This is a genomic window from Oxynema mangrovii CENA135, from assembly GCF_016632315.1.
GTDB lineage: Bacteria > Cyanobacteriota > Cyanobacteriia > Cyanobacteriales > Laspinemataceae > Oxynema > Oxynema aestuarii.
The window spans coordinates 762292-877634 of sequence record NZ_JAEOXH010000003.1 but is presented as its reverse complement, the minus strand read 5'-3'; the positions used below and the strand labels follow the sequence as shown (position 1 = coordinate 877634).

Sequence of the window (115343 nt, the reverse complement as noted above, 5' to 3'; positions counted from 1 at the left end):
TCGCTCATCAACCGTTCTCCGGCTTCGACACTGAGTAGGGTGTTGTCTTGAGCCAGGGGGCGCAAGTTATTCGGATCCTCGATTTCCGGTTCGCTATTCGCCGCGCTGGGGGTCGAATTGTTCGATCCGGCAGGGGCTTGAATGCGATCGAAACTGTCCGGTTCCGAGGCTTCTTGAGCGGAGGCGATCGCCCCTGGCAGCAGGAGAAGCGCCGTTAACAAGGGTAAAGAGAACCACCCCGTCATGCGAGTTGGGTTGAGCTGGAAAGCAGATCCCATAGAGTACCTTGGCGTGTGTGGAGAAAACACAATAGCGAGAAACGTAAAGTATCTTAACATTGCTAGGTCTCAAGTCAGTTCTTATCCCCAAAAACTTACCAGAGGCGTGGATGGAGATTTTAGATTTTAGATTTTAGATTGGAGGAATCGGGGATAGCGACGGGTCACTCCTGGGAGGGGATCGACGTAAATCCTTGTAGTTTGTTCGCCAAGGGCGGCGATCGCCCGATCTATCTTTATTTTTTCCAGAGCCGCCATGCAAAACTGGATAAAAAGTGGCAGATATGGAGATATGGAGTCAAGCTCATGAGCGATCCTGTCAATCCGTCCGATCGCGTCCGTACTGACTGGCACGGGATCGGCGTCAACGACCGCGACCTCGGCACGATCCTGCAGCGCGGTGGCGAAGAATTAATCTTACTCAAACTCGGGGATAGGTTTACCGCCTCCCCCGCCGATCCCGAGGCGCCGCGAACCTGGATCGAGCGAGTCGGCGCTACCCCCGTCCAACGAGTTCCCAACACCCCCCTCGAAGAATTCACCACCGACCCCGACAACTTAGACCGCGCCATGCAACAAGCGCGAGACTTGCCCGAAATTGCCTTTGTCAGCCACGTCTACCGGGTGGAAAACAATCCGGGAAGCTGGGTTTACCTGACCGACGAACTCACGATCCAATTTGCCCAAGATGTGGATACCGAGCGCGTCGCGGCGATCGTGGCGGCGGTCGGCGTGCAAGTTCAACGGCCCTTAACCGGGATTCCCAACACCTTTATCTGTAAAGTCAGCCGGGACGCCACCGAAAACCCGGTCAAAATTGCCAATCGGCTGATGCGCGACGAGGGCGTACTCACCGCCGAACCGAACATCTCGATCGCCTCGGTCCACCACTACCAACCCAAAGACCCCCTCTATTCCCAACAGTGGTATCTCTTCAATCGGGGTGGGTCGGCCCTGTCCCCAGAAGCCCACATCGACATTGAAAAAGCCTGGGACATTACCCGAGGAATTCGATCGGTCGTCGTCGCCGTCGCCGACGACTCGATCGACCTCAACCACCCCGATTTTCAAGGACCGGGCAAGATCGTCGCCCCGCGAGACTTCAAAGACCGCGATTTTCTGCCCCTTCCCGAACAACAGTCCGACAATCACGGAACCGGGTGCGCCGGAGTCGCCGTCGCCGAAGAAACTGGGGAGGGAGTGGTCGGCGTCGCCCCCGGTTGCGCCTTGATGCCCCTTCGCACCACGGGTTATCTCGACGACGACGCGATCGAGCAGTTGTTCGATTGGGCGATCCAAAAAGGGGCCGCCGTGATTTCCTGTAGCTGGGGACCGTCCGCCGTATACTTTCCCCTCTCCTTGCGCCAGCGCGCCGTCATCACCCGCGCCGCCACCGAAGGACGCAACGGTAAAGGCTGTGTCATCGTGTTCGCGGCGGGGAATGCCAATCGCCCGATTGACGGTACGGTGAACGAACGGGGATGGCCCAAGGACGTGTTGAGCGGTCCGACTCAGTGGCTCAACGGTTTCGCGATTCACCCGGACGCGATCGCCGTTTCCGCCTCCACCTCGCTCAATAAAAAAGCCGCCTATAGTAATTGGGGAAAAAGTATTTGCGTGTGCGCGCCGAGTAATAACGCGCCGCCGGGAATGTGGCTCCCCGAAACTGGCCCGGTGGCGACGCCGCCGGAAATTCGCCACAGTATGCCCGGTTTGGGGGTGTTTACCACCGATCGCGTCGGCATGGCCGGATACGACCAAACCGACTATACCGGGTATTTTGGCGGCACGTCGAGCGCCTGTCCGGTGGTGGCGGGGGTGGCGGCGTTGGTGCTGTCGGTCAATCCCGATTTGACGGCGGCCCAGGTCAAGCAGATTTTGCAACAGAGTGCGGATAAAATTGTCGATCGCGATACGGATCCCCAGTTAGGGCACTGTCTCGGCTGTTACGACGACGACGGTCATTCCGACTGGTTCGGTTACGGCAAAGTCAATGCGTATAAAGCGGTACGGACGGCCCAGCGCTTGTTCGCTCAGTCGTTTGCGGGAACGCGACAAGTCCACGGACAAAATAACCGCCGGGTGGAGATTCCCGACGGGGTGACCGGACAAGAACGGGGGTTTTCTCTCAATTGGTTCGGCGATCGCGATCGCGCCGGAGTGACCAGCGAAATTGCCATCGACGAGAACAGTGTCGTCCGCGATTTGCGGGTCAGAGTGGCGATCGAGCATAGTTTTGCCGGGGATTTGGAATTGTATTTAACGGCCCCGGACGGTCAAACGGTGCAGTTACAGGACCGAACCCTCGGCAATCCGGGGAAAGTCGATCGCCGCTATTCCTTGGAAACTACGCCGACGTTGAGAAAACTCTGCAATCGAAGTGCGAAGGGAGTCTGGAAGTTATGGGCGATCGATTGCGTTCCCGGGGATACGGGATGGATCGATCGCTGGGAGTTGACTCTTACGGTTTGACGCGCCCCGCCGAGGCGGTTGAGGATTACGCCGCCTGGGCTTCTAAAGCGCTCGGATCGCCTCGTTCCAAGGCTTCTAGAGCGCTTTGCAGGTGCGATCGCAACTGTTCGGCCCCGCGCTTGTTCCCCGCGCCGACATACTCGGCGACGCGAAGGGGATCGCCGATCCGAATCTCGACATCGCACCCCCACGAGGGAAACGGATCGCTGTAGTGTAGCGAAATCGGCACGATCTGGACGCCGAGATCCGCTTGACTCGCTTCTGCTTGCACGGCGAGACGGGTCAACCCCGGTTTGAGGCGGTGGAGTTGACCGTCGCGGAAGATATTCCCTTCGGGAAAAATCACCAGCATTTGGCGATCGTGCAGCAATTCGATTCCGTGGCGCAAACTGGCAATTCCCGGATTTTCCGTGTCGATGGGAAACCCCCCCAATCGCCGGATAAACCAGCCTTGCACTCCTTTAACTTCATTGGCGGTGACCATGTAGCGCAAATCCCGTCCGGTCACGTGGCGTCCGGTCGCATAGGCTACCAGGATCGGGTCCCAACGCGATCGGTGGGTGGGGGCCAGCACGATCGGGCCGTCGCTGGGAAGGCGGTCTCGTCCGCGAACGGCGATCGTCCCAAAGTAGGCGGGAAGGACGAGGAAGCGTCCCAAGGGATAGACGAGGCGACCCAACCAGGGATCGATTTTCGAGTCGATGTTGTCGAGTTCGAGGGCGGTTTGTGGACTGGGGGAAAAGAAAAGCATGATGATGGGGAAGATCGAAACAGTCGGCTATGTGCGAACGCAGGCATCGAGACACATGATTTTGAGTGTAGCGGCGATCGCCCCTCTCCGACCCTAGGGATCGGACAGTTGTTCGACTGGCGCTTAACGCTTCCCGGTTTTACGGGCGCGACGGCTCGCAAACCAGCTTTGTAATTGCTCCCTACAGTCTCGTTCGGCAATTCCGGCCAGAACTTCCAAATGATGGAAACAACAGGCACTATCGGGCAAATTGGCTGCGGTACGGATGGCTCCTGCTTTGGGGTCGTCTGCCCCGTAAACGAGCAGTTTGAGCCGGGATTGGGCGATCGCCGCCGCGCACATCGGACAGGGTTCGAGGGTGACGTAGAGGGTACAATCATTTAAGTGCCAATTTTGCAACACTTTTCCCGCTTCGCGCAACGCTACCATTTCCGCATGGGCGGTGGGGTCGCAGTCCCGTTCCCGTCGATTTTCCCCCCGCGCGATCGCCTCTCCTTCTTTATTAAGAATCAGGGCGCCGACGGGAATTTCTCCCGCTTTTCCCGCCCGTTCGGCGAGGGTTAACGCCTGTTGCATCCACTGGCGATGGAAGGAATAAGGGCGATCGCAAATCATGGGAATTTTAGATTTTGGATTTTAGATTTTTGGATCGTTTGACGGTCGAACTTCATCGATTCAAGTCGATGAAACATGCCTGTCAATCGATTGATTCTCAAATGGAATAACCTAGAGATCGTCCGATCGACAAGTGGAACAATCCGCCGGATAGGGCGATCGGTAGGTCTGCGATCGCTTCCCAAAAAGAGTATAGCGGCGATCGCGAACTTGCTCGTAAAGGCGATCGCCCGTCCATTTCAACCCGGGAAGCGATCGATATGCCGTCACGAACCCTTCGCCACCGGGTAATAATCGCCCAATTTCTTCGGCTGCATCGCTTCCCTGCCACCGTTTTTCTAACCGATCTCCATCGATTAAAATCATCCCCAATTCGCAATCCTCTGGGGTGATTTGCAACCCTTGCAAACTCCGTTCGTCTTGCATGGGAATATAGCGAAAGCGATCGCCTTTATCCAAAGATTCCAACAATTGTACTAAGTTGGAACATAAATTGCAATTGCCATCGTAAATCACAATATAAGTCACGATCTTTAATCGGTAATAGAGATCGAAAACGCCAATCGACAATAGAGATTGTCTGAAATCAAACCGTTGCTTCCGCCGTTAACAAAGGATCGAGTTGACCTTGACTATCCAATGCGTAAAGATCGTCACAACCGCCGATATGGCGATCGTTAATAAAAACTTGGGGAACTGTACGCCGTCCGTTCGCCCGTTCGGCCATTTTAACCCGCGCCGCCCCATCTCCGTCGATTTTATACTCGATAAAGTTAACCCCTTTCCAAGACAGCAGTAGTTTGGCGCGAATGCAATAGGGACAAGTTTGCCAGGTGTAAATTTCCACCTTGGCTTTGATATTTTCTGGATGACGACCGAACAAACGATTAATCAATTGCATCATGGTTTTAATCTAGGTTGTATTATGGCGATCGCCATTCCGATCCGGATTGTCTAAACTATTCCTACAGAAGCAGGACGTCATCAATTGACGATCTTGTTAGAGGATCGAGATTCGATCGATACTTGTTATCAAGTTAGTCTGGAATATTCTAGCGTTTTTTTCAAGGTTTTGTAAATCAATCCCCCTCCTCAATCGTTTGAATCTGAGATCGATCTGGTCATCGACCTTGAAAGGACACGGAATTGCCCTGTTTTAGGACAACGCATAAACTCGATCCCATCTCTGGTTTCAATTCATCCTATTTAGTAATAATTTTGACTCCTTCTTCGCCGATGACGCAAATCGTATGGGTAAACAAAAAAGAATTGGGGATTAAAATTCTTTTTTCTTTATCTTTTAACGTGGTATAGCGCAAGTCGATTTCGGTAACCGTTCCTTCAAAGTTGGAAACAGAAATGCGATCGCCTCGCCGGAAAGGGCGATAAATTAAAATCAACGAACCAGCAACTAAATTAGATAGAATATCTTTTAACGCCAAACCGACGGCAAATCCAGTCAATCCCAAACCAGCCACGATCGCCGAAATATCAATCCCTAATGTTCCCAAGGCGGTAATCGTGCCAAAAATGAGAATCACTGCACTAGTAATTTGTTGGATTAATTTAAGGGCGTCGGGATTTAATTGGCTATTGCGCGCCAGAGGACGCATCAATCTTTTTAAAAGATAGCTGGAAAACCAAAAAACTAAAAAGATCGCCAGACTGGCGGCAAGTGTAGGAAGAAAGAGAATAATTTGACGAATCAGTTCAGTCAAGATCGAGTTGAGGTTAAAATACAAGTCGAATCAGAGGCGATCGCCCACTGTTTTGATGAGGCGCATCATCCAGATATAAAATAGCAAAAAAACCTCAATTTGTCATGATTTTTTAATCTCTATCTTGCTGCCTTTTATCACCTATAGTTTCTTCCCTTACAACCAATTTCCTACCAAAACATACGGCCCCCAATAAATCGGGTGTTGATATTCGGGAATCTTCAATAAATTAATTTGAGCTTGTCGTAACGCTTCGGCTTTGGTCAGGCTAGAACGGTTCAGTTGGCGGTAAAATTCGACCATTAAAGGAGCGGTAGCGGCATCGTCGATATACCATAAAGTAGCGAGGGTACTGCGCGCCCCGGCTTTAATGGCAATTCCTGCCAAACCGAGGGCGGCGCGACTGTCTCCACTGGCGGTTTCACAGGCACTGAGAACGAGTAATTCGATCGCCTCGTCGCTGCTGCTAGTCCGTTCGCGAACCCGCAATAAGTTATCGAATTCGTTGACATTAATGCGCTCGTCCCAAGCGAGAATAAATGTATCTTCCGCTTGAGAACTAAATTGGCCGTGAGTGGCAATATGGACGATTTCAAATGGAGTTTTGAGGAGACTTTCTCGCAGTTGAGATCGGGTAAAGTTTTCGTTGAGTAAGAGAAGTCCGGGCAGGGTTTGATGGATTTCCCGGATTTCGGTTTTGACGTAAGGAAGGGCGGAAAACCCCGATCGCGCTTCGCTGATTCCGGCGGTGAGGGCTTTTAAGTTCGACTGTTTTAAAGGATTGGGTTTGAGAATTTGCAAGCCGGGAGTGAGGGCGATCGCGTAATTTTCGATCAGGAACTGTTCGCCGTCGTAGAGGGTTGACATGGGAATGTTACGGAACAAGCCGTCGGGGACGAATACGAGGGTTTGAACGTCGGCGGCGGCAAGTTCGGCGGCGATCGGTTCGATCAGCCATTGATAGACTTGATTGCCGTATTGTAAATAATTAAAAGAGCTACGTTTGACTAAACTTTGACGCAGTTGGATCAGGGTTTGTTCGACTTCAGATTTAGGAACGGCGTGGCTGAAGTGACGCAAAGGTTGCCCGGGAAGGGAGACGATCGTATGCAGGCGGTCGTCTAAAATGAGGGGATAAAAAATACTGGCGTGGGGGTCTACGCGATCGATTTCCACGGGTTGGGTGTCGAGACAAGCATCGCGAAAGAAGTTGTCGAGTTCGGCAAGTTGGAGGGCTTCGACGACTTTGAGAGCCTGACGCAGACGATCTTGAGTGGGTTGACGATCGCCCTCACTTTGTAGCAAGATACCGAGGAGTTCGCGGTAAACGGGTTCGACGCGATCGCGGAAGGAAAACTGCACTTCGCGATTGACGGTGACCAAATCGTAACGAATGGCTTGCAGGGATTTCACCGCTTCGCTGTAGGCGACGATCGCCCGTTCCCGGTGGTCGTCGGCGATCGCGAGGCGTCCGAGTTGCCACTGCCACCGATAGGCGATATCGGCGGCATCGATTTGCTGCGCTAAGAGCAATGCGCGCTCGGTGAGCTGCCGCGCGTCGGCAATTTGACCATTTTGCTCGTAAAGATGGCCGAGGCTGCCTAAAGCGTGGGAAAGGGCGCGTTTGTCTTGCAGGTGTTGGGCGGTTTGCACGGCGTCGGCGAACAGGCGGGCGATGGCTTCTTGGGTTGGGGGGGTTCGCGTAGGGTCTCCCAAGGAAAACTGCCCTTCGGAGGCGGCCAATTCGCTCAAACTTTGGGCGAAATTAATCTGGGCGTATACCTGAGACCGTCCTGGGGACAGGCGATCGAGCTGTGCGGGAAGGCGATCGACGGTCTCGGAGACGATCGCTTGTGCTTGCGCGTCGCCCCCTTCTAACCGACGGATGGCGATCGCGAGGGCATTGAGATCGGCTTCGACGGCGACGAGATCGCTGGTGGCGGCGGCGTCTCGGTAAGCTTGCAATGCCGCGATTTCATCTTCGTCGGCGCGGGCGGTATTGCCCAAATCGAGCAGGATTTGGCCGATGCGATCGCGGCGCTGCGCGCCGGACAATTGTCGGGCGAGGCTCAAACTGCTTTGCAAGACTTGGCGCGATCGCTCCAAATCGCCGACCAAGCGCAAAGCATTGCCCAAAGCGCGCAAACTCTCACTTCTCAAGGCGAGGTCCGGTTCGCTACCGAGCCGATTGTGGAGGGCTTCGAGGCGATCGCGCGATCGCCGATAAAAGCCCAATCCCTGCAACGCTTGAGCCAGGGAGATTTCGACGCGATCGGCAGCGCGACGATCGCCCGCTTCGCGGTAGGCGACGATCGCCGCTTCCCAGGTGTCCGCAGCGCGTTCGAGTTGTCCCCGGTCGAACTCCAAATGACCGCGCGCGTTGAGCGCTTGCGCCAGAACCCGCGTTCGCGCTTCCGGGGGGATTTCACCGGAATTGACCAGGCTCAAACTGCGGGCGATCGCCATTTCGGCGCGCTTCCATTCCCCTAATTGGCGCCAGGTCGTCCCTAAATTACTCAGGGCGATCGCGACGGGGGTCGGATCGCGACGGTCTGCATTCGATCTCGCCGCCTCTTGCCACACTTCCACCGCTTGCTGAAATTGCCCGCGATCGTAAAACTGCCGTCCCCGTTCGATCCATCCCGGGTTCGCCGGATCCGACGCCGACCCACGGAGACTCAAAGGCCCCGCGATCGCCAGCGCACAAAGGAATCCGAGCATTAAAAAGGATTGGAAATGACGGAAAAATAAATGCCGTTTTCTTGCCACGTTCGATCTCTAGAATTGATATCGACCAGTGGAACCCCCCAATCCACACGAGCGCGTAATTTATCGCTCAACTGCAATTGCAATCCCATCCCTACCGACACTAACGTATTGGAATCCGGGTTTTCCTGACCGTCGGAATTCCACGCCGTGCCGACATCGACAAAGGGCGCCAGATGTACCATAAATTCTCGCCCTCGGGTGCGGTAAAGCGGAAGGCGCACTTCTGCGGAGGCAAAGGCACCGTTATCGGCGAGCAAGGCATCTTGACGGTAGCCGCGCACGCTTTCAAAGCCGCCTAAGCCGAATTGTTCCAGGGGCACGAGGGCTTCCGGACTCAGTTGCACGTCACCGCGCAGCAACATGGTCGCGGCTCCGCGCGGATCCCCCGTTTGTCCGCCGAGTACCCGCAGCCACTGTACCTGTCCGCGCCACGTCAAAAAGCGGCTGTCCGGTTCGGAACTGTTGACCGTGGCGTCAAACCAACCGACGCCGAGACTGAACTGCGATCGCGCCGCCAACACTTGGCGGGAACTGCGTTCGGTCCATTCTTGGAAAAACCGTAACGCCGAAATCCGCGTTTCGCCGTCGTCGTCGGCCCCGGGAGAGAGGGGAAAATCGACGCCGAGGAGGGAGGTTTGACTCGATCGCCGGGCGGCGGTCAAGCCGAGGGCAAATTCTCGGGTCGGGGTTTCTAAAAACGGTTGGCGCAAGGTGACTTCGCTGGTGCGCGATTTGGCTTCGATATCGACGCGATCGAATGGCGGCTCGATAATTTCGCTCGACGTGCGACTGTGGGAAAAGTTGAGGGTGCCATTGCGCGAGTTAATCGGGAAGGTATAGTCGAAATCCCACTGGTCGCTGCCTTCCGTGCGCGCGTAAGCGGCTCCAAAGGCATCGCCAAACCCGAATAAGTTACCGTGATTGAGGTTAATTTCTTGCCGGAAGGTGCCGACACTCGGCGATCGCCCGTTATCGATTTTGAACTCGGCCCCGAAGGCGCGCGCTTCTTCGATCTGCACTTCGAGCAGGTTTTCCCCGGTGCGCGTCCCGGCGGACAGTTCCGCCGATAAATTTTCGATCAGGGGGTTGAGTTGCAGCAGTTGCAAGGCTTCGAGGAGTTCTTCGATGTTGACGGGTTTTTGAGCGGCCCGTTGCAAACGAGAACGGATGTAGTTGGGACTGAGACGATTGGTTCCACTCACTTGGATCTCTTCGAGTCCGCCTTCGACCACTTGGATTTTGACGATCCCGTTTTCCAAGGTTTGGGGCGGAATTAAGGCCCCAGTGGTGATGTAACCCCGCTCGTTGTAATATTCGGTGACTGCCGAACGCGCTTGCAACAGTTCCGCAAACGATAAGGGGCGATTGATAAAGCTGGAAAGCAGATCTTCTAATTCTTCGTCGCTGAAAATCGTGCTACCGACTACCTCGAAGCCATCGACTTCGATCGTCGTGGGAATCTCTCCCGTCGCATCCGGCGCCGCGTCCGGATCGGAGGGGGATAGGCTGGGCGGTCGCAACAGTTCTTCCGGCGGCGGTAACAGTGGCGGTTGTTCCGGTAAGGGTTCGGAGGGGGGTAGGGGATTGGGAATGTCCGTCGGTACGTTTTGGGCGATCGCCCGCTCCACCGAGGTTCCCGATGCTACCAACATGATGAGGAGTGAGAAAAGAGAGGACGGCTTACGTAAAGGATGGCGCCCGTTTTCTAAGTTCAAACCGATCCGGTTTAAGGATCGATCCCCGGTTTCGGTTGGGCTTTGCCGCCGCCGAACTAGAAAGGTCGCCAAAAACTGTTGAGTTGGAAACATCTTAATTTAGTACACTCAAGCAAATGAGTTGGATCGGGTTGGCAAATTCAATTGGTAGATTGGTTCGCTCCAATTTTATGCATCTGCACCCAGCAATTCACTCTATTTTAGGTCTCGATTCCCTGGTTAAAGACAACAATTATTGAAAATTCAAATATGGGGTTTCTCAAGTCTCAGTCCGGATCGTTTTTTTCTATTTCATCAAACCTTAACCGGGCGATCGCGCCGAGACCCCTCTCAATTTTTCGGCCATTGCCACCCCATTGCGGCCATCCTACCCGACAAAAATAACTTTAACCCTTTCTTCCTTCCTCTGTCACGATCCGGGCGGGCGATCGCCATTGATGCCGATTCCCGTCGATCGATAAATATAAATCTTTTGAGGGATGTTTTCTTTATATTTCAAGGTTGATTTGAGAAGATGTAGGGATCTAAATGAGTAGGTGTTCGCAGATCGAAGCGAGAAATAGAAAACCGTGACAGGCGATCGTTATCTGCCTTCTCCCTCTCGTTCTAACTGCTGCACGAAGGCTCGATGCGCCGGACTGGCCAATCCCGCTTGCAACGTCGCCATCAGTGCTCCCATCTCTCCCGCCAGGAGTTGGGGAACCGCCAGCCACAAGCCCGGAAAGACCCCACTGCGAACGATCCCGTCTCTGTCGGGAACTCGGGAAATATACTCTTCTCCTTCCAAGGCAAACCAATCGAATTTTCGATCCATCACTTGCCATACCAAATATTCCCGAACCCGATTGCGTCGATACACTCGTTTTTTATCGCGCAAGTCAATCGAAGCCGTACTCGCCGCAATTTCGACAATTAATTCCGGTGCCCCTTCGATGTATCCCTCCTCACCGAGGGAACTTTGACCGCCAGAGGGGCGATCGATGAGTAACACCGCATCCGGTTGGGGTTCGTTGTCGAGATCGAGACGCACGCTCGGATTATCGCCCAAACGCACTCCCGGCGTCGCCATCTTGTAATTCCAAAGCCAACCGATTATGTTGGCATGAGGTTCGGCATGGGCTTCAAATCTCAAAGGTGAGGCCATATAAACAATTCCTTCGATCAATTCCGCTTTTTTCACGGAGGGCATTGCTCGGTAACGTCGCTCGAATTCACGACGGGAGAGCAAATCGCCATTTTCGAGGATCGGCGGAGTTTGAGGATGAGAAGGGGTGAGCGAAGTCATCGGTTGGAGGGGTTCGCTATCGAGTCGGGTTCATTTGAGACGATTTTAGCCGTTGAAGAGCGGCAAATGCCTCGGAGCGAGCAAAATGGGCGCAATGGCTCACAAAGCGAGCGGGAATTTCCGGTCGATCGCCCCAGTGCAAGTGCAGGTAAGAGGCGTGCAGGGTTTGAGAGGTTCCGTGCCATCCTTCATCGCCGAGGGGTTGGGGGCGATCGTAACGGGATTTTTGGAAGATGGGGGAGTGCGGTTCGCGGGTGAGGTGCGATCGGTGAAACTCGTGGGCGCAAACGGTTTCGCCGCTTGCCAGGATCGGTGTCGGCTGAAGGGCGATCGCCTTGCGATAACCGAGATTCAAGCGAGAACCCATTTGGGCCGTCGTCGGTAAAATCCCGACCATGGGCCAGCTTTGCCCGTCAAAATCGACTAAATGTTCGCACAAATACATCAAACCGCCACATTCGGCATAGGTCGGCATTCCTGCCGCGATCGCCGCCCGAACTGTATCTCGCAGGCGGTCGTTGGCGGCGAGGGATTCGGCAAATATTTCTGGAAAGCCCCCACCGAAGTATAAGCCGCTCGTTCCTTCGGGAAGGCGATCGTCGGCGAGGGGACTCCAGGAGACTAATTCGGCTCCGGCGTCGCGCAGGCGGTCGAGATTGTCCGGATAGTAGAAACTGAAGGCCCGATCGCGCGCTACGGCGATCGTCACTCGCGCAGACTCGGCGATCTCCGCCAGGGCAGGGCAATCGCCCCTAGGGGTTCGGGCAACTTGTAATAAGGGGAAGAGTAAATCCCAGTTAAACGACCGGGCGGCAAGGTGGGCGAGGCGATCGAACAGGGCGTCGAGATCGGGCAGTTCGGCAGTCGGAACTAAGCCGAGATGGCGGTCGGGAATGGCGATCGCGTCTTGACGGCGCAAAATGCCCAAAATCGGCAATCCCAAGGGTTCTAGGGCATTTTCGAGCAGTTCGCAGTGACGATCGCTCGCCACTCGATTGAGTATGACTCCGGCGATCTTGACGCGCGGGTCAAAATGGCAGTAACCGTGGGCGATCGCCGCTACGGATCCCGACAGACGGGCGCAATCGACGGTCAACACCACGGGTAAATCGAGCAATCGGGCAATATGGGCCGTACTGGCAAAATCGCCCTCGGGGCGATCGCCGTCAGGAGCATTGACGCCGTCAAATAAGCCCATCACCCCTTCGACTAGGGCAAATTCGACCGCCGGGATGTGGCGATCGAAACAGCGACGGACGTAATCGGAAGAAGTCAGTACCGGGTCTAAATTGCGACAGGGACGTCCGGTGACGTACTCGTGAAACATCGGATCGATATAGTCCGGCCCGACTTTAAACGATTGAACGGAATATCCTTGGCGTTGTAAATACGCCAGCAGCGATAGGGCGATCGTCGTTTTCCCCGCCCCACTGCGTTCGCCTGCAATCACTACAGCCATCGATGAAGTTCTCTTGATTTGCGCGCGATTCGTCGCGATCGACGATCGCTCCTCTATTATTCTCCCATTACCGTTGCCCCCAGCACCGGGCGAACCGCCTGCGATCGCGGGACGATTTTTGAAAAGATGCGACGAACCGAGAAGCTCTGGTCTTATCTTATTCTTTGTTAAATCCCGAACCGACTGTTTCTAAATCCCCCAAAAACCTCCTACTTTAGCTATGAATTAGCGGTGGTTGAGTAACAAAACAAAGGGCGGCTGGATAGAAATTGAATATTGAACGTCGCGATCGCACGTTAGCTTGGGCGCATCGAGAGTTCATCTTAGACAATGAAGATATCGATTCTTGCATATTTGAACAAGAAATGACCATTGAAATTCTTTCCGATATTCCACCGACCACCCGATTTCGTTTATGACAACAATAAGGATTAACATCACTAGAAACGTTCCAGCGGAATGCTTCTCAGGCTGACATTTTACTTTTCATTGGTTAAACTAAAATCACATAATTTCATCTCAACCCTTAACACCAACCTGTGAATATGAAAGCCAACTACACCCTCAGTCAATCGTTAATTGCTGCAGATGTCCCCTCAACCGTAGACTTACTGATTACCTTTCAAGGCTCGAAGTCGAATCGGCAGAACTTTTCTCGTCGTCCCCTGAATCTTTGCTTAGTCTTAGATCGTTCGGGATCGATGGCGGGAGCTTCGCTACGATATGCCATTCAAGCTGCCAAAAATCTTATCGATCGCCTCACCGATGATGATTTTGTTTCGGTGGTAATTTATGATGACATCGCCGAGGTGATTATTCCCCCACAATTAGTCACTGATAAAGCCGCCATAAAAACCAAAATTGGTAAAATTCGCGCCCGGGGCTGCACCAATTTAAGTGGCGGCTGGTTGTTGGGATGCAGTCAAGTTCAAGCGAACCAAAGTCCGGAACGGATTAATCGCGTCTTACTTTTAACTGATGGATTGGCAAATTATGGGATTCAAGATCCGAAAGTGCTGACCAAAACAGCCCTGGAAAAAGCCGAGGCGGATATTGTTACCACAACATTAGGGTTTGGTAATTATTTTAACGAAGATTTACTGATTAATATGGCAAATGCCGCCCGGGGAAATTTCTACTTTATTCAGTCTCCCGATGACGCCTCCCAAGTGTTTGAGATTGAGATGGAAAGTTTGGTGTCAGTTGTGGCGCAAAATCTCAGGGTGAGGCTACAACCGGAAGAATTTGTTGAAGTGGGTGAGATTCTCAATAACTATCAGTTTTCCCAAGGGGGTAATACGGTAGAAGTTGTCTTGGGGGATGTGTATGGCGTCGAACAAAAGCCCTTAGCGGTTCCCTTAACTGTGTCGCCGCGATCGCTATCGGGAATGACGACAATTGCTACGGTGACGTATGACTATCAAACCATTGTCGAAGGGAGTATTCAAGAGATTAGCGATCGGTTTTCGATTACCTTAACCGTCGGTTCAGAAGCAGAAGCCCAAGACATCCAGCCCGATCCGCAAGTCTTAGAACAAACCTCTCAGTTAAGAATTGCAAAATTGAAAGATGAAGCTGTTTCTCTGGCGGACAAGGGAGACTTTCAACAAGCGGTGGTTAAGCTGCGGGAAACCATTGAGGAACTCAAACGCAAGACATTAGATGAATTCTTTGATATTGCGGAAGAAATAGCCCAACTGGACTACTATGCCCAATGTTTAGAAAATCGACGCTTCGATCGCGCCATCCGCAAAGAAATGCGCGATCAATCCTATCAAACCAAAACCCGCGATCGCGAAGATTTAAAGTTACGGGGTACGACAACAGGTGCAGCCAGTGGGTTAGAGGTAACCACGAATCCCGATAGTGGTGTTTTAGTTAAATGCGAACGGGTGGGAGGTAAGCTACGAGTTCGAGTGATTTCTGAGGGATATAATTCGGATTTAAACGTGCAGTTTCCTCGCAGTATCCGCGAACAAGATGTCACCTATGTCGTGGATGAAATTACCCTATCTGCTAATGGCACATTCTATCGCGCTTCCGGAAGCATTCGCCGCCTCGTTAAACCGGGTGAAGAAAAAGCATCTACCCAAAAAACCGCTCAAAAAGGGAAAAAACTACAAACCGCTAAAGCCCAAGGAACGGCGGCTGATTTAGAAACCACAGATACCGTGGGAGATGGGGTTCTCGTTCAGTGTATTAAGGACGGAAAAAAAGTGCGAGCCAGAGTGGTTTCGGATGGCTATAATCCTGACTACAACATCCGTTTTCCGCGCAATATCCGAGAGGAAGGCATGTTATATGTGGTTGATGAGGTGAAGGAAAATCCCCAGGGAGGGTCTTATATTGCCTATGGAAAAATCCGCCGATTAGTTCAGTAGTTGTCAGCACTCCATCACTGAGGGGGCGGGATTCTGACAGGTTCTCGTTTTGTTTACCTTAACGATCTCGCTTAACGCTTGCCGTTGCCTCAACTCCCGTGGCGGCGGCTATCCGCCGAGGATAATGGCGATCGAAGGGTGACTTATGGTGGCTTTGAGGGGCGATCGCCTATCGAGGGGCGATCGCCCTCCATCCCGGGGAAATTGTGCCGAACCCGATCTTAAAAACCCGTCACTTTTTTAGCTTTATTTTAGAAAATTCACGGTTTCAAACCGGATAATTCGACGATAATAAGGGCGATTTTATCGAAAATCAGAGACAGGGGCAGTTATGACTCAATATACTTTAGCCTGGACGGGAGAATCGGGCTTTTCTGCCGATGGTAGTTTTGTGGTTTCGCCCAATTTTAACGGTACGATCGCCACCAAAGACAACCTCGAAGCGTTTGTCTTATTCCTGCGCGATCCAGAGGGCAATATTCTCTCTAGCTTTAACTATCAATTTCCCCAACCCCCAGATTCTGAATTTAACTTTAACTTCGATACCACCACCGGGCGCATTCTCCAAGAAGGCAACTTCGACCGACCCGACGGCTTCGATCTCGGCATCGAGTATAACGTCGACACCGGACTCGATTTCATCACCTATATCAATCCTGAAGAAGGCGTCCCCGAAACTGACATTTTCCTCGAGCGCATCGTCACCCCCGGAACCGACGAAGGACTGATCGAAATCGACGAAGGCGGTACCCTGATTGCCTCCCTCGCCCAAAAAACCTACGATCTCTTCTGGCGGGGGAATGAGGGGTATTTGGCGATCGGACAATTTAGCTATCCCGAGGGTCGTGAGGGAATCGTCACCGCCGACGACCTCAGTGACTTGCAACTGTCTCTATACGACCCCGACGGGCAACTGCTGCGCGGTTTCGACTACGATTTCCCTCAACCCCCCAGTTCGGAATTGAATTTTAATTTCGATACCACCACCGGGCGCATTCTCCAAGAAGGCAACTTCGACCGACCCGACGGCTTCGATCTCGGCATCGAGTATAATGTCGACACCGGACTCGATTTCGTCACCTATATCAATCCCGAAGAAGGCGTCCCCGAAACCGACATTTTCCTCGATCGCATCGTCACCCCCGGAACCGACGAAGGACTGATCGAAATTGACGAAGGTGGTACCCTCGCCGCCGTTTCCCGTCAGGTCGATCCCTTGACCGGGTTGGATTTGGCGGATTTATTTGATGAAGATTTCTATCTCGCCAATAACCCGGATGTGGCGGCTGCCGTGGCCGAGGGTACATTCGCTAATGGATTCGCTCACTTCCAAGCGAACGGCCAGTTTGAAGGCCGCGATCCCAGCGCCGTATTCGATACCGCCTTCTATCTAGCGAATAATGCCGATGTCGCCTCCGGCGTCGCCGAGGGATGGCTCCCTTCGGCGGTTTCGCACTTTGTGATTTACGGCGAATTCGAGCGGCGATCGCCCAATGCTAATTACAGCGAAATCGCCTATCTCGCGCGCAATTCAGAAGCTCTATCTGCCGTCCTTTCCGGAGACTACGCCACCGGAATCGAGCATTTCTTAGCCGTCGGTCGGGGTTTGGGGCTTTCAGCCGCCCCCGGTTTTGGGAATGCAGTGGTTTGACAACACAGTATCATCGACCCCGATCGCGGCGATCGGGACAATATGACCCCTTCCCCTTGACCTTCTACTTAGCTGGAGACTTTACCCTAGAACGGCAGCCTAAATTCAACCGGGGAGGTCACACCATGAAACGCAGACAATTCTTAACCCTGAGTGGTTCGAGTGTCGCCGCCGTCCTCCTCAGCCGTTGTGCTTCCAACAACTCGACCCAAGCCCGACCGTCTCCCACGGTGATTTCCTCGCAGGGCGGTTTGCTCGATCTAGACTTAGAAGCCCTTTCGATAAATACCACCCTCTCCGGTCGTCAGTTTCGCTTGTTGGGCTATAACGATCGCATTCCCGGCCCAGTTTTACAAGCCAAACCTGGCGATACCGTGCGCGTCCGGTTCACCAACCGCATCGGTCAACCGACCAACCTGCACTATCACGGCTTGCACGTTCCACCGACGGGCAACGCCGATAACGTCTTTTTAAAAATCCCCTCCGGAGAAACCTTAACCTATGAATTTACCCTGCCTGAAAACCATCCGGCAGGCTTGTTCTGGTATCATCCCCACTACCACGGTTACGTTGCCGATCAAGTCTTTGGCGGTTTGGCAGGCGTCTTTATCGTACGCGGCGAACTCGACGAAATCCCCGAAATTAAAGCAGCAACAGAACACGTCCTCCTTCTCAAAGATTACGATCCCGACGCGGGCAGGATCGGCAGTCGCGCGAGGACGGGCATGATGGGCGCTCATATGGCGCAAATGAGAGGTCGCGAGGGCGCCGTCGTCACGGTCAATGGCGAAATTCAGCCCACTTTTAACCTCCCTGCCGGGGGATTGTTGCGGTTGCGCCTGCTCAATGCGTCGAGTTCTCGCTTTTACCGTCTCTCTTTAGAAGAGCATCCCTTTTATTTAATCGCTACCGATGGCGGTGCTATTCCCGAACCCGTGGAATTGCGCGAACTGCTGCTTTCTCCCGGAGAACGGGCGGAGGTTCTGGTACGTGGCGATCGCGAACCGGGCCAGTATCGCTTACTTAATTTACCCTACGATCGCGGCGGCATGGGCATGATGGGCGGCATGATGGGGCGCGGCCCGCGAGGCGGCATGATGGGGCGCGGTCCGCGAGGTTCGGCGAATGCGACCGAAACCTTAGCCACCGTCACTTATCACGGTCAAACCGACGTTCTCCCCCTTCCCAAGACCTTAATTCCCGTAGAAACCTTGCCGGAACCGACACAAACCCGCCGTTTTCTGCTCAACCACGGGATGAATCCCGGTCGAGGAATGGTTTTTTTAATTAACGGTCGCGCTTTCGACCACCAGCGCATCGATACGACCGTGGGACTGAATACGGTTGAAGAGTGGGAATTGGTCAATACCGGAGTGATGGACCATCCTTTCCATCTCCATACCAATCATTTTCAAATCACGAGTGTCAATGGCACGCCGCCGCCCTATCGCGCTTGGAAAGATACGGTCTTGGTGCCGTTCGGCCAAAGCGTTCGCATCCGCATTCCCTTCCGCGATTTTGTGGGGAAAACCGTTTATCACTGCCATATTTTAGATCACGAAGATTTGGGAATGATGGGAATGTTAGCAATTCAAGATGAAGTAGCGATCGTCAAATAAATCCTAAAATTGATGTCAATTTATCTCAAAGCGTATCGAACAAACCAATAAGTTTTCAGCCCTGTTTTACAATGAAGGCGCGCCGATATCAATTACCCGTCAGCACCCCGCTCTGAAGACAAGGGGCTTCATGTCTCTCGCTTCAGGTCGCCGACCCGCCTAAGTCCTTTGAGGACTCTGTTATTGACAAGCGTTAAAGACCTACCTTGAAGTGTCCGCCAGCTTCAAGCTCTAGAACCGAATCGTTCAACCGTCCGACGAGGGGTCAGACCGTGCGACTCGGAAAGTACCGATCGATAACATAGGCGAGGCCAACATTAGCCCGAAAGGGAGTTTTGGAGATCGCCCTCTCCATCGGAGGGGCAACCCTACCCCTCTATACTCATCCGATGGAACTCGGCGCTCTGATGCCGCTTGAGTCGGTTGTTCTCCCGGCTCTCAAGAGACAGGGCGTCCAACCCTCCAGGAGATTTACGTGAGGTCAAGATCGTGGCTTATACCTGCAACCTAGGAACCGGACAACAAGTTTATCTCGAAAATCAGGGAGTACAAACCGTTGTCACCCTCGTCAGCAGCAGTGCAGGACAACAGCAGCAAGCGAGTAACGGCTTTTCTACCGGATCGTGGACTGCCCCCCCTTCCCTGTACCGAACTCCCAATGGTTTTGTCATCCAGATTGACAGCGAAAGGGGTCAATATTTCGTGCAGCTTCAAAGCGGTGGCGCGATGAGCATGATGAGCGCTCAACCGTCTTTAAATAATGCTCAAAGCCTTCAAGTTCAACAAGCGTCGAGTGCTTCTTTTTCTGGGTCTTCCAGTCAGCCGATGCAGCCGATGCAACCGATGGAACCCATGAAGCCGATGGAACCCATGAAGCCGATGGAACCCATGAAGCCGATGAAAATGGGGGATATGGAAATGCAGACCAATCCCATGCAAATGAAAATGGGAAATATGGAAATGAAAATGGGCGATTCTTCCTCGGATCGATCGCAGCAATCCGGGCGTCATTTCTGTTCTCAATGTGGGGCGGCGGTGAAACCGGACGATCGCTTTTGTGCTAATTGCGGTCATCACTTAAATTAGAGAATCCCGAGGACGATTATTGTTAACCTAGGGGAATGGAAGGAGAGGCGATCGCCTCAACTCAGGTAAAGTTAGAATGAAGTATTCTATCAATTGAGGACAAGTTTAGGATACGGGGTTGAGCGATCGCGTCATGTCTTCTGCTCTCGATTACGAAAAAATTGCCCATCTTTACGACTCTTATTTACAGTTCGAGAACGATTTACCTTTCTTTCTCGAAGAATGTCAAAAAACGAACGGTTCGGTCTTGGAATTGACCTGCGGAACTGGACGAATTTCGATTCCTTTGTTGGAAGCTGGGGTCTCCTTGACTTGCGTAGATGCTTCCCCGGCCATGTTAGAGATTTTTCGCCAAAAAATAGCAGAAAAATCCCTCGATCCCGCGATTGTTTTGGCCGATATTGCCGATCTCCAATTCGACTCGAAATTCGATTTAGTTTTACTACCGTTCCAAAGCTTTCACGAACTCCATACCGCCGCCGAACGAGAACGAACTCTCGCCGGAATTTACGATTGTCTCAATCCCGACGGACAGTTTATTTGTACCCTGCACAATCCCAAAACTCGCCTTGAAGCGATCGCGCGCGGTACGACGGAGTACGGACCTTTTCCTCGCCTAGATGGGTCGGGTTCGGTGCGTGTATCTGTCACCTTAGAATATGAAGCCGATACGGGAATCGTTAGTGGGTTTCAAACGATTTATGAATTAGATTCAGGCGATCGCCTCATCGCAGAACATCGCGTTTCCATTCGATTTTCTCTGATAGAATTAGAGAGTTTCCAAGCTCTCTTAAAATCGATAGGTTTCTCGATCGAAACGATTTATGGAAATTACGATCGCTCCCCGTTTATTCCAGAAAGCAGCCCTTACGCGATCGTTTTTTCGTGTAAATAGAGCGTGAATAAATCGAGTATCAGTTAATTTTTTTGTCGTTGCGAGTCACCCTAGCTGTAACCTACAATTGCCACGGAATGCTAAATTTGGCTTACCCTAGAATGTTAGTAAATAGATCATTTAAAATCTAATAAAATCTAAAATCTAAAATCTAAACTTACATGTCCATAAAAGTCGCCTTAAACCATCAGAAAATCTACCAGTTCGATCGCCCGGTGACCGTCGGTCCCCATGTGGTTCGCTTGCGACCCTCTCCGCACTGTCGCACTCCGGTTTGCAGTTACAGCTTTAAAGTCATTCCAGAAGATTACTTACTAACCTGGCGACAAGATCCTTACGGAAACTACTTTGCAAAATTAAACTTTCCTCATCCTACCGATAAATTAAAGTTTGAAGTCGATCTAATTGTCGAACTGCAACCGATTAATCCGTTCGATTTCTTGTTAGAACATTATGCAGTTAATTATCCTTTCAAGTACGGCGATCGCCTCGCCAAAGATTTAGCGCCCTTCTTGGAAATTAGCGAAGCCAGTCCCTTACTAGATTCTTATTTAAAAAACTTAGATTGCGGTTCGACTTTTACCACGAACTTTTTAACCGCACTCAATACCCAATTATCGCAAGATATTAAATACGAAATCCGACTCGCAGAAGGAATTCAAACCTGCGAAGAAACCCTCGATCGCCGGATCGGTTCCTGTCGGGATACGGCGTGGTTATTCGTACAGATTTTGCGCCATTTGGGCTTGGCGGCGCGTTTTGTGTCCGGTTATTTAATCCAGTTGGCGGCGGACGAACCCCCCCTCGACGGTCCGGCGGGACCCGCAGAAGATACGGCAGATCTGCACGCCTGGACGGAAGTTTACCTTCCTGGGGCGGGATGGGTCGGTCTGGATCCGACCTCGGGGATGTTAGCCGCCGAAGGACACATTCCCTTATTCTGTAGCGCTCACCCAATGAGTGCGGCTCCGATCTCCGGATCGATCGAGCAGTGTGAGAGCCAACTGCACTTCACGATCGCCGTTTCCCGCTTTGAAGAGCGATCGCGGGTGACCAAACCCTACACGGACGAGCAATGGCAGGAGATCGATCGCCTCGGGCAAACCGTCGAACGCGCCTTGCAAGACGCCGACGTGCGCCTGACGATGGGCGGCGAGCCGACCTTCGTATCGATCGACGATTATACTTCCCTCGAATGGCGTACCGGGGCAATGGGTCGAGACAAACGGCGGTTGGGGGAAATCCTCTTAAAACGGCTGCGCGATCGCTTCGCCCCCGGGGGTCTGCTGCACTACGGACAAGGCAAGTGGTATCCCGGCGAAAGCCTACCGCGCTGGGCGCTCGGCTGTTACTGGCGGGCCGACGAGCTGCCCTTGTGGCACGATCGCAGCCTGTTTGCCGAACTCGACAACGATCGCCCCGCCACGATCGCCGACGCCCGCCGCTTGATGCTCGCCCTAGCCGATACCCTCGGGGTCGATCGCGATTGCGCGATCGCCGCGTGCGATCCTGCCCTTCCCCAAGAACCGAGCGCTTACGTGCTACCGCTCGTGCGCAGTTCGCAAGGCTGGGTCACCTGTGAATGGCAACTGCCCCATCCCTCTTTATATTTAGTTCCCGGCGATTCCCCTGCCGGATATCGCTTGCCCCTCAACGCGATCGCCTGGGTCGAAGCCGAGCGCTCGATCCGAGAAGCCGACGGCGAACGCGGCGAAGCCCTACCCCCGCCCCGCCGGGCCGAACCCCACACCATTAACGTCGCCTTGTGCGTCGAACTGCGCGACGGGATCCTCTGGGTCTTCATCCCGCCGATCCAAAGCCTCGACAACTACATCGATTTAATCGCCGCGATCGAACAGACCGCCAGCCAAACCGCGATCGCCGTGCGTCTCGAAGGCTATCCACCACCGCGCGATCGCCGCCTGGTCGGCTTTCAAATCACCCCGGATCCCGGCGTCCTCGAAGTCAACTTACATCCCGCCAACCATTGGGACGACCTCGTGCGCCATACCCGGATCCTCTACGAAGAAGCCCGTCTCTGCCGCTTGGGAACCGAAAAATTCATGCTCGACGGGCGCCGGATCGGCACCGGAGGCGGTTCGCACCTCACCCTCGGCGGCTTGACCGTCGCCGACAGCCCTCTGTTACGGCGCCCGGACTTACTCGCCAGCTTCATCGCTTACTGGCAACACCATCCCAGTCTGTCTTATTTATTTTCCTCATTGTTTGTCGGGCCGACCAGTCAAGCGCCCCGCATCGACGAAGCCCGTCACGATAGCTTGTACGAATTAGAAATTGCGATCGCCCAAATCCAAGCCCGACCGGAGATCCCGCCCCCGGTACTCGATGCACTCCTGTCCAACTGGCTCGTGGATGTCACCGGAAATCGCCACCGTTGCGAATTTTGCATCGACAAACTCTATCCCGTCAACGCCCCCAACAACCAATGGGGACTCCTGGAACTGCGCGCCTTTGAAATGCCCCCCCATCCCGATATGTCCCTGGTGTTGGCATTGTTGGTGCGCGCCCTCGTCGCCCGCTTTTGGCAGCAACCCTACCAGCGTCCTTTCGTGCGCTGGGGAACCGCCTTGCACGATAAATTTGTTTTACCCTACTATCTCGAACGCGACCTCGCCGACATCCTGATGGAGTTGAAAACGGCGGGTTATGCCTTCGATTTAGCCTGGTTTTCGCCGTTTTTAGAGTTTCGCTTTCCCCACTACGGCGAAATCGTCGGCGAAGGGGTGCGCTTGGAATTGAGATCGGCGATCGAACCGTGGCACGTTCTCGCCGAAGACGCCACCGCCCGAGGAACCGCCCGCTATGTCGATTCTTCGATGGAACGAGTCCAAGTGAAACTGTCTCAAGCCGTTCCCGGTCGCCACTGGGTCACCTGCAACGGCTATCCCGTTCCGTTACAACCGACGGGGGTACAAGGGGAGTTCGTCGCGGGGGTTCGCTACCGGGCTCGCAAAATTTCCCAAGTCTTGCATCCGGCGATCGCCCCCCACGTTCCTTTGACCTTCGATTTAGTCGATACCTGGGTCGGACGGGCGATCGGTGGCTGTCAACTGTACGCCGACAATCCTAATGGGATGGAATGGACCGTCTTACCCGTCAACTCCCGCGAAGCCCAATCGCGCCAACTCGCCCGCTTTATCCCTCACGGGCACAGCCCCGGTATTTTGGAGATCCCTCCCCTAGAACGGAGTCAAGAATATCCCAATACCCTAGATTTGCGACGGGTAGGGTTTTAGATTTTAGCGTTTGGAGTTCACCGGATTCCGACTCCCTACTGCCTACTCCTCCTCTCCCTCCCCGAAAAAACTCCCCCCAAATATTGACTCGGCTCCTGACGATGCGCTAATCTCTTTTTTGCTAGTGGAGTCATCTTTAACCAAAGTTGCGTGACCTTTACGGCGATCGCACGCTCCCCAGCAGATTTTGACTCTCGTGAAGCTTCGACACTGCGGACGGATGATGGCGAATGCACCGCATCAAATCGGTCGTCAAGCTCTGCCGTTCTAGTTCTGACAGCCAATGTTGAAAAAAAATCGACTTGCCAAAAGTGACTGTGTTAAGATATTAGTTGATAGGGAGCTTTTCGACCGAATTGCAATGGTTGAGGTAGCCTCTCAAGTGCTAACTTCCAAATGCATGATGAGCGTCGGCTCTTCATGAGGCTAACCTTGCAACTGCCGAGGTCAGTGCGAATCCTCTCTCGAACTCGGTCGGCGCGAGCCGAAAAAAGCTGAACTTCACATCCTTAAGGTATTTCCCAGACGAGTGTCATCCAAGGGTTGAATCGACATCTAGCGCAAACCCAACTTACGGGGAGATGAGTCAAACAAGCCTAGACGTCCTTCCTAGTATGTCTCTAGTGCAGACGATCGATCGAGGCGGCGTGTTGCTTCCAACCGTATGCCCACTGACTTTTGTACCCCCGGACCTAGTCCCAGCTCGCCTAGACTCGGCGGTAATTTACTCCGCAAAGAGGAAGGGCAGGCTCGTGCAAAATTAGGATTTACCGTTTCGGAAAGTTGTTGACAACTAAGTCTTTGCAAAATTAAAGAGGTATTATGACCCAGCAGGTTCTTCACCCAATGGTGAAATTCCAGCGCCAAGTGCGATCGCTAGTGGAATCAAAAGTCCTCAAGCCGACGGACAGCATCTGGAAAATAGCGCTTCTGTATGGGGATGAATGGGGTTATTGGAAAAAAGAGTTAGAAGAATTTGAATTTTCCACCCAAGACCCGATTCAGGAATTACTCGCGGTAGACGCTTGGGAAGAATAATCGCGATCGCGTACCGAGGGCGAACCAACGCCCTCGATTTTGATGGTTTCCAGCATAAGAAACAACGGCAAAAAAAAGCCATGAGGGGCATTCAAAAACCGGATGCGATCTCGTACGTGACCTAAACAGCAGGGCGATCGCCAGAATTGCCGAAGAGTGAAAAACATCCAATCCAACAATACGAGAAGATTGGCGAGTCAATGGAGAATGGCTATAAATGTTGACAAGAGCGATGTTGCCCAAATTGCTCTTGTCAACATTTCTTTTGGCCAGTTATTGGGTATTTTTGACAAGGGACTGGCTTTTATAGCATTTCTCACCAGCATGAGGGAGAGTCCTCAACCTGTCATCCCCGTGTAAGCGGGAATCTATCCCCCCAATTTTTACCTCGTAAAATTGAGAATCGCTATATAAATAAAATTAATTTGAATATTGATTGTTATTGATTTTTATTGATTGTTTTCGTAGTGAATTCAATCGATCGGTCGTAGAGAAGTGCCACATTCATCTTAAAATCTAAAATCTAAAATCTAAAATTCCTCAATTGCCGATCGCCCGTTCGCAACCTAGAATTTAAACTATAAGCTCGTCCTGCCTGAAACCGTAGGAAGCAGATGAAAATCTATAATAAAATCTAAAACTTTAGGTTAAAGCTATGAAACCTTGGAATATATCGATCGCGCTGCTTACGCTACTGATGGCGATCGCTTCCCCCAGCATTGCGGAAGTCCCCACCCGTTCCAAGCCAATTTTAACCCAGAGAGACGGGGAAGAAACCCGACCCATCGAACCGACGACTTCCAGTGAAGAAACCACCGAAGTCGAACCCCCACCAAAAAACGAAGCCGAAACCACAGAAGAAACGGAAGAATCGGCAGAAGAAACGGAAGAATCGGCAGAAGATGCCGAAAAAGAAGCCGAGAAAGCCGCCAGACGCGAACGATTGGAGATCCTCGCCGAGGGCGATCGCCTCTACCAAGCCGGAGACATTGCCGGGGCCGAAGCCTTATACCAACAAGTCAAACCGCCCTTTTCTGGCGAAGGAAATGCCCAAGGCATCGCCAGCTTGCCAGACGCGACCGCCGACCCGACCCAATTATCGCCAAAAGGGGGTGTTTACTGGCGCGAAGCACAAGCGGGATGGGAACAAAAACTCGAAACGCGCATTTTCGTTCCCCTAGAATTTTTAGTCGAAGAAGACCCCGAATTTATTCCCGGACATTTACTGTTAGCCGAAGCTTATACCCATTACGAACAACCGGAAAAAGCCGTCGAAGTTTTAGAACGGGCGACCACATTTTATCCGAACAATCCCGAATTGTTGCGGGCAAAAATAGAAGTTTTAGGCAATACCGAACAATGGCTGGAAGCTTCGATCGCCGCGCGCCAATTTGCCCTCCTCAATCCCGACCATCCCGACGCCGAAGAATTCACCCGCTTAGCCGACGAGAACTTTGATAAATTCCGTTCTCACGTTCGCAAACAACTCGCCGGAAATGCGATCGGTAACGTCTTGACCGGGGCGTTTAGCGTCGTTTTGACAGGCAATCCATTAGGCGCACTTTCCGCCGTAGAAACCTTAATTTTACTTGCCCGGGGAGAATCGGCGATCGGCAATAGTATCGCCAACCAAGCCAAAGAAAATCTCGAATTGATCGAAGACGAGCAAGTTGTTAACTATATCGAAGATTTGGGACAAAAACTCGCAAAACTAAGCGGTCGCGATGATTTTGAATACGAGTTTTACGTCATTAAAGATAAAAATCTCAATGCCTTTGCCCTTCCCGGCGGCAAAGTGTTTGTAAATGCCGGAGCCATTTTACACACCGATTCCGAAGCTGAACTCGCCGGATTGTTGACCCACGAACTCGCCCACGCCGTCTTATCCCACGGCTTCCAAATGGTGACTCACGGTAACCTGTTAAGTAATATGTTCCGTCATTTGCCTTTTGGCGGAACCGTTGCCAATTTATTAGTATTGGACTACAGCCGCGACATGGAAGTTCAAGCGGATGTTTTAGGAACGCGGTTGCTGACTTCGGCAGGTTATGCGGCGGACGGACTGCGAAATTTGATGGTAGAATTGCGCGAACAATATGGCGAGGGAAGTTCATTTTTACGATTTATGTCTTCTCACCCGTTAACCCAAGATCGGATCGATTATCTAGAAAGTTTAATCGAAAATGGTGGTTATAATCGTTTTGCGTATGAAGGGGTGGAACGACATCAAGAAATTCGGCAGCGTGTCGCCGAGTTGATGAAAGACGAACTCGACGAGGAAGAGTTAGAGGATTTAGATATTACCCTGGAACAAGAGGAGGAAGCGCAAGAAGAAGGGGAAGAATCAACAGAATCTTCTCAAGAGGAGGACAATGTAGAATCTGACGGGGAAACAGAAAACGACTCAACGACACCCCGGGAAATTCCGCAAGATTAGAGGGGAATCAAGGGATTCTCGCGATCGATAAAGGTCACAACTCAAATAAGCTGTTAGACATTTAAACTGCATGAATCAAACCAGTGATGTTCCGATGAGACTGGTTACAAAGAAAATATCAAAAAATCTAGTAGGGGTTTGGTCACCAAACCCCTACAGGGCATAATAGTTTTTGGTACTTTGTGTGAGTACGGGCAGGATGCCCGCCTCGTAACTATGCATTTTAAAAGATCGACAGCTTAGGATGGCTATATAACAACTGAAGTTAGGCAATTTCTTGGTAACATTCTTCAACGGTTGCGCCGCGTTCCATTGCGGAAACTAAGCGTTCGTAAGCCTCCCAATTAGCCTCAATTAAAGTTTTGGCTTGCAAGGTCGCCCAACGTTCTTTTAATTGAACTTCGGTGAGGTCGCGGCGGTTTTGGGCGAGGATGGCGCGCAGTTTTTGGCGATCGTCGTTACCGCCTTCAATACGATCGCCCGTCAGACTTTCAGCAGCGATTCCCGCCATCCAAAGGATGCAATAGCGATCGAATAATTGGGCGGAAATTTTACCCGTTTCTAAAGCTTCAGCTAATTGCCGATCTTCAAAACGAACCCCTCCCTGGGCTCGTTGTCCTTGTCGAAATGCCTGCCAAGCGTTGAGTGCATATCCGGTGACGGGAATATCGAGTAAGGTGGCGACGAGAAAATGTCCGGCTTCGTGGCGGACGACGCGCGATCGATGTTCTGGAGAGAGGCGCGCGAACCAATCGATAATGAGGGTTCCGCCTTGTCCTTCGAGGCTGAAACTGTCGAAAGTAAACAGTCCGAGAACGGTAAATGTAGCGGCAGCCGGAAGCAGGGGAGAGATATTAAAAACGGGAGAAAGTAAGGCGGAAAAGGTCATCGTGAAGACGCCGATCGCCGCTAAATTAAGAGCAGTTGGACTCATGAGTTAAACGGTTGGGATTGCACTCGGTTTGCAGGAGTTTTCCAGGTCGAAATTAAGGCGTTTGGGGTTGGATTTCGTGAGCTTTATAGAAGGTTTCTAAGCTATGGCGATCGCCCACAAAACGCCAGTGCCAAGGTTCGTAAGCTACGCCCTGGGGATTGTCTTTAGGAAAGGATAACTCAAAACTATAATAAGGAGCGTTGGCCGCCAACCATTGAAAAGCGGCGGTTTTCTCAAAATCCGGACTCAGATGAGTCGCCGGAACGTTCGCATCGCCAATATCGACGGCGTAACCCGTATGGTGTTCGCTGTACCCCGGCGGCGCGCTCACTTCGGCCCGTTCCCTAGCGATTTGTCCGCGTTGGGCTTTAATGTCGAAAAATAAGTATTGCTGGTCTTCTATGGTGCGAAAACCGGAGATTACTGCTAAATAAATCCCTTGAGCTGCGGCATCCGCCTTCATTTTCAAGAACGCACGAGCGGCAGCACGGCGCATTTGGATGCTTCCGTCTCCTGTAATCGGCTCCAATTCTTCGAGGGGCGCCTGTTCGTAAGGTAAATGTCCGAGAACGTTTTCACGATCGAGGGGGTTTTCGGGCGCCTCTGAGGAGGCAGAATCGGACGGCGCCGAGGGGGTGGCGGGGTCTGGGAGATTGCTGCTGGGGGCGATCGCAGTTTCCCGGGGGGTTTGGGTGGCTAAGATGAACCAGAGTCCGGAAGCGAGGGCGATCGCCCCGGCGCCCGCGAAAACGACGATCGCGCCGAGGGGCTTTGAGGTCGATGGCGCTGACGCTTCAGGGGTATCGCGAACCGCCTGGGGAATATCCTCGCCGATTCCGGCGGAGGGATTGGACGGGTTTCCTGACAAACCAACCTTATTCAAGGGAGTCACTCCTACGTGTAAAATCCAGCTTGCACTGTTAAAGATTTTAACTGTCTCGGACCGTTTCATCCGGTTTGCGAACCCGCGCCATCGCAGCGAGTGCGATCGGGCCGTCATCCCTACAGACGGATAGACTGGGTTGATATTGATTCATTTCTATTAATTTCTCGGGTTGAGTCTCGATGATTTATCTTGGATCCGAACGGTTGACAAAGTCGGAAGTCGCCGAGAAGATCGCTGCGTCCTCGACGATCGCGACCTTTACCTATCGATGCGATCGATCGTTTCTATCCCTTAAATTATTGACAATTATTTTGGGTCTAGATAAAATTTGGTAGCGTCCGAACGTTTTTCCAGAACGCCCCCTACAAATCAACAATTGAATCTAAAAGAAACTGCAAACTTTACTCGATCGAAGAAAAGTTATTTTTGGGTAATTTCTCAATCAAGTAACAGAGTAACACGGCGATCTTTTTCCCTGTCGATCGCCCGGGTGTTATTGCGCTAATTTAGGGAGCGATCGCAAAAGATCCCTTAAAACCCGAACGAGTCATGTTCTTGCTCAAACTTCAATCATTCTACCAGTCGATATTTCAATATGCCCGAGAACATAAGTGGCCGATTTCTTATGGAATTTCTCTGATCTTGACCCTAGGGGCGATCGCCATTTTAATCCCCGAATATTATTGGGGACAACCTTCGCAGCGCGAACAATATTCGAGCAAATCCATCGATTCGCGGCCCATTCGTACCGTCGCCGATTTCAATGACTTCCGAGCCAAAATCGATCGCTTGTGTCAGCTTCCCAAAGAGATTCGAGCAGAAAAAGGCTATACCTGGTGTCCGCCGGATGGCCAAATACAATATATTCCCACAGGTTTTTTTATCCAGTCGATTGACTTTATCAATAGTAGTGACGTTCACATTACGGGTTATATCTGGCAAAAAACACCCGAGGGCGTGGTAGCCTCCGAGAACGAGGAATCGACTTGTAAATTCATCTTTCCCGATACGGTTTACTCTCCGGATTATTTATTAATTGAAAAGCGCGATAATCCCAATAGTCCGAATACAACTCTGTGTTATTTTGAAGCGGCATTGCGTGAAAACTTCGATTACGGTAAATACCCGTTCGATCGCAAAATTGTTTGGATTCGAGTCTGGACGGGGAGTTCTGACTTCTTACCCATCCTCAAACCTGCGTTTGAAGATTACGAACTGACGCCAACGACCGAAAGGGGGCAAATCTTAGATCTGGAAAACACTCCCCTTCCCATCGAAGGGTTTATCGATCCCGAAGCGGTCATTCCCGGCGAATTTGGCAAACCGGAAGATATTTACTTCAGTTACCGACAACATAAATATTTAACCACGATGGGATCGGTCGGCTGCCAGAAGGGCGATATCGAGGTTGGCTGTTTCGAGAAAGACCATCCCGAACTGTATTTTAATATCGTTTTGCGACGAGAACCGGGGACGGCGTTATTTCTTTATGGAGTACCGTTAGTGGTGACGGCGATGGTTTTGTGCGCCACCTTGATGATGCTGGTCAAAGATCAAAATCTCGCCCAACAATACGGCTTAGATACCTTTGGCATTTTAGGCGTTTGCGTCAGCTTATTTTTTGCCCTACTGATTTCGCAAGCTCAGATTCGCGTCGAGTTTACTGGTCCTTTAGTTTATATCGAACAACTTTACACGGTGATGTATGTCACGATCGCTTTAGTCGCCGTCGATGCGTATCTGTTCTTTAAAGATGACGATGATTCTAAATTTAGTCTTTTTATTCGCAAACAAGATAACTTGTACTTCAAGTTATTTTATTGGCCGTTTATTTGCACTTGTTTCTTTCTAACAACCCTTTGGTACGTGTATTTAGACCGCAATTTTCCCAATCGACAGTTTTTCTGTTATAAGCATGGAGATAATATATTGTCTTCAGTTTGTAAAAACTGGAGCGATCGCCAATTGAGAGAACGCAAGTTGCTTCCCGCAGACGTACAACAGCCTACGAGGGTTGCCGACAAGCCCTCGGAATAAGGGGCGATGACGTAGGGTCTCCACAGGAAAATCGCCTTAAAATCGAGCATTGAGCCTCCTCTCCAGCCATTGGCGACGGCGGTCAATTTGGCCGCGTCTTTTTTTGGAGCGCTCCTGCAAACCCTAGCTTGAGATGGTCACCATGTTCGATATCGGACAAAAACTTCTCGAAATTTACACCCAACTCGGCGGTTTGGCCCTACTCGGCTTTATCCTCGGGCGCTTGCTTCCCCCTCGGATTCCGATGTACGTAGGTCAATTTCTATTCTGGATCGGGGTTCCGGTGAGCGTGTTTGCATTCGTGCGGCGCACGGATTTATCCGGCTCGATTTGGCTGGCGCCCGCGATCGCCTGGGGGGCTATTTTGTTAGGGGGAGCTCTGGGATGGTTGTGGTTGCAGGTGCGCCCACGCTGGCAGCCCCCGAATGCGGTCAAATCCGCGCCGATGTATACCGTAGACACCCCCAGTCAGGGGAGTTTTCTGCTCGCGGCGATGGTCGGCAATACGGGATATATCGGTTATCCGGTGACCCTGACCTTGGTGGGGGAAAAATATTTCGGTTGGGCGCTGTTTTACGACTTATTCGGGACCGTGATCGGAGCCTACGGACTGGGAGTGGCGATCGCGGCCCGCTTTGGCGAAGGAGATAAAAACCCCTGGCAAGTGGCGGCGGCGACGGTCCGCAATCCCACCTTATTCGCCTTGGCCCTGGGGTTGCTGGTGCGATCGCAACCCTTCCCGGCGGCGATCGAAAGCGGCTTGCAAACGTTCGCCTGGGGATCGATCTCGGGGGCCTTGGTGCTGTTGGGGATGCGACTGTCGCGACTGCGATCGTGGAGTAGCCTCAAACCTGCGGCAGTTTCTCTCGGGATTAAAATGCTCGTCGTTCCCGCCATTGTCGGCGCGCTGTTAACCGGGTTTGGGTTGCGCGGGATGCCGCAGTTGGTAATGGTGCTACAGGTGGCGATGCCTCCCGCGTTTGCCAATTTGGTGTTAGCGGAAACCTACCAACTCGATCGCGACTTGACCGTTACGGCGTTGGCGGTCGGATCGGTCGGTTTTTTAGTCACCTTACCCCTGTGGTTGTTGCTGTTTGGTCGTTAAGGGGTGCGCAGGGGGGCGTAAGTTTCGGCGAGTTTGGCCGGATTCATTTGCTCGTAACGCTCGAAAGGCTGGTGAATCCAGGGATTGTCCGCGAGATAGTCTACATAATAATCCGGTTTGATGCCGGAACTGGCTTTATACCAAATGACTGCCGATCGCAGTTCCCGGATTTGGTCGCCGTGATGCGCTTGCAGCCAGTGAATGGTTTGCTGGAGGGAAACTCCGGAATCGACTAAATCGTCCGCCAGTAAGACGCGATCGCCCAAGGTCTGGGTCGTCATCGTCAAATGAGCGGCAATGGTTAAGGCGCCGCGCACTTTTCCCTCGGAACCGCCGTAGGAAGAGGCGAATAAAATCGCCAGAGGGCGATCGTAGATTCGGGCCAGTAAATCGCCGACGCGCAGACCGCCTTTAGCAATACAGACGATCTGGTTAAACTCCCAACCGGAGTGATAAATTTGAGCCGCCAGTTGCTCGATTTTCTGATGGTACTCCGACCACGAAACATAGAGATCGCTCATCTCGGGTGCTTGACTCGATAAGACCAGGACGATCCTAGCCCATTTTCGCGGGTCGTTCGTTCGCCGGGGCGCGATCGCCGAGATCCTATGTCAAGATACGGAAAAATCGAGCCGAACGTCCCCGGGGGTCTTCTCCGGTCGTGGCGATTTTCCTCGGTGGATGCTACGCGATCGCCCTATTTTCCTCTCCATCGTTCACTTTAGCCTGTACTTATGGTCAAGACGCCGCCTTCCGCAAATTCCCCTAACGATCCGTCCTCCGAAAAACTGAGTTTGTCCACGAAATTAGCCTATGGGGCGGGGGATATGAGTGCCGGGATGACGACGATTCTCCTGGCCTTTTCTTTGATGATTTTTCTCACCCAAGCGGCGGGATTGGATCCCGGTTTGGCGGGAACGGTGCTGTTAATTGGGAAAGTTTGGGATGCGATTAACGATCCGATTATCGGCATTCTCAGCGATCGCACGCGATCGCGCTGGGGACGACGGCGATCGTGGATGCTGTTTGCCTCGATTCCCTTTGCCTTGTTCTTCTTTCTCCAGTGGTTGGTTCCCCATTTCAGCGACAACCCCGAGATCGATCGATGGGCTTTGTTTACCTATTACTGTATAATTTCGATCCTCTTTCAAACGGCTTATACCGCAGTCAACCTTCCTTATACCGCGCTCACTCCAGAACTGACCCAAGATTATAACGAACGCACCAGTCTCAACAGTTTTCGCTTTGCATTTTCGATTGGCGGCAGTATTTTCGCCCTGGCTTTAGGAGTTGTTTTTACTCAACTGACCGACAATCCCCAAACCCTTTATTTTCGGTTGGGAACCACCTGCGCCCTGCTATCTTTACTGCCGATTTATTGGTGCGTTTGGGGAACCCGCGAACGCTATCAAAGCGAATCGGAAGAGTCGTTACCGATTTTTCAACAACTGAGAATCGTCGCCCAAAATAAACCGTTTCGCTTTGTAATTGCGATTTATTTATTTTCCTGGCTGGCGTTGCAGTTAACCACGGCGATCATTCCTTATTTTGTCGTCAGTTGGATGCGTCGGGAATCGTTTTTTGAAGTCGCATTAATCGTCCAGTCGGTGGCGATCGCCATGTTATTTGTTTGGAGTAAAATTAGCCAAAAATTGGGCAGAAAAGCGGTTTACTTTATGGGGATGAGCTTTTGGATTGTCGCTCAAGGGGGACTGTTCTTTTTACCGCGCGATCGCGTCGATTTGATGTATCTACTGGCGGCGATCGCCGGATTTGGCGTCGCTACCGCTTATCTCGTTCCCTGGTCGATGTTGACCGACATCGTGGATTTAGACGAACTGAAAACAGGTCAACGGCGCGAGGGGATTTTTTATTCCTTTATGGTATTCCTGCAAAAAGTTGGCTTAGGTTTAGGCATCTTTTTAGTCGGAATCGTCCTGGATGTATCCGGTTTTATCAAAGCTGAACCCGGTCAACCCATTCCCCCTCAACCGGATTCCGCCTTGTTGGCGATTCGGGTGGCGATCGGACCGTTACCCACTGTTGCGCTGATTATTGGCCTCGTTCTGGTCTATTTTTACCCCATCACTCGGGAAATTCACAGCGAAATCTTACTGAAGTTACACGAACGCAAACGGAGGGAATCGGTTGAGAGTTGAGCAAGTTGCGGGTGAGTTGGGCAACTGGATCGCCGGGAGAAACCGGGTTTCTTGCCGAGACTTCGGTAAACATCCCATTTCCAAGAAACCCGGTTGGCGAACGGTGGATGCAGTGGATGCAGTCCACGTTCGATGTTTAAACCGCCCGTCCTTCCGCTTTGGCCAGTTGTTCGGTCAACTGTTCCTCACTCATGGCCGGAGATTTGCAGGTCAAGCCTTCGCAGACGAGGGCGATCGCCCCTTCCGGAAGATCCGCGACTTCTTGGAAAACCGCCGTGGGATGATATTCGCTCATTAACTGACCGAGACGATCGCGGGTCGTTCGCACTAAAGTGGGATGGCGATACCCATTCAGGGCCGCAAATAAGGACGGACAGGCGGACGGAGAACGGTGCATGATGCTGCTAAACGCTTTCAATCCGGCTTCGGCGCGATCGAGATAGTCGAGATCGTCGGCGAGTAATCCTAACCGCACTAAATTGGCGATCGCCACCCCATTCGCCGCCGGAGTAGCATTGTCTGTATAACTGCGTTCGCGGACGATCGGGGCGTCGGGGCGATCGCCCGTGGTATTGAAATAGCCGCCGAGTTCCACACTCCAGAGTAACTCGTCAAATTCTGCCTGAACCGCGATCGCCTTGTCCAAATAAAGGCGCGCGTTCTCGGTGTCCCCGTCAAAAGACACACTCGCCTGTTGCACGTCCAACAAGGCTTTAATCAAAAAGGCATAATCTTCCGACTGGGCCAGGGTATCCGCTTCTCCGGCGTAGTTGAGGCGGTGGAAGCGTCCGTCTACCCAATGATGGGCGAGGATAAAATCGGCCCCTCGACGGGCTAACTCTAGATAAGACCGTTCCCGAAACACTGCCGCCGCGCGACTCAACCCCGAGATCGTCAGCGCATTCCAAGCGGCGATCGCCTTCGTATCGGTCACCGGAGGAATGCGACCGGGCCAACCCTTACTTTTCGCTTCCCGATTGTCTCGCGCCGGGGGAAAAGTCTCGATTTGGGCGGGTTTTTTGCCGTAACGACCCGCAAAGAGCTCGTCGAGAGCCGATCGCGTCGTGGGGTCGATTCCCCGGCGATCGCGCCGTTGTAAAACGTTTTTCCCTTCAAAATTGCCCTCGGGAGAAACATCGAAGCGATCGGCGATCGCCTCCAATCCCTCCCGGGTCAACCGTCGTTCTAATTCGCGATAACTCCAAACGTAAAACGCCCCTTCTTCCGGTTCCGCTTCGTCGGGGGTGGTGAAACTGTCCGCATCTTGCGCCGCCCAAAAATAACCTTCGGGCGATCGCATTTCCCGTTGCAACCAGGCGATCGTTCCGCGAATCGCTTCCTCAAAAGCGGTTTCGCGAACCCCCGCACTCCACAAATTCGCCAGATATTCTAAAATTTGGCCGTTATCGTAGAGCATTTTCTCGAAATGCGGCACGGTCCACGTCGGATCGACGGTATAGCGATGGAAACCTCCGGCGACGACATCGTAAATTCCGCCGAGGGCGAGGTCTAAACCCCGTTGGGTCGCCGCTTCGGCGAGGTTGTAGCGCGATTCAAACTCGAAGCGCGTCCCTTGTAAGACCAACTGCGCGTAAGGCATCATCGGGAAACTCGGGCCGTATTCGCGAGTGGCGATCGCCCCGGTATTGACTTCGAGTCCGCGCCAGAGTAAATCGTCGCTTAACGCTTCTCCGGCGCCGATTTGGGCCGCTTGTTGCATGTAGCCCATAATTTCCTGTTTGAAACCGTGCAGTTTCTCTTTTTCCGTGTCGTAATAGCGCCGGATCGCTTGCAAGACTTGCAGGAAACCGGGACGCCCGTAGCGCGGTTCGAGGGGAAAATAGGTGCCGCCGTAGAAGGGAACGCGATCGTCCGGGGTCAGAAAGATATTGAGGGGCCACCCGCCTTGTCCGGTCATCATTTGCAGGGCTTGCATGTAGATGCTATCGATGTCCGGGCGTTCTTCGCGATCGACTTTAATCGGTAAAAAGTTGGCGTTCATGTATTCGGCGATCGCCTCGTCGGAAAAGGCTTCCCCTTCCATGACCGTACACCAATGACAGCTCGAATAGCCGATGGAGAGAAAGATCGGTTTGTTTTCCTGTTTGGCGGTTTCGAGGGCGTCTTCACTCCACGACCACCAGTCGATCGGGTTGTCGGCGTGTTTTCGCAGGTAAAGGCTTTTGCTGTGGGCTAGACGGTTGACCATTCTTTTTTAAAAAAACTCGATATGATTGCGCTTTACTCGATCGTAGTTTAGCGCGTTCGCTTTAAGGCCGATCGCCGTCTAAAATGCCCGTAATGGCGGCGCGATCGTCGATCAATTCGAGATCTTCGATTTGGAGGTTCCCCCGTTCGAGTTGGAGGACGAGTTGGCGTTCGAGGCGATCGACTGGGATCCCGAGGCGATCGGCAATTTGGGACAAACTGAGGTTGAGATTGCCCAGTTTGACTTGAGTTTTCGAGTCGAATTTCAATTTACCCTTATCGACTTGGGGCTGACCTTGGAGGGCCATATATACTTTGCGGTCTTTGAGAAAGGGAAAGGTGGTTAGGGCGCGATCGTATATTTTCCGTTCGGACGGGGTCAAGGCGTCCACGGAGATCGCCCCCAAATCGACCACGGCGCCAGCTTCGACTTTTCCGGCTTTGACCTCGGCTTTAAAGGCTTCGGTGGCTGGCAGAAACGGGGCGATCCCCGAGGTTTCGTTTAAACTAGAGACGAGTAAATCGTTAAATTCGCGATTGTCGAGGTCGAGTCGGATCGGAATCGAGCGATCGAATGGGTTTCGGGAGGCAGTCCTCGGGGGGGCGGAGGGCGTCTCGGCGGCGCTGGGACGGGCGATTTCGTCGGCGATTTTGAGGTCGATGCGCGCTTGGGCCGCAGCGATGGCTTGGCGATCGCTCAAATTGACGGCTTGAGCGCTGTTGGGGCGATCGTTCTCGTACCAGTCGGGTAAAGTGGTGACTTGTCGCCAGTAGTAATAACTGAGTGAGAATCCGGCGATGAGGGCGATAAAGGCGGCGATCGCAATTTTTTTCATGGGTGCAACGGTTCGAGACAATAGGACAAGATCGGGATCGACGGGGATAATTTCACCTTAACTCGTGCGATCGCCAAGGTCATCCCCCCTTGACGATCGCACGGCGCCTGTTGCCCCTCGTGGTGGGCGATCGTCAATGGCTATAAGTGCAACCTTAATTCTTTATTAAAAAATAATTTGTTGTTATTTACGGTTTTTCTAAGTTCTTCCTGTAGATAGATTTTAGTCAGTTTAAAAACGAGATAAAGTCAAGGGTAAATATAAGCTAAAATCGCAGCAATTGTTCGTTAAATCTCAGGAAACTCAAGCTCTAGTTTAAGAATCGGTAAAGAAAAGACAAGTCCATGTCAGCCCCCCAGAAATTGCTCAAGTTAGTTGATTTCAGGGATTTTTAGGATAAAATCGGTTTAATTGACCTGCTGGCAGACACTGAGATTTTAAAGTGTTAGAATGCAGTTATTTAAGCTTCAAAAAAGCTTGAAGGGGCGATCGCTGCAGTTCCATTGGGATGTTAGTGATGAACGATAAGATTAAATCGATATCAACTCTTTTAAAAATTGAATCTGCGATCGTCGATACCGATCGCCAAAAGGTAGGAAGGACGATCGCCTTCAGGGGTGATGCACCGTCAACGATCGCCTCAGTGAAAACCAAATCAAATGTCGATCGCCACGAATCCATCAAATATGCGTTCGCGTTCGCGCAGCGTGCGCCTTGCGCTTAGCGACGCCTCCGGCGTATCGCATCGTCTTCATCTGCAAGAGAGTGACTGGGGGGAATTTTCGTCCGTTGGGGAATTGTGGGGGGTTTGGGCATCCAACCCAAGCCGGGTGTATCGGCTAAAAGACAAGACCGAAAAACTGATACTAAGTGCTTTTAGTATTTGTAGATCGCAGATCGGGTAAAATCATGCAAGAGGCAAGAAACATGGAGATCGATACAGCCGTACCGCGCGATCGGCGCTCCCGTCATCATTCTAAAGAAGTATCCCCAGGCGTATCGTCGTCCGTCTCCTTGTCAGGGAGTACCACCGTCGCCACCGTAGCGAAACCACCGGAACAGACTCAATTCTTGCGGTGTATCGAAGCGGCGGAAGACTTGCTGATCCAGTACGACGGGCGATCGCGCTATTCGTGGGTGAACCCGACGGGGGCCGCGCAACTGGGGATCTACCCCTCCTCGGCGATCGGCAAAACCAATGGGGAACTATTTGGTCAAGCGGGAGAAGCCCTCGATCGCGCCCTCGCACGGGCGATCGCCACCGGGGAAAGTACCTCGATCGCCCAAGAACTGGCGACCACAAAAGGACGACAAACGTACAACTTTGTATATACGCCCGTGCGCGACGACGCCGGAGAAATTTGCGGGGCGATCGCCATCGGTAGAGACCTGGGACGCCTGAACGCGGATTCTCGATCCGATCCTCCGCCCCATTCGGGACAAGTCGAAGTGGCGTTAGAACAAGCCGAATCCCTGCAAGATGTCAAAGCGCAAGCGCGCGAACTCGCCAACGCCCACCAACGCCAGCACGCCTTAGCCACGACCATCGACAACATCCGGCGATCGCTCGATATCGAGACGATTTTCAACACGACCACTCAGGAAGTGCGACAACTCCTACAGTGCGATCGCGTCGCCGTTTATCGCTTCAACCCGGACTTTAGCGGGATCTTCGTCGCCGAATCGTTCGCCGAAGGCTGGAAAGCCCTCGTGGGGAACCTTCCGGTGATTGCGGACAGCTACCTGCAAGAAACCCGAGGCGGACGCTACCGCCATAACGAAACCGTCGCCGTCGCCGATATTTACAACGCCGGACACGCCCAATGTCACGTGGAAATGCTCGAAAGTTTCCAGGCGAAAGCCTACGCGATCGTGCCGATTTTCCACGGCGAAACCCTTTGGGGACTGCTGGCGGCGTATCAAAATGACGGCCCGCGCCAGTGGGAAGCTTACGAGGTCGAACTGCTCGCCCAGATTGGGGTTCAGTTCGGCGTCGCCATCCAACAAGCCCAATTACTCGATCGCACCCAACGCCAGAAAGAAGAACTCACCCAAACCCTCAACGAGTTGAAACAAGCTCAAACCCAACTGATTCAATCGGAAAAAATGGCGAGTTTGGGGCAACTGGTCGCCGGAATTGCCCACGAAATTAACAATCCGGTCAATTTTATTTATGGCAATCTCACCTATGTCGGCGAATATATTCGCGATTTGCTCGAACACGTTCAATTGTACGAGCAGTATTATCCCGATCCTCCAGAGGCGATCGCCGAACACGCCGAAGAGATGGAATTGGAGTTTTTGTGCGAAGATTTGCCGAAAATTCTCGGTTCGATGAGGGTCGGCGCCGATCGCATTCGCCAGACCGTGATCTCGTTGCGGAATTTTTCCCGCCTGGACGAAGCGACGGTCAAAGCGGTGGACCTCCACGAAGGACTCGACAGTACCTTACTGATTTTGCAACATCGCCTGATCGACCCGGCCCACGGTCCGAGTATCGAGTTAGTCAAAAATTACCGCAAGTTGCCAAAAGTCGAATGCTACGCCGCCCCCATCAATCAGGTATTTATGAGCTTGTTGGGGAATGCGATCGACGCGATCGAGTCCCATTTTGCCAGTCAGGGGGATTCAAACAACGGCGAACGGGTCAAACCGAAGATCGTTGTCGAAACCGCTCCCCTGGGTAAGGATCGCGTAGAAATCCGCATTCGCGATAACGGTCCGGGAATGAGCGAAGCCGTGCGATCGCACATTTTTGAACCCTTTTTCACCACCAAACCCGTAGGAAAAGGCACCGGATTAGGATTGTCGATCTCCTATCAAATTATCGTCGAAAAACACGGCGGTCAGATCGAGTGTCACTCCCAACCCGGCGAAGGAACCGAGTTCGTGATTCAATTGCCGCGATCGCAAGGCGGTTGTGAGGGAGTGGGACATCCGGAGTAAGCGGTCGTAGGGGCGGCGGCGGGCAAGATGCCCGCCCCACGGAGGGTCTATCGATCCAAGCGTTCGAGCAGTTCCTTCGCCGCCGGATAAGCTGCGGTATCTTGGGGAACGAGCTGTGCGGCTTGAGTGGCGGTAGAGAAACGGCGACGACTGGCGCGATATTGGGCGATTTGTAAGATCGTGTCGCTCCAGCGCTCGATTAAGGTGCGCGCTTGCTCGTATTGGGGCTGTCCCGGCGTAATTTGGCGGGCGAGGGCGATCGCGCGGTTGTAAGACGATGCCTGTCCCCGCCGGACCAGAGATTGCGCTTCTTGCAAGATTTCCCGATTTTTCTCGGCAGTTTGCGCCTGTCGTTCCCATTCAGGCATCCTGACTTGTACTTCTTTTTGTAATTGCGGGCGGTCTTTCGGGACTAAATTACCCGCCGCGACGGCGCCTTCGTAGTTGCCTTGTTGGGCGCGACTGATGGCAATATCGAGAATGACGGCTCCCCAGCGATCGATATCTTTCTGTGCTTGGTCGTAGCGCGGATCGTCTTGCGGAATTTCGCGGGCTTCGGCGATCGCATAGCCGAATTGATGGGCCTGAGCGGGTTCTAGCGGTGCCAGCACGCGATCGAGGTCTCCTCCCGTTTCTCCAGGGCTACCCGTGGCTGTATTGTCTTGGTTTCCAGTCGGGGCTGGGGTTTGAGGGGTAGCAGCAGTGGTGCCATTGTTATTCCCAGTAGCAGCAGTAGCGCCGTTATTCTCCCCAGTAGCAGCAGTGGCACCGTTATTATTCCCCGTAGCAGCAGTAGCGCCGTTATTCTCCCCAGTAGCAGCAGTAGCGCCGTTATTCTCCCCAGTAGCAGCAGTAGCGCCGTTATTCTCCCCAGTAGCATTGGTTCCAGGGGTTGCAGGGGTTCCGCTATTGCCAGCCGTTCCCGTCGTCGTCGTTCCGATCGCCCGAACGGGTTCGCCGTCACCTGTAACTTGCTCGGTTGGCGTTTCCTCTTGCCCCTCGGAATTGACCATTTTGACTAATTCCGGCCAAAACAGACCTAAAAGAATGATGAGAGCGACTAAACCGCCCCAAAATAGCCAACCTGCAATGCTGTTATTGCGATTTTCCTCATCGTCGTTGCTGTCGAGGGGGGCGGGAGGAGGTTGGATAGTATTGCCAACGGGAGAATAACCCGTATTGTCGATATTCGGATCGGCCCAGCGCGATCGCCGTTCCCGTTCCGGGTCAAAATAAGGCAATTCAATACTGTGTGTATTGCTGGTGGTCTGGGTGGGGGCAGATGGCGCCAACTCCTCGCGAGGGGGCAGGTCTACATCGTCGTAATCCGAGTGCGTCGCCATCACGGGTGCTACTGTCGGGATGGCGGCGATCTCGCGATCGCCTGCATTCATAGCCCCCGCCATCACCAGTTGGCGCGGGAGGAAGACCAATTGCAGTTTTTCCGGGGGATTGGCGATCGTTAAGGGGTCTTGACGGGGGCGACAGTGACGCTCGCATAATTGAGGGAGACGATCGCGCAAGAGGCGATCGAGACTTTCGAGGTTTTCCACGTCCCCGGATCGCAACGCTTCCAGCAAGGCGGCGGTAAAGAACCCGTGTTGTAGCGCCCCGGTTTCGCGCGAAAATTGTTCGTGCTGACAGGACAGGATCGTGGGAATTTGCATTTCTCGGGCCAATTCCGCCGTCGATCGCCCGATTTCTTCCCCCGCACTGGTTCCCATCGCCCGATTCATATCGAGGACGACGAGAATTTTATCGGTGGGACAGCCGTTAAAGGCATTGTAGAGCGATCGCATCGAAATGCCCGTCGCGCCTATATCGTCGGGGTTCCCGTCAATGGGCATCAAGTAGTCTTCGCCGCGCCAGGTGACGCCGTAACCGCTAAAGAAGAACCACAAGACATCGTCGGATTGGAGTTGGCGATCGCAAAATTCCTCGATCGCGTCGCCGAGGTTGGCGTGAGTCGGATAAATCAAATTACTTTGCAGTTCGATAGAACTGTCGGTCACCAATAAGGTGCGTTCCCCTGCAAATCCGCGATTTTGGAGTAAAAATCGTGCCAGTTCTTCCGCGTCTTGCTTGGCGTATCCTAAAGGCTGTAAATATTTATATTCGTTAATCCCAATAAAGATACCTGCATGAGTTGTCATGGTCGCTTCCCCACTCGTATTTAAAAATAGAAAGATTCAACCCAATTTTAAGGCGATCGAGCCGACCTGTACGCGAATCCTATCCGACCGTCGTGCTTCCCCATTTGAGAAGACGACGAATGCTGAAATCGTAGCGTCGATCGCCCCAGAATTCAACGAACTTTCAGCGATCGCAGACGATTGAGGGCTACCGACAATTCAAAGCGGTGAAATTCGGCCAAATCTCCCTCGGGAAAAGGGGTTAACCAGTCCAACCCTTGGCGATGGATGTCTTCGGCGAGCGATCGCCGCCCGTCGATCTAATAAACAAGACGTATTCGCCGTGGAGAAGCGCGATCTCCGGTTACTGCAAAATCCTCAAGAAATTAAAAATCGAGAAGAAACTGCCAATCGGTCGGGCAACTTCTCCCACCGTATCGGTGACCTTCGCCAAGCCGGAGCGATCGACGACGATCGCATCGTTATTGCGTAAAATAGGGTTCGTATCATCATTGGGACTGGCGTTCAAATCCACCTCGACATTGCGACGCGAGACCGTTCCATTCGCATTGAGACGAATTAACTCCACTTCCCCGGTACTGGCGCGATTGCTAAAACCACCTGCAGCTAATAACGCTTGATTGAGTGGGGTATTGGGCGGAATTTCCACCAATCCCGGCTGTGCCACTTCACCGACGACATTGACGTTAATGCGATCGGGCGAAAAACTCGCCGATGCTAATTCCGTCGCTTCCGCCGCCGTCAACGCCGTCGCTTTGGGAATCACGATCGTATCCCCGGGTTGCAACGCCACATCCTGGCTGACATCTCCCGCCTGCAACAGTTGCCACAAATCGACCGGAATCCGTTGTTGACTCCCTTCGCGGGTGCGTCGCAACACCTCGATCGCCCGAACGTTAGCCGAGAGGGTAATTCCGCCCGCTTCTTCGATCGCCTGGGTAATCGTCGGTAAGTTACTTCCGCCGCCACTCCCGGGATTTTTCCCCACAATCGTATGGGTTCCGGGACGGGCCACTTCGCCGACGATCGCAATATTAATCGGTTTAGCCGGATCGGCGGCAAAACTGGCATCGGCAATTAACGCCGCATCTTCCGGACTTGTATAACGCGCCGTGGGAACGACAATCGTATCCCCTTGTTGTAAAATCACGTCCTGACGCAAGTTTCCGGCGCGCAACAACAACCACAAATTCACCGCGATGACCTGTTCGCCACCGCTTTTCGTCGGTCGCCGGATCTGCACGTTGCCCAAATCTGCGGATTGGGTAATCCCTCCCGCCGTTTTCAACGCTTGGGTAATCGTCGGAAAGGCGGTGGTTCCGTCGGAATTGCTGCCTTCTCCCTGAACGATATGAGTTCCGGGACGGGTGACTTCTCCAACCACGGCAATTTTTAACGATTGGGGCGTATCCGCCGCGAAACTCGCCGTCGCCAGTTGGGAGGCTTCCCCGGGATCTGCATATTCCGCCGTGGGGATAAAAATACTGTCGCCGTCGCGCAGGGCCAAGTCTTGGGACAGATTCCCCCCTTGGAGGAGATCCCAGAGGTTGACCGTGACAATTTGGCTGCGTCCGCGATCTTCACTGCGGCGGATTTGCACTTGTCGTAGGTTGGCGGTTTGAGTAATTCCCCCCGCCATTTCGATCGCCTGGGTCACGGTGGGATATTGGGGACTGTCTTCGAGAGAAATGCTGTAAGACCCGGGACGGCTGACTTCTCCGGCGATCGCCACCCGTAGGGGTCGCGGTTTGGCGAGGGTCACCGTCATCACGGGTTGGCGGATGTAATAGCCATATTTAGCGGCGATCGCATCGGTCGCTTCGTCGATGGTCATCCCTTCAATTTGGACTTTCCCGATTAACGGTAAATTGACCGTTCCATCGGCTAACACCAAGGTTTCGCCGTTATATTCCGGCGCGGTCAACACGTCGAGGCGAATGCGATCGCCCGATCCTAATGTATAAGTTTCAAAAACATTCTGTACGGGGGCAAAATTGCTCGGCGTCGAAGCGGGAGGCGGTGGCGGTGCAGTTTGCGGCGGCGCTGGCGGCGGACTGGCGGCGGTTTCCGTCAGGCGCGGCAACGTGCGATCGGCCACGGGTCGATTGTCCAGTCGTCCCGTTATCACTAACGCCCGATACACTAACGCGGCAATATCGGCGCGGCTGGCGATTTGGTTGGGGCTGAGGTTGGGAATATTAGGATTGGTGGTAATTAATTCGTTATCTAATGCGGCGATCGCACTCTCGCGCGCGTAATCGGGAATTTGCGAGGCATCTTGAAAGGCATTGTTTAAAATCGTGCGATCGGAACTGCGCACGGGTAAATTCAAGCCGTTGACTAAAGACACCAAAACTTGAATCCGCGAGATTTTTTGATCCGGTCGGAAATCCCGGTCGTATTTACCCAAAAAGCCGGATTCGTAAGCAAATTGAATCGCTTCTCGCCCCCAGTGATTGGGCGGAACGTCGGCGAATTCAATGCTATAATTGCTCGCCCCATTTGCAAACGCCCGTTGCAGAACTGCCGCAAATTCGGCGCGGGTCACGGCGGCGTTCGGCTGAAAGCGCCCGTCGGGAAAGCCACTCATGATCTCGCGTTCCACTAAAGCGAGGATGAAGCTTTGCGCCCAGTGATTTTCGAGGTCGTTAAAACGGTTGACTTGGGCGCTATTGGCGATAATGGGGGCGTCGCGGCGATCGCCTGAAGATGCGAGAGCCGTGGTGGAGATGCTTTGAGTGGCAAAGGCCGCTAGAGTTAAAAGGGATAAAGTTTGAAGTCGCATAGATATCGACGCTGAGCCAGGACGGGAGAGTTTCGCTATCTACAGATACTTGGATTGTGTTCGTCATCGGGAAGAAGGTATCTACGCAAAGCTATTTTATGAAAAAATACTATAACAAGCTGGTGCGCGATCGCATTCCAGAAATCATCGATAATGCAGGCAATACCTGCGAAACAACGCGTCTCAATCCTGAAGACTATCGCCAAGCTTTAAAACAGAAGATCCTCGAAGAAGCCCGCGAAATTGCAGACGCCCCACCGGAAGAATTGTTAACTGAAATCGCCGATTTATACGAAGCGATCGACGCCCTTTTAGCAGCCCACGGGCGATCGCGAGAAGAGGCGATCGCCGTCCAGGAACGCCGACGCCAGGAACGCGGGGGATTCGAGGAACAAATTCAGCTCGTCTGGGTCGAACGTCACTCGCCGCCAGGATAAATTTAATGCCTTCATCCCCAAAAAATCAGTTCCGAGGCGCTGTTTCCTGCTTTTTTAACGATGAATTATCCGATCGCGATCGCCTCGGAATCTACTTTTGGGAAGACTCTTTTCAGAATCCACTTTGCGGAAAATACATTGATGAAACCTGCGATCGAACGATCGCCGCTTCCCTTTTCCCCGACATTCCTGCTTCGATTAGCAACGATCGCCGCCAGCGCGTTACTCGGCGTCCGGGGACTCCCCGAACCCTTACTCGCCGTTGCGACCCCCGAGAACGAGACAAACGTCGTCCAAAAAATCGCTCAATCCACCGAAGCAGACGACGCCACCCCCCTAGGGAAAGGAATAACCACGGGAACGATCGCCCCGGGAGAAACAAGAGCGTACAAAGAATTGAACTGCGTGATTCAAGCCAGTAATCTTTCCTCAAAGCACCATCGAATAAGCTTTTCACTGGTGCGCTCATCTCGCCCGCCTCTTTATTCCTAAATCTGTGGCATAAGCTTCGATCTTATAATCGAGCGCTCAAACGATTCTCTAGAGATGACCACACTTATTCGAGAAGTGCTATAAAAATGATTGATTATGGCGCTCGATCGCCGAGAGTTAATAACGATCGCCCCGAGTTGTACGTCCCTAAAAGAGTTGCGAGCGCGCTTAAACGGCTGCTAACACGATGATGTTAAAAATTCCGGTTAAAAGAAAGTTTAAAGCCGGGATTCAAGGCTTGATTTCTTTCTAAATTAAAGGAATTGAGAAAGCGATCGGCGTCGCTGGGGAAGGTGCGATCGCTGCTCGATGCGACTAAAATGACGTAGAGGCGCGGTTCGACCCAGTAAATGCGAGTTTTAACAATGCCTTGAGTGCTTTGCACTTCAAATTCTTTTCCGGGATTATTTTGGAGGCTGATCCGCCGTTCTTGACGCAATCTCCCATTTTCGACGTTCCCGACTCCGCCATCGCGAGCGGCATCGAGCAGTTGGTCGATTTGCGCGGGAGTGAGCGAGTCGGGAACGTTAGGGAACTCGATATAACCGACTCCGTAAGCAACGTTACCGTTCTCTTTTTCTAACATGAACATGCGGGAATCGCCGTTGTTACCGCTTCGATTTTCTTCTTCGGGGATTCCCGGCATCAAAATCGAGAAACGGCGATCGGGAGAGGTAAATTGTTGCCATTCTCCTTGTGCGAACAGGGACGAGATCGAGGCTACAGAAGGAGCGATCGAGGATCGAACGGGAGTGGAGCGGGCGGGAGTGGGGGTAGCCAAGGCGATCGCCAGCACGCTTGTGAGAAGGCCGAGCCGTTGAAAACGAGGGGACATCGATGCTGTTCTCCATAGATGTTTTTCTATTGTAGACGCGCGCGGCGATCGCGGCAGGAGGCACGATTAGGGTTGTGCCATGCGCTCGATTTGCTTTTCGATCGCTCCTGCAGCTTGAGTATCTCCAAGTCGTTGAAAAATTGCCAGTGCGGATTTTAACGAGGCGATCGCCTCTTCTTCCCGACCCAAATTTCCGTAAACCGTTCCCAAGTTCGAGCGGGTAATCGCTTCGCTGCGTTCGATCCCGAGTTCTTCAAAAATCTCTAGAGCACTTTGGAGAACTTCGAGGGCTTGGTCGTACTGTTCTAATTGAGTGTAAGTGACCCCTAGATAGTCGAGCAGAATTGCTTCTTGCTGGCGGTCTTCGATTTCGATGGCGATCTCCAACGCCGAGCGATACATTTCTAAGGCTTTGTCGTAGTCTTCGCTATTGCGGTACAGTCGCCCTAAGTTCCCTAAAACAATACCTTCCGAGCGCCGCACGCCCAATTCTCGGAAAATGGCCAAGCTCTCTTCATGGGACTCGCGAGCGGCCTCGATATCGCCTTGTTCTTGATAAACCAGGCCGATATAGTCGAGTACGATCGCCTCTTGTTGGCGCTCTTTGAGGTCGCGGGCGATCTTCAAGGCGCGATCGTAAGCGTCGAGGGCTTCGCTATAGCGCCGTAAGTTATCGTAAACGCGACCGATGCGGGTCAGGGCGATGGTTTCCCCAACGCGATCGCCGATTTCTTGGGAAATGTTTAAAACTTCTTGGAATTTGTCCAATGCTTCTTCAAAGCGCCCTTGACGGTAGAGGTCGAACCCTTCTTCGTAAACTTGAACGGCTTGATTGGCTCGTTCTTCGGCATTTTGGACGATCGAGGGGTCGAGAGGATTGGCACCCACCCAGGGACTGAAGGTCCCTTGACCGAGCAGGACAATTCCGGTCAACAAACTGGCGGTTCTCAAGGAACGAAACATAAAAAGATTCTCCTATGGCCTGCATCTTCAATCGTAGACTCGAATCCGGGAGCAAACGTTATCGACTATGCGATCGCCGTCGGACTTGTGCGATCTCACTTTTTTAAAACCGAGAAAATTAAATTTGAAACGATCGCGAGATGGTCTGGCGGGCAAGAGACTCGCTCTAGAGCGGCGAATGACGATCGCCATTCCGGGATCGAGCCGGATCCGAGAACGGCGATCGTCAAGCCGTTATTGGTTACTCTGTTAGTTACTACGTGCGAAATTGTGGCAGACCGGAGGCGATCGCCCTCGGTTGCGGTTTTAGCCCAGTTTTAGCCCAGTTTTAGCGCACGAACTGGGGCATGACTTCCGCCGCCGTATACAAGCCGTACAGTCCGCGCCGATGCAAAGCGATCCCCGCTTTGAGATAGCCGAACGCCGGACCGCAAACATTTGCCGCCATGCTGGTTTCGTCGCCGAGGGTGAAGGTATGGCTCGACTGCTTGCCTTCAAAGGTGCGCCCGGTGATGCGAACGTTGGTGCTTAAGGGTTTTTTCGGGTTGCGGGTATCGACGACGCCGCCGACGGTGACGCGATCTCGCGGGCAAATCCCGGCTAATTCGAGCATGATATCGTCGGCGTGTTCCATATTTTCCAGGGTAATTTTGCCGTCGGTGCGATCGAGAAGTTCTTCGACTTCGGCATCGCTCATCGCCATCGCCGTATCCACGTCATAACTGCTCATGTGGGCGATATCTTCTCGGATCGTGGCGCGGTAGGCATCCCAATTAGCAATCCCGACGCCGAAGGTAATTTTAACCTCGTGGATTTCGGCATAACTTTGGGCGGCGATCGCCGCCGCCGCCGTCAGCAGTCCGGGGGTGGCGCCGCAGCCGCTCATATACGCGATCCCCGCTTCGGCGAGTTCGTCTCGCAAGGCGAGCATCTGTTCGAGGGCGCTGGTCCGTTTGAGCGCGTCCACGAGAACCCCACGCCAGCCCGAAGCGATAAATTGCCGGACGACGGACGCCATAAAGGTATTGGGCAAGTTCGGCAGGGCGAGGAAGTAGCCGTCCACTTGGGGGGCGCGCGCCAGTAATTCGGCAATACTGTCGTGGGCGAGGACTCCACCGGGTTCGAGATGGCCCAGGGAACCTCGATCTCGGTAGATTTGGATGCACTCGTCGGGATTCAAGCCTTCGGGGTTGTAGGCATAGCCTTGTTTGTCGGCAGCCGCCACCCAAATCATTTCCCGTTTGGGGGCGAGAACGCGACTGGCAGCCTGTCCCAAGCCCCCGAAGCCCAAAACACCGATTTTGAGGGGTTGCATGGGGTTGGCATCGGAAGCGGGGGTCGGGTGTTGAGAACTCATGTGCTGGACACTCATCGCGGATTTTTTTGAAGTCAACAAACCTTCATTATCTCTCCCGATGCGAACCCGAACCCAACGGCGATCGCCAAAAAATTGCCCGACTGTCCCCGGAAGCTGAAAAATGCTCTGTCGATCTCAAGGATTGTAAACGACGATCGCGAGTTCGCTAGCGGGTCGGCTCGGCTCGGCGACGGCGACGATCGTCGATTGATTCGATTGAGTGGCGCTTGCAGCCTAGGCTTGACGGATTGGGGAAGTTAAGCGAAACTGAATCGAAGATTGAGTATGATACTCTGATAAGTAATAATTTTTGTTAACATCTGACTCGAAATGATTCAGTTAGTCACAATAAGTTTAATCCGGACTAACTGTGCGTCGAGTCTCCCGGCCAGATTTTTCGTTGAGGCATCCCTGCAAAGGAGATGTTCCATATTGGTATATTCTCTAGCATCGCTAAGCGGATGGAAACACTCGAATTTATTATTTATCCCGATGGCCGCGTTCAGGAGAAAGTCACTGGCATAGTCGGTGCCTCTTGTGCGGAAGTCACGGCAGCGATCGAAGCGCAACTCGGACAAGTCCTCCATCAAGAAACGACGTCCGAATATTTCAACACCACCGTCGAACAGTCGGCCAGCGTCCAAGCTCGGGCGGCTTATAGCGATTGGTAAATGTTTTTCCGGTTGTCCATTTAGTTTCGTTGATTAGCAAGCAACTATGTCTCATTTCAGCCAAATCAAAACCCAAATTCGTAATTTAACATCTTTGCAAGCCGCTTTAACCGACATGGGGATCGACTGGAAAGAAGGTCCCAGAGCGGTACGCGGCTATAAGGGTCAAACGTATCAAGCCGAAGTGGCGATCGAACAAGAAAACGGTTATGACCTCGGTTTTAGCTGGAATGGCGAGCAGTACGAACTCGTTGCCGACCTCCAGTTTTGGCAGCAGCCTTGGACGGTGAATCGGTTTATTAATGAAGTGACCCAGCGCTACGCCTACCAAACCGTCGTCGGCGAAACGAGCAAGCAAGGGTTTCAAATTGCCGAGCAGCAGAAAAATGAAGATGGTTCGATTCGGGTCGTGTTGCAACGCTGGGGGGGATAATGACGGACTTGACTAACTCTGAGATCGCCGATACGCCAGAGCGTTCGGGTCTGGAGCCAGAGTTAGGCGGTCTTCTGCGCGATACTCCCGATCGCACGGGTTTCGAGCCGGAATTGGGTGGAAGCCTACGCGAAAAAGGGGTTTACGTAGACGAACCTACCTGCATTGGTTGCAAGCACTGCGCTCACGTCGCTCGCAATACGTTCTACATTGAGGAGGATTACGGGCGATCGCGCGTCATCCGTCAAGATGGCGACCCGGAAGACGTGATTCAAGAGGCGATCGATACTTGTCCGGTGGATTGCATTCACTGGGTAGACTATCGCGAACTCAAGCAACTCGAACAAGAGCGGCAATATCAGGTCATTCCGATTGCTGGATTTCCCGCCGAACAAGGGATTTCTTCGGTCGCCACCCGTCGTAAGAAAGAACGAGCGAAGAAATCTAAACCTCGAACTCTTTAGCGGTGGCGATAGGGGTGGCGCCTTCTTCCCGAAACATGGCTAAAAACAATCCCCAATCACTCGCCGTGATTGGGGATTGTTCGTGAAGCTTGTTTGGGGAGAGGCGTTGGGGGGCGATCGTCCGAACCTTCCCAGTCTCATGACCTAGATCTTATTCTGGAGAACTCAAAATTTCCTCCGACGATTCTTGAAGGTCTTCCTCGGGAACCGATACCATCTTCTGTACCAGGAAAGGAAGGGCGGCGCCAGTTAAGCCACGTCGAATCCGGTCCGGTGTTTCTTCAAAAATTACAAACAGTGGATAGATAGAATCGCTGCCTTCTCCAATAATGTATTGGTAGTGCAACGGCATGATCCATTCGTATCCGTGACTGAGCCATAACTGAGTCTGGCGCCAGCGACGGAGCAAACTCGAAAAGTCTTCGCCGGGACGGTGGATGAATACAAAGATTTCCTCACCCATTTTGACTTTCCACTCCGGATCGCACATTAAAATCGCGATCTCGCAGGGTAAACCGATGACTTCTCCTTGACTGGCGGTCAATCCGGTCGGACTGCTCGGAGAAACGGGTTCGCGGATGCGAATATTGGGTAAAGGGATGGTGATCAAGCTCTCTTGCGCGCGCCGCATACTCGGCATCATTTCCAAGTAAGGGCGATATTGCTTCAACAGCAAGATCGCATTTTCACAGTTGCTATATTCCGCTAGCAACTGTTCGTAATGATATTGTTTGACAGGCATTGTTTTTCACTCGCTCGCGATCGCATGGACGTAGGTCGTACTCCACTAAATTTTGGACATTCTTTTAGCCGAGTTTGTCGAACACTGCAAACATGGGCAGGTACATCGACATCAAAATCGAACCGACTAAGGCCGCAATCCCGACCATCATGATCGGTTCTAAGGTACTGGTCAAGCCTTTGACTGCTTGTTCGACTTCATCCTCGTAGAAATCTCCCACTTTCGAGAGCATTTTATCGAGTTCCCCCGTTTCTTCCCCAATTCTCATCATCGAAATGGCCATTCCAGGAAAGACGTTGGCGCGGTCGAAGGCTTCGGTGAGGCTTCCCCCTTGGGCGACTTCGTCTTGGGCGCCTAAAATGGCATAGCTAATGACTTTATTGCCTGCGGTTCGCGCGACGATCTCGAAACTCGATAACATGGGAACCCCCGCTCCCGTTAACATGGAAAAGGTATTGCAAAAACGGGCGACGGCTGCCAATTTGAGTAAGTTTCCAACTAACGGCAGTTTTAAAAATAAACCGTCAAAGAACAGACAACCTTTTTCCGTTTTATAGATAGTCTTAAAGATAAAAACAACTCCAAAAATTATTCCGACCAAAACCAGCATTTTTCTCCAATCCGTAGTAAAAGAACTGATGGCTAACATGAATTGGGTAAATGCGGGTAATTCGGCACCTAAATCTTCAAAAATCCCGGCAAACGTGGGCAACAAAAAGGTAGTCATGCCGTAGAATACCAGGACGGCGATCGTGCCGACGGCTTTCGGATAAGCCGATGCCGATTTAATTTCGTTTTGTAGCTTGGCCGATTTTTCCAGGGCGATCGCGAGGCGGTTGAGTACCATGTCAAGCACCCCACCAATTTCCCCGGATTCGACCATCGCACAGTAAAGATCGTCAAAAATATCCGGGAATTTTGCCATGGAAACTGACAAACTCACCCCGGTTTCAATATCAACTTTAATCTGTCTGAGTGCTTTTCTGAGTTTGGGGTTTTCTGTGGTGTCTGCGAGGGTAGATAGGGCTTTCCCTAAAGCAACCCCGGCATTAAACATCACAGATAATTGTCGAGAGAAAACGGCTTTATCTTTAACCGTCAGTTTGGCCAGAGCAATATTAAGATTCTCTTCTAACTCGGCTAAATTAAAGCCTTTAGATTTTGAAGATGCTGCATCGATGGTCATGGTTTACCTCGTAATAGACTTGAGCTTTTAGGATGCTTCAAGTAAATGATGAGAATGCCTCTTGATAATGCCTATTTTTATGGATTTTTTGTCAAGATCGCCCGTCTTTAATGAAATCAAAATCAGAGACAAACCTAGAAAAAGAGAGTTGATTCTAAAGACGGTTAAAATTGCCGTTCTTTCAAACGGGTACATTTGAAATTCATCGACAAGCCCAAAAGCGCGATCGCCTTCACCTACACTGAGAGAGAAAAGCCAATCGCGCTTGAATAGCCAACTAACCCGCCCGACCCGCTTTCGCCGCCGGAGCCGAGCCAATCAAGCGTTCGAGTTCGTCAGCTTTTACCGCTTTACTCATCGCCGCTTCCCAACTAACTTTCCCTTCCTTATAAAGTTTGGCTAAAGCCATTTCCATCGTCTGCATTCCCAGTTTCATTCCCGTTTGAATCGAGGAATAAATCATGGGTGTTTTCCCTTCTTTGATCAAGTTGCCAATGGCTGGAGTATTGACCAAAAGTTCTTGGGCACAAACGCGACCGCCGCCAATTTTTGGAATCAGGTTTTGACTGCAAATCCCTACCAAAGAAATCCCTAACTGGGCGCGAATTTGCGGTTTGACTTCTGCCGGGAATACGTCGAGCATCCGATCCACCGTCCCCGAAGCCGAGTTCGTGTGCAGGGTGCCCATGACCAAGTGACCCGTTTCTGCTGCCGATACCGCCAGGGAAATCGTCTCGAAGTCGCGCATTTCACCCACGAGGATGATATCCGGATCCTGTCGCAATGCGCCTTTGAGGGCGTTGGCGAAGCTTTTCGTATCTTCCCCTTTTTGGCGTTGGTGGAACAAACTCTTAATATTGGGAAACACGTACTCGATCGGATCTTCTACGGTAAGAATATGTTCCGATCGCGTCCGGTTGACCAAATCGAGCAGGGCTGCCATCGTCGTCGTTTTCCCCGAACCCGTCTGTCCGGTGACCAACAACATCCCCCGGGGGCGTTCGGTCATTTCTCGCAACACCATCGGCACCCCGAGTTTGTCCGCATTGGGAATCGTCGAACCCAATGCTCGCAAACACGAGGCCCAGCAGCCACGTTCTCGGTAGACATTCACCCGAAATCGGGCCAATCCTTTGACCCCATAGGCGCAGTCGAGGTCCCAATTCTGCTCTAAATGTTTGCGCTGTTGGTTGTTGAGCATTTGGAAAATCACTTGCTGGGCGTCTTCTGGCGCCAGCGCTTCGCCAAATTGGGGCTGCGGGGTTAGTTTTCCGTGAATGCGAAAGAAAATCGGCGCTCCAGCTTGGATGTGGATGTCCGAACCTCCTTGTTCGACCAAAGACTCCATGATGTCTTCAATAATCAGACCTGGCATAGTCGTCTTATCTCCCAAAAGCTTTATTCTAAGTTGACGAATCAGCCTATCTGCGGCGTGTTGCGCGCTCTAGACTGGCGATCGGTTCGGGAATGGATCTCGAACGAACCGAGTGCCACTCCCACAAACCGCGACCCTTGCGGACGATACCGCCGGGGAAGGAACGGTCGAGCCGAGGTCAATGGTGCATCGCGAGCTTGCATTCACCCCGGTGGCGTCGTCCTCAATCTTGGAAACGCGGGGTCAAACAATAAGGACAGTCGAGCCATTCTTGCTGTAGTCCCGCTCCACAATTTTTACAGGTTAAAGCGCTCTTACGCTTCGCCCTCAATTCGGCTTCGAGGCCCGTATCGGTGTAGGTGACGCGATCGACTTCTTCAAAGGTGGTCATTCCTTGACGGACTAAGTTGATACTGTACGGCAAGAGAGAAACCATGCCTTCTTCTACCGCTTTTTCCTTAATCCGTTCGGTCGGCGCCCCTTGGGTAATCAACTCGGCAACCGCTTCGGTATTCTTGAGGATTTCGTAAACCCCAACCCGTCCTTTATAACCACTGCCGCCGCATTTAGGACAGAGGTTTCCGCTACTGGCTGCGGCTTTGCGTTCTCCCGCAGAAACGACGCGGGCTTTGTAAAAGTCGATATTCGTTTCTTGAGCGGCACTCAAGCCATAACGGGCCAGTTCCTCTTTGTCCGGGTGGTAGGGTTCGCGGCATTCGCTACAAACCCGACGCATCAAGCGTTGTGCCGACACTCCGATTAATGCCCCGGCGACCATGAACGGTTCGACGCCCATTTCGTCCAAACGGGCGATCGCCCCGGCAGCATCGTTCGTGTGCAAGGTCGTCAGCACTAAGTGACCCGTCAGGGCCGCCTCGATCGCCGCTTTGGCCGTTTCTCGGTCGCGAGTCTCACCCACCAGAATGATATCCGGGTCTTGCCGCATGAACGCCCGCAACAGCGCTTCAAAGTCCAATCCTTTCGCCCGAATCACCTGACATTGGGTAATCCCGGGCAAGGCATATTCGATCGGGTCTTCGGCGGTACTGATATTCACTTCCGGGCTGTTGCGTTCCGCCAACACCGAGTATAGGGAGGTCGATTTCCCCGAACCCGTCGGCCCGGTCACCAGAATCAGTCCGAAGGGACGACTGGCAAACTCGCGCATTTTTGCCAGGGCTTCGGGTTCGCTAATCAACTTATCGAGACCGAGTTGGGTGCTCGAGTTGTCTAAAATCCGCAAACAAAGTTTTTCGCCGTAGCGACTCGGCAGGCAGTTGACCCGAAAGTCTACGGTGCGTCCTTGGAAAATCCGCCGAATCCGACCGTCTTGGGCGTTGCGGCGTTCGGCAATATCTAAATCCGAGATAATTTTGAATCGAGACGTAATTGCCGGAACGATTTTCTTCGGTAAGCGGGCAAATTCTTGCAGTACCCCGTCTTTGCGCATCCGAATCCGCAGGAATTCTTCTTGCGGTTCCACGTGAATGTCGGATACGCCGTCGGAAAGGGCTTTGGCGAGAATTTTGTTGACCGTATTGACGATCGGTGCTTCTTGGGCGCCGCGCAAGGCTGCGTCCAAGTTCATCTCGTCGCCGTCGTCGTCGGCTTCGTCGAGTTCTTCGTCTACGGTCTCAAAGGCGTCTGCATTGAGAGACAGGTCGAGCTTGTTCGCTTGAGCGGCGGCTGCCGCGCCTTTTTGAGCTTGTTCGTCGGAATATTGTTTGAGGAGTTGTTCGTAGTCTTCCGGGGCGATAACTTGCTTTCTGAGGGCGAGTCCTTGCCGCCGCAAGATTTGGTTAATTTCGTCGAGGGCGTCGAGCTTGTCGGGATCGACCATGGCCACCGACAGGGATGGGGGTTGGGTGTCGTTGCGGCTCAAGGGGATGACCCGGTGACGACGGCAAACGTCGAGGGCGATGACGTTTTCCATCAGCTCGGCGAGCTGTTCGTTGGAAATCTCGTTGATTTCCGGATCGACGGCTTCGACGCCGTAAAGGATTTTGAGTTCGAATAATTGTTGTTTTTTGTACTGGCGCAACAATTCCGGTGGAAGTTGTTTGCCCGTGATACTTTCTAGAACTTCTGTAAGTGGGCGACCTGACTTGCGGCTTTCTATTTGTGCTCGCTGGATTTGGTCGCGATCGGCATATCCAGCTTGGATGAGTTTGTTGCCGAAAGGGGAAAAGTTACTCTGAACGACTAGCGCACGTCGCTGCGATGAGAAATTAGTCATGGCCGATCGATGAGATATCCTTTTTTAGTATGCCCATAAGTTGTGGGAAATTGCCCGGAGTGCCGAGGTGGCCTCTGGGCTATTTTGACGGTAACTCGGCGATCGATCGGCTCTGGAACGGTTTCGGGGCTTGAACGAAACCCAAGCGGCGATCTCCGAGGACGATCGGCGCGTGGTGCAAGTCGTCACGATCGCACTTGTCCTGTACGTTCGATCGCGGCGATCGCCAAGCACGCCAACCGACGGTAGCGCTCGAAGGGTTGGCACGAACCGAATCGGATCGTTGGCAAATCTCTGCTAACTCGCCTCGGCCAGTCAGCATCTGGATGAATCGAGCATCGAGAATCACCTGTTGCGGTTATTCTCTTTTGCTCCCATATTAGCACTTGGTTTTCCCTTTCCTGGAGAGCGATCCCGCCGAGGGTCATCCGGGAAATCTCGCCGCACGGATGTCTCTCGGGCAGTGGTGTAGGCGATCGCTCCACGAAGGGAGGGGGCGCTTGGCGATCGACGCCCCAATTTTCTCTGATTTCCAAATTTTCTCAACCGACGGGCAAGGTCTCGCCGCTCGATCGCGGGTGTCTAGTGAACCCGACAACTGGGGGCGACGGCAAATAATGCCGCTTCCAGGGCGGCGATCGCGCGATCGAAGTCGTCGTTGACAATTTTCAAGTCGAACTCGTCAGCCGCCGCGATTTCGGCTTTGGCCCGTTGCAAGCGTCGGGCGATCGCCGCCTCCGGATCTTGTCCGCGCGCGCGGATGCGCCGTTCCAACTCTGCCTCGGACGGGGGCAAAATAAAAATCTGCATCCCTTCGGGAAAGGTCTTTCTCACTTGTCGCGCCCCTTCTAATTCGATTTCGAGCACGACTAACTTCCCTTCGGCGATCGCCCGTTCCACGGGTTGGCGCGGCGTTCCGTAATAATTCCCGGCAAACTCGGCCCATTCGAGCAGTTGACCCTCGGCGACCATGGTTTCAAATCGCTCGCGACTGACAAAATAATAATGATGTCCGTTAATTTCTCCCGGACGCGGGGGGCGGGTCGTGGCGGAAATGGATAAGTAGAGGTCGGGATGTTTGTCGAGCAGCGATCGCAACAGGGTTCCTTTCCCGACTCCACTCGGTCCGGCGAATACAATCAATCTACCAATTTGCATGGGTTTCGAGCGGTTTCGATCCTTTGTCTTGACGGTTTTCATGGGGGTCGATCGAGGGTCGTTTGCCGCGTGGAAACGACGAACGAGAAAACTTTCCAAGGGTGAAGGATCGATTCTACCAACTTCTAACTCCCATGACCATCTTTATGGGCAACGAAGCGATTGGCCACGGTCTCCGGCTGGATGGCTGAAAGGATCACGTGGCTCGAATCCATGACGATCACGGCGCGGGTTCGGCGCCCGTAGGTGGCATCGATCAGGCGGTTGCCTTCGCGGGCTTCGGTAATAATCCGCTTGATCGGAGCTGACTCGGGACTGACGATCGCGACCACGCGGTTCGCCGATACAATGTTCCCAAAACCGATATTGATTAACTGAATATCCATACACACTAAATCCCTAGCCGAGTAAAAGTTTTGTGGAAATGTATTTTGGTCGATGACAAAACGACGGGCGATCGTTTCGGGCTGGATGTACGAGAGGAAAATTGGATTATCGTCAAGAGATGGCTGGAAATTGGTTTTTTTAAAAGTGAACCCGGGGTTGTCCGTCGCACTCGCCTGGGTAATAATCACAGCCCGCGTCCGACGACCTTGGGTTTCGTCAATCAGTCGTTGATTCTCCCGAGCGGCGTTGATGATACGCTTAATGGGGGCAGAATCAGGACTGAGAATGGCCAGAACCTGCTTGGCACTGACGAGGTTACCAAAACCGATCTTGATGAGTTGAAGATCCATAACCTGCTGAGGGCTTAGCCAAGGTCGCCCCAAGAAACATCTAATTTCAATCTTATCGACAAAAATTTTGGCTTACAAGGTTAAAAAGCGCGAAAAGCTTGATTTACAACATTTTCTCAGCTTTTTTTAACTATTTTAACTGTTTGAGATTTTGGGATTTCCCTACTGCGTTCGGTTTGAGATGCTTTCCCCATGCAACCCGTTGATTTGACCACGCTTACGGCAGCTTGTAGCGAACTGCGTGCCACCTGGTTACCCGCCCGGGTCGAACAGGTGTACCAGCGCGATCGCCACACGGTTCATTTGGCTTTACGCACCCTCGAAAAACGAGGCTGGCTGACCCTTTCCTGGCACCCCCAGGCGGCCCGCATTCATATCGGCGAACCGCCGCCGCGTACCCCGGATACGTTTACGTTTAGCGACCAATTACGCCACCAACTCAACGGGTTGGCGTGGGTGGCGATCGCCCCCCTCGATCCCTGGGAACGGGCTCTCGATTTACAGTTTGCCCGGCGTCCCGGGGAACCCGTTCTCTGGCATCTCTACGTCGAAATTATGGGCAAGCGCAGTAACGCGATCTTGACCGATCGCGACGATCGCATCGTCACCGCCGCCCACCAAGTTAGCGAAAAACAATCCAGTTTGCGCCCCATTTTAACCGGACAGCCCTATGAGGTTCCCCCGGCCCTCGACGATCCGATCCCGAGTTTGGCCGAATCGCGCGATCGCTGGCAGGAACGAGTCGGTTTGATCCCCGGCCCGATCGCCCGCCAGTTGCTCAAAAGCTATCGGGGCTTGAGTTCGCGGCTGACTCGGACGATGGCGATCGCCGCCGGGATCGACCCGCAACAGTCTAGCGATCGCCTCGACGAGGTCGCTTGGGGTCGCCTGTTCGATCGCTGGCAAGATTGGCTCAAAGGGTTGGAGGCTTGCCGTCAGGGGGATTTATCCTATCTGGACCCGCGATCGCCGGGCAAGGGTTACACGGTGTTGAAGTGGGATCGGGTCGAACCCGAAACGGAAGGTGAAACGGCGCCCTCGGTACAGGTGCTGCTCGATCGCTACTACGGCGAAACCCTCGCCCGCCAAAGTTTCGAGCAACTCCACCATCAACTCAGCCAAAAAGTTGCCCAAGTTCTCCTTAAAGTGAATGCGAAAGAACGAGGATTCCGCGATCGTCTCGGCGAGTCCGAGGCGGCGGACGAATATCGACAAAAAGCGGATTTATTGATGGCGTCGTTGCATCGTTGGCAACCGGGAATGCAAACGATTACTCTCGACGATTTCGCCACGGGAAACCCGGTAAAGATCGTCCTCAATCCCGAAAAAAATGCGGTGCAAAATGCCCAAGCTCTTTACAAGCAACACCAAAAACTCAAACGGGCGAAACAGGCGGTCGAACCGTTGTTAGCCCAAGTTGTGGCGGAACGGAATTATTTAGAACAGGTGGAAGTGGCGATTTCCCAAGTTGAAGACTATCGCGACCCGTCGGATTTGGAAACCCTCGAAGATATCCGCGAGGAATTGGTGCAACAAGGCTATCTCGCCGCAGGCGATCGGCGATCGCGCGATCGCTCCCCAGACGCCGATTTCTACCGCTACACGTCCCCCAACGGCTTCGAGTTAGTCGTCGGACGCAACAACCGTCAAAATGACTTACTCAGTTTTAGGATTGCCGGAGATTACGATTTGTGGTTTCATACACAGGAGATCCCCGGCAGTCACGCTCTCTTGCGCCTCAAACCCGGCGCTGTCGCGGACGAAGCCGACTTGCAGTTTGCCGCCGACTGGGCCGCTTACTACAGTCGCGCCCGTCAAAGCGATGCCGTTCCCGTGGTCTACACCGAGCCGAAATACGTCTACAAGCCCAAAGGCGCCCAGCCGGGAATGGCGATTTACAAGCACGAACGGGTCATTTGGGGACGCCCTCAACGGCGATCGGGTCACGGTTAGGTCGCCACGGTTAGCGCGCTAAATCTGGGGAAAATTTATCAAAATTTATCGAAATGCCCCGTTTTGATAAAAATCCCTGACAATAGTAAAGTTTTGTAACAAAAAGATCCGTATCTGCTGCTACAATTAAGTCTAAGGGAAAGATAAAGGAAATACAACCTCGCTGCAAGTTTGGGAACGCGCAGTTAGGATTTCCTCATTTGACAACGACAACGCAACGTTTATTGGTTCGGCGATCGACACTCTTGGGAGAGGTCGATCGTTTTTTATTTTTTAGTTTTGCGGAGGCGATCGGGTTTTTCCGTATGGGTCGCTAAAGCGATTAAATCTTCAATTTTTTTCAGGTCCGGATCTCCGGCGAGATAACCGATTCCGCGATGAAGGTGGAGGCGAAATTGGGTGGCGAGAGTCTCGCGATCGCATCCCAAACCATCGTTTTGACAGCGTTGTTTGAGGGCGGCGAGGAGGATGTCGGACAAATCCCCGCCAAAGACCCGCCAACTCATTTCGACATTACTATCGGCGGGAATTGGAATCGGCGACGGGATACTCGGTTCGGCGAGAGAACGGCAAAAAGCCCAGCGACAAATAATATTCCACTGGTCAATTTTGGTATAACGTTTGAGTTTAGTCAGTTGGTCTTTCGCCGTTTGCGAGAGTTTGATTTGTTTGATCGGGGGTTCCATCAGTTGAAATTGATTTAAACAGTAAATGACTAATCTTGAAAGGCGATCGCGCGATCGTTTTTAGTCTTCGTTCCAGAAATAGCCCTCTTTTACCGTCGTCTGACGTTTTTTAGGGTCGTATTTCAATAAATATTCGCGGGCGATCGAGCCTTGTTCGCGCAATAGGCTCACCTCTTTTTTGCCAATTTCCGTATCGGTAGATAGCAATAATACTTGATGGGAGGCTGAGGGAAAATAGCGCTCGATTAAATTATGACGGTGGGAAGAATCTAAACGTCCTAATGGCGTATCGATCGCCACGGGTAACTGACGACCGGACACCCGCGCCAATCCCCACAAAAAGGCGATTGCCAGTAACTGTTTTTCTCCCGCAGAAAGGCGATGTTTGGGGACGGGTTGACCTTGGTTGTCGTAGAGAGAAAGGGCAAAGCTATCGGTGGCGATCGCCACTCGATGGACGAGATCGGATTTATGAAGTAGATAGCGAAAACATTCAGTGATTTCTATTTCTAATTTATTTAATTTTTTCAACGTCAGTCGTTCTTTAAACAGTTTCAACGTATGTTGAACTTTCGCCGACGCCCGGATCAGGTGTTCGTCTTGTTCTCGTTCTAAAGCCGTATTGGCGTAGTCTGCTAAATCTTTTTTTAGGGTTTCTATTTTTGCCTCCGCTTCGTTACAGCGTCGTTGTCCTCGTTCGTAATTTGCCGTTGCTTTAACGAGGTCGGCTTGGGTTTCATTCACTGCTTGTTGTAATTGTTCGTAAATCTCCGGAGAAGGGGCGGCGGCGATTTCTCGTTCTTTATTGTCGAGATCGAGTTCGACTTGGTAGAGAGTTTTGAGGGTTTCGTCTCCAAAATTGACGAAATCGGGGAGTTCTTTTTGGAGTAAAATAGAAAGGCGATCGCGGGTTTCTTCATCGAGATGCAGCCAGATATCCTCGTCGGAACCGATCGCCTCGTGGAGTTGGCGGTCTTCTTCTTCTAAAAAGGCTTTAATTTTAGCGAGTTGTTTGGAATTGACTTTAATTTCTTCAATATATTGCAAGAGGCGATCGCCGCGTTCTTTGACGAGATCTTGGGCAATTTTTGCCTGGTGTTGTTTCGTTTCGCGATCGCTTTGTTCTTCTATTTGATTCAATAACGGTTCGATTAACGCCAGGGGTAAGCTACTGGAAGATAGTTCTACCAACAATTGACGCGATCGCTCGATTTTGCCTTCCAAACGGCGTTTTTCGTGTTCTAGGGTCGTCCGTTCTGCTGCAATTTTACCCCCTTCGGAAATATATTTAAAATAGGCTTCTCTTTGAGCAGTTTCCGCGCGATCGAGTGCATTTTTTAACGAGGATAAATCTTGTTTGGCGGCGTCTAACTCTTCTCGATATTGGTTCATTTTTACTTCCATTTCATCGAGATCGGCCAACTCTTTCGCATTCGCCCACTTCTTCCTTTTTCGGCGCACTAAAATATCTAAATCGACCGATAACCGTTCGGCGAGTTCGAGTCCGAGTAAAAACTTAATTGAACCGACAACCGCCGGAGGAGGGATTTCCTGTTCGGCGAGTTCTTTAACTTGTTCGCCATCAAAGAGAAATAAATTAGAAATGCCTAATGGTAGCAAATTTTCGATATATTCATCCCAGGTATTAGTTAAATAGTCGTTTTTCCAATAATCTTCTTCAAAAATTCCCAGGGTATCTTTACCATCTTTAGGGTTTTTTGTCCAGTGACGAATGATTTGTAAATCGACGAGGCGATCGTCTTCGATATGTTGAAATACTAATTCGATTTGCGTTCTTTCTCCTAAAGGAGTGTGGCGATTGACGCATTGGGAAAGAAAGTCACTATAACTTAAATTACCCCGGGTCGAACATTGGGCGCGTTGTCCGTAAAGGGCGAGGCGAATTGCATCCATCAGTGTCGTTTTTCCGCCACCATTCATTCCCCCAAATAAAATAATCGGGCGAGTTTCGCCTTCCGTTCCCGGGGTTAAATCGATGGTTTGTTTTCCGACGTAGGGACCGAAGTTGTGGAGGACGAGTTGACGAAAAATCATGAGATTTGATGTCCGATGAAAAATGGCACGAAACAGCATTAAAACCCGCCCGGGCGGGTTTTAGGGGGTGAAATTAATTGTAGATGAATTCTGGAAGTCTGGATAACTCAGTTATCTTCTGGGGAAGGATTTTCTAAGTTCGCCTTACCAAATTTCTTTTGCGCCCAAGTTAGTTGAATTTCTTTGACGTTGGTAATGCTTCCATCATCCACGGCAGTTTTCAGATCCCGCTTACTATGAGCATTTTTAATCGCCTCCTCGCGATCGCGCGAACTGGTTTCAAAGCAATTTTCGATCGCCTCATAAATCCCAATTCGGCGGGCTTTGGTTTGATATTGATATTCCGTTCCCAGCAGTTTAGACATCAATTCGAGGTGCATGGCGTCCTCGTCGCAGAGGTCTTTTAAGGTTTCCCATTCATCGCCGCCGAGTAGTTTTTTAGAGGTTCCCAAGCGAACATCTTTAAAGGGTTCTCCGGTGACTTCCTCGTAAATCTGGGGAAGGCGATCGTCAAATTCGTGTTTTTCTTCCAGCCAGATTCGACGAATTTCACTGAGTTCTTCGTCGGTAATCAAGGTAATATCGCGCATATCTTCCGGCGCATTTTCCCTCAATTGAATCTGCGCTTCTAACACCCGACGCAACAAATATTCCCGATATTCCTTTTTATAAGGTCCCGGCATTGGTTCGACTGAGGTTGTGCCTTCTAAATTTCGTTCAAATAATTCTACTTTTCCATAAATCCGGCGAAAATCTCGCCTTTCCCGATCGTTATACAAATCTAATTCATTGCGAATATCTAATAGAGGCTGTAACCACTCTTTTTCTTCATCATTTTGGATCATTGCCTCCATTGATTTATCCTTATTAACCATCGTACAGACCCAGCAACCAAAACGAGAATCACCACAACTGGGAGTAGAGGCATCAATAACGAGAGGGCATTCTGTATCTGCGGTTGCCCCTCGATACATGGAAAATAAATCTTTATTGCTATATCCCCAAGGATTCCGCCATTGATTTAAATATAGCCAAACTTCATCAGTACGCCAATCTTCAATAGGTAAATAAATCAGTGAATTTGGACGGTTAGGATTCGTATTTAGGTGATCTCGGACTCTCCAATTTCGATGTTTAGCCATATTCATCGATCTTTGAACACTTTCTGCTTTCCGAGTTCCTAAAATTAGGATAACTTCTCCACTCGATCGGATGACCGATCGAATGAAAGAGTCTGTAGGTAAAATTTTTAAGCGTTCAGTACACCACCTGAATCGTTTTCTAGGGGCTGGGTAACCTTTACCAATTAAGCAAGACCAAAATCTATCCTTAGCAGCCGGATAAGTTAAGTGTGGTTCAATAGGCATCTGTTGTTCTAGGGCTGCTATCTTCATTTGGGATAAAGAATTGCGTACCCAAGTTGAAACAACAGGGTTTTCTACTAAAGTGTCATTAGTAGCAACATATATAGTTTTTTTTCGCTCCTCTACTGGTAAGCTAGAAATTGCATACCAAATAATCTGTAAAGTAGCGGTACTATCTTTACCTCCTGAATAGCCGACACACCAAGGGATTTCGTCCCCACAGTACAATTCTTGAATTTCTTTAGTTAATTCTTCAGTATGTTTTATAAAATCTGCTGTTGTTCTATTTTGAAATAAGGACAGTTCGTCAGAATTCATAACTAATTAATTTAGGTTTACTTACAGTTTAAATATATTTACTCTATGCCAAGATAAAGCATCAAGACTGGGAAAATACTTTTGAGAATCGGGCAAAATAATTGTCTCGCCTACAAAATCATTAATTGGTCTTGCATAAGGTGAATCTTCTTGTAAATCATTAGTTACTATTATTTTATAATCATCGTCTATAGAAAACCACCCTTTATCAAAAGCCCAATGATGATTTTTACATAAAGACAAACCATTATTTATTTTATTATCATAAAATTGCCCATAAGGTTTGATATGCGCCCCATCTACAATTGTTTGAGTTAGGGAACGCATAACTTTCAAATGACATAAAGCACATCGGTAATCATAAATATGAATTATGGATTTGCGAAAAAAAGCATCTCTAATTAGAGAACGTCGAAAACTATACTTTTTTTCTTGTCGATCACTTTCATTTTCTAAGTCTAAATTTTGGGAATTCTCCTGTTCTGATGCATAATCTTGTAATTCTTGATTTATATTTAGAATCTCTTCTAACTTATTTTGTTTTGCTGAGAACCATTTGGCTACTAAAACATCAATCAGTTCAGTTCTTGATTCTGGATCTTCCAAAATGCTGAAAAGCTCATCATCCAGACTTGCAAAATCAACATCATGTCTAAGTTTCGGGATTGATTGAGGCCGACCACCTTCATATCGATCGCTGAATTTTAAATGCCAAAATTTCCCTAATTTCCCTGTTTCATTTTTTAAGTGAAAAAAAGGCAGTGCAAAATCACTACTTTTAAATTTTCCTTTCTCAAGAATTTCCCAATATTTTCTGAAGGATTCAATTAATTCATCGGTTATAAAAATGCGATTTTCTTGAATAATACTTTGGGCAATTAAATCGATAACAGACAAAATCAAAATGGGTTTATTTAGTGCTTTACCCAAGTAAACTTGTAAATTAGAAAAACACTCAGAATAATAGGCAAGGTTACGATAAATAGATTGCGATTCTGTGTCGGTCATTTTCCTCAATTCTCCCTCAAAGCCGATCGCCCAATAACTGCTTTTCTTCTACAGTCAAAGGCAATTCAAGATGCTGTTTGAGATATGCAGTTAAATAACTGATACTCGCCGAACCCTGACAAACACGACCTTCAAACACCACACGATCGCGCCAATTTTTATTCGATCGCGACCAATCGATCGCGCGTAAACCTGCCAAACGATCGCCCCAACTTTTTCGGTCAGTTTCTAATAGCGACAATCCCACCAATCCCAACGCAGCTAACACAATTCCATGACCGTGTAAAGAATCTTCGCGCAATTCCCGGGCGCTAATTTGCCGATCGCACGCCAAACGCCAATCGGGAATCGACTGCGCCACCCGCGACCAAAACGCGATCGCCAATTCTACCGGATCCTCTCCTTCATGTAAATCGATCCGATCTGCCAACAACTGGGCCGTGGCGCGGTATAAACTCGTCAGAGTAAACAATTTCGCCGATCGCACCGGGATGTGACTGCGTTCGGTTTCCGTCAACTTGGCGAACACCTCCACCCGATCTAAGATCCCCCGCGTCACCACTGCCAGACGATCGCGCCGATTGTATAACAACGACAAAGACGGATCCGGTCGCACTGCGTGGGCGTTGAGGTCGTTAAAGACTTCCTGCGATCGCGCCAAACCCAAGTCCAGAAAGAAGATTGCGGCGATCGTCTCGTAGCCCAAATCGGGATTTTCCTTTAACGCCAACTCCAGCGCCGCCCGTCGATGTTGTCCGTCGTCGATGGTAAATCGGGCGTCCATCGGAACCCGCAATCGCCCCATTTTGCGCTCTTCTGCCTTTTCCCCCATCGGTTCAAAAGCAACCTCGCCATCAATGGACGCCGTTATCGCACAAAACGTATAAGTCTCGGGATTCTCTAAAATATAACGGGCAATTTGCCGCACCCGCGCCAGATTGAGATGTCGCCGCGATCGCGCTTGAGGTGGATTGTCCTCTCCCTCCAACGGGAATAACTTCGGCAAAAACCGCACGGGACACATGGAAACATAATATTCCCGTCCCGCTTGAATCCCCCGAATCGCAGGTAAAACGTATTCAAACGTAGTTTTCGTCATCTCTTTACCTCCTCGGCGATCGCGCGGAACGCGGCTGTGAGAACCTCTATCCCTCAAGGGGGGGGCGGTCTCGGTTTAGTGAAGCCGAAAAATTGAGTCTCGATACCTCTTGACAAATCTTTTGATTTGTGCATTTAGAGGAACACGAACTCTTCCTCGATCCTATCACTCAAATAGTTTTTAAAAACTAATGTTGAATCTTAAATTTTTTAGTGATAGTTTTTAAAAACTTAATTGTCTCCCGCACCAAATAGCCCCAGATGACCCGAAAATCCGACCCGAACGACGATCTCGGCGCCTCCATCGAACAGCACGATCGCCGCGATCGCCAACACCTCGCCCTCCTGCTCGATCGCTACGTAGGACAGCGCGATCGCCTCCTCGTGCAAACCACACAAATGGGCAATACCGAAGCTTTTATCGGATCGGTCCCCCTCGAATGGCTCGATTCTCGGGTGCGTTTCGCCTCCCAACTCCCCCTATTTCGCCAAAAATTCGACTCGCAAAGCGAGAACGTCGTCCGCGACCGAGACACCATCGATGAAATCGTCCAACGCCCCCTCGACTGGTCGCGCCAACTTCCTCTCACTTTATACCTCGTCGCCCGCGCCGCCCACAAATTCCCCGCCGTCCTCGTGGTTCTCAGTCCATCCTGGGTGGACGATTCCGACGCCCCCCAATGGGACAAACGCGGACGAGCCCGCCAATCCGCCGCCCAATTTTTACCCCTCGATAAAGACCGCAATTTGGGGGTATTAGATCTCGACGCCGACACCGCTATTTTTGCCCTGGACGGACAACACCGATTGATGGGAATTCAGGGGTTAATGACTTTACTGAAAACCGGACGACTGCAACGTTATAACAAAAATAAAAAGGCGATCGGTTCCCCCGTCACTACCGATGAAATTGCTACTCAATACCACCTCAAGCCGGGAGCATTGCAACGCCTCGCCACCGAAAAAATTGGTATTGAATTTATTCCCGCCGTCGAGAAAGGGGAAACACGAGAAGAAGCCAGACGCCGGGTGCGATCGATTTTCGTCCACGTGAATTTAATGGCGGTTAAACTCAGCAAAGGACAACTCGCCGTCCTCAACGAAGACGATGGATTTTCGATTGTCGCCCGCCAGATTGCCGTCAGCCATCCCTTATTTAAAGAAGTGAAAAATCGTAATCCTCGGGTGAATTGGGATAGTGCGACTGTTGCCAGTAAATCCACTGTGTTGACGACGTTACAAGCGCTGCAAGATATGGCGCAACGCTACTTAAGCCCGAGATTTCCTCACTGGTATCCTTCGGATAAAAAAGGGTTGATTCCTCTGCGTCCCGACGATGACGAACTCGAACTCGCTCGCCGAGAATTTAGTAATCTTTTCGATCTGCTAGGGCAATTAGGGAGTTATCAAAAACTGGAAAATGGGATCGAAACTCCAGAATTGCGCCGCTTTTCTCACGAAAAAAGTAAAGGTCAAGGAAATCTGTTATTTCGTCCGGTCGGACAAGTAGCCCTCGCCCAAGCTTTAGGGATTGTCATTTTTGAAAAACGTCACAATCCTCTCGAAATTTTCGAGAAACTAGAACGATTCGATCGCGAGGGCGGTTTCAGTCATATAGAGTTCCCGAGATCGTTATGGTACGGCATTCTTTACGATCCGAACAAACGCCGCATCCTCGTTTCCGGACGGGATTTAGCGAGTCGTTTGCTGGTCTACCTTCTTGGAGGATTGGAGGACAATATCGATATTGCCAATTTACGCCAAGATGTTGCTAAAGTACGTACTTTTGAAGAAAAAGCGATTAGTTTTGAGGGCAAATTAGTTAAACCCAAAGAGGTCGGTTTACCCGATCCCTTGTAGGAAAAATGAGTAGAATTATAGTAGAGATACGGCATTGTCGTGTCTCTACAGAAATTTGACTGATTTAGTAATGATATAGCCCTATTTTTTACCGATCGCCAAATATTTGCCGAGGTCTAAGGGCGGAGGACAGGGAAGTGTTTTAAGTTGACAACTATCGGATTTAAGTGAGTTCTTTTATGGTTTTACCATAATTTTTTTATAATTTTACCCACTCGAATCAAAAACGAGAGTGATAGAATTATAATAAACAGAATTTTTTGGACGATCGCGCGATTCTCCTTTGGAGACGCTACGCGATCGCCGTGCTTAAATAAACGCATCGAACCAAAGTTAAAGCTGGAGTGCTGACACGTTAACCTTACCGCCACTGTGACGATGTTAGACATTAGCGATTTATTTGATGAAACTTATTACCTCGGCACCAATCCCGACGTAGCCAATGCCGTATCGACGGGAACCTTAGCGAGTGGTTTTCAACATTTTCTCAGTAACGGACAATTTGAAGGACGCGACCCGAGTGTTTTTTTCGATACGGACTTTTACTTAGATCTCTATGTAGATGTCGATCTTGCCGTTTTGTTAGGAAATACGACGGCGATCGCCCATTTTGTGAACTCGGGACAGTTTGAAGGACGCGATCCGATTCGGCAATTTTTTAACGATACTTATTTACTCCGAAATCCCGATGTAGCGGCGGCGGTCGAAGCAGATATTGTAACCGCTTACCAACATTTTATCGAAGCGGGACAGTTTGAAGGACGCGACCCCGGATTCACATTCGACACGAGTTTTTATCTCGAAACCTATCCCGATATAGCGGCGGCGGTGGCGTCGGGATCTTTGAGCGCGATCGAACATTATCTTAAATTTGGTTCGGTGGAAGGTCGAGAAGCGTTCCCGATTTCGTGGGATATTCCCCTTGCGGAACCGACGGAGTTTGAAGATTTAGGAGTGCTCGGGAGTATCGAAGTTAATGATTTTATCGGGACTTTAAACTCGGAAGATCTGTATGCGTTTCGCTTGGACAATCCCGGAGAAGTGAGTATTTTTCTCGAAAATTTAAGCGCGGATGCGGATTTATTTTTATATGAAGATTTGAATAACAATCAGACGATCGATCTGGGGGAATTATTAGGGTTTTCGGAACAAGTGGGGAATCAAACAGAAACGATCGTCGATGTTTTACCGCCGGGTAATTATTCGATCGCCGTGCAGCAGTATTCGGGATCGACGAGTTACACGCTGCGGGCGTTCAACCGGGAGATCGCCACTCCCTTAGTGCCGGATAATGCGGGAAACAGTTTAGCACAAGCGCGAGATCTCGGGGCCTTGACGGGGGTACAAACCTTGAGCGATTTTGTCGGCGCCCTCGATCGCCTCGATCTGTACCGCTTCACCTTGGACGGAACGAGCGCGATTGAGGTAACTTTAGACGGGTTGAGCGCCGATGCGGACTTATTTTTAGTGCAGGATTTCAACCAAGATGGTTTAATCCTCGATCGCGTCGAAATTTTAGCGAGTTCGATCGCCGCCAGCAGCAATCCCGAGGCGATTTCCCTGCCCACCTTAGCGCCGGGAATCTTTTACATCGCCGTAGAGCAGTATACAGGGGATACCAACTACACCCTGAGCCTGTCCGCCACCCCCACCGTGGGTCTAGACACCCAAACGCCCCTCCCCGGTTTCGATCCCAATTACGGTTTCGGGTTGGTGGATGCGGCGGCAGCCGTGGCGCGGGCGATCGGCGAAACCGTGCCGTTTGCGGACGTTCCCAACCCGATCGCCAATAATTACGGGGCCGACTTGATGCGGGTTCCGGAAGTGTGGAATCGCGGCTTTACCGGGGAAGGGGTTGTCGTGGCGGTGCTCGATACGGGAATCGACCTCAAACACCCGGAATTGCAAGGGCGTTTGTGGACGAACGTCGATGAAATTCCCGGGGACGGGATCGATAACGACGGGAACGGCTTTATCGACGATGCCCGTGGTTTCGACTTTGTAGACTTCGACGGCGATCCGGCGATCGCCCTCGCCGAGGAACAACACGGAACTCATATCGCCGGAACGATCGCCGCCACCCGCGACGGAATCGACGGAACCACCTTTTTCGGTCAGCCCTTTGACGTGACCGGAATCGCTTACGGGGCAACGATTCTGCCCGTGAGGGTCTTGGGCGATCGCCAAACCTTAGACGAATTCGATCGCGCCGTCGCCGACGGGATTCGCTACGCCGTCGATAACGGCGCCCGGGTGCTCAACCTCAGCTTGGGCAACCTTCCCGGACAACCGCCCACAGAAAATATCGCCGCCGCCTTGCAATACGCCCGCGATCTCGGGGTTGTCGCCGTTATCGCCGCCGGAAACGAGAAAGACCTCGGGGCGTTCGTCCCCGACGACCCGGCGATTCGGGCCGCCCAAGACCTGGCGATCGCCGTCGGCGCCGTGGATCGCGATCGACGGGTCGCCGAGTTCTCCAACCCCGCCAGCAGTCTCCTCGGCGTTTACGATTTCGTCGTCGCCCCCGGAATTGAAATTCGTTCGACCGTTCCCGCTAATGGCTTCTTGTCGTTAGACGGAACCTCGATGGCGACCCCCCACGTCGCCGGGGTCGTCGCCCTCATGTTACAAGCCAACCCCAACTTAACCCCCGCGCAAGTCGAGCAGATCCTCGCCGAAACTGCCAATCCGCAAGGGATCCTGGTGTGATTACAATAAGGAACAACAGATCGATGCAGTAATGCTCTACTCTCCCTAGGTCGCCATGCCAAAAAAGCAAAATCGCTTCTTTCTCTATTTCCGCTTGGCGTTTGTTACTCTCGCTTTCGTCCTTTACCCCTATATCATCAATCAACTGCCTCCCTTAGAATCTCTCTTGGACGGCATACACCCTCTCGTATTAGTTGGGGGAGCGATCGTTTTTGCCCTAATTGCGATCGTCGGACCGGAGTTATTGAACACGGAAGAAACCCCCGAACCAGACTTACGCCAAGCATTTGCTCAAGAAAACCAAGAAAGCATTAAAAATCGGCTGAAAAGTGCGATCGACCAAGACAAACATATTGCCATTGGCAGTGAATATTCGCCAGAAGAGTTAGAAGGATTTAAACCAACGGCGCCCGCCTCTGGAGTTTCCCATCGGCAACAAGCTTCACTATCGCCTAAGTGGTGGCAGCGCTGGTTTAAGCCGACCCAAATCGTCCCTAAAGTTGTTGCGGACAGATTAGTACAAATTAATGGCCGACGGCAATTAGAAAATTTAAACACGGAACAAAGCACGAAGATTGCGGCAAATAAGCCGATTTTAGAAATCTTTGAAGAAGCGAAACGGCGTTTATTAATTTTAGGGGAACCGGGAAGCGGCAAAACCACAGAGTTACTGAAGTTAGCAACTGCTTTAGGTGAAGCCGCACTAAACAATACGAATCAGCCAATTCCGGTAATTTTCGAGCTTTCCGCCTGGAGGGGAGAGCCGATGTTGGCGTGGATGAGGGATGAAATAGTTGCCCGCTACGGTCTGAGTCCTCAAATTTGTGAAAAATGGTTAACAGGGGATAAAATTGTCCCTTTGCTCGATGGTTTGGACGAGTTGGGACGATATAACGATGGAATTAAAGAAGCGATTTTAGCTATTAATGCCTTACAAGAGCATTATTCCCAACAACAAGCGGGTTTGGTGATTTGTTGTCGAGTCCGAGATTATCAAAATGTTAAAGATGAAGAAAATTGCCGCATCCGTCTGAAAGGAGTCGAGCAAGCGGTCAAGCTGTGCGAGTTAACTGACGGGCAGATTCAAGATTATTTAACAAACCGCAATGTCTCTCATTTGTGGGTAGAGTTGAGATCGCATCCGGGGTTGATGGCATTGGCACACAGTCCCATGTTATTAAACCTAATGCCGATAACTTACCCAGACAAATTGCCGCCGGATTGGCCTCAAGATCGCGAAGACTGTCAAAAGCGATTATTTGATGATTTTGTGAATCGCAAACTGTATCCTCAAAAAATGGCTATTGCCCAACCTTTGGAACGCTACGATCGGGAACAAGCGAGATATTATTTGGCCTGGTTGGCGGCAAGTATGGGCAGAGAAGATATCAATAAGCGAGAATTTTTGATTGAAGAACTACAACCAAAGTGGTTAGAAACTAAACAGCAATTTCAACAATATAGGCTGATTGTCGGGCTGATTGTCGGGCTGATTGTCGGGCTGATTGTCGGGCTGATTGGAGGGCTGATTGTCGGGCTAGATACAGATATTAATTCATCGATTTACTTAACAGAAAGCTTAGATCTATCCTGGCAAAATATTAGGCGAGCTTTATCCAGTGGATTGTATTATTCACTGATTGTCGGGCTGATTGGAGGGCTGATTGGAGGGCTGATTGGAGGGCTGATTGGAGGGCTGATTGGAGGGCTGAAAACCGATCTTAAAGTTAAGACTTATCCGAATCAAGGAATTTGGGAAACAGGGATAAAATCTTTATTAACGATGGGATTAGCTGCTCCTCTTTGTCCGTTGATTTTCATTATACCAAACTGGGCGACCGGACAGCAAGTCAATATTCTTGAAGCTGTACTTCCAGGAATATTGTTCGGTGTAGTTTTAGGATATTGGAGCGGCGGTGGAGATGCATTTACTCGACACTTTAGCTTGCGATGGGTGTTGTACCGTCACGGACGCATTCCTTTGAATTATGCCGGATTTCTGACAGAGGCCAGTGAGGCTGGTCTGTTGAAACAATCGGGAGGACGCTATCGTTTTTATCACGACAAACTCCGAGAACATTTAGCCTCAACTATCGAGCTAAAACCGGAGCCATTCACCGATAAAAATCCTGAAAAATGGTATTCAAAAAGTTTTTTTGGTTTCTCAATACAAAATATAGGGCTGTTACTTTCTCTGGCTTTATTACTAACAACAGCGACCAGCATTTTAAAATTCAATCAGGATTCAGTAACTGCCATGAGTCCAGTCATCCAAAGTGCCGATCGCATTTGGTTTGACAGGCTAACTTATCCGCGTTGGCGTAGCCCCGATCGTTACCAAGTTATTACTTTTTCCACTCAAGATTTAAGAACTCAATTCCCCTACGAATTAGCTTCTCGTCGCATTATTGCCCTTCCCTGGGAAAAGTTAGAAATTCGGCAAGGTCAACTATTTCTCAACGGCAAACTTTTTAAAGACGATCGCCTAACTTTACCGCCAGATTTTACACAATCCCCCCTGACCTTGGGTATCGATGAATATTACGTTATTGGCGATAATCCCAACTATGACAATCTCCAAACCTTTGGGGTTGTGGTTCCACGGGATAATATTACAGGGCAATTGATGTTACGAATTTATCCATTCGATCGCCTAGGAGTGATTCCCTAGGGTGCCATTGAGTGAGCATTCTGGAGGACTACGCCAAAGTAGGAATGACCAGTGAACCTAAAAATGACTCAGTCTTCCCCCCGGGCATACCAAGCTTCTAAGGCACTGCGATGGACTTCTTGCCAGGGGAGACCGCGATCGCGGGCAATTTGGGCGCAGTCCTCGTATTCCGGATGGACATTGAGGACCGTTCCGGCGGCGTCGGTGGCAACTTTGATCTGAATTTCGCCATACTTTGTACTCACTTGATGAAATTCTCGGTTTAAAATCGATCGCACCTGCAGCGATCGCCGGATGCCCAAAGTCGTCGTTTCTCGGAAAATCACCGTTTCGCAAGCCGTTTGGCGATCGCGCGGACAAATCGCCGTCAGCAGGATCCCGGCGCGGGATTTCTTCATGCCGATCGCCTGCGTAAATACATCGACGGCGCCCGCATCGAACAAGCGATCGCAGGTATAGGCGATCGCCTGGGGCGAGAGGTCGTCAATTTGGGTTTCGAGGACACAGATCTCCTCCACCTTCAGATCCCGCCCGTCTGGAGTTTCCGTCGCTTCCCCAACCCACAACTGGAGGATATTCGGTAAAGCTAAATCGAGAGAACCCGCCCCCAATCCGACCCGGGCGATCGCCATCGGCGGCGGCGGACCGAAGGCTTTCGCTAACGTCACCGCGATCGCCGCCCCGGTCGGCGTCACCAACTCCTTCTCGATCCCGTTACTGTACACCGGAACCCGGCGGGATTCGAGCAACTTCAGCACCGCCGGAACCGGAACCGCAAGGCGTCCGTGAGCCACCCACACCGTCCCGCCACCCGTCGGTAACGGCGAACAATATAATTCCTCAATTCCCAACCAATCCAAACCCAAACAAGTGCCGACAATATCGACGATCGCATCCGTCGCCCCCACCTCGTGAAAATGCACCCGTTCCGGCTCGACCCCGTGAACCGCCCCTTCCGCCTCGGCGAGTTGGCGAAACACCGCCAGACTCCAGCTTTCCGCCCGTGGGGGCAGTCCCGCCGCCCGAATCATCTCTTCAATTTCCGGTAAATGGCGCGTCCGGGCCGAATGAGAAGCCTGGGGGGAATGCTCGTGGTGGTGACCGTGGTGGTGACCGTGGTGGCGATCGTGATGATGCTCGTGGTGATGCTCGTCGGGAAGGTCTGGGGAGACCGTTACAGCGAGATCGACCTCAAACTTCGTCGCCTGTTGGCCGTTGCGCCGTACTAGCGACGCCGAAAGCTCGTACTCGTCGGCGATTCCCAACTGAGCGAGGCGATCGATAAGGTAGTCTAAAGGAACGCCAGCACCGACCAAAGCGCCGAGACACATATCTCCTGCGATTCCCGTCGGACATTGAAGGTAAGCTATTGTTTTCATAAACGCGACTTTAATTAAAAAGGGGAACACTCACCCGTCTCGGTTTGATTTTCCCTATCTGTTGTTTGAAATTTATTGTTTGAGCTCTATTGTTTGAAATATTGTTTGAAATACTGTTTGAAATCAATGGTGAATGATTGCGAGGTATAAATTATGGCCACTGTTTACGAACTCCATCCCGAAAATCCTCAAGTTCGGCGCGTCGAAGAAATTAAAGAAGCGCTGCAAGATGGGGCAATCTTGCTCTATCCAACCGATACAGTTTACGCGATCGGCTGCGATATTAACGTCAAATCTGCGGTGGAACGAGTCAGACAGATCAAGCGACTGTCGAATGACAAACCACTTACATTTTTGAGTCCTTCATTGTCGAATATTGCCGCTTACGCCACAGTCACCGATCCAGCGTATCGCATTATTCGGCGTTTGATTCCCGGTCCGTTTACTTTTCTGCTGCCCGCGACCAAATTAGTGCCGAAACTGGTGATGGACCCGAAACGCAAAACGACCGGGATTCGGGTTCCGGATAGTAAAATTTGTCTGGATTTGCTCGAAGCCTTGGGCAATCCGATTATTTCGACCTCGGCCCACTTACCGGACGACGACATCGACCGCAACGGGTACGCCGGGAAAGCGGAACTGTTCGATCGCTTCGACAAGATGGTCGATGTGATTGTCGATACTGGAGAAGACCCGGGCTATCAGGTTTCGACGATTCTCGACCTGACTGGAGAGGAACCGCAAATCGTGCGCGAAGGCTTGGGAGTCGAAGAGGTCTTCAGTTTGGTGTGACCCTGGGGAATTGGGAAAATATTTTTGACACCTGTCCGATGCGGGCAGGTTTTTTTATTTCGTTTCCCCTTGATTGCGCCCTGCAGCTTGCCCCCAGAGCCGATCGCCAGAGAAATATACCTAATGCGGAGTAGAGCGGGCGATCGAGATTGCTTTAAACCTTGTCCGGATCGGGGGGGTAGCGATCTGAAAAGAAACGTTGTGTTTCCCTATCCCAGTTTTCGAGGATAACCGTGTGCCATTTCACCATCTGTTTCCGGGGTGCCGAGCCAGTTCGTCAACTGTCCCTCGAAAAACAGCTCATTTCCCCGGGATGAAACCCCCTCAAATGCAGACACCGCCGTCTACAGTCCCTTTCTCATCCCTGTCTGTTCTATACCAGTTCGAGAACAGGCAACCCGGTCGAACTAAAGTTTTCCAAAACTTGGGAGAGTCGAACTATAGAAAGCGGCGATGAATCGAGGCGATTCAACCGACACGCGGACTGTTCTCAACGTCCCTTGCGGTCTGTCGCTGAATTTTAAAGATGGTGCGTTACCCGAGGCAAAAACATGAACGTCAAAACTGCAAAAACCCCCAGCTACCGGACGAAAAATTCTCAAGTTTCCCAAGGACAAGCGACCCCGGCGGAGACGGATCGAGACGAAAATTCTACCCCCGAACTCAGCCCGGAAACGATCGCCCAAGGGATGAGCGTCGAGGAACTGACCGAGCAAGTATTCGACGAACTCAGCCAAAAACTGACCAACCACTCCAAGAGTGCCGCCGGAGTGGCCGATCGCATCGCTAAAGAAGTCGAGCGTATTTGTCAAAAAAGCAATCGCATTCAAAATTCCGGTCAGATCCATTCTTGGCAGTTGACCTTAGCCCGTCACCGGATGCAAAAATGCTTGCAATACCACAAACTCGGTTCCAAACAAGGACGGGTGGAACTGCACGCCCAACTTAGCTCGATGGTTTACCGTCACGTGGCGCCGATGCACTCTCGCCTGAGCTTCCAAGCGCGCTACAACTTGATCGAAGATTTCTTGCAAGGGTTTTACATCGAAGTGCTGCGCGCCTTCCGTCGCGAACACGACGTCGCCGAAAATTACACCCCGCGCACCCAGTTGGAATTGGCCGAATATATGGCCTTTACCGAACATTACGCCAAACGCCGGATTACTTTACCCGGTCGCTGCAACCAGCAGTTAGTGGTGTTGCGCGCTCAAGGATTCGCCCACGGTCAACCGCCGGAAACGTTGGTCGATATCGAACAAGCGGTGGAATATCCCAAGGGTGAAGATGCTCAGATTCAAAGTCGCTCCTATGCGGCGCAGCAAGTACGCGAGCAAATGGTGGCGGATACGGTGGATCCTTCGGAAGCGGTCTTGCGCGATCGCGTCATCCAAGAGTTGGTGCAGTATCTCGAAGCCCAAGGTCAATCGGACTGTGTGGACTATTTGGTTCTCAAACTCCAAGACCTCGCCGCCCCGGAAATTGACGAAATTCTCGGCTTGACAGCTCGCCAGCGCGACTATTTACAACAACGGTTCAAGTATCACGTCGAAAAATTCGCCCGTTCTCATAACTGGAAACTCGTTCACGAGTGGTTGGGGGCGGATCTGGATCAAAATTTGGGCATGACCCCCCAACAGTGGGATGAGTTCTGCAAGGCGATTACCGACGAACAACGCCAATTGATCGAACTCAAACGCAATGGCAGCAACGATCGCGAAATTGCCGACGCGATTCGATGCACGCCGAAACAAGTTCAAAAACGTTGGTCTGCCCTTCTCGAATTAGCGTGGCAAGTCCGCAATACTGAAAATAAAGGGAAGTGATGGCGAGTGAGATTGTATTTCGGGGCCATCTACACGGTCTCAGTCAACGGTCGGAGGTTGGAGTTGGCAGGGCGCTCATCTGGCCCGTCGGAGGGGAAATCGGGAAGGGGGAATCGGGAGTATTTAGGGCAACGATCCCGGCAACCAACCCCCCGATGCGGTAGGGAAGGGGCGCGGGAATCCTCAGAATTGTACGCGATACCGGGCCGATTCAAAGGCCGAGCCAAACAACCAAGCTAAGATCGCTTGGTTGTTTTTTTTACTGCCCGCGACGGGATTCAATGATTGGATTAAGTGACAAAAACTTGCCTTTTCGGCGGGGGCAATTTTCGGCGGGGGCGATCGCAGACCGTCTCCCGAGGAGAATCGCGCTGTTGCAACGCTTAGCACTGCCCTGGAATCCCTCTAGGTATTTTGGCTCGGTAGCGACAAGACCGAAAAAATTATTAAAATATGTAAACGCAACGAAAATCAAGTGAAAACAAATTTCCTCATCGGGAAGTCTTTATGTTTGTAAGCCATAAACGGCGATCGCCTTCCCGGAGCGATCGTCACTGATTCGTTCACAACAACGAGATTCAGGGGGTTTGAGATTTTTTGCCCGTACACACCAGACTTATAGATAGATTTATGAGTGTCAATCTGACTTGCAGTGCTGTATCGTTCGACCCTAGCATCGAGCGGCACGTTAGCGACCCCTCCCAAGATCGGGGGGCGCTTCAAGAAATTTTCCAACAGATCGACGCGCACAGTTGCCCGCGATCCTATAACTTCCACATGCACACCACCGCTTCCGACGGGCGCCTTTCCCCGGAAGCACTCATGCAGCAAGCGGTCGATATCGGTTTGCAAGGGCTAGCTATCACCGACCACCACAGTGTTACAGGGTACCAGATCGCCCGCCATTGGCTCGATCGCCGCGCCCAAGACCCCCGTCACCTCGCCGGGGAATCTGCCGACCTGCCTCAGTTGTGGAGTGGCGTCGAAATTAATGCAGGCATCCTCGATATCGAAGTTCACATCCTCGGATACGGATTCGACCCCGAACACGAGCGGATCCAACCCTACTTGAAAGGATATTCCGTGCGGGGCAAAGATTACGAAGCCAAACAGGTCATTCGTGCCATCCAAAGTGCAGGGGGTTTGGCCGTTTTAGCTCACCCGGCCCGTTACCGACGGCGCGGCCCCACTCAATTAATTCCCGAGGTCGCCCGCTTGGGAATCGACGGGATCGAAACCTACTATGCCTACGACAATCCCGATCCGTGGCGCCCGAGTTCCAAGCAAACCGCCCAAGTCAAACGACTGGCGCAGCAGTACGAGTTATTGCAAACCTGCGGAACGGACACCCACGGAGCGAATTTATTGATGCGCTTGTAGGGATTTGGGGAGATGGGATCGACTTTCTCCCCACTCCTGCAATGAGCTTGGCGATCGCCTCCAAGTGGACTATTCTTAGCAGTACAGACGAGACTCGGACTCTGCGATGGAGCGATCGAGCCATGTTAACGAAAACCGAGTATTTTCGATAAGATCGTCTGAAAAATTACCCTGTATTAACGAAATTGATAACATCGCTGACACTTCGAGAGCGAGTCAGTTGTTTGTCAAGGTAAAAACCAAAATGCGTACTCGATTCAAGCGCGATCGCCCATTGTGAAAAGTTAGTCGAACCTTGTAACATGATGCGATCGTAGGCGCGACGTCAACTTAACCGAGTCAGTTACTTCTCTCATGAAATACGCCGGATTGAAACCGAAAACTTGCGGGTGACCCTCGAAAATTTCTTGACGGTCGTAGTGCGTTTAATGTAAGGTGCGATCGTCGATCGCCTGCTGTTGCATAGATAACTTCAATTGGCGAAAGATTTGCACTGATTTGGGTTGAGATCGTCTTTCACTACCCATTCACACAACGACTGGCAAATGCGCGCCTCCAAGGAGAATACTCCTAGCAATAGAGCGATCGCCGCAGTCGAGCATTTGACAAGTCAATGAGAAGATTTCCTAACTTTCAGCTACTCCATGCCCGCATTTGGAGGGGATTTCTAGCATTTTTGGCATTTTGGGGACTGTTGGGACTGTTGGGATTGTTGTTACCCCTCCCCACTCATGGGTTAAGCGTCGAGGACGTTCCCAATCCGCAACAAGAATATGGGGGTTGGGTCGCGGATCTGGCTCAGGTTCTCACTCCCGACACGGAAGCACAAATCGATCGCCTAATTGACAATTTAGAGGCAAAAACTGGGGCTGAAATGGCCGTGGTTACCGTTCCAGAAACGGCACCGTCTCCCTCTCCCAAACAATTTGCCACCGAACTATTTAATCACTGGGGAATTGGCAAACAAGAAGAAGATAACGGGGTTTTATTTTTAACCACTCTGAGCGATCGCCGGGTGGAAATTGAAACCGGATATGGAATCGAGCCGATTCTTCCCGATGCTGAAGTCGGTAATATTTTAGACCGTTATATTCTGCCGAAACTCAAAACCGATGATTTTAATGGCGGCATTTTAGCCGGGACTCGCGCGATCGTCGAGAAATTAGAACAAGAATGGCTATTATCTCAAGCAGAATCTCAAGCAGAAATTAATAATATTGCAGACAGCGATCGCTCTACAACGGTTTCGCGATCGCCGCTCGCCTGGATCCGAATAATTGGTGCTGGCGCGATCGGGATTGCCAGTTCGATCGCGATCGCCCGTAAAATATCCAACAACAATCGACTCGAACCGACCGGGCGATCGCGCTACAAAAATGATTCAGCAAAGGGCGATCGTCGGGGGTCTTTTTTCTATCGCGCCAATTTTATCGCCGTTTTTTGTTTCACGATTTTAGTCAACTCTTTATTTCCAAATTTAGCTAATTTTTGGTTTATTTTAATCGCCCTTCTCCTTTTAGCTTGGATTGCCAAAACTTACAGCTTTATTCCGGGATTTGAAGTCTTCGTAGGGACGATAGTAGCGACGAGCATAATTTATGTCTTTTTAAATGGTTTTATCGAGCCTTTATTCGGCTTTACATGGGCAAATTTTGTATTTTACCCCTTAATTAATGCTACCTTCGCGAGTTTTCCACTCTCAAACTTACTCGATCCTCAAAAATCCTTTTTAACCAATTCAAATAAAAAATATCGCTGCAAAAAATGCGGTCGGCTCATGCAACCTGTAGATTGGCAAACTCTAACGGCTTATTTAAGCCGACCTCAAAAAGTCGCCGTAGATTTAGGCAGCCTCAAAATAGAAGGATGGCAGTGTTCCCAGTGTAGTTCGCCATTTGAATTACCTTTTCATATTTGCATAGATCGCCTTCCAGATGAGCGCGATCGCTTTAAATTTTGTCCTAACTGTCAAGAATTAACGGTGGTTGAAGACTATAAAACTACTGTTATGCCAACTGATTCACAGCCGGGAAAACGCAGATTAATCGCGGAATGTCAGTGTTGTGACTATAAACAAGAGCGCGAAATCACAATTCCCCCTTATTCCCGTTCTCGCCGTTCTTACCGAAGAAGTTCGAGTCGCACTCACCGCAGTGGTTCCGGTTATACCGGGGGCATTTTTGGTGGCGGATTTGGTGGCGGTGGTGGCGCCAGTGGCGGTGGCGGCGGTTCCGGGGGTGGCGGTGACTTTGGTGGTGGGAGTTCCGGTGGCGGCGGTGCAGGCGGAGATTTCTAACTAGAAAATTGCCATAGCACCCCAATCTTCAAAAAGTGGGAAAATTGAATTATTCGATGGGCAATTCAATGATAAAAGTGGCCCCCGTGTTTCCCTCACTTTCGCAATAAAGGCGACCGCCATGCTTTTCGACGACAATTTGATAGCTGATGGACAGTCCCAATCCGGTTCCTTTTCCGGGGGGTTTGGTGGTAAATAAATAATCAAAAACGTGGGTTTTCACTTTCTCGGGAATTCCCGGTCCGTTATCCGAGATGCGAATTTCAACTTGCTTTTTTTCGGGAAGTTCTCGGGTTGAAATTGTAATGATATTAGGAGATTCGAGCATCTCATCCCAAGTTCGTCCATCGCTATATTCGTCTAACGCATCGATCGCGTTGGCGAGCAAATTCATAAATACTTGGTTGAGTTGTCCCGGATAGCAAATCACTGCAGGTAATTCACTATATTCTTTGCAAATGTCGATAGTCGGACGAAATTCGTTCGCTTTTAAACGATGTTTTAAAATCAATAAGGTACTGTCGATCCCGTCGTGGAGATTAAAGGCGACTTTAGTAGAAATATCCGCCCGTGAAAAGGTTCTTAATGAATTGCTTAAATGATAAATGCGATCGGTTCCTTCTTTCATGGAGGCGACGAGTTCGGGAACGTCGGCGACGAGGGATTCAAAGTCAACTTCGTTAAGTTTGGCGCTAATCTCTTCGCCGGGATCGCTAAATTTATCTCGATATAGCTGGATGACTTCGATCAGTTCGCTGATATAATCTTCGGCGATCGCCACATTTCCTGCAATAAATCCGACGGGATTATTCATTTCGTGAGCGACTCCAGCGATGAGCTGACCGAGAGCGGACATTTTTTCGCTTTGAATTAATTGGGTTTGAGCTTGTTGGAGTTGATATTGACTGTTGCGTTGCTGCTGAACCTGCTCTAAGGCGCGATTCATCGTAATTTCTAAATCTTCAAAATCGATCGGCTTGTTGAGAAAATCAAACGCCCCTCGATTCATCGCCGTTCTAATATTTTTCATGTCCCCATAAGCCGACAGAACGACGGTTTTAATGACATGACCGAGATCGTGAATTTTGTCGAGTAAAGTCAGACCGTTCATTTCCGGCATATTAATGTCAGTAATGACGACCTGAATATCAGGCTCTTCTTCAATTTGTTTTAAAGCTTCAACCCCATTTTGAGCAAAAAAGAATTCGTATTCTTTTTTACGCAACTTTCGTCTGAACTGTCGGCGAATCAGACTTTCAAGAGAGGGTTCGTCATCGACAAATAAGATTTGCGGGGCTTTTTGCTCTTCCATGTCTATATTGTTGAAGATCGATTAAATCATTTTTTAGGTAAAAAGATAATGAATTCCGTATGAGAATCGACTTCGCTTTTAACCTGAATGTCTCCTTGATGGGCTGCTACGATCGTATCATAGGCGATCGACAAACCCAAACCCGTCCCTTCCCCGGGGGGTTTTGTGGTAAAAAAGGGATTGAAAATTTTATCGATAAATTCGTCAGAAATACCGACGCCATTATCGCGAATATGGATTTCAATACCGCCTTCTAAGTTAACCGTTTTAACGATAACCAAGGGGACGAAACTGTCCCCAATTTTTTTCTGCTTGGCATAAGCAGCATCGCAGGCATTGGTTAGAATATTTAAAAAGGCACGACTAATATATTGAGGAACCACATAGAGTTCGCCAATCGAATTATCGTAGTCGGTTTCTAGGGTCATTTCAAAGCTTTTGTCGCGAGCTTTGAGACTGTGATAAACTAGCTCGACGCTTTCTTTAAGAAGGGCATTAATATCGGTAGATTCCCGATGCCCCGTTTCATCATTCTGGGCGTGCATCAACATCCCTTGAATGATTTTTTCAATTCTTTGCCCGTGGCTACTAATATCGGCGATACTTTCTTTTAGTTCTTCAAAAATATCGTTAATTTCTTCGACAGATTCCTCCTCTAAATATTCTAATTGAGGCTCTAATTCTTCTATAATTTCTTCGGTCAATTCGACCGAAATGCGGGCGAAGTTATTGACAAAATTAAGTGGATTTCTGATTTCGTGAGCAATTCCAGCAGCTAGGGAGCCCAAATAAGCGAATTTTTCTTGAGCGATCATTTGCTTTTGGGCGGCGGTCAGTTTTTCGAGAGTATGTTGTAATTGTTCGTTTTTCTCTCTTAATTCAAAGGTGCGCTGTTCGACTTTTATTTCTAGGGTTTTAGCATAATCTTCGATGCGTTTGTGGGAGATTTTTAAATTATCCCAAAGGGTGTATCCGGTGTTAACAATTGTGGCGGCAAGGAGTGAGAAAAAGGCGGGAATAATGGGAATCCACCAACTGCTGAGAAAGGCGAGATAACCGATCGCGAGGAGACTCGTGCTGGCGATCGCGATCCGGCTGCCCGTCCGTGGAAAAGAGATTTTAGCGAGGTCATTTTCATAGTACCACTGACAGATAATCGTGGTTCCGATCGCACTCCATGCCAAAATCCAAAGCCATTCGAGTAGTTCGGGCCAAGTTTTTAATTGCGATCGCCCTTCCAAGGCTCCTGCAATAATTTGACTGGTTAAATTGGCATGAACCTCGACCCCCGCCATAGCTTCGGGAAGCCCCATAAAATCGCTGCTGTAAGGAATCAATAAATAGTCTTTTAAACTTTCGGCAGTCGAACCGATTAAGATAATGCGATCGCGGAAAAAGTCCGAAGGAATGCGCTCTTCTAAGACTTCAAATAAAGACACGCGATCGAAGGTATGACTCGGCCCTCGAAAATTCAATAAAACTTGATAGCCGCTATCTTCCGCTCCTACGTAGCCGCCGTCGTTAGAAGAAAAGGGAGAAAATGAAGTTTTACCCAAAACAATTCGGGTTTCTCCTTCCATTTTCGGTTGGATGCCCCGCTCTTTTAAATAAATCCAAGCCAACCGAAAAGCCAAACTATAAATAATATTGCCATTTTCATCATCTAAGTACAAAAAAGCCCGTCGAATCTTGCCATCGGCATCCCAGGGAAAATCGTTGGCGGCGACGCGATCCAAACGCGCGAGAACGGGAGGCGGCGCGACCCCTTGACGGTTGCGATCGCCCACCGCTTTTCTAATACCAATTAAATTCGGGGTCGATTCAAAAACTTCAACTAATTCATCGTAACCCGGGTCTACGGGTAAGTCGCGATAAATATCCAAGCCGATCGCGGCGGGATTTTGGGCTTTAATTTTATTGAGTAATTGCGCCAACAAGCGATCGGGAATTGGCCAGGTTCCGACTTGGCGCAAGTCCGATTCGGTAATACCGACGATCGCGATGCGTCGGTCCGGATCTTCCAAAGGGCGCCAATCAAACCAGCGATCGAACAAAGACAATTCCAACATTTGAAATAAGCCGATCGCCCGCAATACGATCAAAGTTATCCCCACCGTCGGGGCGATCGCCAGAATCCGGCGCCATTGTCCTTGTTGCGCTCGCAGTTTTTTCCACATACGGTCCAGGCTAAAATTGGCACTCAAGGCGATTGGAATCGGTAAGCCGTTCAATCCCATTTCGATTCTAAAGCCCAAATTTGAAAGGGTCGAACGGCTCACAACTTGCCTCTGGACTGAATATAGCCGCTCGAAATCGGCGATCGCTCCCCATCACTTCCCTGAAAGACCCCGAGATCGGTTCTCGGAGAGGATCCCCAAGCGGGTTCCAACCCCTTACCAAGGGCTACCAATGGTCGTAAACCCAGCCCAATAATAGGGATGTACCAAGGTTTTAAGATGGCTGCCACTAAATTCGGGGGGTAAGGAAATCGTACCGAAACTGCCGACGAGTTGACCGTCCTTGAGATACAATTCGCCGCGCAACATGGCGATTTGGGCTTCCCGTAAGGCTTGCGCTTTAAGCGGTACCGATCGCAACGAATGATAAAACTCGCTCATCAGTCCCAGGGTTCCGGTATCGTTGGCATACCAGAGACTGGCGATCGCCGATTTGGCGCCCGACTGCACCGCCAACCCCGCAAAGCCAAATTCCGCCTCGCGATCGCCTAACGCCGTGCGACAGGCGCTGAGGACGAGCAATTCCACCGGGGGATCGTGCCACGGTAAGGCGGGAATGTGATCGAGGCGTAACTTTTTATCCCATAACTGGAGATAAGACTCTTGGATCTGACCTTTACTAAATTGTCCGTGGGTGGCGAGGTGAATGATTTGATAAGGAAACTCCTGCCGTTGTTCCTTTAAATTTTCTAAAGTGACCGCTTGATTGAGGAAGGTTTTCCCGGGCCAAATATTTTCGGCGATCGTGCTAATTTCCAGGGGAACTGCAGGTAAGGGGGGCTGATCCTGGAATTGGGAAACCCCCATCGCCAAGATTGACGCATTGTTTAACGACTGGTAGCGGGTATCGACCAGATGCAAACTGGGAATCAAACTGAGATTGTAGCGTTCCACTAAGAAGGCATTGCCATCGTGCAAGGCGGCGAGGGGAAGACTGCGTAAATGCTCGTCCATGCTGAAGATCAGCGTATCGATCTCCAGCCGTTCTAAATCGTCGGCGAGGGGGGCGAGCATCCAGTTGTAAAGTTGTTGGGACGGTTCGAGATAGCGATCCGTGCGCCGTTGGATGGGACTGACGATGCGATCGAGGAACGTCCGAACCTCTTGCAAAAGCCGAATTTTGGGGGCTTCGACGATGCGCTTGTAAATGGGATCGCCGACGAGGGGCACGAGAACCACTTCTAAATAGTCCGATCGCACGAAAGTATAAATAATCGCCGAGCGATCGCCCGTCAGTTCCGCCATTTCTTGCTGGCGCAGTTGCATCGCCGGAAAAGACAGGTAAGGATTGGTGGTTTTGACCCCTAAAAAGCTCTCGAACTCTTCGCTGTAGAAGCGATCGAGGGTTTCGATCGCCCCGGGAATATCCCCTCGGTCGAACAAGTTTTCGATCTCGCTACGGGTTGCCAATCGCAGAACCGGGCGATTGTTCAAATTGTTGTTGACCCGATCCCCGAGAACCCCACGATCGCCCATCTCGCGATCGCCCCACGAATTCCCCTGAGTTGACCCACTCGGATAACTCGGATCCACCTGTAAAATCTGCTCCGGTTGTACCGCATTCGGTCCTTGGGCGATCGGCGGTTGGGCCACGGGGTTGTTGGGTGGCGGTTGAGCCGGATTTTCCGGTGCGGGGTTCGGATTGGAAGGCAACGGCAACAGGGCATCCACCGGAATCGGCGCATTCGGGTCGATCCCGCCGATCTCCGGAATCGATCCATTGTCCGGGCGATCGCCCGTCGCCCTCTCCGGAAGGGGGGACGTCTCGGGAACCGGAGGAACGCTCACTCCCTCCATCGGTTCCGGACTCACGGGGTTGGGCGCTTGAGATCCGATCGTCGGGTCGATCTCGCGATCGAGTGCCACGGGGAAATCAGCCCGTTGGGGTGGCGTCCCGTCGTTGTCAATCGGGGAATCGCTAGAGGAATCCTCAGTTTCCGACAGGGGGGCAATGTCCGGCGCAGGTTCGATTTCTATCGGTGGAGGAATCGGAATTGTCGGTTCGGGAGTCTCGTTATCGGGAGTCTCGTTATCGGGAGTCTCGTTATCGGGAGTCTCGTTATCGGGAGTCTCGTTACCAGAATTCCCATTCCCCGGAGTATTGGGCGTTGGGGGTTCCTCAATATTAAATACCCCTGCGGTTCCGGTCGCCGTATTACTCGGCAAATCGATATTTACCGGGGTCGTGTAAGCGTCGTAATTGAGATAATCGTTGCCGTCGCGACCGTCGATGGTACCGCTAAGGCGCGCGCCGTCATTAAAAACAAATAAATCGTTGCGGTTTCCAGCCACTAGGTTTTCGATATTTTCAAATCGTAAACCGTTGGCATAGCCGCTCACCGTGCCACTGTTGACCCCAGACAGCGTCCAGGTCGTATCCCGATCGCCGCCGAAGAGCGTGTCGCCGCCTCGGATGAGTACCGGGAGGTTGAAGGGGTCGCTCGTTCCCAGACGCACGTCTGCGGTCGAGTCGGCAGTCCCGATCGCGATTTGCTCGAACCCCGAGGCGATCGCACTCAAGGTATTGCCGGAGAGTTGCAAGGCGTCGGAATTGCTCGCCGTGGTTCCCACTTCGATATCGCGATCGCCTTGTGGGGGTTGGAAAGAGACTTGTCCGGTTCCCGTCACTGAATTGGCACCGCCAGACAGGGCGATCGCGTTGGCAATTAAGCTTAAATCCGAAGCAATAACATCCCCTGCAACGTCGATCGTTCCCGTGTTGGCGTCGATGGCGATCGCTCCGGCGACGCCTTCCTCACTTCCGGCGAGCAACTCTCCGGTCTTGATATCTCCCCCCTCGCTATCGAGGGAGATATCGCCGCCAATTCCCGACAGCGAACTCGAATCGAACGTCCCCGTAATCACTTCGATCGCGCCATCTCCCCCGGCGGATACGGCGATCGCCCCCCCAGTTCCGGCGCCACTCGAATTCGAGGTCAGATCGCGAGTGCGAATATCTCCATTTCCCGTCCTCAAAGTAATGGCACCGCCATCCCCCGCTTGCGAACTCGAATTGAGCACGCCGGGATTGATATCGATCGCCCCGTCTCCGGTCGTTTCCAAGAGAATCGCGCCCCCAGATCCGTTGTTGGAGGTCGCGGTGAGGTCGTTGTTGGCGATATTAATCACGCCATTTTCCGTACTCAGGGTAATGGTTCCGGCGTCGCCATCTGCCGCGCTAGTATCGATCGCCCCCGACGCTTGCAAGCTAATCTCGCCGCTTCCCGTAGTAGACAGGCTAATCTCGCCGCCGGAGTTGTCCCCTGTTGCGGTAGCGATCAGCTCCCGCGCCGTGACGTTGCCCGAACTGCCGATTAAGGAGAGATTTCCCGCGTCTGCGTCTTCGAGAGCGGTATTAATGATGCCGACTTCAACGCTAACCCCCGAAATCGTCAAATCTCGCCCTTGGGTATTGATTTCGCTATTTTGACTCATCGAGAAAGCGCCTTCCCCGGACTGGTCCGCATCGGCGGTAAAGACGATCGACCCGCCGGGAACGAAGGTCAAATCGACGTTATTAGCGATCGTAATATCGTTGGTGGCTTCGAGAATAATATTGCCGGATAATTGTTCGAGGGTAGAGGCGCTAATGTCGATATCTTGATTTTCGCCATCTTCCTCCGTACCGAAGAAATCGTCTGCCAGGATTTGTGGGGGTTCCTGACTCAACGCCTCATCGACCCCGGGAGAGCTGTCGCCACTGACGATCGCAATATTTCTCGGATCGAGCAGGAGCGTCCCCCAGAGGCCCTCTGGGGCGCTCAAATCGGCGCTCCCGTTAAAAATGAGCCGTTCTTTGCCGGAAATTTCCACAAAGCCACCATTGCCGCCCTTGCCGACCCCTCGGGCTTCGACCGTTCCGCTAAAGCGGGTGAGATCGTCGGCCCAGATGATAATCCGACCGCCATTTCCACTGGAATCGGCGCCCGCGATCGCGTTAGCTTTGACCGTCGAATTCGAGCCGATCGCACTCTGGCGGGCTGTGGGGAGGGTGCCGCCGCCGCGCAAGTCGCCCCCGATCCAGATGTCGCCACCTCCGGCGATACTCGAAGCATCGATCGCCGCGTCCAGGACGCCGACGCGATCGCCCAACACCTGAATTGCGCCCGGGGCGATCGTCCTTTGGGTATGGGCGACGCTGAGATGACCCGAGGCGATCGTCATCCCCGCTTCCGGCGTAATTTTGGCCGTAGAACCGCTCAAACTCACGGTTCCGTCCGGATTGAGGCGAACCCCGGTAGCGTGGCTCAACTGGCCTCCCGTGAGCAATTCGGCCAGATCGGGAGGGGTCAACAGAGGGTTGGCGGCCCCTTGAGCGTCGAGGTCCAAGCTCAAGACCATCCCGGTTTGACTGAGGCGGACGATGCCTTCCCCGGGAACTGCAGCGAGAGAGATTTGACCCCCCGGGGCGCTGAGGGTTCCGGTATTGATGACCGTGGCGCCGCTCAAGCTGAGGGTGGCTCCCGGAGTGACCGCCAAGTGACCTGCATTGAGAGTGACCCCGGGGCGATCGCGATCGAACGCAAAGGCATTGGGCGAACCGAGCAGACGGTCGAAAACCGGAGCCTGGGAAACATCGAACCAGCCCCCCTCAAAGCCAATCCCCGTGGCGGTGGTGGCAAAAAAAGACGCCGGAACGTCCAAACGGGCTTGAGACCCGAAGACAATTCCGGCAGGATTGAGCAAATAGAGATTAGAATTGCCCCCGCTCACTTGAAGCAATCCGTGGATAACCGAGGGATCGCCACCGACTACCCGAGTTAAGATGTTGCGAATCTGGGGATCCGACAAAAAATTCGCCGTTTGACCCGGATCTAGCCCAAACTGCTCGAAACTGTGAAACAGGTTGGCACCGTCAGGCGATCGCCTACCGCCATCAATATCAAAACGGTTGCCGTCAGGGGTAACGACGGTTCCCGTACCGTCCGCCGCCGGGATCGGAGTTTGCGTCCGCCCCGGCCCGGCCCCCAAAATGGTCAAACAAATCGGTAAAGTCCACAACCAACGGTGATGGGTTACCCGTGACGACACGATGGTTTTACTCCTGAGTGCTTTGATTGCGAGCGACGAGCGGTTCTTCCGAAAATTCGCCGAGATCGACTGAATTTAAAAGTTGCTGCCAGCGTTCGGCCAAGTTAGAATCTTCGGGATTTTCTTGACGCAGTTGCGCTAAACTGGCTAGAGCTTCGTGCCAAATCCCGGCTCTAGCATAAATAGACGGAATTTCGTCGGCCTGGGCATCCTCTAAAGCTGCCGTCAGTTCCATAGTCGCTTCCGTGCGTTCGATCCAGCCATCGACAAACAAATCGCCACTGCGATCGTTCGGGTCGCAAATCGTGACTAAATACCAGTGGTACATTTCCCCGGTTTTGAGTGCTTCGACGTTTTCTGACGGAAGTTGCAAGCTCACAATTCCGGATTTGACGGGGGCTGCAAACGTCGTTTGATAGATGACTTCTTCGTCATTTTTGTCGAGTAAGGTAAATTCTAGGGTTTGTTCCGAGGCGCCCGGAACGTACCAGAAGAAGGTCGGATGTTCCGACACCGTGAGCGCCAAGAATTTTTCGGGAATCAGAGGCGTCAGCGCCTTTGCCCCTTCTTCATAGTTACCGCAGCCTCGGGTTCCGCCTTCAGCCGTCGCTGGCGGTGCGCCCCGGTTCGGTGGCGAAAAGGCTTCGCTGACCAGCCAACTGTCAGACGGCCCCGGGCGAGTATTGACCGACTGCGCTTGTGCTGGCAAGATCGAAGACGCTGCCAGTGGAATCATTAACAGTACCCCGATCGGAATCTGGGCGATCTTTTTGATTGAACGTTTCCGAATCATGATTGTCACTCTCTTCCTGAAGAAAATACAGGTGGAGCTATCCGGCCAAAAGCCTCCAGAATCTGGATTTTGGCATGAGGACACCCCCTTATATACTCAGTCTAATCGATCCAACTATTGAGTCGCCAGTAGGTTATTTTTACTGCTCTAAAAGTAATTAGACGCTCGCAAAAACATTAAAGTTTCATAAAATTGATGGCGTTTAACCTCGTGCAAACGCGATCGCGCGATACCACGGTTTATATGGTCGAGCAAATTTTGAGAAAATTTCGAGCAGATTCTAAATTGGCACGATGCGATCGCCGAGGGACTTGTTCCCAGTAGAAGTGACCCGTTAACTTGCTCGACCGTTCCAGCTTTCGGGAAGCAATGGCTCAATTTTCTGTCGAGAGCGAAAGAGGTTGACGGTTGAAGGGGAATTCGATCTTAACGCTGGCTGGGTGCGATCGCAAAGCGACTCCCAAGGAGTATCGACTCTCGAAAAATGTGGTGAACCGTTTACAACATCCGGGAGGCGATCGTCCGTAATATCCATTTGCCAAGCAGAAATCGCCGTGCAACCGAGCCAAACCGACCGCAAAAATCGAGCCCAAACCCCCACGATTTCCATGGGGTGGCTGGCGAAATTGGTCGCCCTTCTCGCCCTAGTAAATTTTCTCCTAGGACTGTTTAATTTAACCTACATTCCCCTGCGAGATTTTTATATCAAACACGTCCCCGACCTCGTTATTTTTTACGATCCGATGAAAGGGATCGAACCCCATCGAGACACGCAAACCTACCTGAAAACAGTCGATTTATTGACGATAGAATTAACGGGCGATCGCCCCAATTCTCGCCCCGATAAAATCGAGTCCTTATTCGCTTCTCTCCGGCAGCAAAGTGTCAAATTAATTGAAGAAAATCCCTTTGCCGTTCCCTCAAGACTTCCCAGTTTTGCCAAAATTCAACGAGAAATTGAAGATCGGATGAAGGTGGACTCGGCAAAAGTCGCCTTCGCACAATTTTGGACGCCCCGGCATTTCAACCAAGCCGGATCCCTGCAAGAACTACAATTTTTTGACCGCCGCATCCGTCCCTTAATGGACGCCAATTATTTTCGCAACGTCGATGTTTACGGGCAATTCGTCGATGAATTTTGGCGGTTCGATATCTTTTTCATGACCTTTTTTGCCGTCGAATTCTTCACCCGTACCTTTTTCCGCTATCGCCGCGAAACCGATCTCAAGTGGTTTGACGCGATCCTGCGGCGCTGGTACGACATCTTTTTATTTGTTCCATTTTGGCGCTGGTTGCGGGTGATTCCAGTCCTGGTACGCTTGCAACAAACGCAATTAGTGGACTTCCGGCGCGCTTTAGTGCAGATGACCCGCGAACCGGGGGCGCAATTGGCCGATCGCCTCGCCAAATTCGCGATGGTACGCTGGATCGACCAAATGCAGTCAGCCGTTGCCACTGGCGAACTGGCGCGCGCTTTACTGTCCCCACAACCCTACATCGCCGTCAACGAGGTCAACGAAATCCAAGCGATCGGCGATCGCCTCTTGGAATTGACCATTTACAAAGTCTTACCCCGCGTCCAACCGGAAATCGAAGAGTTACTACACTACAGCATCGAAAGTGCCTTAAAAGATTCCGATTTTTATCAAAGCTTGCAAAATATTCCCGGAATCGGCACCTTACCGGAAGACACGATCGAAACCCTCGCCAACAACCTCGCCGACACCACGATTAAAGTCTTAGCCAATTCCTACAGCGATTTGGAAGGTCGGGCGATTTTCGAGACCCTTTCCAAACAGTTCGGCGCTTCTTTACGGGAAGAACTGCGCGCCAAAGCCACTCGCGCCGAACTCGAACGCCTCTTGCAAGACTTATTAGAAGAACTGAAATTAAATTACGTGGTCAAATCTACCGAAACCAGTCCCGAAGCGATTCTCGACGAAGTAGAGCAAATGGATCGCATGGCGGAAAATTCGTCTCTTTCCGGTGCGACGGCTACCCCTCCCACGGCGCGAGGGCGATCGCGCGATCGCCCCTCCAACTCGGACGATCTCGATCTTTAATGGGCGTCGCCACCGACGATCACATTGCGAATCCGCAAACTCGGACCGCCACAACCGACGGGTAAGCCATTTTGTCCGCCTTTTCCACAACCGCCGGACTCGTCCCAATAAAAATCATCGCCGATCGCCTCGATATCGGCCAGGGTACTGAACACGTTTCCCGAAAGGGTGACATCGCGCACGGGTTCGGCTAATTTACCGTTGCGAATCATCCACGCTTCCCCGGCGCTGAAGGTAAACATTTCGCCATTGGTCATCCCCCCGAGCCAGTTGCGGGCGTAAACCCCTTTTTTAATGTCGGTAAACAGGTCTTTGACCGGGGTATTGCCCCGTTCGATCCAGGTGTTGGTCATGCGAACCAGGGGCGGATATTGATAGTTGAGACAGCGCGCGTTTCCGGTGGGGGCTTCCCCTAATTTGCCTGCAGTTTCGCGCGAGTGCAGCCGTCCGGCTAAAATTCCATCTTTAATCAGTTGGGTGGTGGTGGCGGGGGTGCCTTCGTCGTCGTAGAAGTAGCTGCCGCGATGTCCCGGCGGGGCGGCGCCGTCGAAAATTTGCAATTCCGGCGGACCGAAACGGCGTCCGAGGGTCATCACTTCGAGTAAGTCGGGATTTTCGTAAGCCATGTCGGCTTCGGAGAGATGTCCGAAGGCTTCGTGAACGAACAGTCCGGTGAGGATCGGATCGATGACGACGGTGTAGGTGTTGCCTTGGGCGGTGGGCAAACTGAGGGCGTCTACGGCGCGTTGTGCGGCGCCGCGCACTTGGTCGTCGAGGGTAGTGAGGTCTTGGTAAGCTTTGCGCGATCCGGTGGTTTCTCGTCCGGTTTGCACGGTTTCGCCATTGCGGGCGGTGGCGGCGAAGCGCATTTCCATGTCTACCCAGGATTGATCGATCGCCGTTCCTTCGGAGGTGAACAGGAGTATGCGTTGGGCGCTATCGGCGTAGCGGACGGAGGTGGTGGCGATCCGAGGATCGACGCCGCGCAAAATGGCGGTGTAGCGATCGCATAGGGCTTTTTTGTCGGCGAGGGGGATTTGGCGCGGGTGAATGCCACTGATGGGCATTTGGCAGGTGTCGCGGATGGCTTCGATGGGGGCGAGTAGGGTTTCTTCTTCGCCGACTAAGCGGGCGGCGGCGATCGCCTCTTCGACGCGATCGCTCAAAGTCCCTAGGTGATTGAAGCTGGCAAATCCCCACCCGCCTCGATAACAGGCCCGGACTTGTCCGCCAATGGCCACTCCTTCGCTGAGGGTTTCGATTTTGTCTCCCCGTAAAAAAATATCGGTTCCTTCGGATTCTTCCAGACGAATCGCCAAGTAATCGACGCGCGAGGAGTAGCGTGCGATCAGATCGTCTAGTAAGTTTTTAGCATCGGCTATCGAGGTAGACATGAGACGGGGTAGCGCTCGACGGGATCGAGTCTATTTTCTTACAAAATGTCCTTTTTTGCTCCCCCGTTCGGGGACGATCGCCCGCTATCGGTTCTCGGGATGGGGATCTTGCCAACCCTTATGCGATCGGGTTCTTTCAGCGATCGCGCAAAAATTCGGCGATCGCGGCGAGGGGTAAGATGCGGCGGGCGGCGTCAATTTCGGCGGCGGCTTTGGGCATTCCGTAGACGACACAATCTTCTCGGGATTGGGCGATCGTGTACCAACCGCGATCGCGCAGTTGTTTTAAGCCCTCGGCCCCGTCTCGACCCATTCCCGTCAGTAAAATCCCCACTCCCGTCGCGGGCCAATGTTGAGCGAGACTGGCAAATAGCACGTCCGCCGAGGGACAGTAAGGACAATTGAGGGGTTCGCGACGGTAACCTAGGGTCAGATCGGCGCCGACGATCGCGTGTTTGGGCTGCCCCGCGATGTAGACTTTACCCGCTTCGATCGCCTGCCCGGATTCGAGCATGACGACGGTCAACGGGGTGCGATCGTTTAACCAGCGAATCAGTCCCGGCGCGAATTGTGCCTCGATATGCTGGACGACGACGATCGCCCCGCGAAAATGTTTGGGTAATTGTGAGAGGATCGTCGAGATCGCCTGGGGTCCTCCCGTCGAGGCGGCGATCGCGACCAGAGGCGGCAGCAGATCGAGGCGAACCACCGTTGCGCGGCTTCCTCTCGCCGCCGGATAGGCGATCTCGCAAGCACTCGGCATTTTTCCTAGCAGTTTGGCGATCGTGGCGATTTTCCCCAAGAGGGCGATCGCGCCGGGAGAATCTTGCGAGGTGGTCAAACTCGGTATTTTGACCACGTCGAGGGCCCCGTGACCCATCGCCGCAAACACTTGTGAGACATTCGTGTCAATACTCGCGGTAACGATTAACACCGCACAAGAAAACTGCCGGACGATTTGCGCTGTCGCCTCTACTCCATTGAGGACGGGCATCTGCAAATCCATTAAGATCAAATCCGGTCGCTTTTGCGAACATTTAGCGATCGCCTCGGCTCCGTTGCTAGCCATCCAAATAATTTCATACTGTGGCACTTTGCCCACAATGCGGCGTAAGGCTTCCACCGCTAGCACCATATCGTTGACGATCGCAATTTTCATCAAAAGACTGGAAAGAATGGGGCGATCGTTATTGTAGTCGAGAGAGTGAGAAGGGAGTAGGGTCGTCTCTCCCGATTCCCCATTCCCTAAGAGACTATTTATCCAATCAACATTAAGAGCCCTGTTTGAGAGGAGCCAATTGCCGGAGCATCATATGGTGCCGAAGTAGGGGTTTGGTGACCAAACCCCTACCTAGATTTTTTAATATTTTCTCGATCGACTGTCTCTCAATCTAAAATCTAAAATCTCTCTTCCCCCGAGGCTCCAATCGTGTCGATGACGGCATTAACAAAAGTGTTGTCGTGAAAACTACTTTTAGTTAAATAATAATTGGCGCCGACTTCCAAACCTAAAAGCCGATCTTCTTCTCGTTCCTTATACGAAACAATAATCACCGGAATTGATTGAATTTGGGGATGAGATTTCATTTGCGAAACTAATTCAATGCCGTTCATGCGGGGCATATCGACATCGGTAATGACTAAATCGTAAGCCTGGGAGATGAGGGCATTCCAGGCATCGATGCCATTGACGGCAACATCGACGCGATAACCGTGATTTTCTAATAACTTGCGTTCCATTTCGCGAACGGTAATCGAATCGTCAACGACTAAAATATGTTTGCAAATGGATTCGCCAACGGTCGGCGATTCGCGGTTGAAACTATTCAAGTCTCCGGTAGCGAGTAAGGTTTCGATGGAGCGTAATAAATCTTCGACATCGATAATTAAGAGGGGGGAACCGTCTTCCATTAAAGCCGCAGCACTGATATCGCGAATTTTGCCGAGCCGCGGATCGAGGGGTTTGACGACGATATCCCGTTCGCCGATCGCGCGATCGACGACTAAACCGTAAGTGTGGGATCCGGTGCCAATAGAAATAACATCGAGTTCTTGCCGACTTTCGGCAGGGGCGATCCCACGATTCGAGTCCAATTCTAAAACGCGATCGGCGCCGATCAAACTGATATTTTGGCCGTTGAGATGGATATATTGCCGATTTTCAACCCAACAAATCTCCGAGGGAGAAATCCGTAAAATACAGTTAATTCGGGTGAGGGGAAAAGCATAAGGTTCCCCGGCAATTTCGACGAGTAAAGTACGAATAACCGATAAGGTTAACGGTAATTGAAACTGAAAACTCAAGCCGCCGTCGGGATTGGCAAAGGCTTTTAACGATCCGGAAACCTGTTGCACCATTGTTTTCGCCACGTCTAAACCGACGCCGCGACCGGAAATTTCCGTGACTTCTCGGGCGGAAGAAAAGCCGGGTAAAAATAGAAATTCCATCAGTTCGCTTTCGCTTAACTGACGCGACATTTCCGGGGTGACCAGTTCTTTTTCGACAATGTTGTGGCGCAATTGCTCGAAATCGATACCGCGTCCGTCGTCGGAGAGGAGGATCGAGAGCATTCCGGCGCGATGGCTGGCTTCGAGGCGAATCCGTCCTTCGGGGTTTTTCCCTTTTGCCGAACGTTCTTCGGGCGGTTCGATACCGTGGTCGATCGCGTTGCGAAGCAGTTGGGTTAAGGGAGCTTGCAGTTTGTCGAGGATATCGCGATCGACGGGGGTGGATTGACCGATAATGTCTAATTTGACTTGTTTGCCGAGATTTTTGGCTAAATCGCGGACGGCGCGGGGAAAATTGGCGGTTCCTTCGCGAAAGGGACGCATTTGGGCGGCGATCGCCTCGCGGTAAAGTCGATCGCACAGGCTGGAAAAGCGACCGCAGAAGCGATCGAGTTCTTCGAGGCGATCGTTTAAGGTGTCGCTGCACTGGTGGGCTTTTTCTCGGGCGCTGACGAGGGCTTCGCGGTTGATGCCCCCGTGGCGATCGCGATCGCAGCTTGTTTCTAATTGCTCTAACAATTGACACAGTTCGAGTTGCCGCGTTTTCAGTTGCAGTAGGGAATTGGCAAAGGGCTGCAGCCAGTTGGACTCGATCAGAGATTCTCCCGCCAATCCCATCAGGCGGTTGAGATTGTCCGCACTCAAACGCACGACTCGTTCGCCCGTCTCGCTGGCGGCATCGCTGGTTGGCGTGGTTTCGATCGTTTTGGCTTCGATCGCGCCCCCTGGCTTGCTTTCTACTGGGGCGATCGCCGTTTCCGACACCCTAGAGGTCGATTCTGGGGCGATCGCTCCTTCCGACTCGTTCAAAATTGCCGCAATTTGCGCTTCTTGTCGTTCGATCTCTCCTTGACGGTCCGCCAACCAGCGATCGAACTCGTTTTCGTCCACCTGACTCATGGCGACCAACAAATCACCCCCGGCGAGGAGGCGATCGATCGCTGCCGAATCGAGGGCGATCTGTCCTTTCTGTACGGCGACGAGGCAATCTTCCATGACGTGGGCGATTCGTACCGCCGGATCGACTTGCACGATCCGGGCCGCCCCTTTGATCGAATGGGCCGCCCGGGCGATCGCGGCGAGGGCTTCGCGATTTTCGTCTAATTCTTCTAGTTTTAAAAGATTTTCCGTTAAAACCTGCACTTGGGTCTCGACTTCCATGCGAAATAAATCGCGCATGGACATCTGGCTCAAATCTCGGTCGTGTTCGCTCATAGAATCCTGTGGGCGATCGCTTCAAATAAGAGGCGATCGTCTAAATAATTGACTTTGCGATCGTGCCAGTTGACGATCGCCCGGGTGTAACTGTGGCTGGCGCAGGCGATCGCGGCGGGGGTGGCTTCCAATCGAACGCTGTGGGTGCGATGAATCCCGTAAATTTCATCGACGGGAAACACCCACAAGCCGCGATCGCTCTCGACGACGACCAAACGCGGATAAATCGCCAACCCTTCGCGATCGGAGATCTCGCAAGAGTGCAACTGCAACACGGCGTTGAGGGATACACACGGCAGCAATTCACCGCGAATGTTGACTAACCCTAAAAATAAGTCGTCGCTGCGGTGGGGAACCGTGCGGATCGTTCGGGGGGTGGCGATTTCGTGCAGTAACTCGGCCCGCAACGCCAGCCATTCCCCCCCCAAGCGGAAAATCGCGATTTTGCTGGGCAGAGGCGACCCGATCGCCGTATCCCGTTCTTCCGGCGCGAGGGTCAGCGCGTGTTCTTCCCTGAATGCTGGTTCCGATGGCGATCGCCCCGTTTCCCCCGCTAGCGATCGCGTCCACTCCTCAACATACTCATCCGCAGGCGGGCGATCGAACAGTTGGCGCCCCCCTTGTGAATAAATGGGGCAGTTATGGCAGTGAATGACGCGATCGAGTTCTTGACACGAGCGATCGCCATCGATACCAATGGTTTTCCAGCAATTCTCCATAAAGGGATTTTAGAGTTTTTTAGAGTTTTTTAGATTGAAAGAATGGGGAGAGACCCGCCTACCCCTTCACCTCGACAACTTAAACCGCGCGATTTCCCCTTGCAAACCTCGCGCCGCATCGTTCAACTGTTCGATCGCCCGATTGGTATCGCTCAACGCTTGGGCCGTTTGACCGGACGCTTCGCTTAACTGCACCATTGCCGCACTGATTTGACGGGCGCCTTCCGACTGTCCCTCCATTCCTTGGCTGACCGATTCAAAACGGGGGGTCAAACTTTGCACTCGTTCGATAATTTCGCTCATTTGGGTGCCGATGACTTGGATATTTTCCACGGCGCGGGCAACTTCTTTGGTGAATTTATCCATTTCCATCACTCCCGTGGAAACGGCGGATTGCATATCTTTAACCATTTGCTCGATATCGAGGGTGGCGATCGCCGTACTGTCCGCCAGACGACGAATTTCGCGGGCGACGACGGCAAAACCACTGCCGTATTCTCCCGCTTTTTCCGCTTCGATCGCCGCGTTCAGGGAGAGCAAGTTGGTGCGATCGGCCACTTTAGTAATGGTCGTCACAATCCCGTCGATGCGATTGGCTTTTTCGCCGATCGTGCCGAGTTTGGCGGCGATCGAACTGGTTCCTTGAGAAAGCTGTCGCATCGTTTCTTCCATTCCCAATAAGTCTTGCTGACCGTTTCCGGCGGCGATCGTGGTTTGATGGGAAAGTTCTTTCACTTGTTCCATCGTCACGACTAATTCCGAGGCGGTGGCCGCAATTTGTTTCGCCGTGGCAACGACTTGATTGGTCGAGGCAACTTGTTGCGTGACCGTAGCTTCTAACTGTTTTCCCGAGGCGGCGATTTGAGTGGTAGAACTGGTAATTTGAATCCCGGAATGTTGGACTTGTCGGATCAGAGAATTGAGTTTGCGCGTCATATTATAAAAGGCGCTTTGCAATCTGCCGATTTCGTCGGGAGAATCACTCACTCGTACTGATGTTGTCAAATCTCCTTCGGCAATTCTTTCGGCCACTCTGACAATGCTAATAATTTTATTGCCGAGGGGTTTGGCGATCGTCCGACTGAAATACCAGCCTAAAATTATGGCCGTGAGCGGTCCGATCAGCATCCCGAGAACCGCCCAAGACCGGGTTTGTGCGATCTCTGCACTGGCATCTTCACTGACTTGTTCGACTAAATCTTCGTTGAGCGATAAAATGTTGTCCAAAATATTTTCTGATTCGTGAAAAGCTGGTTCGACTTCATCGAGATGAAATTGATTCAAGCGTTCGAGTACTTCATTGGCTGCTCGCAATTGCGCCATTTCCGGGGAATTTTCTTGGTTATTGGCAATCAGTTCGACCATTTTCAACCCCGGCGCTCTGGGTAACCCGTAAGCTTGATATTCTTCGTGAATTTCAAGAAACTGTCGGTCGGCGTTTTTCCACTGTTGCAAAACAAGCAGGAAATCTTGAAAAATTTCTTTTTGTCTTTCGGGGACTTCCAGGTTTTGGTATTGTTCCAATCCGTCATCAATTTGTTGGTAAGCGCGTTCGATTCGGTCTAATTCTTGTTTGCGGCTGGCTGCATCGAGTCGCGGATTGGTGAGATTTCTTTCTGAGGATTGAATTTGGGTTTGTCCTTCGTTGACTTTCCATAAGGATAAAACGGCGGGCGAGGCGGTATCGGTGAGCAAACTGAGGCGATCGCTCAACCGATGGTTACCGATCGAACCGAATAAGGCAACGATGAAAATAATCAATCCCATAAATGTAAATGCTGCAATCATTCTCGATTGCAAAGACATTCGTTCCAACATATTCATTGGCAGAAATAATTTGAAGACAAATAAAAATTACAGCCTCCAAAATGGAGGATGGCTTGGCTTGAGCATTAGCGTGCGATCGCACCCCTGTAAACCAGCGATGGGCTAAATTACCGATCCCAGCGATTGACGCAACAGTGAGTTTCCCGAGGAATTGCGATCGCCCATCAAAATATTACCTTTCCCTTACTCAATCAAATCCCTCTACTTGGCAACTTTCGATCTTCGCGATTCACCCAAAAACAAAAACTGCGATCGATTCCGTTAAGATTTTAGCAATCGATCGATTCTTTGGCTCAATAGCATCGCTTTACGAAGGTTTCCCCGTTTTTCCGCCAAAAGCTTTAAGTGAACGAGGGCTTCGTAGGAGTGCGGCGATAGATAAAGCGCTTTCTCAAAACAGCGTTCTGCCTCGTCTTCGCATCGTCGGGAGGTATGAATTTCGCCGCAGAGTAGGTAAGCTTCGGCGCTGGTCGGCTCTTGTTTTAAGTAGCTCAAACACAAATTGAGAGCGGTTTCTAAGTCTCCCACATTGGCAAGATCGCGAATGCTCGATAGGGACTGGGGTTGAGGTTTGGGGACGTTCGACGAGGGGGGAGGGGTAAAGCGATCGCCCGATTTGAGCGGGGCTGAGGGGCGCCGTGGCGGGGTCGCCTGCGATCTCGCGGTTGTCACTTGCGGCGGTGGCTTGTCGTCGTCGGGATTGACTTTACGATACGCGAAGCTCAAGGGTTCGCCAAGGGGGGCGAAACGAGGGGCGTGAGTGGAGACGATCGCCGTTTCCGACGAACCGACGAATAACAGCCCTTCCGGTAAGGTGAGCGCTTCTAAAACTTGCAGTAGGCGAAGACGGGCGCTTTGATGGAGATAAATCAGTAAATTGCGGCAGAAAATAACGTGATAAGGGGTTTGACGGTATTGAAACAAGGGTTCGAGGGGATTACCTCGGTGAAATTGCACCCGATCGCCGATCGCCGCCGCCAGTTGGTAGCCGTCGGCGGTTTTTTCAAAGTAACGATCGCGCAAATCGAAGGACTGACCGCGAAAGGCGCGATCGCTGTAAGTCCGTCGTCGCGCCCGTTCGAGCGCCCCTTGACTCAGATCGATCGCCTCGATCGTAAAACGTTCTCGACTCAATCCCGCTTCGCATAAGGCGATCGCGATCGAGTAGGGTTCTTCTCCAGTGGAACAGGGCAAGCTGAGCAGCCGCAAAGGTTCGCCGGACGGGCGATCGCGCCATTGCCTGCGGGCGTGGTTTTGGAGACAGTCGAAGGCGTGGCGATCGCGGAAAAACCAGGTTTCCGGAACCACCAGCAGTTCGATCAAGGCTTGCCATTCCTGGCGCGAATGTTGCAACTGTTGCCAGTAGGTCGGCAGATCGGCGATCGCGCCGTCGCGCATCCGTCGGGCGATCGCGCGATCGAGGCTGGTGTCGCCCAAGGTAGCGAGATCCCAACCGAGTTGTTGACAGAATAATGCGGCGACGCGATCGCGGATCGAAGCGCTCATCGGTCGGAGTCGTCGAAAAGGGCTGCGATCTCCGGATCGCGCAACAGGCGATCGACCCTCAACGGTCGCACCGTACCGCGATCGCACAGGATCGTCTGTTCCAGATACGGCACCTGTTGCAGGTGAATCGGGCGATCGACCCATCGGGCGTCTTTCGGAACGACCCAGGTTTCCGTCACTTTCGGGGCGATCGCCCCTAACAGGTGTCCCCGGGTCGAATACCGTTCGACCTCCAGGACGATCGTCCGACTGCTGTAGGCCACCGGGGTCGGCATTCCTTGCAACAATTGCGCCAGATCGAGCGCGGCCACGATCGCGCCGCGATAGTTGAACGATCCGGCCACGAATTCGGGGGCTTGGTGAATCTTACTCATCTTGACTCTCGGAATCACTTCCACCACCGAGGCGCAATCGATTCCGTACTGCTCGCCACCCACCCGGAAGAGTAACAGCATCATCAGGATTGTTCTTCTTTTTCTTTGAGCAATAATTCTTCTTTTGAATCAGCCCAATAGGCGCTATAAGTCCACGTTTCTCGCCCGTTTTTCTGCTCTAGTGACCATCGGAAAATTGCCGCTTTGGGATCGACGCCTACTTCAATTAATTTCGCGCCCATATAATATTCCATTTGCCGTTTTTTCATGTCTTTAAACCCGGAAGCGCGGTTGCTTTCCCAAGATTGAGACATGTGTGCTTGGGTTGGTCTCGCCATCGTTGAAACTGTCTTTTCTCCTTGAAGTCGAATTAGTTTAACCCACGTTTTTCGCCAATGACTGCATAGTTCAATACGAAAAAGCGAGCAGTTTTAAACTGATTCAAAACTCCATCATTATATCGCTATTTGTCAAGATTCCCTGTCTTTTGCCGATCGCGTCGGGGCGATCGCCCATTTAAACGGCGATCGCCGGGTTGGGAACGGGCAAATTCCTAAAATACATAGAAAATCTCAAAATACCCGCAATTTTAACCAAAAATATCATTTTTCCCCGGGGCGATCGTCGGGGGGCGATCGCGATCGCGTGTCCGCTTCGCGTAAAAGGGGAATAATTGCACAGAACTGAGTTCTCAACAACCCATCCATGCACGATCTCTACTCCCTCGAAACCCAACTCGACGACTGGAATGCCGTTATTCGTTCCCATCCGCGCGACCCCAAAGCCTATCTCGGACGGGGGATGATTTACTTTAAACTCGCCCGGATTGAAGCCTCCCTCGCCGACTTCGATCGCGCCGAAAAGCTCGACCCCAAACTCTCACCTTACCTGTGGCAGCGCGGTCTTTCTTTATACTATGCCGAAGACTTCGAGGGCGGCGCCCGACAATTCGAGTCCGGTCTGACCGTCAATCCCGCCGATGTCGAAGAAACCACCTGGCGTTACTTGTGTTTGGCGCGCCTCCACGGCCCCCAATTCGCCCGCGAGTCCCTGCTTCCCGTCGGCCCCGACCCGCGCCCCTTCATGCACCGGATTTACGCCCTCTATGCCGGGAAGTACACCCCCGCCGACTTGCTCGCCGCCAGGGAAGGCGAAGACTGCCGCAGCCAATTTTACACCCAGCTTTATCTCGGACTCTATTATGAAGTCCACGACGACGGCGATCGCGCCCGCCATTATCTTGTCAGTGCCGCCCGCAATTATACACAAAGAGAATATATGTGGTACCTTGCCTGCGTCCACCAGCAACTGCGGGGCTGGACTTCTGAGTAGGAAAAGGTCAAAATTCAGCAGGAGGGAATCGAATCGAGGCGATCGCGCCGACTCTCTCCTGCATCGACCCGACTTTCCAGGCAAATATTACAATATGGCAACTTACGAAGACCGGGAAGCCTTTATCCCCTACCGACGCAGCGATTTAATCGAATTATGCTTGCAAGATGGCCAGTTGCCCGAGGGCGATCGGCAAAAATTTCGCGAATTCTGCACGATCCTCACCGCTTACTATCATTTTGAACTTCACCAACTCTTAGAACGATTGAAAGACCGCTTCGCCCCTTTCAATCCCGATGCCGATACCAAATTCATCGAATCCCCGGACTCCACCCAATTAAAAGAGATGGAATCCGGCTTAGTTGAAGATTTAAAAATCTTGTTAAAACGCGCCAATTACGTTCCCCTCTCTCCAGAAAGTTTGCAACGGGCATTTCGAGAAAAATCGTTAATCGAATTGCAAACCGATGTCGATTTTGACGACTTCGATCAAATGGTCTGCTACTGTCGCGGCGACATTTATAAAATGGCAACCATTCGTCAATTTTTTAAAAGTGTACAAAAAACAATCGACATTTTCGAGCGCGTCGTTCTGCTCTTAAAATTCAAAGATGAAGACTATTTTATCCGCAAAGGCCGACGCCTGGAAAAACTGAACTTTGAACCGGGCAAAATGTACGTTTACTATTACAAAAATATTCCTAAATTCGATCTAGAATTTTTATTCCCAAACGTGAAAATTAGCATGACCTGGAAAGACCGCATTTTACTGGCCGTTCCGGCGATCGGTGCGGCAGTTCCTTTAATTTTAAAAGTTTTGCCTCACTTATTGCTAATTGCAACCTTAATTTTGCTCCTCGTCGGCGGTCTCCCCGGCTTAGAACATTTGAAACCCAACGATCGCCAACTGCAAGATGTGATGCCCGTTTTAGTGGCGGTCTTGTCCCTGGCGATCGCCTTTGGCGGCTTTGCCTTCAAACAATACAACAGTTATAAAAACAAAAAAATTAAGTTTCAAAAAAATGTCACCGATACCCTCTTTTTTAGAAATATGGCCAGCAATTTGAGTGTATTTCAGGCTTTAATTGACGTGGCAGAAGAGGAAGAATGCAAGGAAATTATTTTAGTTTACTACCATTTACTCACCAGCGACAAACCGCTCACCCCAGAAGCCCTCGACGATCGCATCGAAGAGTGGATGGAAAACAATTTTGAAACCAAAATTGATTTTGATATTAACGGACCGTTAGATAATTTAAGCGGGTTGCACGCACAACTCGCTCCCGAGGGAGAAATTGACGGGGAATCCCAAGAGGTTTCGTTACTTCGTTACGACCGTGCGGGATGTTGTCATGTCTTACCTTTAGATCGAGCAAAAGCGGCGATCGATTGGATTTGGGATAATGCATTCGTGTATTAAATAGCAACAGCCAACCCATCGATATCGAAATTTATCGAATATTGAATTCGAGAATCATGGCGTTTCTGCAATCCGGTGAGTCACAATGGAACTGTTGCTTTGTCTACATTGAACCTTTATGACTCGATGGTGGCGCGACTGGGATAAGATCGTCCCGGGACTACTCGCTAAAGCAGAAGTGACCGTCACGCTTTCGAGTGTGGCGATCGCCTTTTTGCTGTTACTCTCCGGCAAAATAGGTTTGTTACAATCTTTAGAATTAGTTATTTATGACTCCTTAATTCGCTGGCAAGGCGATCGCGGTTTTGACGATCGCGTGCTGGTAGTTGGCATTTCGGAAGCTGACATTACAGCAATCGAAACATGGCCTCCATCCGATCGCGTTATCGCTCAAGTGTTAAGGGAACTTCAGCGCTACGATCCGGCGGCGATCGGGTTAGATTTTGTGCGCGATATTCCCTATTCTCCCGGTCATGAAGAACTCGTCGCCGAATTAGAAAAACCTAATGTTTTTGGAATTCGTTATGTGGGTAACAATCCCAGCGAAAGCACTTCGCCGCCGCCGAGTTTACCGGGCGATCGCGTCGGCTTTAACGACGTAGTGACCGATCCCGATGGAGTGGTTCGGCGCACTTTAATGTTTACTTCCAACGGTCAACAAAATTTTATTTCTTTATCGTTGAGATTGGCATTATCTTATTTAAAAAATTATAATATTTCTCCTCAACTGCATGAAAAGAAGGTGTATCAACTCGGTAACGTCCCCTTAGAAAAACTCACTCAAACCTGGGGCGCTTATCAAACAATCGATCCGGGAGGCTATCAAATTTTACTGGACTATCGATCGCTCGATCCCGTTCCAGTGGTTTCAATGCAAGCAGTTCTCGAAGGGGCGATCGAACCGTCGGCGATCGCGGGTAAAATTATTTTAATCGGTCCGGTTGCTCCGAGTGTTAAAGATTTATTCTTAACCCCCTATAGCGCTACAGTAAACGGCAATCGCAAAATGCCGGGGGTCTTGATTCACGCCCAAATGGTCAGCCAATTTCTGAGTGCAGGTCTCGACGATCTCGCCCCCGTTTCCAGTTGGCCCGACCCTGTCGAATGGGGGTGGATTTTAGCCGCTTGTTTATTAGGCGGGGCGATCGGGTTAAAAGTCAGTAATCCTTGGGGGTTGAGCGCCATCGCGATCGCCCTAGGATGCGTTCTTTTTGGCTTTGGTTTGTTGTGCTTTTTACAGAGAATTTGGATTCCGATCGCCACCCCGATTGTCGGGGCATTCTCCGCCGGAGCGATCGCGGTAACTTATCAACTGCAACTAGCACGAAAGCAGCAACAAATGGTCATGAATTTACTGGGACAACAAACCTCTCCGGAGATTGCTTCGGCCCTGTGGAACGGGCGCGATCGTCTATTAAAATCGGGAGTTTTACCGGGAGAAACGGTCATAGTTACAGTGTTTTTTAGCGATATTAAAAACTTCACGACGATCTCGGAACAACTCCCCTCAGAAAAGTTAATGATTTGGCTCAATGAATATCTCGACGCCATGACCGATATCGTCATCGACCATCAAGGCATTATTAATAAGTTTATTGGCGATGCCATTATGGCCGTTTTTGGCGTGCCAATTCCGCGAACGACCGAAGCGGAAATTACCGAAGATGCGAGGCGATCGCTACGCTGTAGCTTAGCCATGCGCGAACGCTTAGAACAGCTTAACTCTAGTTGGAAAGAGCGCGGTTTTCCCATCATTCAAATCCGGGCGGGAATTTTCACTGGCCCGGTTACCGTTGGTAGTTTAGGCGGCAAAAAACGATTAGAATACGGAATTATTGGCGATAGTGTCAACATTGCTTCTCGCCTGGAAAGTTCGTTTAAAGATCGTCAAGTCGATAACTGCCGTATTTTAATTCCTGGAGAAACGTATCATCGCTTAAAAAGCGAAATTGAGGTCGAATCCTGGGGAGCGATGAATCTGAAAGGAAAAGCAAAAGAAGTTGAGGTTTATCGAGTAATCGGGTATAAAAGCGATCGCCTGTCAGAGGAGCCGTAAAATCAGATCGAACGAGGCGATCGCGAAACCTTGGTTATCTCCATTGCGTCTAAAATTAAATCGTGAGTCTAAAATTGAAATAGTCATCCCCATTATTTTTGTAGTAGCAAGTACCTATGTTTCGACAACAGTTTTATAAACCTGCTACCTTAGCGATCCTCGTATCGAGTTTTTCCGGAATCCTCTTAGCCATTCCCCAACGGGCGATCGCCGACGATTCAATTCCAAACCCTCTCCAAAGTAAAACTATCACTCTTAAAACCGATAGCAACATCCTCATTGCCGAAGATGTCATTCCCGATATTGACGGCGGCCCTAGTGGGGTAGAACCTGCCGGACCGCGCAGCGATTGTTTCGGGTCTCAAGATTTACCTTTCACGGCATTAATGCCCGTGACGGAGAAAAATGTTACCTTAACCAGCTCTACAAAACCGAGTTTCTTTTTCTACGTTCCCACGTCAAAAGCAAAAACAGCCAAATTTATTTTATGGGATGAAAATCGAACAATCATTCATACCAATACGATCGCCGTCGAAAATCGCTCGGGAGTGATAGAAATTCCCTTAGAAAATCCCGATTTCGATCGCGATTTGAACGTCGGCAACAGTTATCGTTGGTCGTTTTCGCTAATTTGTTCCGATGACGATCCTGCCGAGAATGCAACGGTCAGAGGATGGGTTCAACGGATCGAAGTCAAACCCGATTTAGCCACCCAACTCGACAACGCATCGCCGCGCGATCGCATTAATTTATATGCTAATGCGGGAATTTGGCACGAAACGATCGCCACTTTAGCCCACTTACTCGAAACCGATCCGCAAGATGCCATCTTACAAAGTCAATGGATTGACTTACTCACCTCTGTCGGCTTAAACGAAGATCTCGCCGAAAAATCTTTAGTTTCATTTGGCAATTAAGCCCGGATTTCCTCTCAATATTAATCCTTGCAAAATGTCGCCGACGACCCTAACCTCCCCTCGCGACTTGCGGACAACTATTCACCCAAAAGCGAGGGGAGAAGACCCTTAAACAAAGATCGACTCGCCAACGGCGATCGTTTTTTATCCATAGGGTTTCGCAAGTGGTAATCCTTGCTATATGCTGGTGCAAGTATTCGCGATCGCCATTCCCCCTATTCTTGCACCATGGTTGGTCTTTCGTTCGCTCAATGGTTCGCCACTCTTATTGACAAAACCCCTCGCAAAATCTCTATTTTTTGGTTTTGTCTCGCCCTAACTTTTGCCGGATTTTACGGATTTCTAGGCTGGAAACAAGCCTTTAGTGCGGAATATGTGGTGCAAGATGACGCCCGCCAACATATTTTCTGGATGGCGAGATTCCTCGATCGCGACTTGTTCCCCAATGACCTCATTGCCGATTATTTTCAATCCGTCGCCCCTTTAGGTTATCAAGGGTTTTATTGGGTTTTCGCCCAACTGGGCATCGACCCCATTTTATTACATAAAATCCTGCCCTTTTTCTTAGGATTAGTCGCGACCGCCTTCGCTTTTGGCGTTACCTTAGAACTGTTTCCGATTCCCGTTGCCGCCTTTACCAGCACCTTACTGCTCAATCAGAGTTTGTGGATGCAAGATGGCTTAATTTCTGCCACGCCTAAAGCATTTGTCTATCCCTTATTTTTAGCATTTTTATATTACTGGTTGCGACGCCATCTCCTCGGCGTAGCCGTGGCGATCGCCTTGTTAGGTTTATTTTATCCTCAAGGGGTATTAATTGCTTCGGGAATCTTTGTTTTATCTCTTTTTTCTTATCAAGATAACAAGCTTAAATTTACTCTGGACTTTTCCAATTACCGCCTCAGTTTTATTGGGCTTTTCGTCGCTTTCCTGATTTTACTCCCTTATCTGTTCGCTGTTTCTGAATTCGACCCCACCATTAGCATCAGTCAAGCCCAACAATGGCCGGAATTTTTAGAAAACGGTCGCACTAAATTTTTTGTTAACGATCCTTGGGCGTTTTGGTTGCACGGACGCAGTGGCATTGGCTTATCGGCAGCTTTGACCCCAATTTTAACAGTAATGGGCTTCTTTTTACCTGTTTTCTTAGCGTTTCCTCGTCGATTTCCTTTAGCAGTTTACGTTCGCAATAGCCGCCTTTTACTCGATTTAGCGATCGCCTCTCTGGGCTTATTTATTCTCGCTCATTTAGCCTTATTTTCCCTACATTTACCCAGTCGTTACACCCAACATAGTTTACGCTTGATTTTGACAATTGCGGCGGGGATAAGCTGGGTAATTTTATTCGATGCTTGCTGGCAGTGGACCTGCGATCGCCCCGTCAAAAAGCAATTTTTAACTTTAACGATCGCTCTATTTTCTCTAGGATTTTTAACCTATCCTCAATGGTCAATGGGTAATTTTCCGTGGACTTATTATCAAATCGGAGACCAACCCAAACTTTACCAATTTTTTCAAGATCGATCCAAAGATATTCTGATTGCTTCTATTTCTGAAGAAGCCAATAATTTACCGACATTTGCGCGGCGATCGATTTTAACCAGTCGCGAATATGCCATCCCATTTCATTTAGGCTATTACCAACGGTTGCGCGATCGCACCAATGCTTTGATTCGCGCGCAATACAGCCCTAACTTATCGACAATTCAGGAATTTATCAACCGCTATAAGATCGATTTGTGGTTGGTCGATAAAGGCGCATTTACCCCCGGTTATCTCGCTTACAATCGCTGGTTAATTCAATATCCGGCAACTCGGGAAGCGATCGCCGATTTGGAAAAGGGGGTAATTCCAGTTTTATCTACTTTATTGGATCGCTGCGGGGTGTTTGAAAATGAAGGGGCGATCGTCTTGCAAGGGCAATGCTTGCTGAATGAAAAAGAAGCAACGATCGGCATAAATCCCTTATTTCAATCCCAACTTTTTGCGGATTTCAGTGGCCAGAATAAAGAGCAAGGGAGTCGCGATCGTTCCGGTTAAAATGAGATCTAAGGGGAAGCGAAAATAAAGCCACCACAGCAGCAAGGTTCCATAGGTCGAATCCATGTGATCCCCTAAATAAAATAGCCAATTGCTTTCATCTCCCGGAGGAATATTTAACCGACGTTTGACGAAAGAATTGGGCAATTCGGCTAAGTTAAAGATAAATCCTACTAAAAGTCCGTATTCGATCCAGTTGAAATCGGAGAATGAAATGAAGGAATCTGACGGCCAACCGATCGCCCGTTCTAGCAGTTGCAAAAGTCCGACGGCGATCGCATGAGTTAACGGCAAACTGACCAAGCCCCGCCAGCGTTTATTTTTCCCAAAGCAATCGCTTTGAATCGGTCGATTTAAGGGTTCAAAGAGAGGGGTTTTCCATAAAAATGCCTCGAAAACTCCGGCAATAAATAAGGCCAGCAACAGCCAAACTAAATTTAAACTATCCTGTAAAATTAAGAGGGGGTATGTTTCCATGTACATTCACCGATCGCCCTACTATGTTTTAAACCAATGAGGTGCAACGGCGATCTTCCTAAATCCCGCTTAAAAAAGGGGAATTTTACTTGACTCTACCCTGAAAAAGGAGAGAGGGAGGGATCGTCGATGGACTTCATCAATCGAGGAAATGCTGTAAATCCATGTCCGACCCGTTAGTTTATCTCAAATCTGGCCGTAGATCGCAAAATTGTCCCCAACAAACTCGCCTAAAGTTAACTGAAAACGGTTTAGTTTGGCAGGAAAACGGCAATCGTCAATCTCTCAGTCGCGACGAGATTCTCGGAGTGGAACAGATGCCGGGAAATCCTCTCGGTTTTGTCATTTCCGCCTGTCCGACGATCGCCCGTGGTTCTTGGTACCCTCGCCGATCGCCTCGAACGAGAACTTTATATAAAAAAACGTTTATTTGTGAGTCCGAAGCCCAGCGATCGCGCTGGGTCGGGGCGATCGCCTCCACATTGCCGGACAACCCCCAGCGCCGATGGTGGGTGGCGGTCAATCCGGTGAGTGGACGGCGCCGGGGTTGGCAAATTTTCGAGCAAGTCCGGCCCATTTTGGAAGCGGCGGGGGTGCAGTTGACGGCGATCGCTACGACCCACCCGGGACACGTGCGAGATTTAGTAAGAAATCTTGACTTATCACAATATGACGGGCTGGCCTTGGTCGGCGGCGACGGCATCGTTCACGAGGCGATCGCCGGATTGGCGAGTCGGGAGGACGCCGAGAATGCCCTCAAAACGCCGATCGCGCCGATTCCGGCTGGAACCGGGAACGGACTGTGCAAAGCCCTCTTAGACGCCGCCACAGAAGCTTACGACCCGATCGCGGCGGCGCTGGCAATCGCCAAAGGACGGCCCCGACCCCTCGATTTGGCGGCGATCGCCCATCGCGGACGGCGCTATTATAGTTTGTTGTCCCTGTCGTGGGCGATCGTCAGCGAGGTGGACATTCATTCGGAACGGTTGCGATTTTTGGGGTCGTTGCGGACGGATTTATACGCGATTTGGCAAATTTTCAAATTGCCAACCTATCGCGCCCGCTTCTCATTTCTGCCCTACGATCGCGCCAATTTATTAACCCAAAATTCCTTCAAAAATTGCCAAGATCGAGAACAAAAAGATTGGCAAACCATCGAGGCAGAATTTATCGTCTTTTGGGCGATGAACGTGCCGTGGAGTGCCTACAATTTAAAACCCGCACCCTTAGCCCATTTAAGCGACGGGGCGATCGATGTCGTGGCCATTCGGCGCGGGGTGTCTCGCTGGCAAGTGTTACAGGCTTTTTTAAAATGTGCCACGGGGGAGCATTTGACTTTACCGGGGGTCGAATATTATAAAGTAGCGGCGTTTGCTTTAGATCCTTTCGTTCAAAACAGTATCATTTCGATCGATGGCGAAGCGATCGCCGCCGATTCAGTCAACATAGAAGTTTTACCGGGAAAGGCGCGGGTGATGAGTTTGGAAACGACGATTTAACGGGTTTCAAATGAGCGGCGATCGCCCTCTCCAGATGGGCGCGAGATCGGCATACGGTTGGCAAAGATCGAACCATGCAAAGCCTTACTCATTCTGCCAGTTGCGCCAATGAGTTGACGAATCCTAAAAGCCATCGCTATGATATGTTCGTTTTCCATTTAGGATAGTCTCTTGAATACGGAATCTTCGACGACAGACCCCGATCGAATGCAGGGGGAGGGCGATCGGGAGAGTTTGGAAAAAACGATCGCCCGTCCTCGCTCGTTTATAGAAAAAACTATTAAAAATGTTACGGTAAAGATTGCCGAAACTTTAGTTAATTTATCTTGGATTACGCCCAATCGAATTACCGTGGTTTCGGCGGCGATCGGCGGACCGTTTGCGGCTTGGCTGATTTATTCCGGGTATGGGGCGATCGCCGTCGCCGCCATCGTTTTAAGCGGTCTTTTAGACGACCTCGACGGAGATTTAGCCCGGGCGCGCGGGCTCAGTTCTCCTGAAGGCGCGATCCTCGATAGCGTTCTCGATCGCTATGTCGATGTCTTCCTAATTTCCGCCCTGATTTTACTCGATCCGACCCGACATTTAATCCCTGGATTGCTCGCTTTATTGGGAACGACAATGGTGCCTTACATTCGGGCGAGAACGGAAGCCGAAGGCAAAAGCTCGATCGCCACGATCGGCGATCGCACCACCCGCTTTATCCTGTTCGTTGTCGGTCTCTTATCCGGACAAATTCTGCCCTTATTAATTATCTTGGCCGTTATCTCCAACTTGGCCGCTTTTCATCGGTTATTTTTCGCTTTAAAACCGGAAAAATCGGCATCGGTCTAATTCCTCTCGCTGACTTTTTTAGGGTTGAAATTGACTGCGGCTAAGCCCACGTTTCCCGATCCCCCGACGCGATCGATAGCCTTAACGGTATAAAGCGAAACAAGAATTAAAATTCAACTCTAGCACGGTATGACTCCTCACGCGGACGGGGCGATCGCGTCTTGGTTTGCCCCTTCACTCCCCCAGCTTCGAGTCACATCACCTACCAGCAGCCCCAGATCATGCAAACTTTTCTGCTTATTTCTTTCGGACAACTCGCCTCACTCATCGGGTCGGGACTGACCCGATTTGCCCTCGGCGTCTGGGTTTTTCAGACCACCGGGTCCGTGACCCAATTTGCCCTGCTCAACTTATTTAGCTACTTACCGACGATCGCGATCTCCCCCTTAGCCGGAGCCCTCGTCGATCGCTGGGATCGTCGCTGGGTAATGATTTTGAGCGATTCCGCCTCCGGTTTGGGAACCGTGGCGATCGCCTTACTCATTTATAACGACGGGTTGCAAATTTGGCATATTTATGCCGTCGCCTGCGTGAGTGCCTTTTTTAGTGCCTTCCAATGGCCCGCCTATGCGGCGGCGACCACCGTACTCGTTCCCAAACAGCACTTAAGTCGGGCGAACGGCGTCGTTCAAATCTCCAAAGGGGCCGCTAAAATTGCCGCCCCAGCGTTATCCGGCTTCTTACTTCTGACGATTCAACTGCAAGGAATTGTCCTCATCGACATCATTACTTTCCTATTTGCAGTGGGAACTTTACTCGCGGTCCAATTCCCGAAACCCGAGAAACTGCCGCATTCCGAGGAACCCTACGGCTGGCAACATTTAATTGCCGAAACTAAACAAGGATGGCACTATATCGCCCAAAGACCGGGAATGTTAGCCCTGGCCAGCTTTTTAACCGTTCCTTATTTTTCCCTCGGCGTTCTCGATGTTTTATTTTGGCCGTTTGTGCTGACCTTTACCACCAGTGCAGATTTGGGGTTAATTTTATCTTTTGGCGGTTGCGGTTGGCTGGTCGGTAGCGTCGCCATGAGTACCTGGGGCGGTCCGAAACCTCGGATTTACGGCGTGTTGCTGTTCGTCGCCTTTCAAGGAACCCTGTTGTTATTCGGTTGGGTTCGACCGACCGTTCCCATTGCCGCATTTGGGGTATTTGTTTATTTATGCGCTTATCCGATTGTGGTCAGTTCCAGTCAGACGATCTGGCATCAAAAAGTGCCGACGGACTTACAAGGTCGGGTGTTTGCATTGTTGCAAGGGATGGAAAAAACGGCGGCAATTGCAGCGTATACGATCTCGGGTCCGTTGGTGGATAAAGTCCTCGGTCCGATGTTATCTCCCGGAGGTTTACTCGCCGATAATGTCGGTCGCTTTGTCGGCGTGGGAGAAGGGCGAGGAATGGCGTTCTTTTTTATTTTAATTGGGGTGTTGAATTTGGTGGCGACGGGGATAGCCTATCGATATCGACGATTGCGACGGTTGGAGTTAGAAATTCCCGATGCGATCGCCGACGAGGACGAATCGGCAGCGATGGAAGTGGTGAATTAGCAAGAAATCAAGATTTCTGGGAATTCTAGAGCACTCGGGCGTCTGATGCGGTACAGTGCCGATCCCCCCTAACCCCCCTTACAAAGGGGGGAACGAGGAAAGTTTTCGCGGAGGCATCGAACAGATTGACCGCCGATCCCCCCTAACCCCCAGGGTAAGCTCATCTGATTTTGTAGCGAATTTACTTGACAAAAACAACAAAATGTCCATCAAGCTGGATTAAATGAATTTGGTTAAGATCGAGATGCATCGAAATTGAGAGTGTTTTGAATTCAAGATTATGGCTAAA

85 protein-coding genes and 1 pseudogene (1 of these 86 running past the window's edge) are annotated in these 115343 nt (G+C 51.3%); 38 read left to right on the top strand and 48 right to left on the bottom strand.

Annotated elements, in window-relative coordinates:
* A protein-coding gene (locus JJD41_RS23115) for a hypothetical protein (protein ID WP_234489079.1) crosses the window boundary here: on the bottom strand, positions 1 to 278 show its start. The gene continues 373 nt to the left of window position 1, outside the view; only the first 278 of its 651 coding nucleotides appear in the window; it begins with the start codon at positions 276 to 278; its stop codon lies off the left edge, out of view.
* Between the two features lie 306 nt (positions 279 to 584).
* On the opposite strand from JJD41_RS23115, the gene JJD41_RS23110 reads away from it, so the two are divergent.
* Positions 585 to 2750 carry a S8 family serine peptidase gene (locus JJD41_RS23110; protein ID WP_200669943.1) on the top strand — a complete coding sequence of 722 codons (2166 nt, stop codon included), beginning with the start codon at positions 585 to 587 and terminating at the stop codon, positions 2748 to 2750.
* Positions 2751 to 2775: 25 nt separating this feature from the next.
* On the opposite strand, the gene JJD41_RS23105 is transcribed toward JJD41_RS23110, so the two are convergent.
* The 9 genes from JJD41_RS23105 to JJD41_RS23065 all read right to left on the bottom strand — a co-directional run bounded on the left by JJD41_RS23105 (position 2776) and on the right by JJD41_RS23065 (position 13062).
* Positions 2776 to 3501, bottom strand: a complete 726-nt coding sequence (locus tag JJD41_RS23105) for a lysophospholipid acyltransferase family protein (protein ID WP_200669942.1) — start codon at positions 3499 to 3501, stop codon at positions 2776 to 2778.
* Between the two features lie 123 nt (positions 3502 to 3624).
* A complete protein-coding gene (tadA, locus tag JJD41_RS23100) occupies positions 3625 to 4116 on the bottom strand; it encodes a tRNA adenosine(34) deaminase TadA (RefSeq protein ID WP_200669941.1) in 492 nt (163 codons plus the stop codon).
* 111 nt (positions 4117 to 4227) lie between these two features.
* Positions 4228 to 4644, bottom strand: coding sequence for a thiol-disulfide oxidoreductase DCC family protein (locus JJD41_RS23095; protein WP_200669940.1), 417 nt, complete (start codon positions 4642 to 4644; stop codon positions 4228 to 4230).
* A 58-nt stretch (positions 4645 to 4702) separates the two neighbouring features.
* Entirely contained in the window at positions 4703 to 5020 is a 318-nt protein-coding gene (gene grxC / locus JJD41_RS23090) for a glutaredoxin 3 (RefSeq protein ID WP_200669939.1), read from the bottom strand.
* Between the two features lie 298 nt (positions 5021 to 5318).
* Positions 5319 to 5834: a mechanosensitive ion channel family protein gene (locus JJD41_RS23085; RefSeq protein ID WP_234489077.1), complete on the bottom strand. Its 516-nt coding sequence runs from the start codon at positions 5832 to 5834 to the stop codon at positions 5319 to 5321.
* 156 nt (positions 5835 to 5990) lie between these two features.
* Positions 5991 to 8603, bottom strand: a complete 2613-nt coding sequence (locus JJD41_RS23080; RefSeq protein WP_200669937.1) for a CHAT domain-containing protein — start codon at positions 8601 to 8603, stop codon at positions 5991 to 5993.
* Positions 8555 to 10411 carry a ShlB/FhaC/HecB family hemolysin secretion/activation protein gene (locus JJD41_RS23075; RefSeq protein WP_200669936.1) on the bottom strand — a complete coding sequence of 619 codons (1857 nt, stop codon included), beginning with the start codon at positions 10409 to 10411 and terminating at the stop codon, positions 8555 to 8557. Before JJD41_RS23075 ends, JJD41_RS23080 begins: the two co-directional genes overlap by 49 nt.
* A gap of 490 nt (positions 10412 to 10901) precedes the next feature.
* Positions 10902 to 11603, bottom strand: coding sequence for a Uma2 family endonuclease (locus JJD41_RS23070; RefSeq protein ID WP_200669934.1), 702 nt, complete (start codon positions 11601 to 11603; stop codon positions 10902 to 10904).
* Positions 11604 to 11619: 16 nt separating this feature from the next.
* Positions 11620 to 13062 carry a cobyrinate a,c-diamide synthase gene (locus JJD41_RS23065; RefSeq protein ID WP_200669933.1) on the bottom strand — a complete coding sequence of 481 codons (1443 nt, stop codon included), beginning with the start codon at positions 13060 to 13062 and terminating at the stop codon, positions 11620 to 11622.
* A 269-nt stretch (positions 13063 to 13331) separates the two neighbouring features.
* Here JJD41_RS23065 and JJD41_RS23060 point away from each other — a divergent pair, with 269 nt between their 5' ends.
* The 9 genes from JJD41_RS23060 to JJD41_RS23020 all read left to right on the top strand — a co-directional run bounded on the left by JJD41_RS23060 (position 13332) and on the right by JJD41_RS23020 (position 27426).
* Complete coding sequence (locus JJD41_RS23060) at positions 13332 to 13481, top strand: hypothetical protein (protein WP_200669931.1); 150 nt, start codon at positions 13332 to 13334, stop codon at positions 13479 to 13481.
* Positions 13482 to 13607: 126 nt separating this feature from the next.
* Positions 13608 to 15443, top strand: coding sequence for a vWA domain-containing protein (locus tag JJD41_RS23055; RefSeq protein ID WP_200669929.1), 1836 nt, complete (start codon positions 13608 to 13610; stop codon positions 15441 to 15443).
* Positions 15444 to 15774: 331 nt separating this feature from the next.
* Positions 15775 to 17094: a hypothetical protein gene (locus tag JJD41_RS23050; RefSeq protein WP_200669927.1), complete on the top strand. Its 1320-nt coding sequence runs from the start codon at positions 15775 to 15777 to the stop codon at positions 17092 to 17094.
* Complete coding sequence (locus JJD41_RS23045) at positions 17091 to 18713, top strand: multicopper oxidase family protein (protein WP_234489076.1); 1623 nt, start codon at positions 17091 to 17093, stop codon at positions 18711 to 18713. The genes JJD41_RS23050 and JJD41_RS23045 overlap by 4 nt, the downstream gene beginning before the upstream one ends.
* Positions 18714 to 19202: 489 nt before the next feature.
* Positions 19203 to 19799 (top strand): zinc ribbon domain-containing protein, encoded by a 597-nt coding sequence (locus JJD41_RS23040; RefSeq protein ID WP_200669925.1) that lies wholly within the window; start codon positions 19203 to 19205, stop codon positions 19797 to 19799.
* Between the two features lie 133 nt (positions 19800 to 19932).
* Positions 19933 to 20694, top strand: coding sequence for a class I SAM-dependent methyltransferase (locus JJD41_RS23035; protein WP_200669923.1), 762 nt, complete (start codon positions 19933 to 19935; stop codon positions 20692 to 20694).
* 161 nt (positions 20695 to 20855) lie between these two features.
* Positions 20856 to 23951: a transglutaminase family protein gene (locus tag JJD41_RS23030; protein WP_200669921.1), complete on the top strand. Its 3096-nt coding sequence runs from the start codon at positions 20856 to 20858 to the stop codon at positions 23949 to 23951.
* 822 nt (positions 23952 to 24773) lie between these two features.
* A complete protein-coding gene (locus tag JJD41_RS23025) occupies positions 24774 to 24989 on the top strand; it encodes a DUF4327 family protein (RefSeq protein WP_168571210.1) in 216 nt (71 codons plus the stop codon).
* 655 nt (positions 24990 to 25644) lie between these two features.
* Positions 25645 to 27426, top strand: coding sequence for a M48 family metallopeptidase (locus tag JJD41_RS23020; protein WP_200669919.1), 1782 nt, complete (start codon positions 25645 to 25647; stop codon positions 27424 to 27426).
* A 265-nt stretch (positions 27427 to 27691) separates the two neighbouring features.
* Here JJD41_RS23020 and JJD41_RS23015 read toward each other — a convergent pair whose 3' ends face one another.
* Together JJD41_RS23015 and JJD41_RS23010 are read right to left on the bottom strand one after the other, a co-directional pair.
* Positions 27692 to 28360, bottom strand: coding sequence for an ATP-dependent Zn protease (locus JJD41_RS23015; RefSeq protein ID WP_168571212.1), 669 nt, complete (start codon positions 28358 to 28360; stop codon positions 27692 to 27694).
* A 52-nt stretch (positions 28361 to 28412) separates the two neighbouring features.
* On the bottom strand, positions 28413 to 29243 hold the full coding sequence (locus JJD41_RS23010) for a M15 family metallopeptidase (RefSeq protein WP_234489135.1): 831 nt from the start codon (positions 29241 to 29243) through the stop codon (positions 28413 to 28415).
* Between the two features lie 558 nt (positions 29244 to 29801).
* Between JJD41_RS23010 and JJD41_RS23005 the strand changes: the two genes are divergently transcribed.
* Entirely contained in the window at positions 29802 to 31283 is a 1482-nt protein-coding gene (locus JJD41_RS23005; protein ID WP_200669915.1) for a hypothetical protein, read from the top strand.
* Positions 31284 to 31416: 133 nt separating this feature from the next.
* Positions 31417 to 32388, top strand: a complete 972-nt coding sequence (locus JJD41_RS23000) for an AEC family transporter (RefSeq protein ID WP_370583933.1) — start codon at positions 31417 to 31419, stop codon at positions 32386 to 32388.
* Here JJD41_RS23000 and JJD41_RS22995 read toward each other — a convergent pair.
* A complete protein-coding gene (locus tag JJD41_RS22995; protein ID WP_168571216.1) occupies positions 32385 to 32909 on the bottom strand; it encodes a phosphoribosyltransferase in 525 nt (174 codons plus the stop codon). The two genes, JJD41_RS23000 and JJD41_RS22995, sit on opposite strands and share 4 nt — an antisense overlap.
* Before the next feature lie 213 nt (positions 32910 to 33122).
* Between JJD41_RS22995 and JJD41_RS22990 the strand changes: the two genes are divergently transcribed.
* Positions 33123 to 34547, top strand: a complete 1425-nt coding sequence (locus JJD41_RS22990) for an MFS transporter (RefSeq protein WP_200669914.1) — start codon at positions 33123 to 33125, stop codon at positions 34545 to 34547.
* Between the two features lie 136 nt (positions 34548 to 34683).
* On the opposite strand, the gene JJD41_RS22985 is transcribed toward JJD41_RS22990, so the two are convergent.
* Both JJD41_RS22985 and JJD41_RS22980 read right to left on the bottom strand, forming a co-directional pair.
* Positions 34684 to 36756, bottom strand: a complete 2073-nt coding sequence (locus JJD41_RS22985; protein WP_200669912.1) for a thioredoxin domain-containing protein — start codon at positions 36754 to 36756, stop codon at positions 34684 to 34686.
* 61 nt (positions 36757 to 36817) lie between these two features.
* Positions 36818 to 37591 (bottom strand): hypothetical protein, encoded by a 774-nt coding sequence (locus tag JJD41_RS22980; RefSeq protein WP_200669911.1) that lies wholly within the window; start codon positions 37589 to 37591, stop codon positions 36818 to 36820.
* Positions 37592 to 38500: 909 nt separating this feature from the next.
* Between JJD41_RS22980 and JJD41_RS22970 the strand changes: the two genes are divergently transcribed.
* Positions 38501 to 40537, top strand: a complete 2037-nt coding sequence (locus tag JJD41_RS22970; protein WP_234489074.1) for an ATP-binding protein — start codon at positions 38501 to 38503, stop codon at positions 40535 to 40537.
* A 47-nt stretch (positions 40538 to 40584) separates the two neighbouring features.
* On the opposite strand, the gene JJD41_RS22965 is transcribed toward JJD41_RS22970, so the two are convergent.
* The 3 genes from JJD41_RS22965 to JJD41_RS22960 all read right to left on the bottom strand — a co-directional run bounded on the left by JJD41_RS22965 (position 40585) and on the right by JJD41_RS22960 (position 45475).
* On the bottom strand, positions 40585 to 42690 hold the full coding sequence (locus JJD41_RS22965; protein WP_200669907.1) for a caspase family protein: 2106 nt from the start codon (positions 42688 to 42690) through the stop codon (positions 40585 to 40587).
* Between the two features lie 152 nt (positions 42691 to 42842).
* Entirely contained in the window at positions 42843 to 42989 is a 147-nt protein-coding gene (locus tag JJD41_RS25880; RefSeq protein WP_370583945.1) for a hypothetical protein, read from the bottom strand.
* A 44-nt stretch (positions 42990 to 43033) separates the two neighbouring features.
* Positions 43034 to 45475 (bottom strand): SLBB domain-containing protein, encoded by a 2442-nt coding sequence (locus JJD41_RS22960; RefSeq protein WP_200669905.1) that lies wholly within the window; start codon positions 45473 to 45475, stop codon positions 43034 to 43036.
* Positions 45476 to 45573: 98 nt separating this feature from the next.
* On the opposite strand from JJD41_RS22960, the gene JJD41_RS22955 reads away from it, so the two are divergent.
* Positions 45574 to 45912: a nucleoside triphosphate pyrophosphohydrolase gene (locus tag JJD41_RS22955; protein WP_200669904.1), complete on the top strand. Its 339-nt coding sequence runs from the start codon at positions 45574 to 45576 to the stop codon at positions 45910 to 45912.
* Between the two features lie 141 nt (positions 45913 to 46053).
* Complete coding sequence (locus JJD41_RS22950) at positions 46054 to 46404, top strand: hypothetical protein (protein WP_200669902.1); 351 nt, start codon at positions 46054 to 46056, stop codon at positions 46402 to 46404.
* A gap of 193 nt (positions 46405 to 46597) precedes the next feature.
* On the opposite strand, the gene JJD41_RS22945 is transcribed toward JJD41_RS22950, so the two are convergent.
* Entirely contained in the window at positions 46598 to 47239 is a 642-nt protein-coding gene (locus tag JJD41_RS22945) for a hypothetical protein (RefSeq protein ID WP_200669900.1), read from the bottom strand.
* A 66-nt stretch (positions 47240 to 47305) separates the two neighbouring features.
* Positions 47306 to 48202, bottom strand: coding sequence for a tetratricopeptide repeat protein (locus tag JJD41_RS22940; protein WP_200669898.1), 897 nt, complete (start codon positions 48200 to 48202; stop codon positions 47306 to 47308).
* Between the two features lie 87 nt (positions 48203 to 48289).
* On the opposite strand from JJD41_RS22940, the gene JJD41_RS22935 reads away from it, so the two are divergent.
* The gene (locus tag JJD41_RS22935; RefSeq protein ID WP_200669896.1) at positions 48290 to 48523 is read left to right on the top strand and encodes a hypothetical protein; all 234 of its coding nucleotides are present in this window, start codon (positions 48290 to 48292) and stop codon (positions 48521 to 48523) included.
* 7 nt (positions 48524 to 48530) lie between these two features.
* Here the strand turns inward: JJD41_RS22935 and bioU are convergent, their stop codons facing one another.
* The gene (gene bioU, locus JJD41_RS22930) at positions 48531 to 49517 is read right to left on the bottom strand and encodes a (S)-8-amino-7-oxononanoate synthase BioU (protein ID WP_370583944.1); all 987 of its coding nucleotides are present in this window, start codon (positions 49515 to 49517) and stop codon (positions 48531 to 48533) included.
* Between the two features lie 503 nt (positions 49518 to 50020).
* Between bioU and JJD41_RS22925 the strand changes: the two genes are divergently transcribed.
* Genes JJD41_RS22925 through JJD41_RS22915 form a run of 3 tightly spaced genes read left to right on the top strand, consistent with a single transcriptional unit; the run spans position 50021 to position 51127 of the window.
* Positions 50021 to 50230 (top strand): DUF2997 domain-containing protein, encoded by a 210-nt coding sequence (locus JJD41_RS22925; RefSeq protein ID WP_168571545.1) that lies wholly within the window; start codon positions 50021 to 50023, stop codon positions 50228 to 50230.
* A 46-nt stretch (positions 50231 to 50276) separates the two neighbouring features.
* Positions 50277 to 50663, top strand: a complete 387-nt coding sequence (locus tag JJD41_RS22920; RefSeq protein ID WP_200669894.1) for a DUF1257 domain-containing protein — start codon at positions 50277 to 50279, stop codon at positions 50661 to 50663.
* On the top strand, positions 50663 to 51127 hold the full coding sequence (locus tag JJD41_RS22915; protein ID WP_168571547.1) for a ferredoxin: 465 nt from the start codon (positions 50663 to 50665) through the stop codon (positions 51125 to 51127). The genes JJD41_RS22920 and JJD41_RS22915 overlap by 1 nt, the downstream gene beginning before the upstream one ends.
* Positions 51128 to 51278: 151 nt before the next feature.
* On the opposite strand, the gene JJD41_RS22910 is transcribed toward JJD41_RS22915, so the two are convergent.
* The 8 genes and pseudogenes from JJD41_RS22910 to JJD41_RS25875 form a co-directional block, all read right to left on the bottom strand.
* A complete protein-coding gene (locus tag JJD41_RS22910; RefSeq protein ID WP_200669892.1) occupies positions 51279 to 51869 on the bottom strand; it encodes a hypothetical protein in 591 nt (196 codons plus the stop codon).
* A 64-nt stretch (positions 51870 to 51933) separates the two neighbouring features.
* A complete protein-coding gene (locus tag JJD41_RS22905; protein ID WP_200669890.1) occupies positions 51934 to 53055 on the bottom strand; it encodes a type II secretion system F family protein in 1122 nt (373 codons plus the stop codon).
* Positions 53056 to 53332: 277 nt separating this feature from the next.
* A complete protein-coding gene (locus JJD41_RS22900; RefSeq protein WP_200669888.1) occupies positions 53333 to 54430 on the bottom strand; it encodes a type IV pilus twitching motility protein PilT in 1098 nt (365 codons plus the stop codon).
* Positions 54431 to 54653: 223 nt separating this feature from the next.
* Entirely contained in the window at positions 54654 to 56666 is a 2013-nt protein-coding gene (locus JJD41_RS22895; protein ID WP_168571551.1) for a GspE/PulE family protein, read from the bottom strand.
* A gap of 79 nt (positions 56667 to 56745) precedes the next feature.
* Positions 56746 to 56988: a hypothetical protein gene (locus JJD41_RS22890; protein WP_200669886.1), complete on the bottom strand. Its 243-nt coding sequence runs from the start codon at positions 56986 to 56988 to the stop codon at positions 56746 to 56748.
* Positions 56989 to 57248: 260 nt separating this feature from the next.
* Positions 57249 to 57824 (bottom strand): guanylate kinase, encoded by a 576-nt coding sequence (gene gmk, locus JJD41_RS22885; RefSeq protein WP_200669884.1) that lies wholly within the window; start codon positions 57822 to 57824, stop codon positions 57249 to 57251.
* A 125-nt stretch (positions 57825 to 57949) separates the two neighbouring features.
* Positions 57950 to 58210, bottom strand: coding sequence for an extracellular matrix/biofilm regulator RemA (gene remA / locus JJD41_RS22880; protein ID WP_168572067.1), 261 nt, complete (start codon positions 58208 to 58210; stop codon positions 57950 to 57952).
* A gap of 183 nt (positions 58211 to 58393) precedes the next feature.
* A pseudogene (locus JJD41_RS25875) lies at positions 58394 to 58561 on the bottom strand (extracellular matrix/biofilm biosynthesis regulator RemA family protein); the annotation flags it as partial.
* A 192-nt stretch (positions 58562 to 58753) separates the two neighbouring features.
* On the opposite strand from JJD41_RS25875, the gene JJD41_RS22870 reads away from it, so the two are divergent.
* Positions 58754 to 60514, top strand: coding sequence for an Rqc2 family fibronectin-binding protein (locus JJD41_RS22870; RefSeq protein ID WP_200669882.1), 1761 nt, complete (start codon positions 58754 to 58756; stop codon positions 60512 to 60514).
* A gap of 266 nt (positions 60515 to 60780) precedes the next feature.
* Here JJD41_RS22870 and dndE read toward each other — a convergent pair whose 3' ends face one another.
* The 5 genes from dndE to dndB form a co-directional block, all read right to left on the bottom strand.
* Positions 60781 to 61200, bottom strand: a complete 420-nt coding sequence (gene dndE, locus JJD41_RS22865) for a DNA sulfur modification protein DndE (protein ID WP_200669880.1) — start codon at positions 61198 to 61200, stop codon at positions 60781 to 60783.
* A gap of 60 nt (positions 61201 to 61260) precedes the next feature.
* Entirely contained in the window at positions 61261 to 63255 is a 1995-nt protein-coding gene (gene dndD, locus JJD41_RS22860) for a DNA sulfur modification protein DndD (RefSeq protein WP_200669878.1), read from the bottom strand.
* A 107-nt stretch (positions 63256 to 63362) separates the two neighbouring features.
* The gene (dndC, locus tag JJD41_RS22855; protein ID WP_200669870.1) at positions 63363 to 64937 is read right to left on the bottom strand and encodes a DNA phosphorothioation system sulfurtransferase DndC; all 1575 of its coding nucleotides are present in this window, start codon (positions 64935 to 64937) and stop codon (positions 63363 to 63365) included.
* Between the two features lie 21 nt (positions 64938 to 64958).
* The gene (locus JJD41_RS22850) at positions 64959 to 65945 is read right to left on the bottom strand and encodes an HNH endonuclease (RefSeq protein WP_200669865.1); all 987 of its coding nucleotides are present in this window, start codon (positions 65943 to 65945) and stop codon (positions 64959 to 64961) included.
* Positions 65946 to 65961: 16 nt separating this feature from the next.
* Positions 65962 to 67044, bottom strand: a complete 1083-nt coding sequence (gene dndB / locus JJD41_RS22845) for a DNA sulfur modification protein DndB (RefSeq protein WP_200669864.1) — start codon at positions 67042 to 67044, stop codon at positions 65962 to 65964.
* Positions 67045 to 67304: 260 nt separating this feature from the next.
* Between dndB and JJD41_RS22840 the strand changes: the two genes are divergently transcribed.
* The 3 genes from JJD41_RS22840 (at position 67305) to lepB (ending at position 74283) form a co-directional block, all read left to right on the top strand.
* Positions 67305 to 68903: a DGQHR domain-containing protein gene (locus tag JJD41_RS22840; RefSeq protein ID WP_200669863.1), complete on the top strand. Its 1599-nt coding sequence runs from the start codon at positions 67305 to 67307 to the stop codon at positions 68901 to 68903.
* Between the two features lie 378 nt (positions 68904 to 69281).
* Positions 69282 to 71612 (top strand): S8 family serine peptidase, encoded by a 2331-nt coding sequence (locus JJD41_RS22835; RefSeq protein ID WP_200669862.1) that lies wholly within the window; start codon positions 69282 to 69284, stop codon positions 71610 to 71612.
* Between the two features lie 244 nt (positions 71613 to 71856).
* The gene (gene lepB / locus JJD41_RS25935; RefSeq protein WP_305082420.1) at positions 71857 to 74283 is read left to right on the top strand and encodes a signal peptidase I; all 2427 of its coding nucleotides are present in this window, start codon (positions 71857 to 71859) and stop codon (positions 74281 to 74283) included.
* A gap of 68 nt (positions 74284 to 74351) precedes the next feature.
* Here lepB and larC read toward each other — a convergent pair whose 3' ends face one another.
* On the bottom strand, positions 74352 to 75662 hold the full coding sequence (gene larC, locus JJD41_RS22815; RefSeq protein WP_200669860.1) for a nickel pincer cofactor biosynthesis protein LarC: 1311 nt from the start codon (positions 75660 to 75662) through the stop codon (positions 74352 to 74354).
* Between the two features lie 153 nt (positions 75663 to 75815).
* Here larC and JJD41_RS22810 point away from each other — a divergent pair, with 153 nt between their 5' ends.
* The 4 genes from JJD41_RS22810 (at position 75816) to JJD41_RS22795 (ending at position 81953) form a co-directional block, all read left to right on the top strand.
* Complete coding sequence (locus JJD41_RS22810) at positions 75816 to 76454, top strand: L-threonylcarbamoyladenylate synthase (protein ID WP_200669858.1); 639 nt, start codon at positions 75816 to 75818, stop codon at positions 76452 to 76454.
* Positions 76455 to 77143: 689 nt separating this feature from the next.
* Complete coding sequence (locus JJD41_RS22805) at positions 77144 to 78277, top strand: HetZ-related protein (protein WP_370583942.1); 1134 nt, start codon at positions 77144 to 77146, stop codon at positions 78275 to 78277.
* Positions 78278 to 78907: 630 nt separating this feature from the next.
* Positions 78908 to 79657: a PHP domain-containing protein gene (locus tag JJD41_RS22800; RefSeq protein WP_200669854.1), complete on the top strand. Its 750-nt coding sequence runs from the start codon at positions 78908 to 78910 to the stop codon at positions 79655 to 79657.
* A gap of 676 nt (positions 79658 to 80333) precedes the next feature.
* Positions 80334 to 81953 (top strand): TPM domain-containing protein, encoded by a 1620-nt coding sequence (locus JJD41_RS22795; RefSeq protein WP_234489072.1) that lies wholly within the window; start codon positions 80334 to 80336, stop codon positions 81951 to 81953.
* Positions 81954 to 82002: 49 nt separating this feature from the next.
* Here JJD41_RS22795 and JJD41_RS22790 read toward each other — a convergent pair whose 3' ends face one another.
* The 4 genes from JJD41_RS22790 to JJD41_RS22775 form a co-directional block, all read right to left on the bottom strand.
* On the bottom strand, positions 82003 to 83265 hold the full coding sequence (locus JJD41_RS22790; RefSeq protein ID WP_200669850.1) for a hybrid sensor histidine kinase/response regulator: 1263 nt from the start codon (positions 83263 to 83265) through the stop codon (positions 82003 to 82005).
* Positions 83266 to 83291: 26 nt separating this feature from the next.
* Positions 83292 to 85544 (bottom strand): CHASE2 domain-containing protein, encoded by a 2253-nt coding sequence (locus tag JJD41_RS22785; protein ID WP_370583932.1) that lies wholly within the window; start codon positions 85542 to 85544, stop codon positions 83292 to 83294.
* A gap of 114 nt (positions 85545 to 85658) precedes the next feature.
* Positions 85659 to 90533, bottom strand: coding sequence for a CHAT domain-containing protein (locus tag JJD41_RS22780; RefSeq protein WP_200669848.1), 4875 nt, complete (start codon positions 90531 to 90533; stop codon positions 85659 to 85661).
* Positions 90534 to 90540: 7 nt separating this feature from the next.
* Positions 90541 to 91326 (bottom strand): DUF928 domain-containing protein, encoded by a 786-nt coding sequence (locus JJD41_RS22775; protein ID WP_200669845.1) that lies wholly within the window; start codon positions 91324 to 91326, stop codon positions 90541 to 90543.
* 195 nt (positions 91327 to 91521) lie between these two features.
* Here JJD41_RS22775 and JJD41_RS25510 point away from each other — a divergent pair, with 195 nt between their 5' ends.
* Positions 91522 to 91650, top strand: coding sequence for a hypothetical protein (locus JJD41_RS25510; RefSeq protein ID WP_255547413.1), 129 nt, complete (start codon positions 91522 to 91524; stop codon positions 91648 to 91650).
* Between the two features lie 230 nt (positions 91651 to 91880).
* Positions 91881 to 93389: a hypothetical protein gene (locus tag JJD41_RS22770; RefSeq protein WP_200669844.1), complete on the top strand. Its 1509-nt coding sequence runs from the start codon at positions 91881 to 91883 to the stop codon at positions 93387 to 93389.
* Here JJD41_RS22770 and JJD41_RS22765 read toward each other — a convergent pair.
* The 8 genes from JJD41_RS22765 to JJD41_RS22730 all read right to left on the bottom strand — a co-directional run bounded on the left by JJD41_RS22765 (position 93386) and on the right by JJD41_RS22730 (position 103270).
* On the bottom strand, positions 93386 to 94783 hold the full coding sequence (locus JJD41_RS22765; protein WP_200669843.1) for a TldD/PmbA family protein: 1398 nt from the start codon (positions 94781 to 94783) through the stop codon (positions 93386 to 93388). The genes JJD41_RS22770 and JJD41_RS22765 overlap by 4 nt on opposite strands.
* Before the next feature lie 136 nt (positions 94784 to 94919).
* A complete protein-coding gene (gene cheB, locus JJD41_RS22760) occupies positions 94920 to 95942 on the bottom strand; it encodes a chemotaxis-specific protein-glutamate methyltransferase CheB (RefSeq protein WP_200669842.1) in 1023 nt (340 codons plus the stop codon).
* Between the two features lie 239 nt (positions 95943 to 96181).
* Complete coding sequence (locus JJD41_RS22755) at positions 96182 to 98506, bottom strand: hybrid sensor histidine kinase/response regulator (RefSeq protein ID WP_200669840.1); 2325 nt, start codon at positions 98504 to 98506, stop codon at positions 96182 to 96184.
* Positions 98503 to 99225, bottom strand: a complete 723-nt coding sequence (locus JJD41_RS22750; RefSeq protein WP_200669839.1) for a chemotaxis protein CheW — start codon at positions 99223 to 99225, stop codon at positions 98503 to 98505. Before JJD41_RS22750 ends, JJD41_RS22755 begins: the two co-directional genes overlap by 4 nt.
* 66 nt (positions 99226 to 99291) lie before the next feature.
* Positions 99292 to 101031, bottom strand: a complete 1740-nt coding sequence (locus JJD41_RS22745; RefSeq protein ID WP_370583931.1) for a methyl-accepting chemotaxis protein — start codon at positions 101029 to 101031, stop codon at positions 99292 to 99294.
* A gap of 282 nt (positions 101032 to 101313) precedes the next feature.
* Entirely contained in the window at positions 101314 to 102558 is a 1245-nt protein-coding gene (locus tag JJD41_RS22740; RefSeq protein WP_200669837.1) for a CheR family methyltransferase, read from the bottom strand.
* Entirely contained in the window at positions 102555 to 103016 is a 462-nt protein-coding gene (locus JJD41_RS22735) for a chemotaxis protein CheW (protein ID WP_200669836.1), read from the bottom strand. The genes JJD41_RS22740 and JJD41_RS22735 overlap by 4 nt, the downstream gene beginning before the upstream one ends.
* Positions 103016 to 103270, bottom strand: a complete 255-nt coding sequence (locus JJD41_RS22730; RefSeq protein WP_200669835.1) for a hypothetical protein — start codon at positions 103268 to 103270, stop codon at positions 103016 to 103018. The genes JJD41_RS22735 and JJD41_RS22730 overlap by 1 nt, the downstream gene beginning before the upstream one ends.
* A 367-nt stretch (positions 103271 to 103637) precedes the next feature.
* Between JJD41_RS22730 and JJD41_RS22725 the strand changes: the two genes are divergently transcribed.
* From JJD41_RS22725 to JJD41_RS22705, 5 genes are all read left to right on the top strand, one after another.
* Positions 103638 to 104264 carry a tetratricopeptide repeat protein gene (locus JJD41_RS22725; protein WP_200669834.1) on the top strand — a complete coding sequence of 209 codons (627 nt, stop codon included), beginning with the start codon at positions 103638 to 103640 and terminating at the stop codon, positions 104262 to 104264.
* A 94-nt stretch (positions 104265 to 104358) separates the two neighbouring features.
* Entirely contained in the window at positions 104359 to 105684 is a 1326-nt protein-coding gene (locus tag JJD41_RS22720) for a TMEM143 family protein (RefSeq protein WP_200669833.1), read from the top strand.
* Between the two features lie 118 nt (positions 105685 to 105802).
* Positions 105803 to 107740, top strand: coding sequence for a CHASE2 domain-containing protein (locus tag JJD41_RS22715; RefSeq protein ID WP_200669831.1), 1938 nt, complete (start codon positions 105803 to 105805; stop codon positions 107738 to 107740).
* 116 nt (positions 107741 to 107856) lie between these two features.
* Entirely contained in the window at positions 107857 to 108657 is an 801-nt protein-coding gene (locus JJD41_RS22710; protein ID WP_200669829.1) for a DUF928 domain-containing protein, read from the top strand.
* Positions 108658 to 108831: 174 nt separating this feature from the next.
* On the top strand, positions 108832 to 110697 hold the full coding sequence (locus JJD41_RS22705) for a hypothetical protein (protein WP_234489070.1): 1866 nt from the start codon (positions 108832 to 108834) through the stop codon (positions 110695 to 110697).
* On the opposite strand, the gene JJD41_RS22700 is transcribed toward JJD41_RS22705, so the two are convergent.
* The gene (locus JJD41_RS22700) at positions 110623 to 111174 is read right to left on the bottom strand and encodes a CDP-archaeol synthase (RefSeq protein ID WP_200669825.1); all 552 of its coding nucleotides are present in this window, start codon (positions 111172 to 111174) and stop codon (positions 110623 to 110625) included. The genes JJD41_RS22705 and JJD41_RS22700 overlap by 75 nt on opposite strands.
* Positions 111175 to 111338: 164 nt before the next feature.
* Here JJD41_RS22700 and JJD41_RS22695 point away from each other — a divergent pair, with 164 nt between their 5' ends.
* The 3 genes from JJD41_RS22695 (at position 111339) to JJD41_RS22685 (ending at position 115054) form a co-directional block, all read left to right on the top strand.
* A complete protein-coding gene (locus JJD41_RS22695) occupies positions 111339 to 112673 on the top strand; it encodes a diacylglycerol kinase family protein (RefSeq protein WP_200669817.1) in 1335 nt (444 codons plus the stop codon).
* Between the two features lie 171 nt (positions 112674 to 112844).
* Positions 112845 to 113507, top strand: a complete 663-nt coding sequence (locus JJD41_RS22690) for a CDP-alcohol phosphatidyltransferase family protein (RefSeq protein WP_234489069.1) — start codon at positions 112845 to 112847, stop codon at positions 113505 to 113507.
* A 221-nt stretch (positions 113508 to 113728) separates the two neighbouring features.
* The gene (locus tag JJD41_RS22685; protein WP_200669816.1) at positions 113729 to 115054 is read left to right on the top strand and encodes an MFS transporter; all 1326 of its coding nucleotides are present in this window, start codon (positions 113729 to 113731) and stop codon (positions 115052 to 115054) included.
* Positions 115055 to 115343 lie beyond the last annotated feature (289 nt).

What these genes read in the sequence shown, in the direction of transcription:
- JJD41_RS23110 (WP_200669943.1), top strand. Translation starts at nt 585, where the DNA reads ATGAGCGATCCTGTCAATCCGTCCGATCGCGTCCGTACTGACTGGCAC.
- JJD41_RS23105 (WP_200669942.1), bottom strand. Translation starts at nt 3,501, where the DNA reads ATGCTTTTCTTTTCCCCCAGTCCACAAACCGCCCTCGAACTCGACAAC.
- tadA (WP_200669941.1), bottom strand. Translation starts at nt 4,116, where the DNA reads ATGATTTGCGATCGCCCTTATTCCTTCCATCGCCAGTGGATGCAACAG.
- grxC (WP_200669939.1), bottom strand. Translation starts at nt 5,020, where the DNA reads ATGATGCAATTGATTAATCGTTTGTTCGGTCGTCATCCAGAAAATATC.
- JJD41_RS23075 (WP_200669936.1), bottom strand. Translation starts at nt 10,411, where the DNA reads ATGTTTCCAACTCAACAGTTTTTGGCGACCTTTCTAGTTCGGCGGCGG.
- JJD41_RS23070 (WP_200669934.1), bottom strand. Translation starts at nt 11,603, where the DNA reads ATGACTTCGCTCACCCCTTCTCATCCTCAAACTCCGCCGATCCTCGAA.
- JJD41_RS23065 (WP_200669933.1), bottom strand. Translation starts at nt 13,062, where the DNA reads ATGGCTGTAGTGATTGCAGGCGAACGCAGTGGGGCGGGGAAAACGACG.
- JJD41_RS23055 (WP_200669929.1), top strand. Translation starts at nt 13,608, where the DNA reads ATGAAAGCCAACTACACCCTCAGTCAATCGTTAATTGCTGCAGATGTC.
- JJD41_RS23050 (WP_200669927.1), top strand. Translation starts at nt 15,775, where the DNA reads ATGACTCAATATACTTTAGCCTGGACGGGAGAATCGGGCTTTTCTGCC.
- JJD41_RS23035 (WP_200669923.1), top strand. Translation starts at nt 19,933, where the DNA reads ATGTCTTCTGCTCTCGATTACGAAAAAATTGCCCATCTTTACGACTCT.
- JJD41_RS23030 (WP_200669921.1), top strand. Translation starts at nt 20,856, where the DNA reads ATGTCCATAAAAGTCGCCTTAAACCATCAGAAAATCTACCAGTTCGAT.
- JJD41_RS23025 (WP_168571210.1), top strand. Translation starts at nt 24,774, where the DNA reads ATGACCCAGCAGGTTCTTCACCCAATGGTGAAATTCCAGCGCCAAGTG.
- JJD41_RS23020 (WP_200669919.1), top strand. Translation starts at nt 25,645, where the DNA reads ATGAAACCTTGGAATATATCGATCGCGCTGCTTACGCTACTGATGGCG.
- JJD41_RS23015 (WP_168571212.1), bottom strand. Translation starts at nt 28,360, where the DNA reads ATGAGTCCAACTGCTCTTAATTTAGCGGCGATCGGCGTCTTCACGATG.
- JJD41_RS23000 (WP_370583933.1), top strand. Translation starts at nt 31,417, where the DNA reads ATGGTCACCATGTTCGATATCGGACAAAAACTTCTCGAAATTTACACC.
- JJD41_RS22995 (WP_168571216.1), bottom strand. Translation starts at nt 32,909, where the DNA reads ATGAGCGATCTCTATGTTTCGTGGTCGGAGTACCATCAGAAAATCGAG.
- JJD41_RS22990 (WP_200669914.1), top strand. Translation starts at nt 33,123, where the DNA reads ATGGTCAAGACGCCGCCTTCCGCAAATTCCCCTAACGATCCGTCCTCC.
- JJD41_RS22985 (WP_200669912.1), bottom strand. Translation starts at nt 36,756, where the DNA reads ATGGTCAACCGTCTAGCCCACAGCAAAAGCCTTTACCTGCGAAAACAC.
- JJD41_RS22980 (WP_200669911.1), bottom strand. Translation starts at nt 37,591, where the DNA reads ATGAAAAAAATTGCGATCGCCGCCTTTATCGCCCTCATCGCCGGATTC.
- JJD41_RS22970 (WP_234489074.1), top strand. Translation starts at nt 38,501, where the DNA reads ATGCAAGAGGCAAGAAACATGGAGATCGATACAGCCGTACCGCGCGAT.
- JJD41_RS22965 (WP_200669907.1), bottom strand. Translation starts at nt 42,690, where the DNA reads ATGACAACTCATGCAGGTATCTTTATTGGGATTAACGAATATAAATAT.
- JJD41_RS22960 (WP_200669905.1), bottom strand. Translation starts at nt 45,475, where the DNA reads ATGCGACTTCAAACTTTATCCCTTTTAACTCTAGCGGCCTTTGCCACT.
- JJD41_RS22955 (WP_200669904.1), top strand. Translation starts at nt 45,574, where the DNA reads ATGAAAAAATACTATAACAAGCTGGTGCGCGATCGCATTCCAGAAATC.
- JJD41_RS22950 (WP_200669902.1), top strand. Translation starts at nt 46,054, where the DNA reads ATGAAACCTGCGATCGAACGATCGCCGCTTCCCTTTTCCCCGACATTC.
- JJD41_RS22945 (WP_200669900.1), bottom strand. Translation starts at nt 47,239, where the DNA reads ATGTCCCCTCGTTTTCAACGGCTCGGCCTTCTCACAAGCGTGCTGGCG.
- JJD41_RS22940 (WP_200669898.1), bottom strand. Translation starts at nt 48,202, where the DNA reads ATGTTTCGTTCCTTGAGAACCGCCAGTTTGTTGACCGGAATTGTCCTG.
- bioU (WP_370583944.1), bottom strand. Translation starts at nt 49,517, where the DNA reads ATGCAACCCCTCAAAATCGGTGTTTTGGGCTTCGGGGGCTTGGGACAG.
- JJD41_RS22925 (WP_168571545.1), top strand. Translation starts at nt 50,021, where the DNA reads ATGGAAACACTCGAATTTATTATTTATCCCGATGGCCGCGTTCAGGAG.
- JJD41_RS22920 (WP_200669894.1), top strand. Translation starts at nt 50,277, where the DNA reads ATGTCTCATTTCAGCCAAATCAAAACCCAAATTCGTAATTTAACATCT.
- JJD41_RS22915 (WP_168571547.1), top strand. Translation starts at nt 50,663, where the DNA reads ATGACGGACTTGACTAACTCTGAGATCGCCGATACGCCAGAGCGTTCG.
- JJD41_RS22910 (WP_200669892.1), bottom strand. Translation starts at nt 51,869, where the DNA reads ATGCCTGTCAAACAATATCATTACGAACAGTTGCTAGCGGAATATAGC.
- JJD41_RS22905 (WP_200669890.1), bottom strand. Translation starts at nt 53,055, where the DNA reads ATGACCATCGATGCAGCATCTTCAAAATCTAAAGGCTTTAATTTAGCC.
- JJD41_RS22900 (WP_200669888.1), bottom strand. Translation starts at nt 54,430, where the DNA reads ATGCCAGGTCTGATTATTGAAGACATCATGGAGTCTTTGGTCGAACAA.
- JJD41_RS22895 (WP_168571551.1), bottom strand. Translation starts at nt 56,666, where the DNA reads ATGACTAATTTCTCATCGCAGCGACGTGCGCTAGTCGTTCAGAGTAAC.
- JJD41_RS22890 (WP_200669886.1), bottom strand. Translation starts at nt 56,988, where the DNA reads ATGCTGACTGGCCGAGGCGAGTTAGCAGAGATTTGCCAACGATCCGAT.
- gmk (WP_200669884.1), bottom strand. Translation starts at nt 57,824, where the DNA reads ATGCAAATTGGTAGATTGATTGTATTCGCCGGACCGAGTGGAGTCGGG.
- remA (WP_168572067.1), bottom strand. Translation starts at nt 58,210, where the DNA reads ATGGATATTCAGTTAATCAATATCGGTTTTGGGAACATTGTATCGGCG.
- JJD41_RS22870 (WP_200669882.1), top strand. Translation starts at nt 58,754, where the DNA reads ATGCAACCCGTTGATTTGACCACGCTTACGGCAGCTTGTAGCGAACTG.
- dndE (WP_200669880.1), bottom strand. Translation starts at nt 61,200, where the DNA reads ATGGAACCCCCGATCAAACAAATCAAACTCTCGCAAACGGCGAAAGAC.
- dndD (WP_200669878.1), bottom strand. Translation starts at nt 63,255, where the DNA reads ATGATTTTTCGTCAACTCGTCCTCCACAACTTCGGTCCCTACGTCGGA.
- dndC (WP_200669870.1), bottom strand. Translation starts at nt 64,937, where the DNA reads ATGAATTCTGACGAACTGTCCTTATTTCAAAATAGAACAACAGCAGAT.
- JJD41_RS22850 (WP_200669865.1), bottom strand. Translation starts at nt 65,945, where the DNA reads ATGACCGACACAGAATCGCAATCTATTTATCGTAACCTTGCCTATTAT.
- dndB (WP_200669864.1), bottom strand. Translation starts at nt 67,044, where the DNA reads ATGACGAAAACTACGTTTGAATACGTTTTACCTGCGATTCGGGGGATT.
- JJD41_RS22840 (WP_200669863.1), top strand. Translation starts at nt 67,305, where the DNA reads ATGACCCGAAAATCCGACCCGAACGACGATCTCGGCGCCTCCATCGAA.
- JJD41_RS22835 (WP_200669862.1), top strand. Translation starts at nt 69,282, where the DNA reads ATGTTAGACATTAGCGATTTATTTGATGAAACTTATTACCTCGGCACC.
- larC (WP_200669860.1), bottom strand. Translation starts at nt 75,662, where the DNA reads ATGAAAACAATAGCTTACCTTCAATGTCCGACGGGAATCGCAGGAGAT.
- JJD41_RS22810 (WP_200669858.1), top strand. Translation starts at nt 75,816, where the DNA reads ATGGCCACTGTTTACGAACTCCATCCCGAAAATCCTCAAGTTCGGCGC.
- JJD41_RS22805 (WP_370583942.1), top strand. Translation starts at nt 77,144, where the DNA reads ATGAGCGTCGAGGAACTGACCGAGCAAGTATTCGACGAACTCAGCCAA.
- JJD41_RS22800 (WP_200669854.1), top strand. Translation starts at nt 78,908, where the DNA reads ATGAGTGTCAATCTGACTTGCAGTGCTGTATCGTTCGACCCTAGCATC.
- JJD41_RS22790 (WP_200669850.1), bottom strand. Translation starts at nt 83,265, where the DNA reads ATGGAAGAGCAAAAAGCCCCGCAAATCTTATTTGTCGATGACGAACCC.
- JJD41_RS22775 (WP_200669845.1), bottom strand. Translation starts at nt 91,326, where the DNA reads ATGATTCGGAAACGTTCAATCAAAAAGATCGCCCAGATTCCGATCGGG.
- JJD41_RS25510 (WP_255547413.1), top strand. Translation starts at nt 91,522, where the DNA reads ATGGCGTTTAACCTCGTGCAAACGCGATCGCGCGATACCACGGTTTAT.
- JJD41_RS22765 (WP_200669843.1), bottom strand. Translation starts at nt 94,783, where the DNA reads ATGTCTACCTCGATAGCCGATGCTAAAAACTTACTAGACGATCTGATC.
- cheB (WP_200669842.1), bottom strand. Translation starts at nt 95,942, where the DNA reads ATGAAAATTGCGATCGTCAACGATATGGTGCTAGCGGTGGAAGCCTTA.
- JJD41_RS22755 (WP_200669840.1), bottom strand. Translation starts at nt 98,506, where the DNA reads ATGAGCGAACACGACCGAGATTTGAGCCAGATGTCCATGCGCGATTTA.
- JJD41_RS22750 (WP_200669839.1), bottom strand. Translation starts at nt 99,225, where the DNA reads ATGGAGAATTGCTGGAAAACCATTGGTATCGATGGCGATCGCTCGTGT.
- JJD41_RS22745 (WP_370583931.1), bottom strand. Translation starts at nt 101,031, where the DNA reads ATGTCTTTGCAATCGAGAATGATTGCAGCATTTACATTTATGGGATTG.
- JJD41_RS22740 (WP_200669837.1), bottom strand. Translation starts at nt 102,558, where the DNA reads ATGAGCGCTTCGATCCGCGATCGCGTCGCCGCATTATTCTGTCAACAA.
- JJD41_RS22735 (WP_200669836.1), bottom strand. Translation starts at nt 103,016, where the DNA reads ATGATGCTGTTACTCTTCCGGGTGGGTGGCGAGCAGTACGGAATCGAT.
- JJD41_RS22730 (WP_200669835.1), bottom strand. Translation starts at nt 103,270, where the DNA reads ATGGCGAGACCAACCCAAGCACACATGTCTCAATCTTGGGAAAGCAAC.
- JJD41_RS22725 (WP_200669834.1), top strand. Translation starts at nt 103,638, where the DNA reads ATGCACGATCTCTACTCCCTCGAAACCCAACTCGACGACTGGAATGCC.
- JJD41_RS22720 (WP_200669833.1), top strand. Translation starts at nt 104,359, where the DNA reads ATGGCAACTTACGAAGACCGGGAAGCCTTTATCCCCTACCGACGCAGC.
- JJD41_RS22715 (WP_200669831.1), top strand. Translation starts at nt 105,803, where the DNA reads ATGACTCGATGGTGGCGCGACTGGGATAAGATCGTCCCGGGACTACTC.
- JJD41_RS22710 (WP_200669829.1), top strand. Translation starts at nt 107,857, where the DNA reads ATGTTTCGACAACAGTTTTATAAACCTGCTACCTTAGCGATCCTCGTA.
- JJD41_RS22700 (WP_200669825.1), bottom strand. Translation starts at nt 111,174, where the DNA reads ATGGAAACATACCCCCTCTTAATTTTACAGGATAGTTTAAATTTAGTT.
- JJD41_RS22695 (WP_200669817.1), top strand. Translation starts at nt 111,339, where the DNA reads ATGTCCGACCCGTTAGTTTATCTCAAATCTGGCCGTAGATCGCAAAAT.
- JJD41_RS22685 (WP_200669816.1), top strand. Translation starts at nt 113,729, where the DNA reads ATGCAAACTTTTCTGCTTATTTCTTTCGGACAACTCGCCTCACTCATC.